The following is a 115,343-nucleotide window of genomic DNA, read 5'->3' as shown; positions in this document are numbered from 1 at the left end:
GCCAAGTCGAATGCATGGTGCTGAGCGAGCGTGAGATTGTGCGACATTGAAAGGCTCCCGTCTTGCGGCGGGGACCATCCCCGCTCGACAGGCGCCGAAGTGTTCGGGGGCGGCTGCGGTCACCTCGCAGGCGAAGCCGAAGAGGTCGCACGCTTGCGTAGCGAACCCCTTGCGGGTTGATCGTGGAAGGCCGCGCTTGAACCAAGGAAAGCCCATTCGAGAGCGGGGTGGTCCTTCTCCGGAAGTGGGTGTGCCGAACTGTACATCTCCCGCCGGTGAGTCCATGCCGGCGACATCGAAACCGAGAAACAATGTGATCCTTCTTCCTTGAATAAGCGAAGAATGCGGTACGATGGGCGCGAACTAGCTCAGATCAGGTTGACGGTACGCCGACGGCGCGGTGACCGTAGAGCTGACTTGATATTGCTCGACCCGATGGCTTGTGACCGACCAAGCAACGTGTGGAAGGAGCGACCAGAGTCGGGGCTTAATCCGATCGGCGCGGCAAGCGGTTGTCTTCGACCAGGTCGAAGAAGCGAGTGAATTCCCCTTGAAACGTCATCGCCACTGTTCCTGTCGGACCGTGCCGCTGCTTTGCGATGATGACTTCCGCCTGGCCGCGCGCGTCCCTCATCTCGGATTCCCAAGTGAGATGCTCGTCGGTGCCGGGCTTCGGCTCTTTGTTCTTGAGATAATACTCTTCGCGATAGACGAACAAGACGACGTCGGCGTCTTGTTCAATCGAGCCTGACTCGCGCAGATCGGAGAGTTGCGGGCGCTTTTCGTCGCGGTTTTCGACCCCGCGCGAGAGCTGGGACAGCGCAACGACCGGGACGTTGAGTTCCTTGGCCAGCGCTTTCAGACCCGTCGTGATCTCCGTGATTTCCTGAACGCGATTCTGCGTCGCGCGCTGCGATCTGCCCTGCATGAGCTGAATATAATCGACGACAATGAGGTGCAGGCCTCGCTGTCGTTTCAGACGGCGCGCGCGGGCCGCGACCTGGGCAATGGAGAGCGCGCCTGTCTGGTCGATGAAGAGGGGCAGCCGTCGCATTTTCTGGCGGCAGTCGAGGAGTCTGCCGAAATCGGTCTCGCCAATGTCGCCACGCCTGATGCTCGAGGAGGGGACTTCCGCCTGTTCGGAGAGCACGCGCGTGGCAAGCTGTTCCGACGACATTTCCAGTGAGAAGAAGGCGACGATGCCCCCGGCGACGGGCCGTGGCGAGCCGTCGACCTGTTCTGTCGCGTCGTAGGCGCTTGCGACGTTGAACGCTATATTCGTGGCAAGTGACGTCTTCCCCATGCCTGGTCTGCCGGCGATGATGATGAGGTCCGTTGGTTGAAGACCGCCCATTTTGGCATCAAGATCCTTGAGGCCAGTAGCAAGCCCCGAGAGCCTGCCATCGGACTGGTAAGCTTGCGCGGCCCTGTCAATGGCGTTGTCCAGCGCGGTCTCAAACGTCTCGAAGCCGCCGCCATAGCGTCCCGTTTCGGCGATTTCGTATAGAAGCTGTTCGGCATGCTGGATCTGATCTTGCGGAGCGCAATCGACGGCCGCGTCAAAGGCGTCATTGAGCATGTCCTCGGCGATCTTGATCAACTCGCGTCGTACCGCGAGGTCGTAGACGGTTCGGCCGTAATCGGCGGCGTTGATGACGGTCGTCGCTTCCGCAGCCAGGCGGGCGAGATACTGCGCAGCCGATAGTCCGGCAATATCGAGCGCTGCTGGAAGGAACGTCTTAAGGGTAATTGGATTGGCAATTTTGTTTGAGCGGATCAGCTCGCTAATCACCTCAAAGATGCCACCGTGCAGAGGCTCGAAGAAATGATTAGCCTTCAGGAAATCGGCAACGCGATGAAAGGCGTCGTTGTTGATCAGCATGGCGCCGAGCAGCGCTTGCTCAGCTTCGATGTTGTGCGGTGGCTCGCGATAGTGTGGAGCTTCCAACGGTTTCAGTTTGAATGCTGCTTCTGACACGTTTGTCCATCCGCCGAGCCAATGTTGAAGTGCAGGACCTACTACCATGCAGGGGACGGGCAACGAATCGCCCTCCCGTGGAGAAGTGTAGCGCCAACGGAGGTAAAACCAATCGATTCGCACCCTTCCAGATCAGGGCAGCCTTCGCGGCTATTGGGTCAAGCACCCGCTCGCGTCAGGGATGGCCGCCCGCGAGGGGGAAGACCCGCATGCGGGGCTTCAGCGCAGCCGCCGGCCCGGCCCCCGAGGGGGACGCCCAATTGCTCTCTCGACGAACCCGCAAACACTGATAATGGGGGCATGTGCACAATTGTGAGCGGCACATCCTGTGGGCAAAATCGATGCAGGCGCCGGAGATCGGCCAATGACCCAGACCTACGCATCGCTTACGGCAATAACCCCTGACGAATCGCAAGCGCAACGGCGTGGGGAAGGGACAATGCGGCAAGATTTCGCCGCGCGTTGTCGAGATGGAACTTCACACCCCGCGGTGTGACGTCGAGAAGTGATGCAATGTCTTGCATCGTTTTACCCTGAGATATCCATGCAAGGCACTGCCGTTCCCGCTGCGTCAGCGCGGTCCCCGTCTGATCGGTCAACGAGGCTCGGCCCATCCTGGCGCTCACATGCGCATGGTAGGTAAGGCCGATCATTTGCAGGAGATCCTGGGAGGTCTCAACAAAACGGTCGAGTCCAAGGCTCCGGTCATCTACCGCCAGCGTAAACGCTGCGGATTGTCCGTTGCCGCCGGGAATCCGAACCGTCAAACCTGTCCTGATCTTGAAACTGAGCGCATCGTCAAACAGACGGCGTTCTCGGGCGGATTTCGCAGATCGCGCAGCTCGTCCGTCCCATTGAAACACTCGGCATGGGGTGAGGGGCTTCTGCAGAACAGGATCGATCTCATCGTATTGTTCATCGAAGTAGTGATCGGTCCAGCTCTTCGGATAGGACGAGATCAGATTGCGGGCATCCGAATGGCGCCCGAAATAAGCAAACCACCGGAATCCCAATGCATGCGCGGTCCGCTCCGCCACGCGACGGAAATCATCTTCGGTGCGCGCAGTGTGAAGACAATCGACAAATTCATGGCAGGCCCTTTGGACATCTTTCATGGCGCCTCTCAATCAAGTTTATATCTATTCTAACGCGACAGGACGCGACTACGTCGAAACTCGCGCCCTGCGTGTGCGCCGTCTACGGCGACCTTACGGCGGCTTTGGGGCAGGCCGGTGTTCCCCACACCCCTGTCGAAACTGACAGCTTCAAGCGGTGACCGCTCCTGATTTCGTGGATCTCGAACCTGTGATTCGCAGCTGGAGATCAAGAATGAATGTCATCGCACTCACGCGTCCTGCGCTTTTGAGGAATTCCGCACTGGCGCTCGGGATGCACGGTCTGCGACGGCGCGTCTTTCAAGACCGGTTGGAATGGGAAGTTTCGGTGTCGGATGGACTTGAGGTCGATCAATACGACGTGCTGTCGCCGACCTATCTGTTGGGTATTGATAGGCGGGACGTTGTCGGTTGTGTCCGCCTGCTGCCGACCACCGGGCGCAATATGCTGGCGGATACGTTTCCGGTCTTGCTGGACGGCCGGGCTGCGCCAACAAACCCCAGAATTTGGGAAAGCTCACGTTTCTGCGTCGATACACAGAATGTGGCGGCCACGGCCGAGAATGGCTTGAGGGAAGCAACGTTCCTGCTGTTTGCGGCGATGATTGAATGGGGTCAGCAAAACGACCTTCAGGCGATCGCGACCGTCACTGATCTGCGAATGGAGCGAATCCTGCGCCGGGCCGGGTGGCGCCTCGATCGCCTTGGTGAACCTCGTCAGATCGGAGCCACCAAAGCCGTCGCCGGTCTGTTGCCGGTAACCGATGATGCTCTCGCAGCAATCCGGACGGCAGGCAATATTTCCAAACCAGTCATCGAAACTCCGGCGTCTTTCGCTTTCGCTGCCTAAGCGCAAGCGTCGATTTTATTCCTGATCGGAGGCTGAAGTGGATCCCGCCGCATTCGCTACCCTTGTTGAACGATGTGCATCGCCTGCCATGGCCGCGCCTTTGACCGCGATCGTACAACAAGCGAGTTCGTTCGAGCCCTTCCTGATCACCCTCGGCGAGCGCAAGCCGATCCGCCTTCAGGCGACCGACCGAAATGAGGCGATCCAGCTTGCGACGGAAGCGGCGGCGACGGGCAAGCCCGTTCGAATTGGCCTTGGTCAACTCGATCGCGAAGAGATGAAGCTGGCAGGTCTCACGATAGCCACGACGTTCGACGCTTGCCAACATGTGGCAGGCCTCGGCCGATTGTTTCAGGTCCGATTTCAAACGGCGATTGAGGACAGAGGCGGTTCTCACAAAGCGGCATTCGACGCTATCAAGAGCTTTGCGATGAAGGACAAGCCCACCATGCCCCAGGTAGGGTCACGCGCGCCCTCGCAACCTCCTGCCGACGAACCCGCTGCGAACTTATCCTCCAGTACCGATCTCGCCAGGGAGCGCCCAAGCTGGGACGTCTATCGCGCAGGTCTCGGCATGTCAGCCTTTGTGTATGGGCGGTGACTCGTTTGCTCAATCTCCAACCACACGTTCGAGCCGGCCTGGTCCGGCCGCAACACTCCTAGGAACTCTTCACATGCCCTCTCGTCTCAAGAAATCCGCCGCACTTCTTTGCATCGGTCTCGTTGTCAGCATCGGACTGGCCGAACCGGCGCTGGCGCAGACCGCGAATATCGAAGGCGTGCTGCAGAACATCGTTACCATGTTGACCGGCAACGTCGCGCGGCTGCTGGCGACACTGGCGGTCATCATCGTCGGCATCGCCTGGATGTTTGGTTATCTCGATCTGCGCAAGGCCGCCTACGTCGTGCTTGGCGTCGCCATTACGTTCGGCGCCTCCGAGGTAGTCTCGACCTTGACCGGGGGTCGATGAAGATGGTGGTCACCCATGACTGAGCCCATGCGTCTCACCGAGGACACTTTATTCCTCGCCTGCACGCGTCCGGCCATGATCGCCGGCGTCACGATGGAGGCGATGGCGCTGAACGTGATGTTCTCCTGCATCCTGTTCCTGGTGGCCGGGAGCATTTTGTACGGCCTGGTCGCGCTTCCGATCCACGGCCTCTGTCGGATTATCTGCCGGCACGATCCCAACATGTTCCGGATTTTGCTCGCCTGGATCGAGACCCGGGGCCGCACGCGCAACGCCCTGTTCTGGGGCGGATCGTCCTGCACGCCGCTGAAGCTGGTTCGGCGTTATCGAGCGAGGGATTTTGGTTATGCGTAACGCAGCGGCGAAAGCTCGCGAGATCGAGTCCGATATCTATTTGCCGTTCGCCCGGCACGTGACCGATACAGTGATTAGCCTCTCGACCCGCGCCTTGATCACGGTGATCCGGATCGACGGCATCTCATTTGAGACGGCTGAGGCGGTCGATCTGAATGATCTTCATGCCAAACTCAACCTCACGCTACGCAATATCGCCGACGACCGGCTGGCGCTATGGTCTTATCTGGTTCGTCGCCAGACATCGGATTACCCGAGCGGCACCTTCAGCTCGACATTTTCGGCCGCGCTGGATGCGCAATATCGCGAGCGGCTTCGGAGCGAAGCGCTGTTTCGCAACGACCTCTACCTCACGCTGGTATGGCATCCCGGCCGCGCGACGACGGACGCGGCGGCAGCGTTCTTCAAGCGGCTCGGTCGTGCCAGCCGGCGTTCCGTCGAGGTTGACAGCGAAGCCTTGAAACGGCTCGACGATGCCAAGCGCGACGTGGTAGCGGCACTCGAGCGTTACGATGCTCGTGTCGTCGGCTTGGTCGATCGCGACGGCATCGTGTTTTCAGAACCAATGGAACTGCTCCACGCCGTCACCTCCGGCGAGTGGATGCCAATGCCATTGCCGCAAGGACCGATCGGGCCGGCGCTCTACTCGAATCGCATCATCTTCGGCCGAGAAGCCCTCGAAATACGCAGCGCTGGCGGATCACGCTTCGCGGGCATGTTCGGGATCAAGGAATATCCGGCGTCCACCCGGCCGGGTCTGCTGAACGCACTACTCTCAGCTCCCTTTGAACTCATCCTTACACAATCTTTTGCCTTTCTGTCGAAGGCCGACGCCAAGACGGTTCTGACGCGCAAGCAGAACCAGCTCGTCTCGGCTCAGGATCCTGCGGCCTCGCAGATCGACGAACTCTCGGACGCGCTTGACGATCTCGAATCCAATCGATTTGCCCTCGGTGATCATCACCTCTCGCTGCTCCTGTCAGCTGATACGGCTTCGCAGTTGCAGGGGCACATGAGCGTGGCGCGTCGCGCGCTGGCGGACGCGGGCGCCGTGGTCGCGCGCGAAGATCTTGGGCTTGAGGCAGCCTATTGGGCGCAGCTTCCTGGACTATTCAAATACCGGGCCCGCGCCGGCGCGATCAGCTCCCGCAATTTCGCAGCATTCTCCCCGTTCCACACCTATCCCGTCGGAAAGCCAGACGGCAATCATTGGGGACCGGCGGTTGCGATGCTCAAGACCGCTTCCGGTTCGCCGTTCTACTTTTCATTTCATCACGGCGACCTCGGCAATACCTTCATCTGCGGCCCGTCGGGATCAGGTAAAACCGTTGTTCAGAATTTCCTGCTGTCGCAGGCCGAGCGGCTCGGCGCAACTTATGTGTTCTTCGACAAAGACCGCGGCGCCGAGATTTTCATCCGTGCTGCCGGCGGCACTTATCTGACGCTCCGCAACGGCGTCCCAACCGGCTGTGCGCCGCTCAAGGCGCTGGAGCTTACTCCGGCGAACCTCTCCTTTCTGGGCGAACTGGTCCGAAAGCTGGTCACACCCGACAACCGCCCGCTGACCGTCGCCGAGGAGGAGCGGATCGATTCCGGGTTGCGCGCGCTTAACCAGCTCCGGCAGGAGGAGCGTTCGTTCGGCGCATTGCGCGCCTTTCTCGGTCAACAGGATCGCGAGGGGATTGGTGCCCGGCTCGAGCGATGGTGCCGCGGCGCTCCCTACGGCTGGGTGCTCGATGGCGACCAGGACGCCATCGGCCTCGACGCCCGTTCCATCGGCTTCGACATGACCGATCTGCTCGATCACCCGACCGTCCGGACACCGCTGATGATGTACTTGTTCCACAGGGTCGAACGTCTGATCGACGGCCGGCGCTTGATCATCGACATCGACGAATTCTGGAAGGCGCTGGGAGACGAGGCGTTTCGAGATCTCGCCAACAACAAGCTCAAAACCATCCGGAAACAGAACGGTGTCATGGTGTTCGGTACCCAATCCCCCCGGGATGCGCTGGCCTCCCCAATCGCACACACCATTGTCGAACAATGCCCTACCCAGATTTTCCTGCCGAATGCGCGGGGAACGCGATCCGACTATGTCGACGGCTTCCACCTCACGGACACCGAGTTCCGCCTGATCAGGGAAGAACTCGCGCCCGAAAGCCGCCGCTTCCTCGTCAAACAGGGTCACAACTCGGTGGTGGCGGAACTGGATCTCGGCGGATTCGACGACGCGCTCGCCGTGTTGTCGGGACGGACGGAAACAGTCGAACTGCTCGATCGCATTCGGCAGGAGGTCGGCGACGATCCGGCCCAATGGCTGCCGGTATTTCACGCAGAGCGGGGGAAAGTTCGATGATGCATCAGCGCATGTCGGTGATGTTCGCGTCCGTGTCAGTCGTGAGTCTCCTGATGGCATCACCTGCAGGAGCTGAGATTGTGTTCGATCCTAACGTCTTTGCGCGGCAATTTGAGCAACTGACGGAACTGAAGAAGCAAGTCGATACGCTGACATCGCAGCTCAAGGTGGCGCAGGATCAGTTGAACCAGGCCAAGCAGCTCTATGACAGCTTCAACAAGCTGACCAATACCAACGACATTGGCGCACTATTGAACACACCGCAGTTTCGTAAAGTTCTGCCGCAACAGTTTTCCGATATCGAAAAGCTGGTGGCGGGGCAGGGCAGCGGCAACTTCGCAAACTCAATCAATCAGTATCTCTCGCAAAACCGCGCATATGCGGGCAACAGCGGCAATTCATATTACCAGAGCGAGCTCGACCGGATTGCCCGGCAGACCGGCGCCAAGCACTCCATGGGCCAGGCAGTCTACGACACCGCTTCGCAGCGTATCGATGCACTCGAAGAACTGAGAACTCGCATCAGCTCGGCGACCGACGTCAAGGAGATCTTGGATCTGTCGGCGCGACTGCAGGCCGAACAGGCGCTCCTGCAGAATGACGTGCTGCGGATGCAGGGTCTGGCGATGATCCAGCAGGCTCGCGTGGACATGGATGGACAGCGGGAGCGGGAGAAACAGCGACAACTGGTCGATGAGATCAAGGCAGCCCTACAATGAGAAAGACGACTTTTATTCTACTGTTGCTCGCCGCGACAATCAGCCTCACGGGCTGCAACGAGGCCGACACCAGTCATCCACCGAAAACAGTCGGTTGGTTTTTCGAACATCGCGACGAGCTTGCGGTGGCTCTCAAGGCGTGCCGCGACAACCCGGGAGAACTCGCAAAGACGCCAAATTGCGTCAACGCCAATGAAGCCCGCAACAAGGTCACCGTCCAAGAAATGAAAGACGCCCTGAAATAAGGATCGCCGCGATGGCCGTTAACGTCTTCGACAGCTTCTTGAAAGAGTTCGAGCAACCGATCACGGCATTCGTGTCGACCTCGGTATCGAATCTCGCTTCCTACATCGATGGTCCGCTGCGCGCCGCCGTGATGCTCTACGTCATCCTTTACGGTTTCGCGGTGATGCGGGGCGCGATTTCTGAGCCAATCATGGAGTTTGCCTGGCGCGCAATGCGGATCGTGGTTGTGGTGCTGTTAGCGACGAACTCGAGCACGTTCCAACAGTACGTAACGGGATTGTTCTTCGACTCTTTGCCGAAGGAGATCGGCAATGCTTTGGCGGGGTCTGGACTGAATACCAGTTCCGGCGCTCCGTTCGATCAGCTTCTGTCCAAAGGGATTGACGTTGCTAACAAGATCTACGACCAGGCCGGCCTGACCAACATCGCACCCGCACTGATTGCTGCCATTCTCCTGGTCTTTGTGGCCGTCGGTTCGTTCCTGCAATTCGCCATTCTGCTCTACGCCAAAGTGGGTCTCGGGGTCGTGATCGCGCTCGGCCCGGTATTCATTGCGCTGGGACTATTTGAGGCGACCCGCCCGTTTACAGAGGCCTGGCTCCGACAGGTCGCGAACTTCGTGATCCTATTGGTGCTGGTGGTCGCCCTCGTCGGGCTGATGTTAACCACCGTCAGCGGCTTCATCGACAGGTTTGCGGCAAACGCCGGAACAGCCGGCGAGATGGTGGTGGCTGCGGTCGCTATCAGTGCGGTGCTCGGTCTCTCCGGTTACATCGCGCTGCAGCTGCCGGTCATCGCTGGCGGTCTCGCCGGGGGTGGCGCGTCACTCGCAAGCCGGCTGGTGACGAGCCCGCTAATCGCCAATACCACGGCCGCAGCCGGCGGCGCCTATGCCGGCGCGCGCGGGGCGGCCAGTCGCGGTCTCGCGGCCATGCGGGCCAGCCGTCAGGGCGGCAGCATGCGGCGCACTCGATCGCAGGGGGCACCGGCCGCCTAGACGACCAAACGACATCGCCGGCATCCGACCAGGGAAATCAGGGGCATAAGAAGAATGTGGTACCGACTCTCAATTGTGTGTGTGATCGGGATGCAGCTTGGAGGCTGCGCGATCTGGTCCAAGGCACCACCCTCATGTGACGGTCTGGCCCGGCGGCCGCTCAATCGTTCGTTGTGGGACTGGGAAACCGGCACGCCTTTGGCCACGCCTGAGCCGCCTATCCCGCCATCCGCACCGATCATGCGCAAAGGCGATGCCAGCTCTAGTCCGCCTTCGACTTCAGCCGTCATGAGTTTCGCGCCAAGCCGCTTTGCCGACGCCAGCGCTTCTTATCGCCCCTGCGGCAAGGAGACATGAGATGGTTCGTCAGGATGATCTGAAAACCTATTTCGAGAATGCACGGCGATGGGAGCAGGATCTGTTGTTGTCCGCCCATCGCTCGCGGCGAGTAGCCTGGGTGATCGCAGCGGGTGCTTGTGCGCTGGCGGTCGCCTCTGTCGGCGCGGTCGCAGCGCTTGCACCGCTGAAAACCGTGGAGCCGTTCGTCATCCGGGTCGATAATGCCACCGGCATCGTCGAGACGGTCTCCGCGCTCAATTCCACATCGTCTCGATACGACGAGGCCGTCACCAAGTATTTCCTCGGGCGTTATGTTCGGGCGCGAGAGGGCTATAGCTACCCAGAGGCCGAAACCAACTTTCGCACCATATCGCTACTGTCGGGGCAGGGCGAACAGGCCCGTTTCGCGGCCTGGTATCGCGGCTCCAATCCCGAAAGCCCGCAGGTCGTGCAAGGCCGTTTCGGCATCGCCACGGTGCGCATCAAGGCGATTTCGCTGCTGGCCGACAACGTGGCGTCTGTTCGTTTCATGAAAGAGAGCCGCAAAGGTGAGGAAACTCGCGTGACCCATTGGGTCTCGACCCTGACGTTTTCTTATGCCAACGCGCCGATGTCATCCGCCGATCGCCTCGTCAACCCGCTCGGCTTTCTGGTTTCGGAATATCGCGCCGATCCGGAGGTCGTGCCATGAAACGTCTTGCTCTTTTGCTGATATTGGCACTCGGCATTACCGGTCGCGTTGAAGCCCTGCAGCAGCCGTCTCCGGGGCAACGCGATGCACGGGTGCGCACGGTAAACTACGACCCGGCCAACGTGGTTCGCCTAAACGGCGTGATTCGGGCCTCGACCCAGGTCGTATTCGCGGATGATGAGGAGGTGGCGCATGTCGCGATCGGCGACGCGGTCGCATGGGAAGTTGCCCCCGCGGGTTCGATCCTGTTCCTTAAACCGCGGGAAAGGCATTCGCCGACCAATCTGCAGGTCGTGACCACCCGCCCCGATGGGCGCAAGCGCTCGTATCAGTTCGAGTTGTCGATCGCCGAGACGACGCTGGCTGACAGCTACTTCGTGGTTCGCTTCGCCTATCCCGGGGACGATATCGAACGCCGGCGCATCGACGCCGCAGCCCGCGGCGCCGAGCGCGAAGGCGCCCTGATCGAGCAAACTTTCGACCTGCATCACGCCTATGGGGCGCGCAACTGGCGGTTTTCGGCGCAGGGCTCGATCGATCTCGAGCCGGAAGCCGTATTCGACGATGGCAAAGAGACCACATTCCGTTTTGCGGGCAACCGCGAAATTCCGGCGATCTACCTGATCAACTCGGACGGTTCTGAAAGTTTGGTACCCAAGGACGTTCGCGGCGAGCTCGTGGTCGTTCATGCCACCGCAAAAGAGTTCCGATTGCGCAAGGGGGACAACGTGCTCTGCATCTTCAACGAGGCCTTTGACGCGGTCGGTGTCAATCCAGGCACCAACACCACGAGCCCCTCGATCGAGCGGCGGGCGAAGAAGTCACCTTCATCCCCAAAGCCACGATAGGCGGCGCGATATGACCGAGCTTCAAAACGAGACGCTGCCCGATGACCGTGGCATTACTCCCGTGGGAACAGCAGACAAGGGTCGAACGGCGATGCTCAAACGCTGCTTCGGCGCGCTGGCGCTAACCGCGTTTGCGTTCCTGATCATCTGGGGGACCTGGAAAGGCGACAAGCCCGTCAGCGATTCCGCCCGCAAGCTCATGATCCGGCAGGCTGCGGCGTTCGAACCCGTCAAGGAAGCGCCGGCGGTGCCGACCATCACGGCGTCCATCCCGGTCGCGCCGGTCGCGGCCACGTCAACAGCACCTGTGCCCGCACCGGACCAAATGCTGGAGAGTGCGCGGCGCGCGCCAGTATTGGCCTATAATCGGCCGATTTCATCGGGACATGCCGCCCGCGACGGCGCTACCGGAAGCGTCGCAATCGATCCCTACGGTTTTGGGCGAGGGGAACCGCGCAACGACCTTGCCGACAAGCTCAAGCCCACGCCGATCGAGGGGGTGCGCGCGGCACGGCTTCCAAATCGCAACCTGCTGGTCACACAGGGAACGTCGATCCCGTGCGTGCTGGAGACGGCGATGTCGTCGGACGTGGCGGGCTTCGTCTCGTGCGTCGTTATGCGAGACGTCATGTCGGATTCCGGCAACGTCGTGCTGATGGAAAAGGGCACCCAAGTGGTCGGCGAATATCGCGGCAATGTGAGGCGCGGCTCAAAACGCATGTTCGTGTTGTGGACCCGCGCCAAGACCCCGACTGGGGTGATCGCAGCTCTGGCCTCGCCCGCAACCGACGCGCTGGGCCGCGCCGGGTTCGACGGCGACCTCGACACCCATTTCTGGGAGCGGTTCGGTTCTGCACTGCTGCTGTCGATCGTCAGCGACGCATCCTCGATAGGGCGCCAGCAACTGCAGGACAGCTCAATCCAAGTCAACAATACGACGGGCGCCACCAACACCGCCGCCAGCATTGCCGTCGAGCAGTCCATCAACATCCCGCCGACGCTGAACAAGAACCAAGGCGAACTGGTCAATATCTTTGTCGCCCGCGACGTCGATTTCTCCTCCGTCTATCAATTGCGGCGGATCGAGAGCCGCACGCAGATCTTGGACCGCACCGTCCCCGGGGTCATCGTGGCCCCGGCTGTGGTAACAAAATGAGCGAGGTCACATCGATCGAACGCGATGGCGGCCGCCTCGTACTGGCGCGCTATCTTGAGCCGTTGGCGCCATATCTGGCGGATGACACCCTGACCGAAATCGTCGTCAACCGACCCGGCGAGATTTTCGTGGAAGGACCTGGCGGCTGGACCCGGCATGAAGCACCAGCACTCACCCATGCTTACCTTATGCATCTCGCGACCGCTGCCGCCGGCCATACGCGGCAGGACATCGGTCCGGAACACCCGGTGGTCTCGACCAGCTTGATCGGCGAAGAGCGCTGCCAGATCGTGGTGCCGCCAGCGGTGCCGGCCGGCATGGTCAGTCTCACGATCCGCAAGCCGTCGGTGTTGACAATGACACTGGACGCCTTTGAGCGAACAAAACTGTTCGATGAGGTCCGCGCCGCCAGTGACGACCTCACGGCCGACGAGCATCGCTTGCTCGCCCTGAAAGAAGCCGGTGCCTGGCGCGAGTTTCTAGAGCTTGCGGTCTCAACTCGTCGCAACATCATCATTTCCGGGGCGACTGGTTCGGGAAAGACTACGCTGTCGAAGGCATTGATCGCGGCGATCCCGGCGCATGAACGTCTGATTGCCATCGAGGACACCGCCGAGCTTGTCATCCCGCATCAAAATTGTGTGCGGCTGCTCTACGCCAAGGACGGGCAGGGTCTTGCGAAAGTCGGACCGCGCGAACTGCTGGGATCCTGCCTGCGGATGCGGCCCGACCGGATCCTGTTGCAGGAGCTGCGCGATGGGACCGCCTTCTTCTACCTGAGGAACGTGAATTCCGGACATCCGGGGTCGATCACGACGGTTCATGCCGACAGTGCCCGGCTCGCCTTCGAACAACTCACCTTATTGGTCAAGGAAAGCGCGGAGGGACGCGATCTGCATCGCGACGATATCCGCTCGCTGCTGCTGCTGCTGGTCGACGTCGTGGTCCAGATGCAAAAGCGCGATGGCCGCTACCGCATCACGGAAATCTATTATGACCCCGTTCGCAAACGCGACCACATCAGCTAAGGCGGCGTTCGGCAGCGCGCTCGCGCTTGCAGCCAGCGCGTTGTTCCTACTGGTCGCCTCCAACGTTCTGCTGCTCGGGTTGCGGCTGCATGACGGCGGATTCCACTGGTTGGAGATCGCCACGGGATGGCCGCGTTACGGCGCCGACCCGCGATTCGACCGCTGGCTGACGTTGGCAACGCTCGCCGGCGTCGTTGTGGTGTTCGGAATGCTCGGCGCTATCCTCCGTGAACGCCCGCTCCCTCTTCATGGCAGCGCGCGCTTTGCCTCAGAGCGGGAGATCAAGGCCGCGGGCTTGCGTTCCGCTGAAGGCATCCTGCTCGGACGCAAGGACGGTGCGCTGCTATGTTTCGGCGGCTCCGAACACGTCCTGGTTTACGCACCGACCCGCGCTGGCAAGGGCGTCGGCTATGTCATTCCGAACCTGCTCAATTGGCCGGATTCGGTTGTTGTGCTGGATGTGAAGAAGGAGAACTGGGATCGCTCAGCGGGATTCCGGGCGGCCCATGGTCAGGAGGTCCATCTGTTCGATCCGCTTGAGGAAAACGGTCGCACCGCTCGCTACAATCCTCTCGGTTATGTGCGCAGCGATCCGGCGGATCTCTATGACGATCTGCAGCGCATCGCTGTGATGTTGTTTCCGGCCGAAAGCCGCGGCGATCCGTTCTGGTTCGAGGCGGCTCGCTCGGCCTTCGTTGCAATCGGCGGCTATGTCGCGGAAACGCCGGGCTTGCCATTGACGATCGGCGAAATCCTGCACCAGCTGTCCGCGGCTCCCGACCTCAAGACGCATTTTGAGAAGATCATCGCCGTTCGCAAGTCCGGACCTTCGCCACTGTCGCGACACTGCATAACAGCCTTGAACGACTTCCTCGCCGCTTCCGAAAACACCATGAACTCGGTGCGCAAGACCGTCACCGCAAGGCTCGGTCTGTGGCTGAACCATCGCATCGATGCAGCCACATCTACCAACGATTTCGATTTGCGCCTCTTGCGGCAACGGCCGATGTCGATCTATCTCGGCGTGACGCCCGACAATCTCGACCGCATGGCGCCGCTTCTGAATCTGCTTTTTCAGCAGGTGGTCGATCTTAATACCCGCGAGCTGCCGGAACAGAACCCCAAACTCACTCGCAAGGTTTTGCTGCTGCTCGACGAATTTCCAGCGCTGGGCAATGTCAATGTGCTGGCGAAATCGGTCGCGTTCATCGCCGGATACGGCATCCGCCTGCTCACCGTGGTTCAGAGCCCGGCGCAGCTACGCGCAATCTATGGACTCGATGCGGCCCGCAACTTCATGACCAACCATGCCGTCGAGGTAGTGTTCGCGCCGAAGGAACAGGAGATCGCTAATGAGCTTTCGGAGCGCATCGGTTATGACACCGTGAAAGCGCGCAGCCGCAGCGGTCCAAAGGGACTTGCGATGCGCTCGACCAGCGAGACGATCTCAGAGCATCGTCGCGCGCTCATGCTTCCTCAAGAGCTCAAACTGCTCGCAAAATCCAAGGCCTTCATCCTCGGCACCGGCATTCCGCCCATCATTGCCGACAAGATTGTATACTACGAAGACAAGGCGTTCCTCACACGTCTACTACCGGCACCCGTCCCGGAGATGCCCAAGGGCCGTTCGAATGCGCTGCTTGACGCCGAAATCAAGGAGCTTCGCTCCGAGGTCGCCGAACTGCGCGCGGTATTTCGCACGCGGCCGATGACCGACGAGGAAGTGGCGGACCCCTCCACAATTCCCGCAAATGCCAGTTTCGATTTCGGCGATGTGGATGTGGATCTTGAAGGGCTGTCCGAGGACGACATGAAAGCCTGGACCTTGAATTACATCGACGCTCAGGCCCTCCCACTGGCGCGACGGCCAAGCCGGAAGCAGAATGGACGGCAACATGAACGGCACGCTTGACGGCGGCGAGGACTTTAGCCTCAAACGGCAGGATCGCGCCGGTCGCGATCCCAATGCAGACAAATCAGGCGAGGGTCGGGCGACGACGTCGGACAAATCACCCTCCGCGATGGTCGGTGGCGATGCGCTGCCCGATCGTATCCGGCGCAAATATTATGTGGTGACCAATGAGCCCGGAAAAGATCGGCCAGCCGGCGAGGCGCGGCTTTATGCCGACGAGCGCGGCGAGTATCTCGCTTTCAAGGTCACCGACGACCGCCTGGTCACGCGTCTGGCGGCGGCCGAAGTGATCCGCGACATGGTCAGCGTGGCGCAACATCGGCAATGGGATTCTCTCCAGGTCCGCGGCTCCGTGGAATTCCGGCGCGAGGCCTGGCTTGAAGCCGGCGCGCGCGGACTAGAGGTTCAGGGTTATCAGCCAACTGAGCTTGACCGACAGACCCTTGCTGATCGGCGAGAAGTCTGGGACCGGGCCCATTCGGGCACCCCGGAAGTCGAGGCTCGTTGGGCTTCCGATAAAGGAGAGCGCGCGGATAAGTTTGACTACGACAAGGGCATATCCGGACGCCTGATCGAGGTCGGTCAGGCACCTTACCGCAATCGTACCGATGCCGAAGCGACCACTTATGTTGCTCTCGAGCTCGACAATGGCCGCCAGCATCAAGTGTGGGGCGTGGGTCTTGAAAAGGCGACGGCCGACAGCAACGCGAAGCCCGGTGATCGCGTTCACGTGCGCCGGGACGGTGTCGAGCGCGTCACAAAAGAGATCAGGGTGATCGACGCCACCAGTGGGCATGCACATATCGAACAGCGTCAGATGCCGCGCAATCGTTGGCAGGTGACTGCTGAGAAATTTCGCGCGGCAGATCGGCAGACAGCCGCCCGTGAACCCGATCTGGTGACGGCGCAGTCGCAAATGGTTATCATCGAGAAAGCCTTGGAGCGCGCGTTTCCCAAGGATTTACGCGCGCGTCACAGCATCATGGAAGCGGCGAGGGAACGGATCGCACACCATCTTGGGCAAGGACACTCATTCGGCCGAGCAACCGTCATGGAACCAGCTCAGGACCGTCATCGATCGGAAGGCGATAAAGGTGATGCTCTGCAAGCCCGGAACGGCGAGCGCGTGAGAATTCAGCAACGAGAACGCTGATCGCGCCGACTTCTCCGTACTAATTGTTTCAGGTCTTACTCACTGCGTGAAATCCCAGGTTCAAATCCTGTCCCCGCTCGCGACACTCCCGCAGCGAAAGCTGCGGGAGTGTCGCGTTTCCGAGTCTTTCCAATGACTTGCGCTTCGATCCAGCCAAGGATCGTGCCCAATTCGCCGTGTAAGGTGGCGTCGATTTCGCCGCGGTTCGGGCCAGGGCGCAGCGTAATTTTCTCAACCAGCCCCCGGATTGCTTCCGCTGCCTCACCACGATCCTCGGGGTTGTTGAGCGCCTCCGCCAGTCGCTCGACCTTCATCCGATAGACACACGACACGTTCGGATGGATGTCCGGAATATCTGCCGGCACCTGCGCTAGAGTTTCCTTCAGCACGTCCTCGCGGGCCTCCAATTCGCGCATGCGATCGGTCATGCCGCGCGTGTGGCCGCCTCCTTCAATCACACTCAGCATTTGCTTCAAGGTGCGCTGGATCTTCGCCAACTCCGAGCGGTGACCCTCGCCACTAGCGCGGCGTTCGCGGTTAAGCCCGTTCGTCTCCTCCGCGTAAGCGCGTATTGCCTCAGCTGCCATCTGCGGCGCCATCATCCGGTCCTGGAGCCGGCGAGCACGCGCTGCTCAAGGTCAGCCTGTGCGATCGTGCGGCTGTTCGTGCAGGAGCCGTTGGTAACACGGGCCGCACAGGCATAGCGGTCCTGGCCGCGCAGCGAGTAGGGGCCGCCGCAAACGCCGCAATAGATCAACCCGGAAAACAGCGACTTCGGTCGGTGCAAGCCGTTCAGCCGGTTCGACTGTGCCTCACGCACCGTCTCGATGACATTGACATATTTGTCGGCGATCTCGCTCTGACGCGCTTTCACCGCCTGCCAGAGTTTATCGTCGATAATCCTGAGTTCCAGAACCTCGGTGACGATCCACTCCGATTTTGATGATGCCGGTGCCGCGCTTTACGTGTCCGCGGATCATGTATTCAACCATGTGAACTTATGTGGCCGGCCGGCGCCGATGTCGGCCACGCCGATCAGCCGCACAGGTTCGCCGCCAATCAGGTTCTGCGATGGACCCGGCCGACGCGCTGCTCTATCAGGCACAGCAGGACAGCTTGGCGACATCCTTAGTGAAGGTCTGCGCGGCAAGCTTCAATCCCTCGACTGTCGTGAGATAGGGGAAGATCGTCTCGGCGAGTTGCTCGACCGTCAGGCCGCATTTGATCGCGAGCACCGCGGTCTGAATGCTATCTGCTCCCTCGGGCGCAAGGATGTGCGCACCAAGAAGCCGTCCGCTACTTGCCTCGGCGACCAGTTTGATCAGGCCGCGGGTGTCGCGCGCGGCCAGCGCGCGGGGAACATACTTCAGATCGAGAGTAGAGGTCTTTACCTTTAAGCCTCGAGCGCCGGCTTCGGCTTCCGTCAAGCCAACGCTGGCAACTTGCGGATCGGTGAACACCACTGCCGGCATGGCGGTCGCATCGTAGGGTTTCCTGTTGCCGTTGAGTGCGTTCTCCGCCGCGATCCTGGCGCCGTAAGCCGCCATGTAGACAAATTGATCGCGCCCGGTGACGTCGCCGGCGGCATAGACGCCAAGCTTTGAGGTGCGCATGCGGTCATCGACGTTGATACCGCCGTTCGAAAGAAGTTCGACACCGCTTTCCGCAAGCCCGAGGTCGTCGGTGTTGGGCCGGCGTCCGGTCGTGATGAGGACACGCTCGGCCGTGATCGTCTCGGCGCGGCCATGGGCTGAAACCAAAAGCGCGATGCCCATCGGCGCTTGTTGGATCTCCCGGTATGAGAGCCCCTCGCGAACGGCGATGCCTTCCTCGGTGAAATATTTGGTCAGTGCGGTGCTGATTTCCGGCTCCGCATCCGGCAACAAACGGCGGCGTACCGCGATCGTCACCTTGACGCCGGCGCGGGCGAACATCTGGCCGAGCTCGCAGCCGATGTAACCGCCGCCGATCACCAGCAGGGACTTCGGCAGTTTCTCGAGTTCTAGGGCCGTCGTGCTCGTCAGATACGGCACATTTTCGATCCCCGGGATCGATGGCATCGCCGCAGCGGCGCCGGTCGCGATGATGACCTTGCCTACCTTGATCGGCTCACCGTTCACCATCACGCCGTCGTTTGTCAACCGGGCCCGGCCTTCCCGATAAGCGACCGTGTTGTAGCTCGGCAGCAGATCGAAATACTTCGCCTGCCGCAACGACGACACCAATTCATCCTTCTGCCGCACGACCGCGGCCCAGTCCGCGATTCCGCCATCCGTCCGGATGCCGGCAAAGCGCGATGCGGTTTCCGCGTGATGAACTGCCTCGACTGCACGGATCATGGTTTTCGACGGGACGCAGCCTACATTGACGCAGGTGCCCCCGATCATCCCGTGCCCGACGAGCGCAACATTGGCGCCAAGCTCCGCTGCGGCAATTGCGGCCGAGAAGCCGGCCGAGCCAGCGCCGATGACGGCAAGATCATATCCGCCATTCGCTTTCGGCGCGTCGGAAGCGCAACAGTCACCAACGGTCATCGTGAAACTCCTGATACTGAATTAGATCGGAGAAAGCCGCGTTCGCCGACGGACGGCGCTCCACCTTATTTGGAATCGTTTGGCTCGCCAGCCGAGCGCCCGCTGTCGGAAGCGTCCTTTACTTTTTGGCGAGCCAAACGGGGTTTTCAGTTCTTGACGTGTGCGGGGTAGCCGGCGTTCGTGGCCGCTGCGATCAGCGTAGGAACATCGGCGGTCGCATCGTCGAAGGTGACGGTCGCGACGGCGCTCGCGTTCGCGTTGGCTTCCTTGACCTGGACCGCTGTGACGCCCTTTACCCGCGACAGCGTCTTCTTGACGATCGGCGCGCAGAGTTCGCAGGTGGCGTTATCGACATTGAGGACAACAGTCTTTTCAGCGGCCTGAGCGACGAGCGGCGATAGCGCCATGGCGAGGGCAGCGGCGGCGATCCTGATACGAATCATGATCTCTCTCCTTTTGGATTCTGGATTGGGCAACAGACTAAAGAAATAACGGTGCGATTTTTGGAAAGCCGAGTGCCACGATCACCAGAACGGTGGCGACCCAAAGGCCGATCTTGGCCGTACGTCCGGAACGCGGCTTGGCGCAGTAGGAATCTTCGGCACAGTCCACCTTGGGCTTGCGATAGACGAGGTAGAACCCGTAACCGAGGAAGGCGAAGGTAACCACGGCGAAAATCGGCTGATAGGGTTCAAGCGCGGTCAGGTTGCTGATCCAGGCTCCGCTGATTCCGAGCGTGAAAAGAGCAAATGGTACCACGCAGCACGATGCCGCGCCCAGCGCCGCCAAAATTCCGCCAACAGAGGCCAGCCGGGCCGTCCGGGTCGACGAATCCCCCCGATCGGCCTCACGCGAGGAGGGCGTTGCGCCAGTGAAGTTTTGTTGCACTATTTTGTCCATGTGCTGCGCCCTCCGTGACGCCTTGTAGTGTTATGGGGCCTGTAGCAAGTACAGGTTCAAGCGGAACTTTCGGAACCGCCAACACGGTTTTGTGAGGCGGCGCCTCAAGGAAATTGCGCTTGAACCCTACTCGACGGACTACTACGGCATATTCATTGGCCTACAGCATCCTCTGCGTCTTCATCAATGCCAGTTCAGCGGCGTGTCAGGCGCTCAAGTCGACATCGGGGTACCGCACCGGGTTTCTTTGCCGAGCAAAGATCTGCGCTTCCGGAAGCGTTACATGTGCTTCCTGCCGGGCTTGCGACCAGGCCGTGAATGTCCGTTCGTCCTTGAACAGGTTGACGTGGTCGCAGAACGCGCTTCGGAGATTGACGCAGCAAGCGTCGCTATCCGGCGCGACGATCGACATCACGCAGCCGGATGGCGGCGTCGAGCGCAACTGGCCGGGTGCCAGCTCGACGGTAAGTTGGGTCCCGGATCCGGGGCAGTGCGTGACCAAGGTCGCCGGCTTGCCGAGAATTTCCGGAAGAAAAAGCGCGTCAAAAGCGCACCAGGTATAGAGCCCGGCGTCTTCCGTGTGGAAGCGATGGTGCGTCGGAACGAGGCTCAGGCCTCCAAATGCAATGACCTGTCCATGTTCATCGAATCCAAAGTTTGTCGGCGGGAATTCGAGCAGAAGCTGGTCGATGCGTTCCGTTGGAAGGTCGCACCCGATGCCGAGTTGCTCGCGCGTCACCGGCACGCCGCAACCAAGCAATCTGAAGAGCTCGACACTCAGTCTCTGCAGTTCCGGAGTATTCTCTGTCAGAACGCGCCGCCTCAAGTAAACGTCGAACGCTTGGCGGCCGGCGTTCGGATCCAAAGCGCGCGATGCGGGCTTCGTGTTATTGGGGGCTCCCTGCGAAGCGCTCTTCATCACGTGATTTACTTCCTATGTTTCGTCAGTGCCGTAGATGGTTTTCGGCAAGCTCGGAAGAGCGTAGTGGCTGTAGGTAATACAGGCTCAAGGGCGAATTTCGTGGCGATGGCACTTTTCCGCGAAACGCTCGCCGCAGCGAGCGATGCCGCAAAGGACCCTCCGGTCCGACTTCGCGCGCAGCCCGGGGTGGGTTGTCCTTGCCAATGGCGGGTGTCGGCGCTATCTGACCTGTAGTCATTACAGGTTCGAGGCGGATACTATGTGGAGCAAGACGACAAACCGGGACGAATTCCTGACTCGCGGTGCACTGGCTGCCCAGACCGGCTGCAACATCGAAACGATCCGGTACTACGAGCAGATCGGCATCCTACCGGCGCCGCCTCGCAGTCAAGGCGGGCATCGCCTCTACGGGCAAGCTCTCGTCAGACGCTTGCATTTCGTCCTCCGAAGCCGCGATCTGGGTTTCACTCTCGAAGAAATCCGGGAATTGCTCAGAATGGTGGATGGCGACAATTACACGTGCAGGCAGATTGAAGCGTTGGCACTCGAGCACGTGCAGGCGATCCGCCGAAAGATGGCGGATCTCAAGAAACTCAAAGTCGTGCTCGAGACGATGGCTTCTCAGTGCGGGGGCGGGAAAATACCCAAGTGTCCCATCATCGACGCGTTGTTCGATGCGCGCGCGCCGATACGTTGGGCAAGGTAGTTCGGGCACTTCGGCGCGCGTCTCTTCAGCGTTTTGAAGGCGATCTATTCCCGGCAGGCAGACGCGCGTGACGTTCCGGAGATGGCTCCTGCGATCGTGAACGCAAGCCTCTTGAACGTGTAGGTACTACAGGGTGCACTTTGTTTCTGAACGGCCACAGGAGTGGACCGGCCCGGAGAGGCGTGGCACCATGAACGAACGCACCATAGGTGCAATTGCCCGCATGCTCGCGGTGCTGTGCTGCGGCGGGCCTGTTCTCGTCAGCGCCGCTGGGCGCGGCCGGGACCGCGGGGCTCCTGTCGTGGCTTTTCAAGTCCCTCTATTTCGCAATCCCGGGCAGTATTCATCGCTCTCGGGCTAGTCGGCGTCTTGTTGATGACCATGCGGTTGTGCGAGTAGATCGTGATGACCATCACGATACTCATCACGACGACATTCACCACGACACTCGCCACGGTGATCGCCATGACGACCGCCACGATTAGAGCCGGTTCTGGTCGGAACTGGGTTGAAGAGTAATTTTGAGAGCCGGAAGGGAACTTCGGATTTCACCTTCCGGCTCTGAGGGTGCAGGAGAAACCAGCAAGGCGCGGGGGCTATCGCCGAAAGTTGGTGACGGTGGGAATCGGAAAGGCGGCATATCGTGGGGGTGCTTGACGCCTCCACTTCTCCACCGAAGGAGCGATATGCCGTGCCACAGGATAACGTTATCAAGCTGATTCAGCCAGGATTCTTCGACGATCAACTCACCGGAATCTTACGCAACGGAGCCCGTGCGCTGCTTGCCAAGGCGGTCGAGGCCGAGGTCGCGGACTTCCTCGACAAGCATGCAGATTTGAAGACCGGGGACGGCCAGCAGCGGGTGGTCCGCCACGGTCATCTGCCGGAGCGCGAAGTGATGACCGGTATCGGTCCGGTCGCCGTCCGCCAGCCGCGTGTGCGTGACCGCGAAGCCGCCGCCGCCGATCCAGGGCGCATCCGGTTCTCGCCGTCGATCCTGCCGCCCTACATGCGCCGGTCGAAGTCGATCGAGACGCTGCTGCCGATCCTTTATCTGAAGGGTATAGCGTTGGCGGCACTGCTCGGCAATGATGCTGCCGGGTTGTCGGCATCGGCCATCGGCCGCCTGAAGGACGGCTGGTTCGACGAACACGCCGCTTGGCAGAAGCGCGATCTGTCGGCGAAGCGCTACGTTTACATCTGGGCGGATGGCATCCATCTCGAAGCACGCCTGGAGGACGAAAAGCAGTGCATCCTCGTGCTGATCGGCGCGACGCCGGAAGGCCGCAAGGAACTGGTCGGCTTCACCGATGGCGCCCGCGAGAGCGCGCACGACTGGCGCGATCTGCTGCTCGATCTGAAGCGGCGCGGGCTCGACGTGCCCCCGCGGCTCGTCATCGCCGATGGCGCCCTCGGGTTCTGGAAGGCTGCCGGTGAGGTCTGGCCGAAAACGCGCGAGCAGCGCGGCTGGGTGCACAAGACCGCGAACGTGCTCGCCAAGTTGCCGAAGAGCCAGCAGCCGAAAGCCAAACGCGCGTTGCAGGAGGTCTGGATGGCCGAAACCAAGGCCGCCGCCGAACTGGCGTTCGAGGCATTCATCGAGAGCTACGCGTTGAAATACGACAAGGCGGCCGACTGCCTGAGCAAGGATCGAGATACGCTACTGGCATTCTACGACTTCCCGGCCGAGCATTGGAAACACTTACGGACCACCAACCCCATTGAAAGCACCTTCGCCACCGTGCGCCACCGCATGATCCGATCGAAGGGCTGTCTATCCAACAGGACCGCGCTCACGATGGTCTTCAAACTGATCGAGGGCGCCCAAAAAAGCTGGCGCCGTCTCGACGGTCATAACCAGTTGCCAAAACTCGTTCTCGGTGTGACATTCAACAACGGGATCGAGGTCATCGCAAAGCCGATTGATCGTCAGCCCGCAACCGCCGCCGCCTGACCGGCCCCGGCCGTCACCAAGATTTGGCGATAGCTCCAAGGCGCGAGTAGTTTAGGGGCTAAAATTACAGCAGCGATCAGTTCGTCTTCTCGTCATAAATTCCGATGCGTCAGCGGTTTTATATAATAAGGGCGCGCCATTTGGCGCGCCCGATGGAATTCCGAGAGCAAGTGAATCACATTTTCATCTTGGAATGGTCCATGCCCTTCATGCCCTTCATTTTCTTCGCGTCGCTTTTGGCCTTCTTTTGCTTAATCTGGACAACTTCGGCTCCGGCGTTTGTCATGCCAGGTTGACTTCCGACCGGAAGGGCAACAGCCGCAGCGGCAGAACTGACGAAGGCGAACGCTATAACGAGCAACACCCTGTTCATATTCATCTCCGAGTTAATGATGATCACGTGAACCAATGCGAGACGTGTGAGGGAGTTCCCTCCATGCGAAGCGAACCGCCTGAGGGAACTTATTTCGGAGTGGCGGCTTTCCTCTCTACGATTACAAAGAGGGGAGGATCCTATGTCTCGTTTTCCGCTCATAGGCGCTGCGGCGCTGTTAACTATTGCGGTATGCGCTCCCGCCTCGGCTCTTCCTTTGGCGAAGATGACCACCGCTGCGCTGCCCGAACCGCTCGTGGAAAATGTTCACCTCATTTGCGACAGGTACGGGCGGTGCTACAATTCCCGACGGTATGTTCAGCGGCGCTACTACGTGCAGCCCGGCTATTCTAGTTATGCCTACGGTCCGGGATACGGTTATGGCTACGGTCCCGGCATCAGCTTCGGTTTCGGCGGCGGTTTCGGCCATCATCACCATCACTGGTGAGCGGGGTCTTATGTCCGGCGACGGTGCACACTTTCGTGGCTGCGCGCAGCAGCGCCGTCACCGTGCCTGATCGGCCTGACGATAATGGCACCGATCCTGGACGATAGCCCCACGAAGGGGCTATTCGCGCAGCGAGTTATGAATGGCTGTTGCTGCGGCAGCAGCGTGTCCCATTGCGACGCTGATTTGGTCGACACCCTTCGCGACGTCTCCCGCAACGAAAAAGTTCGCGACCGTGCTTCGCTGGTGCTCGTCGGCAACCACGCAGTGATTATCGAGAGCCGCTCCCAGTGCGCCCGCTAGAGATGATCGCGGGGCACAGCCTAAAGCCGAGTAGAGGGTATCGAACGCAAGCGTACCGTGACGGTTCATGGTGAGCCCAACGATCTTGCCCTCATCGATTTCGACTTGCGTGACCGCCTCTTCGACGGCCTTGATGCCGGCGGCATGCATTTTTTGCCGCTGCGCGCTATCGAGCCTTAGCGGCTCGCCCAGCGAGAACAGCGTGATGTCGGCCGTGTAGGTCCTCAGGAAAAGCGCTTCACCGAGACCGGTTTCGCCATGGCCGATGACCGCAATTTTGTGGTCGATCACTTCGTATCCGTCACAAATTCCGCAGTGGCGGATGAGGCCTTTCTGAACCGCATCGAAGAGGTTAGGAAGCGCCGGCTCCTTGTCGATCACGCCTGTGGCGAGCAGGACGGTTTGTGCACTGACTTGTGTGCCTTCGAGTGTTGCTTCAAACGTTCCGTCCGGCAAGTGCTCAAGTTCGGATACGGTGCCTGAAACGATACGCGCTCCATATTTCACGGCTTGCGAGCGCATACGGCCCACCAGTTCGCTGCCGGTTACTCCTTCCGGAAAGCCGGCATGATTATGTGATTTCGGAATCCAAAGGGCCCGGCTGGCACCGGCGTCCGCGACGACGAAATTGCGCCGAAAACGGCCCAGATATATTGCAGCGGTAAGGCCGGCAGGGCCACCGCCGATTACCAGGCAGTCGAGTTTGGTTGTCATCGTCGAACCTTTTCTACTGCATCAATGTCGAAAGACCCGTCACGGGTGTTCCTCTGCCCCGACGCGCCCTGGATTGCGAAATTGGCACAGCCGTCTGGGCCAGGTCCGAGATATTTCGCTTCGTACGGACCGGCCCCGACAATGAGGTCGGAAAGGAGAATGCAGCGTCATCGCGCTCCCCGCACTGCGGGGCAATTCAGCACTCTTTCAGCTATATCCGAACCGCTCGCAGCCGCAGCGCGTTGCCGACAACGCTCACGGACGAGAGCGCCATTGCGGCAGCGGCAATGACCGGGGAGAGCAGCAATCCGAACGTCGGATACAGGATGCCCGCCGCGATCGGAATTCCCGCCGCGTTATAGATGAAAGCAAAGAACAGGTTCTGCCGGATGTTGCTCATCGTCGCCTGAGAAAGACGCCGGGCGCGGACGATGCCGCCTAAGTCGCCCTTCAGCAGGGTGACGCCGGCGCTCTCCATCGCGACATCCGTTCCGGTACCCATGGCGATTCCCACGTCCGCCGCCGCGAGGGCAGGGGCGTCGTTGACGCCATCCCCCGCCATCGCGACGACGCGGCCTTCCTGCTGGAGCTTGCTGACGACGGCGCTCTTCTGATCCGGAAGCACCTCCGCCTCGACGTCTGGAATGCCGAGCCGCCGCGCGATCGCGCTTGCCGTCGTACGGTTATCGCCGGTCAGCATGATGACCTTGATGCCTTCGGCGGCCAGCAACTTCAGTGCATCCGGCGTCGACGCCTTGACCGGGTCGGCGATTGCCAGAATGCCGGCGAGTCTGCCGTCGACCGCGACGTTGATGACCGTCGCGCCGTCGCCTCGCAGCTTTTCCGCCTGCGTCTCCAACAGTTGCGTTTTAATGCCCGCGGATTTCAGAAAATTGGAGTTGCCGAGCAGGACCGACCTGCCGCCGACCTTACCCGTAACTCCCTTGCCGGTCGGGGAATCGAACTCCTGGACATCGGCGAGAGCCAGATTCCGTTCTTTCGCCGCCCGGACAATCGCGTCGGCGAGCGGATGTTCGCTGGACCGTTCGACGCTCGCCGCAAGCTTCAGAATTTCCGCTTCGTCGAATCCCTGCGCAGGGATGATGTCGACCACCTTCGGCTTGCCTTCGGTCAGCGTTCCCGTCTTGTCGACGACCAGCGTATCGACTTTTTCCATCCGTTCGAGCGCTTCCGCATTCTTGATCAGGACGCCGGCCTGGGCTCCGCGTCCGACGCCGACCATGATCGACATCGGCGTCGCAAGTCCGAGGGCGCAAGGGCAGGCAATGATCAGGACGCTCACGGCCGCAACCAGTCCGAACGCGAGCCGCGGCTCCGGGCCGAACAGCGCCCAGGCGCCGAAGGCGACGAGAGCCGCCGCAATCACGGCCGGCACGAACCAGCCGGCGACCTGGTCGGCGAGACGCTGGATGGGAGCGCGGGAACGCTGCGCCTGCGCCACCATCTGCACGATCTGGGAAAGAAGGGTATCACGGCCGACCTTCTCGGCCCGCATCACGAACCCGCCCGATTGATTCAGGGTGCCGGCGATCACCTTGGCGCCGCTCTCCTTGGAGACCGGCATGGACTCGCCGGTCACCAGCGACTCGTCGAGGGACGAGCGGCCTTCGATGATGACGCCGTCCACCGGGACCTTTTCCCCGGGCCGGACCCGCAGCTTGTCGCCGACGTTCAGGCCGTCCATCGGGACCTCTCGGTCCGCCCCGTTCTCGTCGACGAGGCGGGCGGTCTTGGGCGCCAGATCCAGCAGGGCCTTGATCGCGCCGGAGGTGGCCTCGCGGGCTCGAAGCTCCAGCACCTGGCCGAGCAGGACCAGAACGGTAATCACCGCAGCGGCCTCGAAATAGACCGCCACCGCGCCGCCGTGGCTTCGGAATGCGGACGGGAAGATGCCCGGCGCTACGGTGGCGACGACGCTGTAGGCAAAGGCGACGCCCACGCCCATCGCAATCAGGGTGAACATGTTCAGGTTTCGGGTGACCAGCGACTGCCAGCCGCGCACGAAGAACGGCCATCCGGCCCAGAGAACGACCGGCGTGGCGAAGACGAGTTGGATCCAGTTCGAGGGGTTTTGGTCGATCCAGCCGTGGCTGCCGACCAGATGGCCGCCCATCTCGAGTACAATGACCGGCAGCGCCAGCGCGAGCCCCACCCAGAAGCGCCAGGTCATGTCGGCCAGTTCGGGGTTGGGTTGGTCGTCGAGGCTGACCAGTTCGGGCTCCAGCGCCATCCCGCAGATCGGGCAGCTTCCGGGTCTGATCTGACGGATCTGCGGATGCATGGGGCAGGTGTAGACCGTGCCCTCCGGGACGTCGGCGTGCTGCGGCGCTGCGTTCGCCTTATCGAGGTATCGCTCCGGAGCGGCGGCGAACGTAGTTTGGCAGCCGGCCGAGCAGAAATGGTAGGTGACGCCCCTGAAGTCGAAGCGATGCTTGCTGGTTGCGGGATCGACGGTCATGCCGCAGACCGGGTCTACGACGCCGGCTCTGCCCGCAGCGTGATGATTATGGTCGTGCGCGTCTCCGCCCCCGCAGCACCCGCTCTTCTTGACCGGCGTTTCAGGACCGGCGGCGACCGCCTTTGACGAGCATCCGCATCCGCCTCGGGACATCGCCTTCTGTTCGCTGGCCATTTCGAGCTCCTTGCCTACTTGCAACCCATACCGTGTAGGGGTATATAAGACCCATGCGGAAAGACATCAAGGTATCCTGTCAGAAACGCCTCGGCCGGATCGAGGGCCAGGTGCGCGGCCTCTCCAAAATGGTGGACGAGGAGCGCTACTGCATCGATATCGTCACGCAGATTTCGGCGGTCCGTGCCGCGCTGCGACGGGTCGAGGAGGAAGTCCTGAGGGACCACGTCTCCCACTGCGTCGAACACGCCATCGCGAGCGGCGACAAAACAGACCAGAGGAAGAAGATCGCCGAATTAATGGCGGTCATCGGCCGGGCTGACCGATGAGCGACACCAAAAGTTCCATCTTGGCGGCCGCGATCTTCGCCGCTATGCTCCCGAGTGTTGGTGCGAAAAGGCGTTGATGTCTGCATGGTCGTCCGGTTGACCAGAACGAAGCGAACAAGGGCAGGGTGGCTGGTAGCCCTAGCCTATCTGCTTTGCGTACTGGCGCCGACGATCTCCTACGCGCTGCCCGGCGTCCACGCGCCCGCGCCGTGCCTGACGGACGAGAACCACGTTCCCGGAATGGTTCATGTCCATTCCGAGCCGCAACATTTGCACGACGACGGCCAGATCCATGATCATGCCGCTGCGCCGGCACATTCCGGCGGCGGTGACCATTCGATGTCGGTGGCATCGGATTCGAAGTCGGCTCCCGAAAAAGCTCCGCATAAATCCGGCGGGGAGTGCTGCGGGCTGATGTGCGTGACCGCTCTTCCGGCGAAGGTCGTCGACATCGTGACGCCTTCCGCTCCGACGGCGCTTTGCGAAGTCGAAGGTTACCTGAACGTCGCCGACAAGGCTCCCCCCCGGCACTATCGCCCCCCCATTTCCTGACCTGATCGAAGCTACGCGGTGCCGTGCCTGTCGAGGGCTCGCGCGCCTGTGGTCCATCGTCAGTTCAGGAAAAGATAATGTTTGCGCAGCTTGGGGCGATTCTCGCCGCCGTCCGGTCGGTGGTGAAGAGGATATTAGGCAATAGATTTCGGGCAATCGTGGGGATGACCGCCGCGACGTGGTCGCTCGGGGGATGCATTCCGACCGTTCCGCTCGTCGGTGCGGATCCGGCCGACCCGAACGTGCCGGTCGCCGGCGTCAGCTACCGCTCCGGCATCGCGCCCTACACAAGCATGCGGCCGACCGCGCCATCCGGCTGGAAAGAACAGAACCAGCGCGTAACTCCCACGCCCAAATCCGAGCAGTAGGAGGACGCCATGACAGAAACACTTTTCATCCGACTGCGACGCGCGACGGGCGCCACCGGGGCCAGAACGGCGTTATCGTCGCTGTCAGCCGCGCTGCTGCTCTCGGGTTGCGCAACGTTCTCTCCGGACGGCGGCATGACGGCGGTGGCCGACATCGCCGGCGGCACCATCAAGAAGGACGTGATCTCGATCCGGACCGCCGACGATGTCGTGGTCGCGAACGATGCGGTCAAGCGGCTGCTGCGCCGGACCCTGAACGTCGAAACCGCGGTCCAGGTCGCGCTCCTCAGCAACCGGGGCCTTCAGGCGGCCTACAACGAACTGGCGCTGGCGGAAGCGGACCTCGTCCAGGAGAGCCTGCCGCCCAATCCCACGTTCTCGATTTCGCGAATATCGGGCAACGGAGCCGTCGAGATCGAACGGCAGGTCGTCGGCGACATTCTGGCGCTCGCCACCCTGCCGTTCCGCTCGGAAATCGCACGTCAACGTTTCCGGCAGGCGCAGTTGCGGGCCGCCCTCGAGACGCTGCGGCTCGCCGCGGAAGTCAGACGGTCCTATTACCGCGCGGTCGCCGCCAACGAACTCATCGGACTTCTCGCGGACGCCAAATCCACCGCGGAATCCACGGCCCAACTAGCCCTCAAACTCGGCCAGACCGGATCGCTCAACAAGCTCGACCAGGCGCGCGAGCAGGTGTTCTATGCCGAGACCACGGCCGAACTCGGATCGATACGCCAGGAGGCGGCGAGCTCGCGGGAACGCCTCGCGCGTCTGATGGGGCTTTGGGGAAGCGACCTGGCCTTCCGGATTCCCGGCACGTTGCCGGCGTTGCCCCGGCATCCCTCGGCGCTCCCGTTGATCGAGGTCGATGCGGTCAGCCACCGCATCGACCTGCAGATCGCGCGGATCGAACTCGACGCCCTCGCGAAATCTCTCAATCTAACGGAAGCGAGCCGGTTCGTGACGCTCCTCGATGTGGCGGGGATCGACCGCAAGACGCGCGATCCCGAAAGTGCGCCCTTCCGCGAACGCGGCTTCGACATCCAGTTCCAGATTCCGATCTTCGACGGCGGCGAGGTGCGGGTCCGGCAGGCTGCCGAGACCTACAATAAGTCGTTCAACCGCCTGACCGAAAAGGCGATCAACGTACGTTCTGAGGCAAGGGACGCCTACCGCGTCTACAGGTCGACCTACGAAATCGCCGGCCAGTACCAGCGTGAAGTGCTGCCGCTGCGCAAGATCATCACCGAAGAGATGCAGCTACGCTTCTCGAGCATGCAGATCGACGTTTTCGCGCTGCTGACCGAGGCGCGCCAGCGCATCGCATCGCTGCGCGCCGGAATCGAGGCCAAGCGAGACTTCTGGTTCGCCCAGTCCGACCTTCAGACGGTCGTCAACGGCGGCGGCTCCGGAGAGTCCCAGAACCAACCCCGTCAGACCACCACCGCCCAGGCCGGCGGGGGCGGCGGCCATTAAGGAGACAATCATGCTATCGCGTAGAGGATTCATCGGAACGGCCGCGCTGATAAGCGCGAGCGCAGTGAGCGGCCGGGTGCAGGCGGCCAACATTCCGGAAGCGCCCTCCATGGAAAAGGCGGTAATGCAGCCGCCGCTGCATCCGACGTCCGGTCCGGACTATCGGCCGGTCGTGACGTTGAACGGATGGTCGCTGCCGTGGCGGATGAACGGGGACTGGAAGGAATTCCATCTCGTCGCCGAACCGGTCGTGCGCGAGTTCGCTGAGGGCATGAAGGCCTACTTGTGGGGATACAACGGGCAATCGCCCGGTCCGACCATCGAGGCGGTCGAAGGCGACAAGGTCCGGATCTTCGTCACCAACAAGCTGCCCGAGCATACCACCGTGCACTGGCACGGCATGATCGTACCGAACGGCATGGACGGGGTGGGCGGCCTCAACCAGCCTCACATCAAACCCGGCAAGACCTTCGTCTACGAATTCCAGATCAAGACGAGCGGGACGTTCATGTACCACCCGCACTCGGACGAGATGGTGCAGATGGCGATGGGCATGATGGGCATGTTCATTGTCCACCCCCGGGACCAGACCTTCCGGCCGGTCGACCGCGACTTCGTCTTCATCATGAGCACGTATCTCATCGATCCCGGCACCTATCTGCCGAAGGTCAACGAGATGACCGACTTCAACATGTGGACTTGGAACAGCCGCGTGTTTCCCGGCATCGATCCGCTGCCCGTCCGCCTCGGGGACAAGGTGCGCGTGCGCATCGGAAATCTCACGATGACCAACCATCCGATCCATCTCCACGGGCACAGCTTCGCGGTGACCTGCACAGACGGAGGCTGGGTGCCAGAAAGCGCGCAGTTGCCGGAGACGACGACCGACGTTCCCGTCGGAGCGGTCCGCGCCTTCGACGTGCTCGCTGACAATCCCGGCGACTGGGCGTTCCACTGCCACAAGTCGCACCACACCATGAACTCGATGGGGCACGACATGCGCAACATGATCGGTGTGTCGAAGAAGGATCTCGCCAAGGCTGTCGGCAAGCTTGCTCCGGACGCGATGGTGATGGGTTCGACAGGAATGGCCATGGGCGAGATGGAGATGCCGATGCCGGACAACACGCTCATGATGATGTCGGGCTCCGGCCAGTTCGGCCCCATCGAAATGGGCGGCATGTTCTCCGTCATGAAGATCCGGGAAGGAATGGCCCGCGACGATTACAAGGACCCGGGTCCCTACAAAAATCCGCAAGGCACGGTCGCATACGAAGTCGATGCGCCCGCCTCAGCGGCTCCCCGCCAGAACGGCGGCAAGGAGGAAGGCGGGACGACGCAAATGAAGGGCATGAAAGGAATGAAAGGCATGAAGGGCATGTGATCCGGACGCCTTTTCGAACTCAACATCAGACAGGAGAAGACTAATGAAGACCATCAATCAAGCCGTCGCTTCGGCAATCGCGGGTTTACTGCTGGCAGGCGGTACCGCCGTTTGGGCGGGCGAGGGTCCGGCCGGACATAGCCACAGCCACGACGAGACGTTCTCCGCGGGCGAGCCCGGCGATGCCAAGAAGCCCGCCCGGATCGTTCAGGTGACCATGGGCGAGATGGACGGGAAGATGATGTTCATGCCCGCAAAACTGGAGATCAAGACGGGCGAGCAGGTCAAGTTCATGCTCCGCAACAACGGTGAACTCGACCATGAATTCATCCTGGCGACGACCGCCGAAAATCTCAAGCATGCGGAGGCCATGAAGAAGAACCCCGACATGGAGCACGACGACCCGAACGGCAAGCGGCTTGCCCCCAAGAAGACCGACGAGATCGTCTGGAAGTTCAGCAAGCCCGGAGAGTTCGAATATTCGTGCCTGATCCCGGGTCATCGCGAAGCCGGCATGGTCGGTACGATCGTCGTCAAGTGATCCCGACAAAACCAAGGAAAACATCATGAAGAACAAACTTGCAGCAGCAGTTTTCGCCGTCGTTTTGGCAACAATTTCGACCGCGGCGTTCGCCCAGAACGCCATGGTCAACGGCGAGGTGAAGAAGATCGACGAGACCGCCGGCAAGATCACGTTGAAGCACGGCCCCATCAAGAATCTCGATATGGACGAAGACGGCATGACCATGGTCTTCCGGGTGCAGGACCCGGGGATGCTCAAGCACGTCAAGGTCGGCGACAAGGTCCAGTTCGAAGCCGAACGGGCGACCGCCGGCATCACGATCACGAAGATGCAGAAGGGCAAGTAACCCCGGAACGGCCGGTGCCGCCGCGCTGCGTGAGCCGGCGGCACCGGGTCGAGAAGCGGACCTTGGAGGGAATGGATGGAGGCATCGTTGCGCCAGGCTGACGGAGTTGCGTCCGAACGACCGCTCGCTTTCGATCGCAAGAGCGGAAGGCTGAGCGGCGCCGGCGTGATCGACCGCGTTGCGGTGCTGGCCCTTCAGGCCGGATCCGTCATCACGCGACCTTACGGACATCGCGGCTACAGGCACGGTTGCAAGGCGGTCGCGACTGTCGTTGCCGATCGCGACATCATCGTCCGGTTGAACGAGGATGCCGACTTCGCCATCCCGTTCTGCGACGGATACTGGAGCAGAATGCTTAATCCGAGATACGATTATGAAGAGGAGATCGAAGCCTTCTTAAGGTGCGCGGCAGACCTCAGGTACTCCTTCGTCGACTGCGGGGCGAACTTCGGTTACTGGTCCGTGCTGGCGTCCAGCCGGCCTTTCGGCAGGCAGCCCACGCTCGCCATCGAAGCGTCTCCGGAAAACGCGAAACGGCTTGGCGCGAACGCGCTCCTGAACGGCGACCGTTTCCGATGGCTCAACGCCGCGGTCGGTGGACAGGCGGCCGGTTTTGTGAGGATCACGGGCGCAAGGCATGAAGCCTTGGAGACCCTCAGGCTGACCGAAAACGAGCCGGACGCCGTAACTGTCGTTTCGCTGGACAGCCTGGTTGCGGGCGGGCTCGTCGATGCATCGCTTCCGGTGGTGGTCAAGCTCGATGTGGAAGGCGTGGAAATCGAAGCGCTGACCGGCGCGGAACGGCTGATGCACCGCGATTGCGTGGTCATCTGTGAGGAGCACGGATCCGACACGACGCATGGCATCACGCGTCACCTCCTCGAAGAGATGTCGCTCAGAGTATTTGTGTTCGATCCCAGGGCGTGCCGGTTCAACCGTCTCGACGGAATCAAGCGGCTGGATTCGATCAAGAGGCATCCGTGGGTCGGCTACAATGTCTTCGCTACCTCCAGCGCATTGTGGGAAGAGCGACTGCTCGCTGCGACGTGGAGGTACCGATGATCGGTTCGACCCAGCTCGCATCGCCGCCGCAGCACGACAGGCTTAGCAAATACCCAGGCTGTCCGGAAAGTGCTTTTCCGCCCGCCGCGGCGACATGCCGTTGCCTGAAATTGCAGGAGGTCTGCCGCGCACGTCGGCCATGAATTCACTCTTATGGAAGATGCTCAGTCCGGCGAGGTCCTGTCGACAACGCGTGCTCGCGCTTGTGCAAACGCTCGTCGCCAAAGCCGGAAATGTCGTCGCCACATCCGCGGAACAACAATTTGTGCCGGCCGTTTGCGAATGTGTTTTCAAACAATGGAGAATGAGATGTCACGAAACATCCTGAAGATTTCGGCCGCGTCTGTCGCGGTGCTGTTTGCGCTATCGATGCCTTCGTACGCCGACGACGCCGGTCCGGCCTACACAAAGTCCATGGAAAAAATGAATGCCGACATGAAGAAGGGAATGGATCCCGACCCTACGAAGGCGTGGGCGAAGATGATGGTCGCTCACCATCAGGGCGCGATCGAGATGTCGCAGACGGTGCTGAAGGAGACTAAAGACCCGATGATCCGCGAAATGGCCGAGAAGACGGTCAAGGATCAGACCAAAGAGCAGACCATGCTCAAGGACTGGATCGGCAAGCACGGCGGCTGAACAGCCTGAACACCTGACCGCGAGGACTCCATGATCGCACTTCCCTACGATTATTTTCTGATCGCATGGTTCGTCCTCGCGGCGGGCTCTACGGCCTACGTCGCGTTCGACCAGTTCAACGGCAATCCCGAGCCGACGGTGATGAAGTGGGGTTTCATCCTGGTCACCCTCTACATGGGCCCGTTCGGATTGCTGCTCTACGTGCTCGCGGACAAGGAGCCCCGTCCAGGGGAGCATGAGCACTTCACATCGCCCCTCTGGAAGCAGGGCGTCGGGAGCACTATTCACTGCGTTGCGGGGGATGCCACCGGCATCATTCTGGCGGCGACCGTGACGGCACTGCTGGGCCTCCCGATGTGGATCGACCTTATCGTCGAATACATTGCCGGTTTCTCGTTCGGTCTGTTCATTTTCCAGTCCCTCTTCATGAAGAAGATGATGGGCGGCACCTATTGGGAAAATGTCCGCAAGAGCTTCATGCCGGAATTCATCAGCATGAACGCGATGATGGCGGGAATGGCGCCGACGATGAGCCTGCTGATGATGGGCCGCGACATGCGCGCCATGGATCCGCTCGAATTCGTCTTCTGGGGCGTGATGTCTCTCGGTGTCATGGTCGGATTCACGACGGCCTATCCGTTCAACGTCTGGATGGTGAAGAAGAAGGTCAAGCACGGCCTGATGACCGAACGGCCGGAGGCAGCCGGCCAACAACGCGACATGTCCGGAATGAAGTCCGAGACGGGTCAAATGTCGGATGAGCAGATGAGCCACATGGAGGGACATGGGGGACAACAGAAAGCAAAAAAGTCGGGCGACCGCGAAGCGTCCCCTGGCGGGGGCCATCAGATGGGCGGCGACGCGACGACTCCACAGTTGGCGGCGCTCGCCGGCGTGACGTCGTTCCTTCTGATCTCCGGAATGGTGATACCGGGGTTTTCCGTCAACCTCGGTCTCAGCGCCCGCGACGTCGACGGCTCCATCATGCCGCCGGGGATGATCAACACCTTCGATCTGCCCGGCGAGGCTATGAAGGACATGGCCGCCGTGAAGCCGCGTCAAGTCGCTTACGTGGCGGCGCCCGACGCGAGGGGCGACAAGGTCCTTGCGCCGCGCATCGAGAACGGGGTCAAGGTCTTCGACATCAAGGCCGAGATCATCCGATGGAACATCCTTCCGGACGTGGCGGTCGAGGCCTACGCGTACAATCGTCAGGTCCCGGGACCGCGGCTGCAGGTGACGGAGGGGGATCATGTCCGCATCAACTTCCGTAATGCGCTTCCAGAAAGCACCACGGTTCATTGGCACGGACTGATCGTCCCGAATGAGATGGACGGGCCGGCCAACGTCACCCAAGACCCGGTGCCGCCGGGCGGCTCCTACACCTACGAATTCGACGTGGGCCAGAGCGGCACGTACTTCTACCACAGCCACGATCATCCGGACCGCCAGCAGGCGCTCGGGCTCTACGGGGCGCTGCTGATCGCGCCGAAGGACCCCTCGGCCGAGGTGAAGGCCGACCTCGATTACGCGATCCAGCTACAGGAGTGGCTGAAGCGCGAATGGCTGACCTATCCGGCGATGCTGATGGAAGGGGCGCTTCCGAACTACTTCACGATCAACGGCAAGGCATACCCCTCGACCGACACGGTCGCCATGAAGGTCGGACAGACCATCAAACTTCGCTTCATCGGGACGAACAACAACTTCGTGCATCCCATGCATGTGCACGGCGGACCGTTCGAAGTCGTAGCCGTGGACGGGGTGAACCTCAAGGAAAGCGCGCGATACCAGGCGGACACAGTCAACGTCGGTCCCGGGCAGCGCTACGACGTGGTCTGGACGGCACGAAAGTCGGGCAAATGGCTGGTGCACTGCCACATCCCGCATCACACAGCCAACAACAACGTTGAGCAGCACGGCGGCGGCGGCCTGATGCTTGTCCTCAACGTCCAGTAGGCCAACGGAAAACAAAGGAGAGAATGAGATGAAGACGAGCAAGGAGATGCAGGCGTGCATCGACGAATGCCTGCGCTGCTACCAGATGTGTCTCGGGACGGCGATGACCCACTGCCTGGAGTCCGGCGGGAAGCACGTCGAACCGAAGCACATCAGACTGATGATGGCGTGTGCCGAGATATGCCGAACTGCGGCGCACTTCATGCTTCTCAATTCGCCTCACCATGCGCACGTCTGCGAGGAGTGCGCCGAGATCTGCACCGAATGCGCCAAGGACTGCGAGCGCGTCGGCGGGATGGACGACTGCGTGACGGCATGTACGCGTTGTGCCGAAAGTTGCCGGGCGATGGCAGGCTAATCGATGCCGTCTTTGCAGCCGGTCAGAATATCGCGGCCTGACGAACCGTCGACGACAGTGGCTTCGTCGGAGCCAGCATCGTCGGACAATATCAAGAGTTCGATGCCAGCTTCCAAGGCCGTTTCGCCGCGAGGGCGGGATCTGCGTCTCGACCTGTTTCGCGGTCTGGCAAACTGGGCGATATTTCTCGACCATATCCCCAACAACTCGATCGCTTGGCTGACGACGAGAAACTACGGTTTCAGCGACGCCGCCGACATCTTCGTCTTCATCTCCGGGTACACGGCGGCGTTCGTGTACGCTCGAAGGATATCCGCACAAGGAATGCTCGCCGGAACGGCTCTGCTGATGCGGCGCGTTTGGCAGCTATACGTCGCCCACGTCCTGCTGTTCGTCTTCTACGCCGCGGCGATCGGCTACGTGGCACAGCGCTACGGGCATTCGCACCTTCTCGACGAATTCAATGTCGCCGGCCTCATCGAGCAGCCGGTCGCCACGCTTACGCAAGGGTTGATGCTGAAGTTCAAGCCGCTGAACCTGGATGTCCTTCCTCTCTACATCGTTCTGATGGCCGGTTTCCCGCCGCTGCTGATCGTCATGATGCGGTGGCCGAATGCGGCGTTGGCGGCTTCGATCTCGGTCTACCTGTCTGCACGTCTATTCGGTTGGAATTTCTCGGCATATCCTTCCGGCGACTGGTACTTCAATCCGTTCACCTGGCAGCTTCTGTTCACGCTGGGTGCGTGGGCGGCCCTGGGCGGTCGCGCGCGTATGCAGGTACTGGCGCGGTCCCGTGCCGTCCTTGCAGCGAGCATCGCTTTCGTCGTCTTTGCCGCTGTCGTGACGCTCGCTGACCGTTTCGAGACGACAGCGTTTCTGCCGACCGGCATGCTCGAATGGTTCGTCCCGAACGACAAGACGAACCTCGCGCCTTACCGGGTGCTGCACTTCCTTGCGGTGGCCGTCATCGTGGTTCGTCTGGTTCCGTCCGATTGGAGCGGGCTGCGATCCGCGGCGCTGCAGCCGTTGATCGTCTGCGGCCAGCGGTCCCTCGAAGTGTTCTGCGTCGGTATCTTTCTGTCGTTCGTCGGCCACTTCATCCTTGAAATGTATTCGGATGGGTTGGCCGCTCAAGTCGCGGTCAGCGCGGGCGGCTTGGCGCTCATGACGTGCGTCGCTTTCTACCGGAACTGGTCGCGTTCGCTGGACCGGCCGCCGTCATCCGCAAAACGAACCGCCGTACTTGACGTTCGTCGGCGAGAACCTTCAACAGACCAAAAGGTGGATGCTAAATGACGAGACGGTTGGGTGTTGCGGTCCTCGCTGCGGTGGCTCTATTTGGCGGAATTCTATTCTACGTGGGCTACGGCTTCTACGATGTCGGCGCGGACACGCCGCATTGGGAAATCACCCGAAGGGTAATGGAGACCGTTCGCAACCGCTCCATCGCGGTACGCGCCGGCCGGATCGAGCTACCCGACCTTCAGGACGAGCAACTCGTTTTGAAGGGAGCGGGACAGTATGCGGCGATGTGCGTGAATTGCCACCTTGCGCCCGAGCAATCGGATTCGGAAATTCGGCCCGGCCTCTACCCGAAGCCGCCCAATCTTTCCGAACAGCGTTTCGATCCCAAGACCGTTTTCTGGGTCACGAAACATGGATTGAAAATGAGCGGCATGCCGGCGTGGGGTCTCGGACATGACGATGCGACCATCTGGAGCATCGTCGCATTCGTCACCAAGCTGCCCGGCCTATCTGCCGAGCACTACAAGGACATGGTCGCGAGGGCGCCTCCGGACGAAGAGATGGAGTCCATGGACAAGGGGGACGGCAAGAAGCCGGAAAACAATGGCAAGAAGCCCGGGGCCGGGATGTCGATGCCAACCGAGCAAAAGGGTGAACACAAACACTGAGCCGACAGCGGCCTATCGTCGGCCGAAGACAGGTGGAGGATGTGGATGGAAGACGACAACAGGTCTGCGCCGCGTCACAAAGTCCTGAAGGCCGCGACGATTTCCTTCGGGGGAGGGGCCATTAGCTGTACCGTCCGGAACCTTTCGGACAGTGGTGCCTCGCTCGAGGTGGCGTCGCCGATCGGAATTCCAGATTCCGTTGTTCTTGAGCTCGAAGGCGGCGGCCGCCGATGCCGGGTGGTCTGGCGGAAGGAGAAGCGGATCGGCGTCCGGTTTGTAGACCGGAAGGACAAGCCCGAAGTGTCGTCTTAGCTGTGCGGAAAGGGATAAGTCCGGTATATTGGTTGAGCTTGAACGAGAGTTCGGGTACCGGGCGCGAGGCCGAATGGCCTGCCGCCGAAGTTAGAACGGGTGGTTTAGCGAATGGAGCAGGCTTGGGTCGGAGATCTTATACGGCATTGGAGGAATGACGAGGCGGGGACGTACCGGACGTGGTTTCTGTGGGACGCGCGGATAAAAAATTTCCGATCTATCAGGCGCGGACTTCAGGAGGTGATGGCCGAGATCAAGGCTGACACGTTCGGAAACGCCTATCGCGGCTCATCGCTCGAAACGGTGCTGGATTCGATCGCCGAGCAGCGGCAGGTCTTCAAGGGCGCCGACCATGCATTCATGTGGAAACCGAAGCTCCGTATCCCGGACATCTACGAAAATCGGCCTAACCAGGTGGCCTTCGGGAATTTCCTCGATACCTGTCTTTGCTGCAATACCGAGGAACACGTGATCGAAGCGATCCAGAAGCTCGACCGGGCGACCATCAAGGGGCTCGGTCCCGCAGCCGCAAATCTGCTGTATTTCCTGCATCCGACGATCGCGCCGCCGTTCAACACCGCCATCGTGAGAGGATACAATGCCCTGACGGGAGCGGACGTGAAATTGGGCCGTTGGGAGCAGTATCTCGCCATGCGCCGAGGAGTCCTGGCGCTGAACTCGCAGTATCGGAATTTGCTTTCCAACGATCTCGGAGCCGCGGCGGCGTTCCTGTTCGAGGTCGGCACCGGACGCTATCCGCTTCCGGAACGTCAAGAAGACGGCTCCCTCGATCGCTGGAGGTCCGATCTCGATCAGGTCCGCGCGGAATCCGCAGCGTCTTCGAAAGCGGTGGCAGCAGCCCGTGAGGCGGACCATACCCATACCGAGATCCAAGGGTGGCTGCGGGACCTGGGTTTAGCCCTTGGATTCCAGGTGTGGATAGCCTCGAACGACGGAGCGCGGTCCTACAAGGACGGGCGGCTGGCGAACGGCTGTCTCGACCGCTTGCCCGCGGCCTTGGCCGAGGCCGGCGCTGCGGACGCTATTCGTCTCATCCACGTGCTCTGGATCGAACAAGGCGGCGATGTGGCTGCCGCGTTCGAAGTCGAACACACCACCAGCATCTATTCCGGCATCGTCCGGATGCTCGACCTTGCGCTGGGCATCGATGGTGCCGCAGCGCGCAACTTCTTCCTCGTGGCTCCGGACGACCGCGAGGGCGAAGTTAGAGCGCAGTTTGCCAGGCCGGCGTTCTCACGGGTCGCCGAACTCAACCTTCGTTATCTGCCATACAGCGAGTTGCGGGACCACCGCGACGCCATTGCCCGCTTTGGAAACGGCATCAAGGGAATCCTGGCGATTGCTCGGCTGATCAGGCCGATCATGTCGACCGCGCAAGACGCCACCGGCAATGTTTCAGGCTGCTGACTCTTGCCGACCGCAAGCTACGACACTCTGTCCTTGGCAATGCCGGCGGGATTCGGACGCGCGCGCTTCGATCCGACCTTAAGCGGCCAGCCCGCGGCCCGCGACGACGTCACTGCACCCGACTAACTCGGGCAAAGGCGCGACCGATACGCCTGTGGGCCCGCCGCGACCTCGGTGGGAGGCTTTCCGATGCAGGCGAGGGTGCGCCCGGCAAATCCCGGACGCTTTGCGAAACCGGGGGCTCCTGGGGCCCACAGCCCTCGGGAGGGAGCAACAGGGGCCGCTAGAGACGCCCCCGAACAAAGACTATTTCGGTTTCGGCCCGGTTGCGCGTTCCCGTCGGTAATCGTCGATCTCGTCGACGAGACGGCGCGCAAGAGGATGAAGACCGACGCCGTGGGTTGGCTCGCCGGCGAACTTCGTCAGCCGCGCTGACAACGGTCCGGACACAACCGCCCTCGCTTTTGCTTCAGGAGGCCATCGCGCTTCTCACCGGAGATCCAGAAACCTGATATCGCGGACGATTCAGTCGGGGACGGTTCCTAGCTTGTTCAGATCGTCGACGCTCTGCGAATTCTTGAGGAGCCCACCTACCTGTTCGTAGGACCTGGTCACCTCGCTCAATCGGCTCATCTCCTGGACGTTCTGGACATTGGATTTCTCCAAAGCGCCGACCGACAGTTTCACGGACCCCGTCGGAATATCGAGGGCAGGAGTCTGGCTCTGAAATAGGTTAGACCCCACCGCTTGAAGAGGGCCGTCGAACCGAACGAGGCGAAGGCTGCCGAGAATCCGTTGCCGGGAACTGATGGTGCCGTCGGCGGCGATCGTCAATGAGCGCTCTTCGGGTGCGATCGTGATCGGACCAGTCCGGGAAAGGATCGGCTGGCCTTCCATAGTGACCAAGCGTCCGGTGGCATCGGTGGTAAGCGCGCCGGCCCGCGTGTAGCGCTCTCCCTGCGGCGTCTGGACGGCAAAATAGCCGTCTCCGACGATGGCTACGTCGAGAGGATTTCCGGTGAGTTGAATGGCGCCCCCGGAGACGTCCGGATACTGGAATCCGGCATTCACCAACGAGACCGGGCGCTCCCTTTTTCCGTCGGCTTCGCCCTCCTTCGCCGGCGAGAGATATTCCTGAAAGGAAAGCTGGCGCGCACGAAAGCCGGTCGTGTCAGCGTTGGCGACGTTGTTGGCAACGTTGTCGAGCCTGCGTTCCAGCGCGATCAGTCTCGACAGATGAATAATCGTGGTCTCGCCCATGCGATCGCCGAATCAGCCGGTTCAGTTGGACCGAGTGTAGCAGATTTCCGAATCCCAGCGCCTCTGGAGTGTTCGGACACTACGGGGCTTGCGCCGCGCGCGAGGAGCAAACGCAACCAGATGACGAGGGCAGCGAAAGAATGCTTTGCGGCTTACATCGTTCGAAGACGCAGCTTGCCGAGCCACCAGGAAAACGAATGCTCATAGACCGGCTCGGATGGCCACGCGCAAAAGAGTCAATTGGTGGGCATGCTGATTTGCGCGACCATCCGCAAAAATTGGTTATGCGAAGTCTCAGCCATGAAGGGCAACGCGATCAGAAAAGTAACGAATGTCGCAAGGATCTTGGGGGTTTGAATGAGCGTCTGCTCTTGGATTTGCGTAAGGGCCTGGAACAGCGAGACGGCGACGCCAACGACGGTACCGACGATCAACAAGGGTGCCGAAATCACGACAACCGTGATGATGGCATCGTGCGCAGCGCTCATCACTTCGAGACCGTTCATGAAGAATCTCCCTGCTGCAATATGGTCTTTTGCATCTGCGATGGTTAACAACTGGTTAATGGCCATCCTTTGCAGAGGGTCACCGCCAGCCTCAAATAAAGCAAGCTGCTCGCGGCATGAGGCCGATGGCCGGCAGATTGTTTCCGAGGGCGAAAGGGACGCTGATCACGCGGATTTGGGCCCGCGGTCGCGAAGACCTAGATATGATCCTTGCTGAACGTCAGGGGATGTCCAGAAGATGTACAAATTAAGCACAGTGACTCGGCGAAGTGCGCTCGCGATCTTCGCAGCGGGATTGGTTGCGCGGGGGTATCCCGCCTCGGCGCAGACGCCAGCCATCCTCGTTCACAAGGATCCGAATTGCGGATGCTGCACGGGTTGGGTGCAACACCTCAAGGACGCTGGATTCACCGTCACTGTCCAGGAGACGGCGCAGCTTCCGGCAGTCCGGAAGCGCCTCGGCGTGCCGGGCGACCTTGCAGCGTGCCACACTGCGGAAATCGGGGGGTACGTCATCGAAGGCCATGTACCCGCTTTCGCCTTGCGACAATTGTTGGAGAAACGGCCAACCGCCATCGGACTTGCGGTTCCAGGCATGCCGGCGGGATCGCCGGGAATGGAGGGCGGCCCCCCCCCCGGAAGTACGACGTGGTCCTTTTCGGGGCCACCGGCCGGCGGTCATTCATGCAGTTTATCGGCTCCGAAATCGCGAGTTGAAGCGCTTCTTGGTTAACCGATAACTCTCATTTGGCCTGGAAACGCCTCTGGCGAAGATGTGAAGGGATAGTCCTTCCCAAGTTCCCTATCCCGTGGGATGGTAGGCAATGAATCTTCGCCGACTCATCGGTCGTATGCTTGCGATCTTCGTGATCGTAGGGCTCGTCTTTGCGCCGCTGGTCACGCCGGCGGCGGCAAAGCGTCTGGCTGCCGCTGAGATGACCGATATGGCCGCGATGTCGGACGCTATGCCTTGCTGTCCGGACGGCCAAAAAAGCAATAACTGCCGGGATTGTCCGCTTGTCGCGATGTGCATGCTGACCATCGCGCAGGCCGAACCATCCCCAACGGACGGTGTCCAAGTTTCCTTTCAAACCAGCCGACTGCTTTTCCCTCTCGACGACTTGATTGCGGACGGCCTCATCGGTTCCCCTCCGGATCATCCCCCTCGAATCTCGATCTGATCGGCGTCTCCACGCCGTCTGCTGCTGCGCGGTCTCAGGGCCGCGCAGTTAACGCACGCCGCCGTTCGCGGCGCATCGGGTCATCGAGGATTTGTAAAATGAAGAAGTATGCCTTCGCGCCCGCCCTCCGGGCGGCGTTGATCGCCGCTTCCTTGGCAGGTTCGGCCACGCTCGCGCGCGCCGACATCAAGGACTACGAATTCCAACTGGTCGACAAGACAGTCAAGAAGGGGGACGCAACCATCTCGGTCCGCCTGATCCACAAGCCCGACGGCAAGCCGGTTCCCGATGCGGTGATCTTCGCAAAGAGATTGGACATGGCTCCGGACGGCATGGACACGATGAAAACGTCGATCGAGGCGATGCCGAGCACGGAGCCGGGCGTCTATAAGTTCAAGGCCGCCATAACTATGGAAGGTGGCTGGCAATTGTCCCTCGGCGCCAAGGTTCAAGGCGAAACCGGGACGGTTGAAAGCAAGCTCGTCATCAAGGCCACGCCGTGATCCGCTCAGCCGGAATCACTGGCTTCGCCGCAATCCGAGCAACCGCAGCATTGCTGTGGTTGTCCCCGGCCTTGGCAGCCGAGCAGACTTTGCCCGGAGCTACCGCGGAAAGCGTCGTGGCGGTTGCCAAACGCCTCAACCCGACGGTGGCGGCGGCCGCGCTCGAGTTCGATGCAGCGGTTCACAAGATCGGGACGGCGGGCGTATTGGCTGACCCGACCCTCATTCTCGAGGCTTGGGACGTCAACCGGCAGGGCGTGGGACAGCGCCGCATAGGCATCGACCAGGAGCTCAAGCTTTGGGGCAAATACGGCCTCGAGCGCAACGTCGCCACGGCCGACGCCGATGCCGCAAAATTCCAAGGCCGTGCCACCGTGACCGAACTCATCGCGCAGGTCATTACAGCACATGGCGAATACAATGCGGCGTATGAAGCCGTTGGGGTCGCCACCGAAATCAAGCGGCGGTACGACGAGACGCTCGGATTGTTGCGTTCGCGATACGGCACGACATCGGTCGACCGGCAGGACGTCATCAAGGCCGAGATCGAAGCGGCTACCGCCGACGGCGACGTCGTCCGCCGACAAGGCGAACAGAAGGCAGCGGCGGCCAGGCTGAATGCCCTGATCGGCCGTCCGTCCCTGGCGCCCTTGGCTCCGCCGACCGGCTTTCGAGCAATCAAGGCAATCAGCCTCGCGCAGGTTCAGGCACTCGCGCGCTCTGCTAACCCGATGCTGGCGCTGGCCGGAGCCCAGAGCAATTCCGCGGCCCAGACCAAATCCCTTACCGACCTCAACTACTATCCCGACGTCACGCTCGGCGCGAAATACGTGCAGCGGCCCGGGACCGAGGATACCGGCGAGTTCATGCTCGGCGTCAAGCTGCCGCTGCACTATGAAGTCAAGGACGCCGAACAGCGGGCGGCGGGCGCGCGTCTCGGCGCCGCGCAAGCCCGCAGCGAGGCGCTGCGGCTGCGGGTCGACGGACAGATCGCCGACGCATGGTTCAGCGTCGATGCGCTACGGAAGGTCGTGCAGATCTACGCGTCGCGCCAATTGCCGCCTGCACGATCATCCCTCGACAATGCGCGGAACGGTTTCCAGGCCGGCACGTCCGATCTTTCCTCGGTCTTCGAGGCGGAGCGCAGGCTTCGCGCTGTCCAGCTCGACCTGCTGAAGCTCAAGGTAGAACTTCAAACGAAATACGCCGAAATGGAACGTCTGGCCGGAGGTTCGCTATGAGACGGCCAGTAGGTGCTTTGTTAGCCTTTACGGCGATCCTGGCCGCCGGAGTGGTCGGATTGGCCGTCGGACGTTCGAGCGCTCCGCTTCCAGGATGGCTGTCCGCCGTACTTCCCGCAGCGGCAAAGCCAAGTTCCGCTCAACCGGCTGCGACAGGACCGATCGTCTACTACCGTGATCCGGACGGCGCGCCCGATTATTCCATGACGCCGAAGAAGACGCCGTCGGGCAAGGAATATTCGGCGGTCCGCGCCAGCGAAGATGTGAGCTTCGAGGAGCACGCTCCGGAAGCCATGACTGCGAAGGGCGGCGAACGCGGGCGGATCAAATTCTATCGTAACCCTATGGGCCTTCCGGACACGTCGCCGACGCCGAAAAAGGATTCGATGGGGATGGATTATCTCCCCGTATATGAGGGCGAACAAGACGACGACTCATCGGTCAAAGTGAGCGCGGGCAAGCTGCAGAAGGCAGGTGTCCAGACCGAGGTCGCGGAGCGCCGCTCCTTGAATACGATGGTCCGCGCACCGGCTACGGTACAGCAGGACGAGCGGCGCGTGTCCGTCGTCTCGCTCCGGTTCGAGGGCTTCATCGACACCGTCGACAACGTCACGACCGGCACGCACGTCCGCAAGGGCCAGCCGTTGATGCGCATCTACGGCCCGAACCTGTCGAGCGCCGCCGCCGAATATCTCTCGGCCCTTAACGCCCGTCCGGAAGCCGGCATCAGCGGGCAGGCCCTGAAAGGGGCGCGCCGCCGCCTCGAAAACCTCGGTGCGCCCGATGGGTTTATTGCCGACATCGAGCGGACGCGCGAGGTCCCGGTCTACCTGAACTGGCCTGCGCCGCAGGACGGTGAGGTCGTGGAGCGGACGGCCGTTAACGGGATGCGTGCAGCGCCCGGAGACGTGCTTTTCAGGATCGTCGACCATGATGTCGTCTGGGTGATGGTCGACGTCGCCGAACGCGATCTTGCGCTCATCGAACTCGGACAAACCGCCACCGTGCGTTTGCGCGCCTATCCGAACCGACCGTTCACGGGAAAAGTCACTGTGATCTATCCGCACCTGAAACCGGAAACGCGGACCGCGCGGATCAGGATCGAATTACCCAACCCGGACGACGTGCTGCGGCCGGACATGTATGCCGACGTCGAAATTGCCACGGGGACGGAAACTCCAGTCGTAACCGTATCCAGCAGCGCGGTGATCGACAGCGGCGAGCGGCAGCTTGTGCTGCTCGACAAGGGCGAGGGCCGTTTCGAACCGCGGGCGGTGAAGATCGGGCGCCGCGGCGGCGGCCTCGTCGAGGTCAAGGAAGGGCTCGCCGAAAACGACAAGGTCGTCTCTTCCGCGAACTTCCTGATCGATGCCGAAAGCAATCTCAAGGCGGCGCTCAAGGGCCTCGACACCGGAGAGAAACCACAATGATCGCGCGGCTCATCGATTGGTCGGCCCGGAACCTGATGCTCGTTTTCATCGGCGCTATCTTCGCTATTGCGGCCGGGGTCTATGCCCTGCAGCACTCGGCGCTCGACGCGATTCCAGATCTCTCCGACACCCAGGTCATCGTTTACACCGAATACAAAGGTCAGGCACCACAGGTCATCGAAGACCAGGTCACCTATCCCTTGACGACGGCCATGCTCACCGTACCGAAATCGAAAGTGGTGCGGGGGTTTTCATTCTTCGGCGTCTCGTTCGTCTACATCATTTTCGAAGACGGCACTGACATCTACTGGGCGCGTTCGCGTGTGCTGGAATACCTCAACGCCGCGGCGCGCAAATTGCCCGCCGGCGTGACGCCGACGTTGGGGCCCGATGCGACGGGCGTCGGCTGGGTCTATCAGTACGCGCTGCAGTCCAAGGACAAATCGCTGGCCGATCTGCGGTCGATCCAGGACTGGACCATCCGATACGGAATTTCCAAAGCGGAAGGCGTGGCCGAGGTCGCAAGCGTCGGCGGCTTCGTCAGGCAATACAACATCATCGTCGATCCGAACCGGTTGAGATCGCTCGACATACCGCTTGCGAAGGTGCGCGATGCGGTCCGCGGCAGCAACATGGACGTGGGCGGGCGCACCGTCGAGCTTTCCGAGTTCGAATTCGTCGTGCGGGGCAGGGGGTATGTCAAGAGCCTCTCCGACCTATCGAACATCGTGCTGAAGCTCGACAAGGGCACGCCGGTCCTGCTGAAGGACGTCGCACGGGTCGAACTCGGCCCGGACGAACGCCGCGGCATAACCGAGCTCAACGGGGAGGGCGAGGTCGCCAGCGGAATCGCACTGCAACGCTTCGGACAGAATGCGCTCGACGTCATCGACAATGTGAAGGCGCGCCTGGGGGAGATGGCTTCGGCGCTTCCGAAGGGTGTCGAGATCATACCGGTCTACGACCGTTCGAACCTGATCCACGACGCGATCGAAACGCTGAAGCGGACGCTTACCGAGGAAAGCATCGTCGTCGCGCTCGTCTGCATCGTCTTCCTGCTGCACGTGCGCAGCGCGCTCGTCGCCATCGTGATGCTCCCGATCGGCATCCTGATGGCTTTCGCCGCGATGAAGGTGCTCGGCATCGGATCGAACATCATGAGCCTCGGCGGCATCGCCATCGCCATCGGTGCCATGATCGACGGCGCCATCGTGATGATCGAGAATGCCCACAAGCATCTCGAACGGGCGCCACCGGACAAGCCGCGCCTAGAGGTCCTCATCGAGGCTGCAAGCGAGGTCGGCCCGGCGCTGTTCTTCAGCCTGCTGATCATCACGGTATCCTTTCTGCCGATCTTCACCATGGAATCGCAGGAGGGCCGGCTGTTCAGCCCGCTGGCGTTCACCAAGACCTTCTCGATGGCGGCGGCGGCGATCCTGTCGATCACGCTGGTGCCGGCGCTCATGGTTCTGTTCATTCGCGGCAAGATCATTCCGGAGCACAAGAATCCCATCAACCGGTTCCTGATCTGGATCTATCGCCCGATGATCCGCGGCGTACTAAGGGCCAAGACGCTGACCATCTTTCTGGCGCTTGTCGCCTTGGCGATCAGCCTCTGGCCGGCCCGGCAACTCGGAACGGAGTTTATGCCGAGCCTCAACGAGGGCACGCTGATGTACATGCCGACGACGTTGCCGGGCCTGTCGGTGACCAAGGCGGCGGAAATCCTGCAGACGCAGAACAAGGTCATCAAGACCTTTCCGGAAGTCGAGTCGGTCTACGGGAAGGCGGGACGCGCCGAAACGGCGACCGACCCCGCGCCGACCGAAATGTTCGAGACGATCGTCAATCTCAAACCCAAGGCGCAATGGCGTGCGGGCCTGACCGTCGACGGCCTCATCGCCGAACTGGACAAGGCTTTGCAGTTTCCCGGTGTCTCCAACGCCTGGACCATGCCGATCAAGGCCCGTACCGACATGCTCGCGACCGGGATCCGGACACCGGTCGGCATAAAGGTGTTGGGAAAAGACCTGACGGAAATGGAAAAGCTCGCCCGCCAGATCGAAACCGTCGTGAAAGCAGTTCCCGGCACGTCGAGCGCTTACGCCGAACGGGTCATCGGCGGCTATTACCTCGATGTCGTCCCTGACCGGGAGGCGCTTGCGCGCTACGGTCTCATGATCAGCGATGTGCAGGACACGGTCTCTTCGGCACTCGGCGGAGAGACGATCACCACCACCGTGGAAGGCCGCGAGCGTTACGGCGTCAACCTGCGATACCCACGCGACCTGCGTAGCGACCCGCAATCCATCGCCCGGGATGTTCTCGTCGCGATGCCGAATGGGGGGACTGTCCCGCTGGGCGAGGTTGCAGCGATCAAGCTCACGCGCGGGCCTACGTCCATCCGGACCGAAAACGGCCAACTCGCGGTCTACATCTTCGTCGACATCCGCGACCGCGATCTCGGCGGCTACGTTGCCGATGCCAAGGCCGCCGTGGCCGCCAGCGTACAATTTCCGCCGGGAAACTATGTCGTCTGGAGCGGACAGTTCGAATACCTTGAGCGCGCCACCGCGCGGCTGAAGATCGTGGTGCCTGTCACGCTGCTGATCATCTTCCTGCTGCTCTACTTGAACTTCCGCCGGCTGACCGAGACGCTAATCGTAATGCTGTCGCTGCCGTTCGCCCTCGTCGGCGGATTGTGGTTGATGTGGTGGCTTGGTTTCAACATGTCCGTCGCGGTGGCCGTAGGCTTCATCGCGCTGGCCGGTGTCGCTGCCGAGACCGGCGTCATCATGCTGATCTATCTCGATCATGCGATGAAGGAGATTCACGCCGAACGGTTGGCGGAAGGCAAGCCGTTCACGCGGCGGGATCTGAACGAGGCCATCATGCTGGGTGCGGTCGAGCGCGTGCGGCCCAAGATGATGACCGTTGTCGCCATCATGGCAGGCCTTATACCGATTTTGTGGAGCACCGGTACCGGCTCGGAGGTCATGCAACGCATCGCCGTGCCGATGATCGGCGGCATGATCTCGTCCACCATTCTGACGCTCATCGTGATCCCCGCGGTCTACGCGCTGATCAAGGGGTTTGGGTTGCCGCGCGAACCGGGCTCAGCCGTCCCCGTGGACCGGAATAGCCAAGAACGGAAGACGGCAAGTGATTTCGACCGCTCGCAAGCAGCAGAGTGACGAAGCGCCGTCCCTCCTCGGCGCCAGGATGATGTGAGGGACCAGTGGGACTTCAAAAAGTGGCGGAAGAAGTTGGGCATCAACCAGATCGTGGCGGGAGAACTGCTCGGCATGAGTCGCGGCGCAGTTCAATACTGGGAAAGTGACCTCAGGCCGGTGCCACGCGCCGTCGAGCTTGCCTGCCAGGAATTGTTGCGGCGCTGGAAGCAGCGGCCTGAGGTCGATTCCCGCCCATCCGGCGATCTGGTCCTGCGATGCGAGCCGCATCCGAACAACGAGAGCGCCTTGGGCCGCGTCGTTCGGCTGAGCGAAACCCTGAACCTTTTCATGCCGCTCATCGTGGATGACGATGGAACCGCGGTCTGGGCCGGCCCCGAATTGCTGCACGAATGCGAGGAGCGGAAAAGACGCGATCGGCAAGCAAAGCGCATTGAGGCCTAGCCGAAGCGCAGCAGACCTTTCCGACTATTTTTGAGGCCGGTCATCTTCGGCTGTAACCAAATCCGCCGGACCGGCGAACTAACAGAGATACGCAAGCATGACGACCCACGAAATCGAACTCAAGGCGCTAATGCTTGCCAGCCTGGACGGCGACGCGGCCTCGCACCGCGCGCTGCTCGAGCGATTGAGCAGCCGTTTGCGGGCCTACTACAAGGGCAAGCTCGCCAGGATGGGAAGGGGTGCGGCAGAAGCGGAGGATCTCGTTCAGGAGGCGGTATTGGCGGTTCACTTCAAGCGGCACACCTATGATCCTGCCGAGCCTCTGACGCCTTGGGTCCATGCGATCGCGCGCTACAAGTTGATCGATTTCCTGCGGCGTACCCGCACGTCGCGGGCCGACGTGCCTATCGAGGAGGCCGATGCAATCATGGCGCACGACGACAATGTCGGCGCGGAGAGTAGCTACGATGTTAGGAGGCTCATGGAGCGACTACCGAAAAACATGCGGTGTTCCATCGAGGCCGTGAAGCTGGACGGGTTGAGCATCGCGCAGGCGGCAGTACGATGCGGCATCTCCGAGCCGGGGGTCAAAGTGAACATCCACCGGGGACTCAAAGCACTGGCTACCCTGATCGGCCGGGAAAAGCGGACATGAAGACTGACGAGCTTGTGGCCCTCCTGAGTACCAATCCCGAGCCGGTCGACCGCGGTTTGGTCGTTCGCACGCTTCTGGTCGCGCTTGGGGCAGGTTCAATTCTGGCCTTGGGAATCACGATCTTCGGGCTGGGCGTCCGTCCGGACATGGTGACGTCCGGCGCCTTGGGTTTCGTCGCCACAAAGGTCTCATTCGCGGTCGGGATTTTCAGCCTCGCGCTTGTCTATCTCGCAAAGCTGGCGCGCCCTGGCGGGGAGCGAAAACCTCGATCGTATCTCGTTGCGGTGCCGTTTCTTGTCATCGTGGCGCTTGCAGCAATCAGCCTCGGGCTGGCGCCAAGCTCGCACTGGACCAAGATGATCATCGGAGACGAATGGCTGGAATGCCTTGTTTCCATTCCGGTCATCGCGATCGTTCCTTTCGCCGTCGCTATCTGGGCCGTTCGACAGGCGGCGCCTACGAACCTTGCTCGCACGGGTGCTTTCGCGGGACTTGTTGCGGGCGGCGTTAGCGCGATGGCGTATGCGCTGCATTGCGCGGACGATTCCCTGCCTTTTGTAGCGGTTTGGTACGGCGGCACGATTGTGCTTTGCACCTTAGCGGGCGCAGCAATGGGGCCACGACTATTGCGTTGGTGAGCGTTTGCCGGTCACGTCAGCGTGAGCTTGTAACCGGCGAACGAAACGGTCCGAACTCATAAGTAGAAGCGCACAAGACGCGCTTCGAAGAACTGATGGAGCCGGATCATGACGAAAAAACTTCTCACGATTTCACTCTTGTTGCCGCTAATGGCGGCGTCGGCGTCTGCATTTGCCGGATCAACGATCACCGACAAAAGCTATTGGCCGAATGAGGCCAGGCAGAGCGCACAAGCCAGGACCGGTAGCTCACAAGGCGATCCGAATTCCGCGTTCGCTTACGACCGGATACCGTCACGCCTGCATTCCGCGCCAAACGTGAACGACGGCGGATCAGCCTGGCGTTACCAAGGCGGTCCCAAGTCCAGATGATGGGTGCGGCAGAAACTGATGCGCCGGTCGCCCAGACCGACCTCGACGAACCGTCCAAGATTTTGCGACCTCTCGCGCCTTCAACAAAACGAGGTGATCCATGATGAACGGTATTTCGCCCGCAATGTCTTGGGGCATGGGTCTGGTCTGCGTGCTGGTCATCGTCGTTTTAATATTGGCGGCAGTAGCGCTTGTGAAATATCTTCGTTCCGAAAACCAGGCTCGGCCGGAATGAAGATTTCGGGGACTGGGTCCGTCGGTTCAATGTGCCGGAGGTGAGCAGATATGACCCCGGTCGCATGCCGCTGGACGTTGTCCGCGGCCAAGGGGCATGGGAAATTGAGCATTTAGGCCTGTGAGCCCGCGGCGACCCCCGTGAGACCCTTCCTTCGTGTTTGGTCCCGGAAGATTGGTTGAATGGAATCGGTGTAGAAAGAGGCGTCTGTTACGTCAGGGAGCGCCTTGCGTCATGGAACTGAACCTGCACGCCAACGCTACGACCACGCCTAAGGTCCGGGCTTACATTCAGCGCAGCAAAAAGAAGATCGCGGAACTGGCGAGCGAACTCGGCGTAAGCCAGACCACAATCCGGCGGTGGCGCACCCGTACTACGGTCAGCGATCGTTCGCATACGCCAAAAAAGCTGACGACCAGCCTCTCGCTGATGGAGGAGGCGCTCGTCTGCGAGCTGCGGACGCGGCTGCAGTTGCCACTTGATGATATCGTCGAGGTGATGCGGCGCTGCGTCAACTGTAAGCTGTCACGTAGCGCGATCCATCGCTGCCTGAAGCGGCACGGTCTGAACCAAAGGCCGAAGCCCGACAAGCCTGCTGTTGGCATCTTTGAGCAGGCCACTGTCGGCTTCATCCACATTTGCCGGCCCTCGAGCGACGTAAAAGCTACGCCTTCGTCGCGATCGATCGGGCCACTCGCTACGTCTACATGGAGATCCATCAAAACCGGGATGCCAGGACTTCGGAAGAATTCCTTAAACGTTTCCTCGCCCACTTCCCGCATCCGGTGCACACCATTCTTACCGACAATGGCGCCGAGTTCACGGACCGCTTCGCCGTCGACAAGAAGAACAAGCCGATCGACAAGCCATCTGGCCAGCATCCGTTCGATCAAGTTTGTGCAAAGCGGGGCATTCAACACCGCCTGATTAGACCCTACCGTCCGCAGACCAATGGCCTGGTCGAGCGTTTCAATCGACGGATCGTCGAAGCGATCGGCCGCGAACCCAAACGTGGCATCGCCCGCCGGCTATTCCATTCTCACCTCGACCGCGATCAATTTCTTCATCGCTTCGTCATGGACTACAACCGTACCCGCCTCAAATGCCTCGACTATCTCGCGCCGTGCGAAGCTCTAGCTAATCTTCCGGGACCAAACACCTTCGCAGGGCAGGCGAGTGTAGGGGCCCTGCACGGCCGTTTTGCCAAACGGGAGGCCCCGGGGGGTGCGCAGGCTTCTCTGCGGAAAGCGTCTCGGATCCTCGGGCTGCACGGCCACGATGGCTGCGCTGCAGCAGCGTGCTTCGCGGCCAGGGGAGTCCTCCCAGCTTAGATAACAAGATCCGTAGCCTAGGCTGGTCCCGGCTGCTTCCTTGCATAATCTACCAACTCCGCAAACTTCGCCTCGAACGTAGCTTTGAATGTCCCTGAGACCTGGCCGGCCTCGAGCCAGACGCTGCGAACGAGTGGCTCACTGCGGCAGGGGACGGCGGCTTTGATTGGCCGGGACGTCTTGAACTTGCACACGATACGCCGCCCCGCTGCTGGTACGATGGCCATTGGTCGCCACCGCCGCCGCAGTTGCGTTGCCAATTCCGCTTGTTCCTGCGTGCGCAGATCTAATTGTGCCGGTGTCGATGATGCAAATCGGGATAGTGTGGATGCTTATGTCGAATAGGTTCGTGGCGATGCCAATGTGAATGACGCTCCAACATCTCTTCGGCATGATGTCGGTGATGCTCGTCGTGGACGTGGCTGTGGTCATGCTCTAGAAACTCATGCTCGTGGTCGTGCTCATGCCGCTCGGCGAGATGCAGCCAAATACCGCCGCCCATTAGCAACCCTGCCAGTGCCAACTGAGGGGTGAGCGGCTCGCGCAGAAGCAGGATCGCCACAACCGCTCCGATGAAGGGCGCCAACGAAAAATAAGCGCCGGTCCGGGCGGTCCCCAGATGCCGCAGCGCCAGCACAAATAAAATCAGACTCACCCCGACGCCGAAAAAGCCTACCAAGGCCGCAGCACCGATCACGGAAAGAGGCGGAAGCGCTGAGCCAATTGCAAGCGCCAGCCCCATATTCACGGTTCCGGCCACTAGTCCCTTAATGATGGTCGTGACGACTGGATCAGCAGCAGAAAGCTTGCGCGTAAAATTGTTGTCGAGGCCCCATGCCAAACAGGCCCCGGCAATCAGTGCTCCGCCGGCATCGATCGTGATGCTTTGTCCATCCCATGCCAGGATCACCGCGCCGGTCAAGATCGCAAGCGCTCCCAGCAAGACTTTACTGTCGACATTCTCTTTGAAGATCACCCACGCGATGGCCATTGTGGCAAGGCCTTCGAGATTGAGGAGCAGGGAGCCCGACGAAGCGGAGGTGCGCTGCAGACCCATCATGAGCAGCAACGGGGCGAGACATCCCCCTAAAATCACAACAGCGGCCAGCCAGGGCAGATCAACGCGTCGCAGACTTGCTTCAGCGACAGGAACGCCAAAAGCGGCCCGCCCAAGATAGACGATCGTCAATCCCGTTCCCGCGCCTAGATACAGGAGACCTGCCAGCATCTGCGGCGCAATCGAACCCAGGAGAACCTTAGCCAGAGGCGCCGAGGCACCGAACAACACAGCGGATGCCAACGCCATCGGAACCCCCGACCAGATTTGAGAACGAGGAGTTTCGGACATCCGTTACTCTAACATGTGTCGTCACCTAGGTTGAAATCCAACGTGACGTCGCTATTCAAGGCCCAATGCCCATTTTCCTGCAAGCTGTACCGAACATAGGCCGGATCATGATCTCCGATGAGTTCTGGATCAAACAACAACGGCCCACGAAGTCGATGAAAATATTGCGCCGCACACAGAGGCGAACGGCTTCTCGCCGGCAGTCGCTAAATTAGTATTTCTAATAGCGTCCTTGCACGTGCATCTGGCAGGTCTTCCCTCATGGGGGTGCTTCCGGCGATCGCGGCTAGGATCGTCCTGCCCAACCGCTCCTACTAGCTCACCTGTTTTAACCGCTTGTGGCCTAATTTGAGTTTCGTAGTGGCCCGTTATGGAGTAAGGATCCCATTGGTTGCTTGCTTGCGGAGGCTCCAATGTGTCGCATCCGCTTCCCAATGTTGGTAATGGCGTTCACGGCCGCAACATGGTCAACTTGCCAAGCCATCGGGTCTTTTCAGACTAAACCGGCGTTTCCCGTGGTGATGGTTGGTGTAGCATCTCCGTCAACCGTCAGATTGCCCGATGTGTCCGCACGCGATCTCGTTGGCGGCTGCGGTAGGGGTCGCATCCGCGATCATCAAACACATGGTTGCCGTGGACCGGCCGATATCAGGTAAGGCATCGGCCAGTAAAAAAATCCTGTCGAAGCCCGTTGCAGTCGAGCCGGGTTGTAAGAGTGTTGCATTCTGAGACTTTATTACGAGAGGGCTTCCTCGCCGACTGAAACTGCCGCACTGGTCTACGGCAGTTACCGGATGTTGACACCACGAGGCGGTTGCGCCGGTGGCGCCCCCTCGTTGAGGTGAGGTAAGGTATGGTCGATGGGTGGTCGCTTTTGGACTGACCACGGCAACGGCCTTGCCGATATGCCTCGTCTCCCGAGCTTCGCCCAACGCGACCCTTTCGATCTCCCACAGGCCGGCTTGGTTGCGAAAGATCGCGGCGATTTCACGCTGGCGATACGCTTGTTTGATGAGGCGCTTCAGCGTGACCTGTTCTCTGAGGCAATTTAGTTTGCCGGAAATCGGGTGTGCGGAAGGGGATTCCTTGCAAATTTGATTTGTCATTCACGCGCCTTTGAGAGCTTTGGCGAGGGACCAGATGCGGCCGCCGGCACGACGGGAGAGCAGGATCATTCCGCGGCTCGATCAGATCATCTGAAGCATCCGCTGGCGGCGCTGGGGCGCACGGTGGAATTGGGGGTTCCTGGAACGGGAGTCTGGGGCGGTCTACACCGATGATCCGGGCCGCCCGCCACTGCCGACGCGATTGATGGCGGGGCTGGGGTGATCCTCAAGCGCGCCTATGACCTCTCCGATGAAGCGCTCTGCGAGCGCGGGGTTGAGAACCCCTACTTTACCCGCAGCCTCCACGCCATGCACTTGAAAGACGTGCTTGGCGAGAGCCGATGGTGGTAGGATGCATTGTGGATTACTCCTCTCTTTGTTGCTTCGGCAACACTCTGCCACATTTGATGCCGTCGAGTGGGTGTCATCCACACCATCATCGTGATGCTTCATATGCTGATAGTCGCACTGGGATTAACCGAGAGCGCGATCAGAATTGCTTAGTATTGCGAATGCACGCGAAAACTGAGCACCGAAACTGGGCCTCGGTCGCGATTGTACGCTGGATTTGCGATGAGCTGATAGTCCAGCGTAACCTTCGTGGAAAATACCGGAAAACTATAATAAGTCTCGAATATTTTTTCGCTGCCCGGATTTGGCAGCTTGCCATCGCCAACCAGGATTCCAAGTCCGCCGGCATTGAGAAACGCTTGGTGCACGCCGGAAATCCCGTTGACGACACCGGCTATGCCGAACGTATCGTTATCCCGCCCCCACTGCTTTCCGGAAATCGATAGGCCGGCGGCGACGGTTCGATCGACGTCGGTGAATTCATAGGGCTCCTTACTGCCATCCGCGACCCCGGCTCGGACAAACAGGCCGACATTGGGGATGAGTTGCTGCTCTAGATTCATGCTGATGCCGCCACGGCTTTGGTAGCGCCGCACGGCGGCGATATCGGCGGGTCCTCCGTTCACTGCAGCCAACTGGATCGCGTCCTGGAAGCTTCCCATCCGGCCGCGTGTCAGAAATCCGCTGATCGCGATTTTCCCGGGTTGATCCCAGATGGCATATCGCCGCTCGATCTCGCCGACCCACTGGAACTGTCCGAACTGTGAATCGAGGTGGGTGGCATTCGGTGCGATGGATAGATCGAATAGGCCGGCGCGCAAGGTCCAGGGACCTTGGTACCATTCCGCGGCCGCGCCGACGGTGTAAGCCCAGGCGTCGGCCGCATAGTCGAACGTTCCGGTGTCGATGATGGTCCAGTTCATGAAATCGACGCGAGGATCATGGGCGTATTTATTGGTGTCGAAGATATCGCCGACGCTGAATTTTCCGACAGTGAACACCAACCGATCCGAAGTCTGCGACCCGGAAAACTGGTTGAGCCCGGCATCGACTTTCTGAACCTCGCCGCCGAGGTCGATGGTCTGTCGCAGGAATGCCCGGTGCAGACGCGTGTACGGGTAACTCGCCCCGACTTTGTAGGCCTCGCCGCTTGGGAAACCCGCTGCGCCGACCGATTTGCTCAGTCCAAAGCCCTGATCTATTTCCGGATTGACCCATGCTTCGGCGCCCTCCCAGAGCCGGACGCCTGCGTACAAGGTTACGTCTGCAGTCTCGCGGCCGATATTCGGTGCGAGACTGTTCTGGCCGCTGTAGGGAGCCCGAAATGGAGGGGCATACTGATTGACGTAGGTGGCTTGGGCGTGGAACGCGACGCGGTCTGTTTCCAGAGCGGATGGGCCCTTGGCCAGGAAGTCCGATATGTGAGCGTTATCTCCACCGATCCGGTAGTTCACACCAAGCCGGACGCTTTGCATGGCGAGGTCGGATGCGAACACCTCCGCTGCGGCCGGGAATGTCACGCCCTTGCGGCCAAATCCAGTCGACAGATACTCGGCTTTTGCGGTCCAGTTGCCGGTGAGCGGAATCTCGATGCCCGCTCCCGCGGCCCACCCCAATCGCCACAGCAGCCTCGTGTCCACGGTTCCCGGCGTTGCGAAACCGCCAGCGGGAAAACCGGTCACCTGATCCCGCGTTGCCTGATTGTAGGTCCAGGCCAATCCTCCCGTTCCATAGAGGAGAAAATGCTCGAACGCGTAGCCGAGGCGAGCGCGGGCACTTCCGTAATGGATGACCGCCTCTCCGTAGATCACTTGGCCGGTCAAGGGCGAGGTGACCGTCTGACTGCCACGCACGGAAAAGGGTACCTGCACGTCCGAATTCGGAAAGCTAGCGTCGGCCTCGAAACCCAGCATCCAGCGAGACTGAAAAACGTAATTATACCCACCCTGCAGTCCGGCGAAATAGCTGCCCGTTCCGCCCATGAAATCGAAATTGAACGGAAAATCGAATGATCCATTCAAACCTGGACCGCCGGCTCCCGGCGCAGTTGCGGACCAGTTTGAAGAGCCTTTGATCACCCCGGCATGGGCGCCGATGTACCAACCGTTCCAATCGTAACCAGTCACCTCCGCAGCCTTCGAGACGTAGGGCAAAGGTGCCTTGACCGGAAGGTTTACGGGAAGGTCACCTGCGATCGCGACAGAACACGTCGCAAGCACTATCCAGGTGCCACCCAAAAAGTTGGACACTCGCTTCATAACGCGCCCCGTTACCCAACGCTAAAGTAGACCAAAGAAAGATGACATCCATCCCAAGGCATTATTGCAACTAATTCGCAATTGCAAGAACGAATGGGCATTGAGCGACGCCCGCACTCTTCAATGGACGAGATCACTGCTTCTCAGACATGGTGAAGACTGTTATTCCAACATAAGTCCGATCCCCAAGCCGGTTTTGGCCTGCGTGATCAGTTGTCGGATGATGATCCGAATCGGCGGCCGTAACGTCAAAAGGCGTAACGTCAAAATGACGAGAACGACATAACTCGTCGCCAGCCCCTGTTAACGGTTCGATCAATTGATGTGACATCCTGCTCGACCTTTTGGCGCTTCGCTGGCCGCTCAGAGCCGACCATGCCTCCGAACCGCTCCAGCCATCGCGCTACTTATAAGACAGCTCGAAGACCGCTATGTGAATCCTGCGCTGTCGTCGCGTAGCGCAAGATTGTGCTCGCCAGCCGAAAAACTCCAATGGCTCCCCGACATCGCGCATTTTCGACGGCGGTCCGTATCACGCTCCCGCCGCTCGGGGCCGAACTTGTTGAGTTGCGGCGACGGCCAAGCCCAATCGCTTGCAACCGGAAAGTTGTTCAATAGCCGCTAAGCCAAATTCGAAGGCTGTTTGCGCAAAGGCCTCAAGCTGCCAGTGTCATCCCAGTCGCGTCTCACCGTCGATCAGGGATCGTTGACAAATGCGCATCTGATCCATCGCGGTCCTCTTGGCCGGAGAACAATCAGGCAGGTTCGCATTGCAAGCAACCGTGGCGCCGACGACCCCAGGATCGCCTTGGATGACCGCACCGTCAGGCATAGAGGAAGATCAGGAAATCCCGGGCAATGAATGGCTGGACTGACTTGTCCTGCAGTCCGCCGCCGAACGCGAAAATATAACTCATGCCAGTCAGGCAGCCTAGGGTGCCAATGACCCTTTGAGAAGTAGTAGCGGATCGATTCGACGGCACTTGGTCATATTAGAAACTCAAGCTAAATTGAAACTCGGAAAGACCGATAATTGTGCTCCCTGATAATGCCGTACGGAGTGCATTGGAGTGACTAGATGATTGATCCAGCTCCCGAGCTCCCGGATAACACGCTGATTGAAAGTGTACGACTTCCGCAGAGAATTCGAAACCTACTGAATTCGGCCGGTCTAAAAACCGTCGGCGAGGTTCGCGATAAGGCAGATGCTGAATTTTTAAGTTTGCCGAGTGTCGATAAGAATTCGCTGCAATATCTGCGAAGGACCCTCGGGCTTCCGTCGTCACAGGGAGTTAGCTGCCTCCCATCGGAGCTGCGAGACGGCGATGATGAAGTCAAGTAAACGACTTCATAAACAAGCATGACTGTTGCTAACTTGCGCGATCCTTTCTCAAGCTGCGCTCCAATCAACTTTCGCTGGGCTTCGGCGCATTCGCACATGGAACTATCGGTTGGGTGGCGTCTGACTGCAGCGGTGCGAACGGCGGTAATATCACCTTTCGACCGACTGGCGCCGCGGCATTAGCGCGGATGTTTACCCGGTCCGTCTCGGACTCACTCGCTCATGATTCTCAACCGGCCAGTCACGGGCCCAGATCGAGACGAGCAAGGACGTAATCTACAAAGCTGCTCCGGAAGAGGTCGTGTAAGGCAACGGGCCGACGTTTCTCGCCGGCCCGATCTGCGTCTTACTTTATGCCTTCGTGCTGCCAATGGGCAGTGACTTCCGCGTCGGATTTTGTCAAATGGACGTGCTGGTCGACGTGATCGATCCAGCCGACGGGAATAAAATGATGGTGAACGCCGTCGGGCGAACTCTGTTTGGTCAGCTTGATCTTGTCGGAGCCTTCAAGATGGTCGACTTTGCCGACTGTCTTTTTGTCGGAAGAGACGACGTCCATGTGCTCTTTGATCTGCGAGGTATCTGTCATGGGAAACTCCTTTGGTATAGAAATTAAAAACTCGCTAACGGGGATTAGGTTGCATTTCTGGAAAGAACGTCTCTTACCCAACTCACCGGCGCGGCCGACAGAGCGGAACTCTTAATGTCCGCTTGGATGTACACGCTGATCCCGGCCGTAGCCGTCGTGGTCGGCGCCGCCGCGGCGGTCTGGCGGAAGCCGTCGCCCACATTCGCTGGTGCTATCCAGCATTTTGCCGCCGGTGTGGTGTTCGCCGCCGCCGCCGGAGAGCTTCTGCCCGACATCAAACACCGTCAGTCAGCTTGGGCAGTCATCCTGGGAGGGGCGGCCGGCATTGTGCTTATGCTACTTATCAAGCGCCTCGGCGAAATGACTAAAGGCACGTCCGGTCTCATCGTCATGGTAGCGGTGGATATCTTCATCGATGGACTGGTGTTGGGCATCGGTTTCGCAGCGGGCGCAAAACAAGGTTTTTTACTGACGGTTGCGCTCACGACGGAAGTCTTGTTCCTCGGCCTTTCATTGACCGGCGAACTGTCCGAGTCGATTCGAAAGCCTGCAAATGTTCTCGCCGTCGTTGGCGGGATCGCGATCTTGTTGCCCCTTGGTGCCTCCGTCGGCATCCCGGTTAGCCATCTTCCAAACTTTTGGATCGCGGCCTTCTTTTCATTTGGGTTGGTTGCATTGCTATATCTCGTCACGGAAGAGCTGTTGGTCGAGGCGCATTCGGCTCCGGAAAAGCCGTGGGTCACCAGCCTGTTCTTCGTAGGCTTTTTGCTAATTCTGCTGTTAGATGAGCTCGCAGGCTGAACACCGATCCGGGTCGTCGCCTGTCGCCCCCGGAGATTAATGCGTGCAAACAAGCCTTCTACGTGAGTGGCTCACCAAAGTCGGGTGGGAGATCGCGCTGGCGGTTGCTCTAGCGGCAGTCCTTGCAGTCAGTACGGGTGGCACGCTCTCGCTTGCCCTTCGTTACCTGGCAGGCTTCAGCGGACTGAACTCGCTCGTGCAGGTAGTTCTAGCCGTTGCGCGACGGCGGCCGCTAAGCGCGCGCCTTTCGGAGTGGGACGAAGCAATCGCGCTTGCGACGCTATCGGCTGGATCCCACCTCATGGCCGGCCACATCGACACGATCACATGAAAAACGTGACGCCCATCGCAAGTGCCGCTGCGGCCATGGTGGCGGTCGCGATCCAGCCGAGCCCCGTCAACCAACCACCGATAGTGAATTGACCCATGATCTTCGTGTTGGCGGCCATCAGCATCATTAAGGCCATCACCGGCACGGCGACGATGCCATTGATAACGGCGCACCAAATAAGCGCCTTAATAGGATTGATCGGGGTGAAGTTGAGCAGCACTCCAACGGCCGTTGCCATCACGATAGTGGCATAGAAAGCCTTCGCTTCTTGGGGCTGGCGGGCCAGACCGATCGGCCACTTGCGAGCTTCGCCGACCGCATAGGCTGCCGACCCGGCGAGTACGGGAATGGCGAGAAGGCCTGTGGCTACCACGCCTAGTGCGAAGATCGTCGCAGCGTAATTTCCCGCTATTGGACGAAGCGCCTCGGCCGCCTGGGCGGAAGTTTCGATGTTCGTCACGCCCGATACGTTGAGCGTTGCAGCGGTCGTCAGAATGATAGTCAAGGCGATGAAGTTAGAAATCCCCATGCCGATTAGGGTATCAATTTCGATCCGCTTGATGGCGTCGGGACCCTGTTCGGGCACCCGCTTAAGGACCTGTCGCTGCGGCACGGCGCGAATATCCTCCGCCTCTTGAGAGGCCTGCCAGAACAGCAGATAGGGACTGATCGTTGTGCCGAAGACGGCAACGATCGTCTGGATGTACTCGGTTTTCCAGGTGAGCGACGGCATGACGAACTGGCGCAGCGCTTCGCCCCAGTGCACGTCCACCATGAACAATGTCGCCACGTAAGCGAGCAGCGCGAGCGTTAGCCATTTCAAATAGGATACGTATCGGGTGTACTGTAGCAGGACCTGCAGGCCGATGCAGATAGCGCCGAACAGCGCTACATAGAACGTTCTCGAACCGCCGAGGACTAAACTCGTAGAATCGGCCATGGCACCCAGGTCGGCGCCGATGTTAATCGTGTTTGCCGTGGTCAGCAGCGCAACAAACGTTTGTAGGAGCCAGTTTGGATAATGTTGGCGCAGATTGCCTGCCAGACCACGGCCCGTCGTCCGTCCGATCCTGGCGCTGATCATCTGGACCGCCGCCATCAGCGGGTAAGTCAATAACATGGTCCAGCTCAGCGAATACCCGAACTGGGCGCCCGCCTGACTGTAGGTGGCTATGCCGCTCGGATCGTCGTCCGAGGCACCCGTGATGAGGCCCGGACCGAGGGCGCCGAGCAGCCGCGGCTTGCTGCGGCCGACGACGGGACTAGGACCGGCTTTGGCGGCGCTTTCCGACGAATTCATCCAACCGGCCTCAAAGATCTCAAAAAACTAGGTCCAATTACTCTCTAATACGCTCAAGGCACGACCAAAGTTCCACAATGGCCAAGACGCCTTCATTTGGAAGACGAGGTTGTAGAAAAATGCGCTGCCGCCAATGTATTTTGCTATGTTCTATCTGAACGATCCTTCCACATTAGGCCGAATCTAGCAAAGGTTGACAGGTGGCGTCCCGAAGCCAAACGGCTGTTTTTATAATTGGACTTCTGACGATGACCGCCTTAGTGGCGACCGTCGCCGGTATCTTGCTACATCGCGCATTTCCAGACCACCCTTGGGTTACGGTCGTTGGACCGGTAGGCGCAGCGTTGACGGTGATCGGGTTCGCAAAGAATTTTTTGCCTAGGTGACGCGCCGGTGCGTCGTTCGCTTTCTCGCCTAAAAAAATTCGCCCGGCGCAGGAAGTTTTTTTCCTCGTGGGCCGAATTCGTTTGCAGAATTGGCTAGAAATAAATCGCCGAACGCGCTCCGCAGTCGGGTCGGAGGATGTAAATCGGATTGATGGATGTGTTCGCGTGGTACGCAGTGAATTAACCGAAAGCCACCCGCATCGTTAGCGAACTGCTTCGGTATGTGAATGCGTTTGAGATGAGTTTCCATCACTATCTTCAGAACGCCAAGTAAACACCAATTGGTGGTCGTTCGTCAGGACCCGGTAGCCTTGAGGTTGTGGCCCCTGCGCGATGGAGAGCAAATGTTGACCTATTCGCTTGGCTTCCTCAAGGTACAAGGAGCCGCCTACCACTCGATCAAGAATTACCGGGCAGTCGTGCACAAATCCCAGAATTTCAATCGTGAACGGCGCTTTGTCGGTCATTCTTCGAATATGCGGACGTTAACAGCCCAGTTCAAGCCAATAGTCCAACACGATCGGGACCCAAACTACCGCACAATGTTTTTCAGTCGGAGAGTTCTCGATGGAACCCCCCTGCTGGGCATCCCGTTCCGATTTTCGTGAATTGGGGGTCGGCATCCACCCCAGCGCGACTTCCGCCCAGATCCCTCGGCTTACAGGCGCACCGTTTTTCAACTTAATCGTGCGCGTTGGGGCCGGCCGAATTGTCCTAATACCGCACCGCACCCGACCCCGGTTCTAAGAAGACAGCGCTGTCCTTCAGCTATCAATTGGTCTCCGATCCTGCCTACAATGCCCGACTAGACCAAGTTTGATCGTTAAGGGACGTATGCATTGGAGTTCTGAATTGCTAAATACCGCGGCAAGACAGGAAGCCCGAGCACGATCCGAAAGGAACGATTCCCGCTGGCCCGATCACCCAAGGAGGTGTAGCCGCCGCCTCCGCAAGGTACGATCCGATGCGTAGCATATTGTTGAATCCCGCCAGATTGATCCTTTTCGCCCTGACCACGGCGCTGGGCGTTGCGGTATGCTTGGTCCCGCCCAGTTTCGCGCAACGCGATCCTCTCGATCTCGCTCAGGCCGGCTTCGTTGCAAAGGATCGTGGCGATTTCACTGTGGCAATACGCTTGTTCGACGAAGCGCTTCAGCGCGGCCTGTTCGCTGATAAACAGCGTGGCCTCCTGTTGTACAGCCGGGGCGTCTCTTATGAAGCGCTCGGAATTCGCGACCGCGCGTTGTCGGATTTCGACGCGGCCGTCGCGCTGCTTCCGGATTTCCCTAATGTCTACCTCTATCGAGGGATCATCTGGGGCGAGAAGAGCGAATACCAGCGCGCGATGCAGGATTTCCTGACGGCCAGTAAATTGAATCCAAGCGATCCGCTTGCTTTCAATAACCTTGGAAACGTCTATGAAAAATTGGGAGATATTGATCTCGCCATCGAAAACTTTGGCCGCGCGATCCGCTTGCAGTCCGACTACGCCCAAGCCTACTACAATCGCGCCCATGCTTATGTGTTGAAGCAAGACGAAGAACGCGCCATCGCAGACTACGACAAGGCGATCTTGTTGCAGCCGACTTACGCCGAAGCGTATGTCAACAGGGCAATCGTGAAATTCTTGCTCCGAGATGTCCAGGGCGCTCTAGCCGATCTGGATACCGCAATCAAACTCAATCCGCGCGACGTCTCCGCACGGTCAAATCGAGCAAACGTGAATCTGGCAATCGAAAAATATGGTGAGGCGTTGACCGACTTCGATCGCAGCTTGGCGTTGGATCCCGGCAATGCAGCCACGTACTTGGGAAGGGGGCGGGCGCATCTATTCTCAGGCGCCATCGACGATAGCATTGCGGATCTTAAGACAGCCGTACGACTGCGCCCTTCGAACCCCTATCCCGTTATTTGGTTGCACATTGCCCGGGTTCATAAAGGGGAATCCGACCGCGAAGAATTTGCAGCGAATGCAATGGCCGTGAAACGCGGAGCGTGGCCGGGGGCAATGCTGGATATGTACCTCGGGCTTCTCGATGCGGACAAGGTCAAAGCTGCTGCCCAACAGGGCCCAAGCCGCGAAAAGTCCAAACGCCAATGCGAAGCGAATTTTTTCCTGGGCGAACTGGCGCTGCACAACGGCCAAATCGAGCAAGCGAGAGATGCTTTGCGCGAGGTGACGTCTACCTGCGGACCTGCGGAAACGGTCTACAGCGCGGCGGTGGCGGAGGCCAAGCTGTTACCGCGGCAATAAAGTGCCTTGCGAAGGCCGGGCTTCTACCACCCAGCTGCGCACCCGCCGAAGCGCACTTCCCCTATTGCTTGACATGTCAGTGGAGGCGTTACAACGGTTTACGATGCCGCGAGAATGGCCCGCGCCGGTCTAGGTGGTGTGAACTCTAGGGATTCCCTTTTAGGAGTTTTCCAGCACGTCTTCCCGCACGAGCGCTCGGACCTGAGCCATTGGCGCAAGCGGCTTGGCGACAAGCTGGAGCTGCTGCTGGCCGAGAGCTTGCGGGTGGCGCATGGGGCCGGCGCGTTACGCAGCCAGGACCTCAAGCGGGTCACAGTCGACACCACGGTGCAGCCGAAGGCCATCACCTTCCCGACCGATGCCAAACTGCTTCATGCGGCCATCAATCTGGCGATCAGGCATGGCGTCAGGCTTTGGAAATCTTATTCTCGCGTCGCCAATTCCGCCGCGATGATGGCGGGCCGCTATGCCCATGCCAAACAATTCAGGCGGCATCAGCGGCAGTTGCGTATCCTGAAGAGCCGGCTCGGCCGGATCATCCACGACATCGGCCGCAAGATCGAGAACCAGCCAGCACTAGAAGAGGCGTTCGCCCTGCCGCTTGGCCGGGCCACGCAGATCCGCTCGCAACAGCAGCGCCAGCGCGGCTGGAAGCTTTATTCCTTCCATGCCCCCGAGGTGGAGTGGAGTGCATCGGCAAGGGCAAGGCCAGCGCGCCTTACGAGTTCGGCGTCAAGGCCTCCATCACTTTATTTCGTATGACCTCCGAACAACCTACCCAAAAGAAGCCACACAGAAGCGCGGCGTGCTGGACGTTTCTTCAAAGCGAGCGGCGCGTGGATCAGTGCCCGTCACTCTCGATCGTGAATACGGCTTCACGCAAATTCATGCCCCCATGAAGGAACTGAAAGAAGATCATCACTGCCTGATCGAGCGTTCAAAAGAAACGGACGAGTGTGGCTTCTACAGTTAAAGCAGCTCTCGCTTCGGGAAATAATACTCATAGATAAAAGCCCGCAGCGATGCGGGCTTTTCGTTCTTATCGACGTTCGTGGCTGTTGTCACCCACCCCGATGCTCACGCCCGGGACTTGAATACCGATCCCAGGCTGTCCGTGCTGCTGCGGGCGTTCCTCGTGGTGCTCTCGCCGTGGCTCTTGATGACGGTCCTGCTGAATAATCATGGCGGGTCGGTCATGAGGGCGTTCCTCGTGATGTTCGCGCCGAGGTTCACCATGGCGTTCCTGAATAATTACGACAGGTTGGTCATGATGCTGTTCCCGGCAATTGCCATGTTGATCACAGACCATCTGGACGCGCAGCAGGCCGGTATCGGCCTGCGAAACGCCCTTGGTAAGGGATCCTGCCTGGACACCGCTCACGAACAGCCCGACAGCACCAGCCAAAAGCGAAAACGTAAGTGTGTTCATATTCATTCCCCTTTGTGGTTGATCGCTACTGCCTTGAAGTACCTTCGGGCTTCATACGACTCTCAGTGATGGCCGCCGTGATGACCGCCAAAGCCGCCAAAGCCGAGGCTTATGCCCGGGCCTCCGTACCCATATCCATACCCGCCGCCGCCATAGTACGGCTGTGCGTAGTAGGGTTGCGCGTAGTAGACCCGTCGAGGGGCGTAATAGCCGTAGCTCCTGTAGACGCGGCGATGCCCATAGTGGCGATAGCGACGATGGGCACTGAAGTCGGTTGACTGGCTCGTTCCGCTGGTTGCGGTTACCGTCTTCACCGAGTTGTCGGCATTTGCTGCGGAACCACCGAGAAGCGCGGCTGCGCCGACGGCAATTACGATGGCTAGTGTTCTCATTTTCCACTCCTATGGTGAACTGTGGAGGGGTAATTGAGTCCGGGGAGTTTCGTTCCGGCCGTCAAACCTTTATTTTTGCGTAAGTAGTTGAATATCCATTCATAATCAAGAACGTCAAGCAAAGATACGGCCTACCCGTGTCCTGTACCGTCGCACTTCACGCATGGGCCGATCCTGGAGCCTTTGCAAAAATTGCACGGCTTACCCTCATACCGTTTCCCGCTTCCGTAGCATTCATTGCAAGCATTGATCCTTTGCCGTTGCACCTCGGACATGCTGCCATTGTCCTTCACATTATTTAGGCGAAATTCATTTCCGACCACTGACGCGATTTTTCGATCATGTTCAGGTTATCCCATGAACCTCAAACTGATTTACCGGGCTATCTTGGAAACCCGACTGCTATGGCAATCATCGAGACCGGCTAATGCCGCTGTGGACGCCCTCTATGACTTGCTCCCGCGCCACCGATCCGCTGGACGCTCTCGAAAGAGAAGTTCAAAAGCCTGGTGCTGCCTCCCCTCGAAAATAAAGCGAGCGGAAGCAAGGTCGAGTTTGAATTGTAACTATCTTTGAATGATTTTCTTTAGCTGCGCTTCCCATTTATCCACGACCTCACGCATTTCTTTCGCGAAGTCGTATCGCCGATAGACTGACACGATACCGGACTGACTACCGGATACGTGGTTCAACAGACGTTCGGTAACGTGTATGGGCGTTCCGAGGGCCGCAAGATTCGTCGCGAACGTGCGGCGCAGATCGTGCAAGGTCCACGGACGTTCTCGAGAGCGCTAGAAGCCCTTGAATTGCGTCCCCCACCCCGCGTACGGGATGATCCCACTGAGCCTACTCGCCGGAAACACGTAGCCGTCCGTTTCCGGCACCGAAGCAATCACCATCTGCGCCATCCTCCCTATGGGAGCACGAACGCGCGGCCGTTTTTCGTATCGGGCGAATTGATCGTGCCAACGCCGAGATATTCCCGCTGCACCAGTTGAAAAATGTCCGAATATCTTTGAGGGCATGCGGCGGCTTCCGACTTGGCCGTAAGCCGCCGCATTGATCGAGGGCTTCTGGGGGGCCCACAGCGGCAAAGCTCGTTGACGCAAGCTCGCTAAATCGCGCGTCGACCGCTCAGTGCGACAAGCTGCTGGTCGTCATCATCACGTTTGATGAGGGATTTTAATGGGGGCTCTGGGTTCAGAGGAATGCTCCCGAAACACACCCGAAATCGCCGGGCTCAACCCGGCAAAACAAAGATTCATAAATATATCTCCATAGCTTATCGTTCGCGGACGGACGCTAGGCTAGAGATTTTCACCGATCGAATGAGGTGGATCAGAGCACCAAACTATTTTCTTATAGTCAAAGCCGATCTCGATTGTCGGTTTGACTACGGCAAAAAAAGGGGAAATGTCGAAATCACGAGGCGTGTAGAGTGACGAGTCGCGGATATGAAAGATTTCCTTCCGCGCATGATCGCTTTCCAACGGAGTAATAACAGGCAAAATGGGGTAACCAACATCCATGAACGCTTGGGCGATAAGGGCGGAACAGATGAGGCGGGTGGGATCACCCGAACCTAACGCGATCATTCGGCGCCGCCAACGCTTTGGCACCGGAAGCGGCACCAGGTAACGCCCAAGATCGATCAGATTCTTGAGATCGTATTTGAGCCCGATCCGCGCAACTGCGAATTTACATACCGCTTCGCAGTCTTCGGGGGCCAACCCGACGGGTCGACATATACGAGTATGAAATTTGGAATACTTCGACAGAGAGACGCAGGTAATGCCATAGTCCAGATTGGACTCCACCAATTCGCATTCGCCTGGCACCGTCGATCCTACGTAGAGCGCAGCGTGAGACCAGGTTGACTGCGTGAGGTACTTGATAATTCCGGAGATGCGATTGTTACCCTCAATGAGCAAAATATCGCCGGGTCTAATGCAGGCTTGGAGCGCTTTCGGATCGGCCGGGGTGAATGGCTCATAGCTGGACGAGGGCTGCTGCAGATAGGCGGCGATCAGGCGCCCCAGGAGATCGAGGATCCATTTCATGGCGCCAAGTTCCGGTTGCTACATGGGCCAAGCAAGTCGAGCCATTCATCGTTCGATGACACACCAATGTTAGCCTCCTCGCCCTGTCAGGTAAAATGGCTTGAAGAGGGGACTCGCAACTAGACCACCGATGGGAGTTCTGGCGAACTAATCCGGTACGTTAGCCAACTTGCTTAGCTCAGTCGGGTCCTGTAAATCTTTCAACAATTTGCTCGCCAACTCGTACGATCTGTTAATTTCGATGAGTCGGCTCATCTCTATGGTTGGCTGAACGTTGGATTTTTCAGTCACGCCCTGCAAAACCGTCGCCGAGCCAGCCTTCACCGCCTCTGGTACGCGATCCGAGCTAAAAAGGTTGCCGCCCACCGCCTGAATGTTTGCCCGCGCAGAAAAACTCGCGAGTCGCAATCGGCCCAGTCCCCAAGCTTGGTCGAAATCCTACCCCCTGCGTTGATATTGATCGCTCCAGCTTGGACAGGCACGTTTACCGTGCCGCTGTCGGCTAAAACCGGCTGCCCGTCCATGGTCACCAGCCGGCCAGTTCCATCCAGGCTAAATGACCCGTCTCGGGTGTAGCGTTCTCCCTGAGATGTTTGCACCACGAAATAGGCGTTGCCTTTGATTGCCAGATCGAGAGGATTTCCCGTCGTCCGTATCGCCCCGGCTGACGTGTTCGTAAAGGCAAACGCCGCATCCACCAGAGAGAGGGGACGCTCAGGTTTAATTCCGATCTCCTCCCCCTTTTCAGGCTTCAAATATTCATGAAACGAAATTTGCTGAGCGCGAAAACCGGTAGTTTCGACGTTCGCAACGTTGTTTGCGGCAACATCGAGCCTGCGCCTGAGGGCCATCAAGCGCGAGAGATGGATGAGTGTAGTTTCGCTCACTGCTGTCCCTTCGGAAGCGAATCACGCGCCATTCAATTCTCTGATACAACGCTGACTGCCTAAACTCCGCAATGCGGCATCTTGCAGCGCAGACCGAGCGAACGATCAAAGTGATTACTTGCGATATGGTTGCGTTTCCCGGTACTGCACGTCTTGCCAGCCTCAAAAATGGTTCCGCATCTCTAGACCCGCAGGGTCGGCTCTGCCATTCGGATCTCCTCATTCTCGACCTGAATGGTCACGTGATCGATCTTGAACTTTTCTTCCAAGATGGCCTTTACGCCCTTCAGGACCGCGGCTGCGTATTTCATGTCGGACACGACGACATGTCCGGTGAATGAGTCCGTCCCCGATGTGATCGTCCAGACGTGCAAATCGTGAGCGGCAACGACGCCTGGGATACGCAGCAACGTCTTCTCGAGCTCCGGTAGATCGATTTCGGTAGGTACGCCCTCCATCAGGATATGGACCGCCTGGCTCAACAGCTTCCAGGTGCGCGGCACGATGAAGAGGCCGATGCCCGCGCCGATGATCGGATCCGCCAGCGTCCAACCGGTGTACATGATAATTAGCGCCGCAGCGATCACGCCCAACGATCCCAGCATGTCGCTGAGTACTTCGAAGTAGGCGCCCTGGACATTGAGGCTCTCCGATGATCCCACAGAGAGCAGCTTCATACTGAGAAGGTTCACGACCAATCCGACGGCCGCAACGGCCAGCATCGGGCCACCCAGTATTTCCGGTGGAGAGCGAAAACGTTGGTAGGCTTCATACAAAATGTAGACGGTCAGCAGAAGGAGCACCACTGCGTTGACCAGCGCGGCAAGAATCTCGGTCCGTAGATAACCGTAAGTCTTCTGCGGCGTAGCAGCCTTTTGCGCGAAATGGATCGCAAACAGCGCCAATCCGAGGCCACCGGCATCCGTCGCCATATGCGCGGCATCCGCGATCAGCGCGAGACTACCCGTCCAGATCCCGCCGACGATTTCGGCTGTCATGTAAGTCAACGTCAGCGCCAGCGCCGCATAGAGCGGCTTGCGGTGACGTCCCGCCGCTGACGGAATTGCGCCTCCGTGCGAATGACCTTTACCCACCGCGATACTCCCAAGTTTTGCGAAATCGGTCGCCAGCCGGCACAGCTAGGGCAAGGCGGTTGTAAAATCAAATTTCCGAAAACCGAGGAGTTCCCGGGCCTTGGGCTAACATTGTAATAGTGTTCGCCAATGGAATTTGCTAACCGGAGAATATGGAACGTCAGGTCGGTCAAAGATTGACAAGACTGCAGGCATCCGGACTTCGCCGGACGCTGTTGATGTTGCTTGCTTTTTCCTATCTTTTCGTCGGTCTGGCGCATTCTATTTCGTGCACAGACGAGGCTGTCGCGGCCACTATGTCATCTGACATTGGCAGTATCCCGGACAATGGTCCGGATGAGGATGGCTCGAAGAAATCGCCCGTGGTCGCCGGGCATTGCTACGTGTGCGCACCGGTGCTGATGCCCGCCGTCGTCCCGGATGCGGGGCCTTCCGCACGTCCGGTCAAACTGGCATTCGTATCGCCAAAGCTCCAGTTTGAAGACCATCCTCGGCTTGATACGCCGCCGCCAAAACATCTGACCTGAGTATCGCCGCTGCGCGGTCTGGCCGCGCCGTCGTTCTTCGTGCTTTTCAGGTCGTTTGTATGTTTTTGGTCCGAGATGCTCTGCGCCTGACATGCGCATTTCTTGTATTTACAATCCCAGTCCAGGCTGCCGAACGTTCTTCGCGCGCAATCTCCCTGCCGCAGGCATTGCAGCGTGCATTGGCGGCGAACCCGCGCTTGACGGCGGCCGAGCGCGATATCGGCATCGCGGGGGGACTTCGAATCCAGGCTGGTGTGCTTCCCAATCCAGATGTTTCGTTCGAACTCGACAACGCGTTGGGGTCGGGGCGCTATAAGGGCTTACGCTCGGCTGAAACCAACCTGCAACTCAGCCAACTGGTCGAATTGGGCGGCAAGCGGGAGGCGCGGATTGCGGCGGGGGAGGCAGGCATCGGCGCCGCCGTCTGGCAGCGGCGGGCGACGCGGCTGGAGGTGTTGTCCGAGACCGCGATCGCTTTCATCACCATCATCAGTCTGCAACGCCGCATCGAAATCTTCGACGAGCAGATCGCAAGCTTCGACCCGCTTATCCCATTGCTGCAAAAGCGCGTCCAGGAAGGTGCTTCCTCGCCGGCCGAGACTCTAAGGGCGCAAGTTGCAGCCGACCTTTTCCGCGTCGAGCGCGAGCGCGCCAAAACCCAGTTGGCCCTGGCGCGCCGTGATCTCGCGATACTCATGGGCGACAGCAGCCCGCACTTCGGCAATGCTGTCGGGCGGCTCAGCAATATTGGTCAGCCGCCATCATTCCAATCAATTGTCCAGGCCATCGAAGCCAATCCGCAGTTATTGCGCTGGACCGCGGTCACAGCACAACGCAATGCCGAACTCCTCATTGCACGTCTGAAAGCAATTCCCGACCCCCGCATCTCGGCTGGCTGGCGCCACTTTGAGGACACCAACGACAATGCGGTCCGGCTTGGTGTTTCGATTCCTATTCCGGTGTTCGACCAGAATACCGGCAACATCATCGCCGCCCAGGAATCGCTCGCGAAGACCGGCGCAGAGCGGGCGATCAACAAGTTGGTCCTGATCAGCATCGTCGGCCGGGCCTATGACACGCTGACGGGCGCCCTGGCCGAGATTAAACTGCTGCGGTCTTCAGTCATTCCCAATGCGCGCAGCGCTTCCGAGACGATCTTCAGCGGCTATTCGCAAGGCCGTTTCACCCTGCTGGAACTGCTCGACGTCAGGGGGGCGCTGTTGCAGGCGCTGCTGCGCGAACAGGAGGCACTGCAGAATTTCCATGTTGCCATCGCGACCATCGAAGGTCTTGCCGGTAATCCGTTTACGCTAACCCGCGAGAGCGCACGATGATTAAGGGACTGATCCGTTATTCCATCTTTATCCTGCTGGCCGCAGCGCTCGCCTATGGCGGCTACCGGATGCTGCTGCCGGCGACGTCGAAGACGACGCCGGCCGAAAAGGCCGAGAAGGAAGAACATTCCGATAGCGTCGCCTTGAGCGACGCCAAGATCGAGGCGGCCAAAATTGAACTAGCGAAGGCTTCACCCGGCGTGCTGAGGGACAGCCTCCTCTTGAACGGCATCGTCCAGCCGAACCAGGAATCGCTCGTCCAGGTCACGCCACGATTTCCCGGGATCGTCCGCGACGTGCGCAAGCGGATCGGCGATGTCGTCCAGAAGGGTGACGTCCTGGCGGTCATTGAAAGCAACCAAAGCCTAACGCAGTATGAACTGAAGGCGTCGCTGGCGGGCACCGTCATTGATCGCCAGATCTCGCTGGGTGAGTTCGTCTCCGAGCAGAAATCGGCATTCGTGGTAGCGGATTTGTCGAACGTCTGGGTGGATTTCTCTGTCTACCGCCGTGATCTGAAACGCGTGAGCATCGGTGATCAGATACTCATCGATCCCGCCGACGGCGGGCCGGCGATAGAAGCCAAGGTTTCTTATTTATCGCCGGTCGGCAGCAGCGACACCCAAAGTGCGATCGCGAGAGCAATCGTAACCAATTCCAGCCAACGACTGCGCCCGGGACTGTTCATTACCGGACGACTGACGTTGTCCGCAAAAAAGGTCGGCGTCGCGGTGAAGTCGTCGGCGCTGCAGACGGTGGAAAATCGCACGGTCGTGTTCGTCCGAAACGGCGAGAAATTCGAGGCCCGCGACGTCGAGGTTGGCGACCGTGATCCGCAGATCGTCGAAATCCTTTTTGGCGTTCTCGATGGCGATGTCTACGCGGCGCAGAACAGCTTCATCGTGAAGGCGGAGATGACCAAGGGAGCGGGCGGAGATGAGCATTGACAGCAGCAAGACGTTGATTACCGCGTTGATCAGGCCTCACATGGAAGGCCACGTCGTTCGCGCGCTCCATGACCTTCCGGATTTTCCCGGCTTCACCTTCGACGAGGTGCGGGGGCAAGGAAGGGGACGCGGACAAGGGGGCAGCTATGTCTCGACCGATACGGACCTGACATATCACCAATACCTGGAATTGAGGCTGGTCTGCCGGTCCGAACTGGCCGACGAGATCTGCGGGCTCATCGCCACGGCAGCATGGACCGGCAGGAAGGGCGACGGCGTGGTGTTCACGACGCCTGTCCACGCGTTTGCCCGGATAAGAGAGATCGGCCGCCGCCCGGAGAAGTCCGATGCTTGAAGCAATCTTATCCTTCGCCATCCGACAACGATGGCTTGTCATGATCGGCGTACTGATCATGGCCGCCTTCGGCGCCTGGAATTTCACGCGCCTGCCGATCGACGCCGTGCCGGATATCACCAATGTCCAGATCCAGATCAACAGCCGGGCTCCCGGCTATTCGCCGCTCGAAGTCGAACAGCGGATTACGTTTCCGATCGAGACCGCGATGGGAGGGCTCCCTCATCTCGAGAGCACGCGCTCCCAGTCCCGTTACGGCTTGAGCCAGGTCACGGTCATCTTCAAGGACGGCACGGACATCTATTTTGCCCGGCAATTGGTCAACGAACGGATTCAGCAGGTCAAGGACCAGCTTCCTCCCAGCATCGAAACGGCCATGGGGCCGGTGTCGACGGGCTTGGGCGAGATTTACCTGTTTACCGTGGAGGCAAAGCCGGAGGCCCGCAAGGCGGGCGGCGGCGAGTACACGCCCAGTGATTTGCGGACGATCCAGGACTGGATCATCAAGCCGCAGTTGAGAAACGTTCCCGGCGTGATCGAGGTCAACACAATAGGTGGCTTCGAAAAGCAGTTTCACGTGCTACCGGATCCCGCTCAATTGATGGCCTACAAGCTCAGTTTTCGGGAAGTGATGACGGCGCTGGCATCGAACAACGCCAACGTCGGCGCAGGCTATATCGAGCGTAACGGCGAGCAGTATCTCGTCCGCACCCCGGGGCAGGTAGCGAATATCGAAGAAATCAAGGAAATCGTGATCGGCTCCCGGAACGGCGTACCGGTCAGGGTTTCCGACATCGCGGACGTCAGGGAAGGCAAGGATTTGCGGACCGGCGCGGCGACAGTGAACGGAAATGAGGTGGTACTCGGAACCGCGATGCTGCTGATCGGCGAGAACAGCCGGACGGTGGCGCAGCGGGTGGCGGCCAAACTGAAGCAGATCGGCCGATCGTTGCCCGACGGCGTCATCGCCAGGGCCGTTTACGACCGAACACGACTGGTCGAAGCAACGGTCGCGACGGTCGAGAAGAATCTGGTCGAAGGCGCGCTGCTAGTGATCGTGATCCTGTTCATGATCCTGGGAAACTTCAAGGCGGCGATTGCCACGGCGTTCGTCATTCCGCTGTCCATGCTGTTCACCATCACCGGCATGGTCGAGAACAAGGTCAGCGCCAATCTGATGAGTCTCGGTGCCATCGATTTCGGCATCATCATCGATGGTGCCGTCATCATCGTGGAGAACTGCCTGCGCTTGCTGGCACATGAACAGCAGCGATTGGGGCGCGTCCTGAACCGACAGGAGCGGTTCGAGACGATTTTGGCGGCATCGCGGGAAGTCATCGGCCCGAGCCTGTTCGGCACGCTGATCATCGGTGTGGTCTACCTGCCGATCCTCACACTCACCGGTGTCGAAGGAAAGATGTTCACGCCGATGGCATTGACCGTGCTGATGGCGCTCACCGGCGCCAGCATCCTGTCGCTGACGTTCGTACCTGCCGCCGTGGCCCTTTTGGTGACCGGCAAGGTGTCCGAGCATGAGAACTGGTTCATGCGCGGTGCGCGTCATGTCTATACGCCGTTGCTTTCAGCCTCCATTCGCAACAAGTACGGCGTCGCCGTGATCGCAGCACTGTTGATAGTCGTCTGCGGGATAGCTGCGTCCCGGATGGGCGGCGAATTCATCCCCAGCCTCGACGAAGGGGACGTGGCCCTGCAGGCCATACGGATCCCGGGAACCAGCCTGACGCAGTCACTGGAAATGCAAGCGATGGTCGAGAAGCGGCTGATCAAGATTCCGGAGGTGAGGGAAGTGTTCGCGCGCACCGGCACCGCGGAGGTCGCAACCGACCTGATGCCGCCGTCGACGTCGGACGGTTACGTCATGCTGAAGCCGCGAAAAGAATGGCCCGACCCGGAAAAGTCGAAGGCCGCCGTCGTGTCCGAGATCCAGGAAGCCGCCGAAGAAATTCCGGGCAACGTCTATGAAATCTCGCAACCGATTCAGCAACGCTTCAACGAACTGATCTCGGGTGTCCGCAGCGACGTCGGCGTGAAGATATTCGGTGACGACCTTGATGTGCTCGTCCAAACTGCTGCTCAAGTTCAGGCGGTCCTTCAAAACGTCCAGGGGGCGGCCGACGTCAAGACCGAGCAGGCTTCCGGACTCCCGGTCCTTACCGTGAAGCTCAATCGTCAGGCCTTGTCGCGATATGGAATAAATGTCGGCGACGTGCAGAATCTGGTCGAAATTGCCGTCGGCGGCAAGAACTCCGGGATGGTCTTCGAGGGCGACCGCCGTTTCAACATCGTCGTCCGCCTTCCGGAGCATCTGCGCTCCGATATCTCCGCACTGAAGGCGCTTCCGGTGCCTTTGCCTCCGCTGGAGAACCCGGCAAAGGCCATTCCTGCGAGGCTCGGTAATTCTCCGTTGTCCCAGATCCGATACGTCCCGCTGTCCGAGCTTGCCGAGATTGATGTAGCGCCGGGTCCCAACCAGATCAGTCGGGAAGACGGGAAACGGCGAATAGTCGTGACGGCGAACATAAGGGGCCGCGACCTTGGGTCCTTCGTCACCGACGCTCAGAGCCAAGTGGAGCAAAAAGTGAAGCTGCCGGCGGGCTACTGGATCGGGTGGGGCGGTCAGTTCGAACAACTGGTCTCGGCCACGCAGCGCTTGACCATCGTCGTACCGATAGCCCTGCTTCTGATCTTCCTGCTGCTCTTCATGAGCCTGGGATCGATGCCCGACGCGCTCCTGGTGTTCAGCGGCGTCCCGCTTGCCTTGACGGGCGGAATTATCGCGCTTCTGCTCCGCGGAATCCCCCTGTCGATCAGCGCCGGCATCGGCTTCATCGCGCTGTCAGGCGTAGCAGTGCTCAATGGTCTCGTCATCATCACTTTCATCGAAAAGCTGCGCAACGAGGGTCATCCGCTCGTCGAAGCGGTCAAGGAAGGCGCGCTCACTCGGCTGAGGCCGGTCCTGATGACCGCACTGGTCGCATCTCTTGGCTTCATTCCGATGGCGATAGCAACCGGCGCCGGCGCGGAGGTGCAGAGACCATTGGCGACCGTCGTCATCGGCGGAATCATCTCGTCGACCATTCTCACCTTGTTGGTTCTACCGGCCCTCTACGTCCTGTTCAGGCGGGAGGACTTGGAGAACGGCGAATCGAAATCACCAGCCACCGAAGGAGCAACGTCATGAAATACGCGCTGTTGTTGATCACCAGCCTTTTCTTTACAGCCCCGGCTTTTGCCGAAGAGTACGAAAAAGGGCCGAACGGCGGCCTGATGCTCGATGTGGCGGGTATCGACGCCGAACTAATGACTTCTGGCAATTCCGTCACGATCAACGTCTTCGATGCGAAGAACCACACGCCGATCGCCACCAAAGGCTACAGCGCCGCGGTGCTCATCACCGGCGGCGCAGGACGGGAGACCGTTACGCTTGACCCTCAAGGCGAGAATTCACTGAAAGGCGATGCAAAGAGCCCGATCGCGGGGGGCGTAACAATCACCCTCACGATCAAGACGGCCGAAGGAAAATCGGGACAGGCCAAATTCAAGAAGTAACCGGCGCGAGCACCAGGTCGATGTCAATCGGACGGAACACCTCTAAGCGCGGACGATGCCCGCACAAAGCCGGTACGTCCGTCTTTGGACGACGTGACCGCGGCCACGCGGTAGCGGTGTCGGCACTTTCTCTCGTTTTTCTGCTCGCAACCGATGCATCGGGAGAACTTCGAGCGGAAGCGAGGAAGGCAAGGATCGTCGGCCTGGGCGCCACGACCTGTCAGCGGTTCAATGACGACGTAAGAGATGATCCCGTCATTCGCCGAGACTATCTTGCATGGGCTCAGGGGTTCATGAGCGGCATCATCCTGAGCAGGCCGCCCGGCGTCGATGATGGGCTCGATCTCAATCCAGCAACCTTCGACCTCATCAATCAACTTCACTTCCTTGAAGATCATTGCGCGCGGAACGTCACGTCGGATTTTTCCGACGCGGTCGAGAGGCTCTACAAGCGGCTTCGGCAGGAGGGCAAGACATGAACGCCATGCTGCCCCACAAATGTTCCTTCCGGCTGCGAGTGTGGTCGCGCCATGACTGACCCGACACAGATGATCAAAGTGCGACTTCGTGTCGAGGGCATGGACTGCGCGTCTTACGCAACCAAAATCGAAACCGCATTGGTGCGCGTCCCCGGCGTTACAGATGCGGCCGCATCGGTGACGGGTGGCACGGCGACTGTGAGTCATGACGGAACCTTCCTGGAGGCGAAAATTCGCAATCCAATTTTGGCTCTGGGTTATGCCATCGCAACAAAGGGCTATTCGGGAGCGCTGTTGATCGCTACCGGGACCGCGAAGGAAACGGTAACGCTCGCCGCCTCAGGTGAAAACTCGTTGCAGGGCGAGGCGATGACGGTAATTGCACCCGGCGACGGTGGCGCTCCCGATCAAGACCGTCGAGGGCAAGTCCGACAACGCAATATACAAGAAGTAGCGGTGCGTTCGCCGCAATGGACCGGCGGCGCTTGTGCAACCGAGTTGAAAGCAATGTCGGAATGACGGATCGCGTAGGCGACCAATCAAATAGCGGCACAGCGGCGCGCGACCTCCGCCTCGACTTATTTCGAGGTGCGGCCAACTGGGCGATCTTCGTCGACCACATTCCCAACAACGCCGTCGCATGGCTGACGACAAAGAACTACGGCTTTAGCGATGCCGCGGACCTGTTCGTCTTCATTTCGGGTTACACGGCGACGTTCGTGTATTCCCGCTACATGCGTGCGCAAGGTTTCCTGATCGGCGCGAGCCTACTGTTTGGCAGGGTCTGGCAGATCTACGTCGCTTACGTGTTATTGTTCGTCGCGTATGTGGCGGCCATCGGGTACGTCGCGCAAGCCCACGACCATTCGCATCTTCTCGACGAGTTCAATGTTCGATATCTGATCGACGATCCGATCGAGACACTGAAGCACGGACTGTTGCTGGAATTTAAGCCACTCAATCTCGATGTGCTTCCGCTCTACATCGTATTGATGGCAGTATTCCCGCCTGCGCTTTGGGCGGTCATCCGTTATCCAACCGGCACTCTTCTGGCGTCTTTTGCGTTGTACGTAGCTGCGCGGACCTTTGGATGGAACCTATCCTCGTACCCTGTGGGTAGCTGGTACTTCAATCCGTTTGCCTGGCAATTCCTTTTCATGATCGGCGCATGGGTGGCCAGCGGCGGGGCGTTGCGGATCCGGCCAACATTGCGGTCCCGGGTCGTCATAACGGTGGCGTTTGCATACTTGACGGTTTCCCTTGCGGCCGTCATGGCGGCGCGGTTTCCGCAGCTTGGAAGTCTTTTTCCGGTGTCGTTGTCAGGCTTCGCCAACGACAAGACCAATCTCGCGCCCTACCGGATCGCGCATTTCTTGGCGCTTGCACTCATTGTGGTGCGGTTTCTGCCGGAACACTGGCGTGGACTCCAATCTCCGTTGCTGCGCCCGCTGATCATTTGCGGAAAGCGTTCCCTGGAAGTGTTCTGCGTCGGGGTTTTTCTGTCTTTCGCCGGCCACTTCGTTATCGAACTGGTCTCCGATTCAATCCCGTTTCAAATCCTCGTCAGCCTTGCGGGCATCGCCGTGATGACTACCGTCGCCTACTACCGGACTTGGACAAAGGATCTCCGATCATCGCCGAGCAAAAGAGTGAGTGCCGCATGATGCCCAATTCACATCGAACAAATCAGGAGGCGCCGGTGGCCACCACCACGCGGATTCGGGTTCAGGGAATGGATTGCGCCGGTTGCGCGATCAAGATCGAAAACGCGCTGCAGCGGATGCCCGGCGTTACGGAGGTGAACGTATCCGTCGCCGGTGGCACGGTCACTGTTAGGCACGATCAGGCGGATACCGGGACGATGGGTAGCCAGATCGCGGGTCTGGGATATGCCGTCACCGGGTCGGAACAGGTCGGGGCCAAACCCGCTGGGCTTGAAGTGTCCGCGCCCGAGGAAGACGCGGGACATTCCCACATCCACGACCACGGCCCCACGGACCAAAACTGGTGGCAAACCCGCAAGGGCCAGTTGACCATCGCGTCCGGAGGAGCTCTCGCGGTCGCTTTCGCCGTAGGAAAAGCCGTTCCGGCCACCGAGCAGTGGGCATTTTTGCTGGCGATGATGGTCGGCTTGATCCCGATCGCCAAGCGCGCGTTTTCCGCAGCGATGGCAGGCACGCCGTTTTCGATCGAGATGCTTATGACGATCGCGGCGGTCGGCGCGGTGTTCATCGGGGCCACGGAGGAAGCGGCGACGGTAGTCTTTCTGTTCCTGATCGGCGAACTGCTTGAGGGCGTCGCGGCCAGCCGGGCGCGCGCCAGCATCCAGGACCTAACCAAGCTGGTGCCGAAGACCGCCCGGCTGGAGGACAGCGATGGCCAGGTCCGTGAGGTGGAGGCAGACACTCTCACGGTCGGCGCCACGATTCAGGTGCGCCCCGGCGACCGGATTCCGGCCGACGGCGTCATCGTTTCCGGAGAGAGTTCAATCGACGAGGCGCCCGTCACCGGCGAAAGCACCCCCGTCCGGAAGGGCCGGGATGAGAATCTGTTCGCCGGCACCGTCAACGGTGACGGCCTGCTCAAGGTGCGCGTCACGGCCGCTGCGGCGGACAACACGATCGCCCGCGTGGTCAAGCTCGTCGAGGAGGCGCAGGAATCGAAAGCGCCGACCGAGCGTTTCATCGACCGCTTCTCGCGGTACTATACGCCCGGCGTGGTGGCGGTAGCGGCTCTGGTGGCCGTTGTCCCGCCGTTGCTGTTCGGCGGCGCCTGGAGCGGCTGGGTCTACAAGGCCTTGGCCATTCTTCTGATCGGGTGTCCTTGCGCCCTGGTTATCTCGGTGCCTGCGGCGATCGCTGCCAGCCTGTCGGCCGGCGCGCGTCGGGGGCTATTGCTGAAGGGGGGCGCCGTTCTCGAACAGATCGGCAAGATTACCATCGCTTGTTTCGATAAGACCGGCACGCTCACTGCGGGTAAGCCCCTGGTGACGGATGTCGTCGCCTTCGAGCGGAGCGAGGGAGACGTCCTGCGTTTTGCTGCGGCGCTCGAGTCCGGATCCAGTCACCCGCTTGCTACCGCGATCCTGGCCAGGGCGGCTGGGCAGCAGATGTCGGTGCCGCCGACTTCCGACTCCAAGGCGATCGGCGGCAAAGGCGTCCAGGCCACGGTGGAGGGCATCAAGGTATTCCTTGGCTCTCCGAAAGCGGCCGCCGAACTCGCTACTGTCACTGCGGACCAGACTGCCCGGATTTCGGCCCTCAACGACGAGGGCAAGACGGTATCCCTCCTCGTCATGGACGACAGGGTCGCCGGAGCCATTGCCATGCGGGACGAGCCCCGTCCGGATGCCAAAAAGGGACTGAAACTTTTGTCGGACGCCGGAATCAGGACGGTTATGCTGACCGGCGACAACCGGCGCACCGCCACCGCCATTGGCAAACAACTCGGCATTGACGTCGAGGCGGAATTGTTGCCGGAGGACAAGCAGAGGATCGTAGGCAAGTTCCAGAAGGAAGGTTTTGTGGTCGCCAAGGTCGGCGACGGCATCAACGATGCACCGGCGCTCGCTGCGGCAGACGTCGGCATCGCCATGGGCGGCGGTACCGACGTTGCGCTGGAGACGGCCGACGCCGCCGTGCTGCACGGGCGGGTGTCCGACGTCGCCGCCATGGTCGATCTGTCGAAACGGACGATGACCAACATCCGTCAGAACATTGCTGTCGCACTCGGACTGAAAGCCGTCTTTCTTGTCACCACCATCGTCGGGCTAACCGGGCTATGGCCGGCCATCCTCGCCGACACCGGTGCTACTGTTCTGGTGACCATGAACGCGTTGCGTTTGCTCCGTCTGCCCGACAATCCTTCGAGTGTAGAGGAACCCGAGCATTGAGCCTAATTTCCGTCATCACAAGAGGAGCGCGTTACGCGTTGCCCAAACTCACAATTGCCGCTCTCATGTTCGGGCTGACAACCGGCGCGACAATCGCGTTCGCAGCGACGGGCGACGGTGGCGGGACCACGCGGTTCGATGTGGCGCTGCTGATCCGGATCGGCGTCGCCGTGGCGCTCGCTTTTCCTATCGGATGGGAACGTGAGTTTCGCGGTGCCGAGGCCGGCGACCGAACCTTCATGCTCGTCAGTCTGGGAGCGGCCGCCTTCACCGCCGTCGGCGTCGAGAATTTTCCGGCGACCGCCGAAAAAGTGATGGCAGGCGTTGTCACCGGCGTGGGGTTTCTCGGTGGAGGCATGATCCTGCGGGACGGTGGTGCCATCCGAGGATTGACCACTGCCGCAGCCATCTGGTCGACGGCGGCGGTCGGCATGCTCGCGGGGGTCGGCGAATTGCTCATCGCCGCCCTTGTGACCGGAATGGTGATCCTGATCCTCGAATTCGAGTTTCTGCCGGTAATTGGCCGGCTCGACGCCCGCCGCTGGCGGCCGAAGAAGATCAAGTCGGAAGGGAATCCCCCTGAGTTCTGACGCCTTGCCACCAGGCGTCGCCTTTCATTTTAACCACTAGCATTCAATTCACGGCGTAACCAGCAGGAGAACAAAATGGGTTTCGAGCAATACCACGAACCACCGGAAGAACTCTCGCAGGAGGTCCGCACCTTCGCGCGCATGATCGCTTCTTTAATCGAGGAAGCGGAGGCGATCAGTTGGTACGAACAGCGCATGTCCGTCGAGAAGGACAAGGACGCGAAGGCGATCATGGAAAATGCGCAAAAAGAAGAGTTCAAGCACTTCGGCATGAACCTTGAGTTCCTCCTGCGCAAGAAGGCCGACTGGCGCACGGAGTTGAAGGGAATTCTTTTCACCAAGGGCGACATCGTGGAACGGGCAGAGGCCGCCGAGAAGAAAGTCGACTAGGCGTGTCTCGCTGGGAGGCACTGATGGAAGACAAACGCAAACTGCGGCGGTCGCGCGTTCTGAAGGCCGGGATGATCTCGTTCGGCGGGTCTGCGATCTCCTGCACGGTGCGCAATCTGACGAAGTCGGGCGCCATGCTGGACATCGTGAGCCCCCTCGGCGTCCCGCGGGAATTCACTTTGGTGATCCCGTCCGACGATGTCCGCCACGAATGCCGGATCGTCTGGATCAAGGAAAAGCGTCTGGGCGTGTCCTTCGTACAGGATCGGGAAACCTGATGGTGGTGTCGGTAGCGGTAGCAGGGAGGATCTCATGTTGCGTTTCGTCATAGCATTGATGATTTGCCTTACGACCTCCGGCGCGATGGCGCGTGCTTCCGGGCAGGCCGAGGGGAGGTTGGTCCCTTTGTCTTCCGGCCAGTACAGCCGGTTGTCTCCCGCTATCCGTTCCGCCCTGGAGGTGGCGAAGCGCTCATGCGGGGATGAGTACATCACCGTGCGCAACGGGTTCCTGCGGTATCTGCAGGGAGGGACGGGAGAAGAATTCACCGCAGTGCACTTCGACCAGATCGGTTGCGGGAACAGAGCGAAAGTCTGTACCTCGAGCGGATGTCTCCACCGCGTTTTCTTTTCCAGAGCGGGGTTACAACGGGAGGTTTGGCGGGGAAATGTTTTTGAAATCGACATGTCGATCGTCTCCGGCGTCCCCTCAATCGAAGTTCATTGCGGTGGATACGACCATAGCTGCTGCAGACGATTGATCTGGAACGGGAGTCGGTTTCGTTGAAGCCCGTATGGAAAAGTGGATCATAAAGCAATGACGTCATCGATCATCGCGCACCTTCACTTCGGGGGCGCGGACCTCAGCTTTCGCAAGAAATTCCGGTTATTCTTCACGGTGGCCGTGGTCGTTCTGGCGCTCGGCTGCGTCAAGGTGGCCGTGCATTACTACGGCCTCGAAATCCTCGAACTCAACAGCCTGCTGACCAGCGGCATCGGCGGCGCGATCTTCATCATCGGTTTCCTGCTTTCGAGCGTGCTCGCCGATTATAAGGAGGCAGAGCGTATCCCGGCGGACATCCGCACCTCGATCGAGGCTATCGACGGCGACCTGGAGTCCTTCGCGTCGATCAACGCCGAGTTCGATCTGGCCGGATGCCGGCGGATATTGCTGGCGACGATCGACAAGCTGCGGTCCGGTCTGGGCCATGCACGAGACCACAAGGATATCCCTCCCGTCCTCGCCGAGATCGGCAAGCTAACTCCGATCTTCGGCCAGCTCGAAAGGATGGGAATGACGGCCAATTTCGTCGTCCGCCTGCGCACGACGCAGGACGTGCTGCGCAGGTCGATGCTGCGCATCTACCAGATCCAGCGGATCGAATTCGTGCCGTCGGTACACGTTCTGGTCCAGACACTGGTGTTCTCGATCGTCGCCATGATGCTTTTCCTGAAGACGGAAGGCGATCCGGCATCGGCCATCCTGTTCGGATTCATTTCGTACATGTTCGTCTACGCGCTCTACCTCGTCCGCCTGCTCGAGCAACCCTTCGCCAAGGGGCACGGGTCGGTGGACGACGTCAGTTTCTTCTTGCTGGACGAGCTCGAGGCGGGCTTGCGCCGGTCGATCAGCGAGCAGGCTTCGTCGCAATCAGTCTCAAACCCGGGGAGTTGAAGATATGCACGGTGGAGGTGCCGCCGGAACCGCGGCCGCGCAGCACGCGGGAAGGCTGGCGTGGGCGCTCGGCCTGACGGCGACGTACATGGTGGCGGAGGTCATCGGCGGTCTGATCACAGGCAGCCTGGCTCTGTTGGCGGACGCGGCCCACATGATGACCGATGTCGCCGGGTTGGCGCTCGCGCTGCTCGCAATCCGTTTCGCGGAGCGCGAAGCGACACCGCAGCGGACGTACGGCTATCTGCGGATGGAGGTGTTGTCCGCGCTCACCAACGCGGTCGTGCTGCTGCTGCTGACGGTCTACATCCTTTACGAAGCGTACCAACGGTTCCAGGCGCCACCCGAGATCCAGAGCGGGCCGATGCTTGTCGTCGCGGCGATCGGACTCGTCGTCAATCTGATCAGCATGCGGCTGCTGGCTGGTGGATCTTCCGAAAGCCTCAACGTCAAGGGCGCCTATTTCGAGGTGCTGAGCGACATGCTCGGCTCGATCGGCGTCATCGTCGCTGCCCTACTCATGATGTGGAAAGGCTGGGCGCTCGCCGATCCGATCATCGGTGCCGGCATCGGACTGTTCATCGTGCCGAGGACATGGACGCTGCTGAAGCAGGTCACGCACATTCTCATGGAGGGTACGCCGCCGAACGTCGACATGAGTTTGCTCGAGAAGAAGCTCGCCGAAATTCCCGGCGTGACCGCCGTTCACGACCTGCATGTCTGGACCGTCACGTCCGGCTTCGACGCCATGAGCGGCCATCTCGTCGTCGCCGACCTGTCGTCCGGACGCGAGGCGCTGCGGCAGGCGCGCCGCGTCCTGAAGGACGATTTCGGCATCGACCACGTCACCGTCCAAATCGACGACGAAGCCACTAGAGCCGAGGAGGCCGTGCTGCATGTCTGACGCAGAAAAACGGGGCGGGCAAGACGATCATGACCATGATCATGCACATCGGCATGATGATCATGCTGATCATGGTGGTGGAGGAGGGGACGCCCGCGTGCCGGACCGGCATGCCGCCGACGATCATGATCACCGGCATGACCATGGTGGCGCTGGCCACGTCCATGCGCCGGCGAGCTTTGGCAAGGCCTTCGCGATCGGCATCACGCTGAACACGGGTCTCGTCGTTGCTGAGGCCGTCTACGGTTATATTGGGAACTCGACCGCGCTGATGGCCGACGCCGGACACAATCTGAGTGACGTTTTCGGACTGCTGGTCGCCTGGGCGGCGTCGATCGCCTCAAAGCGCGCGCCGAGCGGACGCTTCACCTACGGACTTCGCGGCTCATCGATCGTTGCGGCGTTGCTGAACGCGGTCTTCTTGCTGGTGGCCACCGGCGCGATCGGGTGGGAGTCGATCCAGCGGTTCCGGGATCCGGAACCGGTCGCCGGCGTCACCGTCATGGTGGTGGCGGCTATCGGCATCTTGGTCAACGGCGCGACCGCCTTGCTGTTTGCGAGGGGCCGCAAGGGCGACATAAATATTCAAGGCGCGTTCCTGCACATGGCGGGCGATGCCGCCGTGTCGTCTGGCGTCGTGATCTCGGCGGCCCTCATCCTCTGGACGGGGCGGCTTTGGTTGGATCCTGCCATGAGCCTGGTGATCTGCGCCGTCATTCTATGGAGCACATGGGGTTTGCTGCGGAGTTCGTTGGGCATGTCGTTGAGCGCAGCGCCCAGCGAGATCGACCTCGACGCCGTCCGGACGTTCCTTCTCGGCAGGCCAGGTGTAATCGAAATCCATGATCTTCACGTATGGCCGATCAGCACGACCGAAACCGCGATGACCTGCCATTTGGTGATCCCGTCGGGGCATCCCGGCGACGAATTCCTCATGGAATGTGCTCACCTGTTGCGGAAGTCCCACAAGATCGGCCACGCGACCCTGCAAATCGAGATCAGCGAGGGCAACGCCTGCTCGCTCGCTCCGGATAACGTGGTCTAGGTGGACGAAGGCGAAGAGGAAGGAATCGCACGTGCCAACAAGCTCAAGGCGGCGGTGGAAGCCAAGCTCGCCGCCGAGCGTGCCGACAGGGGGACGGCGGCCTGTCCGGCATGCGCACGGGACGGCGACTGGTACAGGGAGCCGGGTGGCTGGTCGTTCAGGTGCGATGATTGCGGGCTACGCGCAACTGGGCGCTTATCCCGCGGCTCCGCCAATTGAGCGGCTGACGCATCGTCGAAACTGCGCGCACAGCCGGGCGCCGAAAACCGAGACCGGGCAGCGGTCCCGATTGTAGGCGAGGCTCGTCATCAACTGATAGTTCAAGGTCGCGCGCCACACCGATATCGGAAAGCTGTAATAGCTGTCTAGGATCTTCTCCGGACCCGGGTTGGGCAGCCAGCCGTCGCCGACCCGTATGCCAAGCCTCCCGGCATCGAGATAGGACCGCCGCGTTGATGACGCCTGCCAGACCGAGAGTGTCGTTTGGTCTATTCCACGATGCACCCGAGAGCGAGAGTCCGGCGGCCGCCGTCGTGTCGATGTCCGTGAACTCATATGACTCGACGGAGCCGTCCGCGACGCCCGCGCGCGCAAAGATACCCAGATCGCGGGTCACCTCCTGTTCGAGATTGACGCTGACGCCCGCACACCTGCCGGACGGAGGCCGTGTCGGCAGGCCCGCCGATCGCCTGTGCCAGCGCCACGGCGTCGTCGAAGCGCCCCATGCGTCCGCGCGACAGAACGCCGGTCACCGCGATCTTGCCAGGCTTGCCCCAAATTTCGTGCCGATGTTCGATTTCCCAGACCCACTGGAAATTGCTCGAAGCGCGGATCGAGCTCCTGACTGTCGGGTACCTTGGGCAGATCAAAGGTCTTTGCGCTCGTGGTGTCCAGAGCCAATACTTCGTCGACCTCGCGGGATCCCGAGTAATACAGGTCGCGGCGAGCGATTTTTGTCAGCGCTTTTACCTCAGCATTCATGATATCGGAGCTGCTCCGATTTGATCTTTCAATAAAGCTCTTCTAGCGTGGGGGTGATGCAACCTCGCATGGCGGCGTAACGCGAAGGCTTGTTCGGTGAGAATTCTGATTGTCGAGGACGATGCCGCGATGGCGCGGGGCCTTGCCGAGCGGCTGAAGCTGTCCGGGTTCGCGGTCGATATTGAATCCGACGGCGCTTCGGCGGCGCAGACCGCGCTGCTCGAACCTTACAGCCTGATCATTCTGGACATCAACCTGCCGAACGTGTCGGGCTTCGAGGTGCTGCACAAGATACGGCAAGCCGGATCAGCCGTTCCGGTCATGATTCTGACCGCCCGTTATACGGTCGACGACAAGGTCAGCGGGCTCGATCTCGGCGCCGATGATTATCTCTCGAAACCCTTTGATATCTCTGAATTCGATGCCCGCGTCCGCGCGCTCGTGCGGCGAGGGCAGGGGTTGCCCAATCCGACCTTGGTCTGTGGCCCGCTGGCGTTCGACCGTGCCGCCGGCACGATCACGCTGAGCGGCCGGCCTCTCGAATTGCGACGGCGCGAATTTGCCGTGCTCGAAGTGCTGATGACCCGCGCCGGCAAGCTGGTGTCCAAGGACCGGTTGATCGCGGAGGTGTTCGGCTTCGACGAAGCGGTAGCGCCGAATGCAGCCGAACTCTATGTTGGCCGCGTTCGCCAAAAACTCGGTCCCGACGGGCCGCGTATCCGAACCGTTCGCGGCCTGGGCTATTTGTTGGAGGTATAGTGATCGCCACCTGGCGGCCGTCGTTGCGGCGGACCCTCCTTACCAATCTGGTGGCGCCCGCCATTGTGCTTGCGGTCGTGCTTGGAATTGGCGGCATGATGCTGATCCAGCGGGTGGTCGAGACCACCCATGATCGCCTGCTCGATGGATCGGTTCTCGCCATTGCCGAGCGTGTCGGCGTGGAGGACGGCGAACTGTCCGTCGACCTGCCGCAGGTTGCGCTGGGCATGCTGGAGAGCCAGTCGCACGACAGCATCTATTACAGCGTCACTTACCTTGGTGAGCTGATCACCGGGTACAAGGACCTTCCGCTGTCCGGGTTCGATCGATTGAAGGCCGGAGAAACCGGTCATCGCGATGGCGCCTACCGCGGCAAACCGGTTCGCATCGGGGCGCAGGCGCGGCAGGTTTACGGCAGGCCAGGGTTGGTCCTCGTTGCCGTCGCCGAAACCATACAAGCGCGCCGCGCCGTCGAACGCGAAATGCTGATCGGCCTTGCGGTGCTCGAAGCCGGATTGATCGGCCTCATTGCCTGCCTCGGCTGGTACGCGGTCGATCGCGGCCTCCGGCCGCTTGGCGAACTGAAGCGGGAAATCGATGCGCGCGGTGTTCACGGTGGTCCAAATCTCAGTCCGCTCGACCTATCCCGGGTGCCGCAGGAAGCCCTGGCGCCGGCGCTTGCCGTAAACTCGCTGCTGCAACGGCTGGATCTGGCCATTGAACTGGTGCGCCGATTCACCGCCGATGCCTCGCACCAGATGCGAACGCCCCTGGCGATATTGCGGACGCATCTCGATCTGGTGCGACGCCTGGGATCGGAGACCCCTGCGGGCCAATCCGCCCTTAACGAAGTGGACAATGCGATCAACCGCCTTGAAAGGCTTCTCAGGCAACTGGTTACGCTGGCTCGGGCCGATGAACAAAGCATTGCGCAACCGGTCGTCGAAAACGCCGACCTCAATGAGATCGCCTTCAACGTCCTGTCGGAGCGTGCGCCACAGGCCATCGCACGGGATATCGATATACAATTCGATCGATTTGACGGACGCGCGATGATCGCCGGGAACAGCCTCCTGATTGGCGAGTTACTGGCAAATCTCACCGACAATGCCATCCGCTATAACCGCGCCGGCGGGACGGTCCTGGTTCGCACGGTCGTCGACGCAACCGCCGCACGCATCGAAGTTGAGGATACCGGTCCGGGGATTCCGGAGATCCATCTGGCCCGCGTCTTCGAGCGTTTTTATCGGATTCCCATGGCGAACGGGCCTGAAGGCAGCGGCCTCGGACTGGCCATTGTGAAGGCGCTGTCGGACCGTCTCGGAGCTCAAATTGCGCTTTCGCCTGGCTCCGAAGGCCAAGGCCTTCGGGTTTCCGTGAGCTTTCCCCTTGCAACGCGCGACCACGAAGGTGGCAGTAGAAACTGAAATATATTGCCGCCAGACACTGGATGCCGGACACCACATTGCCTCAGGTTGCCGTCACAAAAGGGAAGCGCGACAGGAGGGTGACAGGTTCGTAGCCTACGATCCCGAATAACAAGAACGCGCAAAGCGGTTCATTGGTGGGGACGCGTTACGATGAAGGCTGCTAACGCCATGGTCTTGTGCGTTGGAATCTTGCTTGCTGCGCCGACTGGCGCTCAGCAAATGCAGGATGTTGCCCCAGCCAAGGGCCCGCTGGCGGCTATCGCCGAAAACAGGGACAAACTCCACATCGTTTCGACGACCGAAGCGTCTGAAGTGTCCGACCTGCTGGCGGATTTTCGTGCGCTTTATCCGCGTCTTGAGACCGTCTATTCAAAGGCAAATTCGTACGACATCTACAATCGCATTGTAGAATCCCCGCCCTCCAGCGAGGGGTCCGGCGACGTCATCTGGAGTTCAGCGATGGACTTGCAGATCAAGCTCGTCAACGACGGTTACGCCCAGCCCTATGTATCAAAAGAAATTACCCATATCCCGGACTGGGCGGTCTGGAAGAACGAAGCCTACGCGATCACCGCGGAACCGATCGTCATCGTTTACAACAAGAACCTCGTTGCGGAGTCCGACGTACCCAAAACCCGCTCGGATTTGACAAGTCTTCTAAGCAAAAAGCCGGACGCCTATAGAGGAAAGATCGCGTCTTACGATCCGGAGCAAAGTGGCGCCGGGTTCCTGTTCATCACACGCGATTCCCGGATCACCAAGACGACATGGGAGATGGTTCGCGCGTTTGGCGGCGCCGGCATCAAGCTCTATTCAACAACCGGAACGGTGCTTGATCGCATCTCATCCGGCGAGCATCTGATCGCCTACAATGTGATCGGGTCCTATGCGATCGAGCGGGCCAAGGAAGATACGTCGATCGGTGTGGTCTTTCCTGCCGATTACATCACCTTGATGTCGCGCATTGCTTTCATACCAGTCACCGCACGGCATCCGGAATCCGCCAAACTGTTTCTCGATTACCTGCTCTCGGAACGCGGCCAGAAATTTCTCCTGGCGCGATCTATTGGTTCCGTCCGCCTCGGCATCGGTGCGGGCGGCGTCATACCGGCGGAGCGCAGTGACGCAATAAAGCCGATCCATATCGGGCCAGAGTTGCTGACCTATCTCGACCAGTCGAAACGGGCAAGTTTTCTAAAGGAGTGGCGTCGCGCACTTCAGGACAGGTGACGCGCAAGCGGCGTACCGCGTAGCAGATATCAAGAAAAGAAAAACATTCGTAGAAAGTTGGGAGGGTGGCATGCAAGCAATTGAGCAGGCTCGGGCTGTCGACGCGTCGGCAGCCGGCAACGCAGACGGCAGAAGCGCGTCGTGAACTGCGATCGCCGCACATTTGCGACAGGTCTCACCAGTGCGGCCCTGTGCGCGGCCTTCCCGCGGGCGGGCCGTGCCCAGCAGCTAGAAAAGCCGTCACTGCGGCTTGGCGTGGCCAACAAGTCGCACCTTTACTATCTGCCCGTCACGCTGGCCGAGCGCCGCGGCTACTTCAAGGATTACGGGCTCAACGTCTCGATCGTCGACTTCGAAGGAGGGTCGCAAACGCTCGAGGCGCTGCGCGGCGGCTCGGTCGATCTCGCAACCGGCGCCTATGAACACGTTCTGCACAGTCAGGCCAAAGGCCAGGATATCCGCGCGCTGATCGAGCTCGGCCGGTTCCCGGGTATCGTGCTCGCGGTCCGCAAGGACCGGCCCTACAAGTCGGCCGCCGATCTCAAGGGCATGAAGATCGGCGTGACGGCCCCCGGTTCTTCGTCGCACTTCTTCGTTTTGTACTTGATGGCAAAGGCCGGGTTGCAGCCGGCGGACGCGACGCTGGTCGGCGTGGGTGGCGGCGCGGCAGCGGTCGAGGCAATGAAGAACGGCAGCATCGATGCAGTGGCGAACTTCGATCCGGTGATCACTCGGCTCGAGCAGGACGGCATCATTCGCATCGTGACCGATACCCGCTTTCCGCGGGTAAATTACGAGATCTTCGGCGGCACCAACCCGGCCGCCGTGCTGTACGGCAAGCAGGCTTTCATCGCCGCCAATCCGAACACCATGCAGGCGCTGGTGACGGCGTTCTACAAAACGCTGAAATGGATCGCGACCGCAACGACCGATGAGGTCGTGGACACGATGCCATCGGATTACTTCCTCGGCGACCGCGACATCTACGTGAAATCTCTTCGGTCGAACTTGCTGATCTATTCGAAGACCGGCGTGATCACGCCCCAGGGCATGAACAGTGCGCTGAACATGCTGGCCACGTTCGATCCGGAGTTGAAGGGGGCCAAGATCGATCTGGCGAAGACATTCGACGATCGGTTCGTGAAACGGGCAACCGTGCTGTTCGACGATCCGAACAATGCGACCCTTGAGAATGACGACCGGCGGCCGGTGGTCGATCTCGGAATGACGCAGGACTGACGGAATACGGGCAAAGGCGCCGCAAGGCGGTCGCGACCAGGTGTCGTGAACCGAGGCGGCAGCAGGAGGATTGCAGATGAGTGACGTAGTTCCGACAGCACCCGAACTAACGAATATTTCGTCGGCTTCCGGCCGCGGCGCCGAACCCTGGTGGCCACGTGGCTGGTGGAAGATCATGGACACACGGATCGGGATTATTCCGATCCCGGTGTTCGTGGTCCTGTTCGCGCTTCTGGTCGGGTTCACCTACACCGGCGACATCAAGGGCGAGGTCTCGATGATGATCGCCGTGCTGGTGATCGGCGGCTTCACCTGCGCCGAAGTCGGAAAACGCATTCCGGTGCTGCGCAGCATCGGCGCCGGGGCCATCTTTGCGACATTCATTCCCTCCGCGCTCACCTATTACAAGCTGATCCCGCCCCAGATCGAGAAATCGATCATCGAGTTCACCAAGTACACCAACTTCCTCTATCTCTTCATCGCCTGTATCATCGTCGGCAGCATCCTGGGAATGGATCGCAAGGTTCTGGTGCAGGGCTTCGTCAAGATATTCATTCCGCTCGCCATCGGCTCGATCGCGGCCGGCGCGGTCGGGACCTTGGTCGGGACCATGCTGGGTCTCGGCGCCCACCACACTTTCTTCTACGTCGTGCTTCCGATCATGGCCGGCGGTGTCGGCGAAGGCGCGATCCCGCTTTCGATCGGGTATTCGGAAATCCTGCATATACCACAGGGCGACGTATTCGCGCAGATCCTGCCGCCGATCATGCTCGGCAGCCTGACTGCGATCATCCTGTCCGGCATCCTGAACTTCGTCGGCAAGCGATACCCGCACCTGACGGGTGAGGGACGCCTTCAGCCCGACGAGCACGACGACATGGATCCGGCCAAGGAAGAGGTCGCTTCGGAAACCGGCGGTCCGATGGACGGGAGCACGGTCGCGGCGGCGGGACTGGCGGCCATCACACTGTATCTCCTGGGCGTGATGTGCCACCGCCTGTTCGGCCTGCCGGCGCCGGTGGCGATGCTGTTCCTTGCGGTACTGGCGAAGCTCACGAGCGCGGTGTCGCCGCATCTGCAGCGGGGCGGGCTCGTGGTCTACAAGTTCTTTTCCACCGCGGTCACCTATCCGCTCCTGTTTGCCATCGGCGTCTCAATGACGCCGTGGGACAAGCTCGTCGCGGCATTCAACCTGCCGAACATGATCACGATCTTCAGCACCGTGTTCACGTTGATGTTGACCGGCGCGGTGGTCGGCCGGTTTCTCAACATGTACCCGATCGAGGCGGCGATCATTAACGCATGTCACAGCGGGCAGGGAGGTACCGGCGACGTCGCGATCCTGACCGCCGCCAACCGGATGCAGCTGATGCCGTTCGCCCAGATCGCAACGCGGATCGGTGGCGCGATCACGGTGACCCTGGTCCTGATCATCCTGTCGCGCATCTCTTAACGGCGAGAACCGAACTCGCCTTCAGTTTTTCATATCCGGGAATTGTTCAGCCTTGGCCGGGTTCACGGTGAGCCTGAGCCTCATGCGGAAGGAATATCGTCGTGACAGTAAAGTATCTCAACAGCTTCGACGCCCGCCAGACACTCTCGGTCGGTGCAAGGACTTACGCCTACTATTCGCTTCACGCAGCGGAAAAGAACGGGCTTCCCAGCGTTTCGCGGCTACCCTTTTCTCTGAAAGTCATCATCGAGAACATGCTGCGCAATGAAGACGGCCGCAGCACCAGCAAGGCTGACATCGAGGATGCGGCGCAGTGGGGCCAGCACAAGGGCTCTGCGGAGAAGGAAATCGCCTTCCGGCCGGCCCGGGTGCTGATGCAGGATTTTACCGGCGTCCCGGCCGTCGTCGATCTCGCCGCAATGCGGGACGCCATGAAAAATCTCGGCGGCGATCCGCAGAAGATCAATCCCCTCGTGCCGGTGGATCTAGTCATCGATCACTCCGTGATCGTCGACGCCTTCGGCAATGGTCAGGCGCTGGCCAAGAACGTCGAGCTTGAATACCAGCGCAACGGTGAGCGGTACCGGTTTCTGAAATGGGGGCAGGGCGCATTTTCGAACTTCCGGGTGGTCCCTCCCGGCACCGGCATCTGCCATCAGGTCAATCTCGAATTCCTGGCGCAGACGATCTGGACCGCTACGTCCGAAGGCGGAGGTGCCGAGCTGGCCTATCCCGATACACTCGTCGGCACCGATTCACACACCACGATGGTCAATGGCCTCGCCGTGCTGGGATGGGGCGTCGGCGGCATCGAGGCCGAGGCCGTCATGCTCGGCCAGCAAATCTCGATGCTGCTGCCGCAAGTCGTCGGCTTCAAGCTGACCGGCCGGCTCAAGGAAGGCGTCACCGCAACCGACCTCGTGCTGACCGTGACGCAGATGCTGCGCAAGCGGGGCGTGGTCGGAAAATTCGTCGAATTCTACGGTCCCGGACTTGACGACATGACCGTCGCTGACCGCGCCACCATTGCCAATATGGCGCCGGAGTATGGCGCGACGTGCGGCTTTTTCCCGATTGATCAAAGGACGATCGACTATCTGACGACCACAGGCCGTGATCCCGAGCGCGTCGCGCTCGTCAAGGCCTATGCCGAAGCCCAGGGCATGTGGCGCACCGCGGAAATGCCGGATCCGATTTTCACGGACTCCTTGCAGCTCGACATGACCGACGTCGTGCCGTCGCTGGCAGGACCGAAACGGCCGCAGGACCGCGTTACGCTCGACAGCGCGAAGAGCTCGTTCCTGAGCGCCATGGACACGGAGTTTCGTCAGGCCGCGCAGATCGGCAGCCGGCATCGCGTCGAAGGCGAGAGCTTCGACCTCGGCCATGGCGACGTCGTGATCGCGGCCATTACCTCGTGCACGAACACGTCGAACCCCGGCGTCATGCTGGCGGCGGGATTGCTTGCGCGTAATGCGGTTGCCAAGGGGTTGAGCACGAAACCATGGGTCAAGACTTCGCTCGCGCCGGGTTCGCAGATCGTCGAGGAGTATTTCAAGAAATCGGGTCTTCAGACCGATCTCGACAAACTCGGATTCAATGTCGTCGGCTTCGGCTGCACGACCTGCATTGGAAATTCCGGTCCGTTACAGGAGGCAATCTCGGAGACCATTTCGGGCAACAACCTCGTGGCGGTCGCGGTTCTCTCCGGCAATCGCAATTTCGAGGGGCGAGTCAATCCGGACGTGCGGGCGAACTATCTGGCCTCGCCGCCGCTCGTGGTCGCCTACGCGCTTGCCGGATCGATGGCGATTGATCTCGTAAACGAGCCGCTCGGACTGGGGAGCGAAGGAAAGCCGGTTTATCTCCGGGATATCTGGCCCTCGAGCAAGGAGGTTCAGGATTGCATCGACCGCACGATCGGCAGCGATCTGTTCAAGGCGCGCTATTCGGACGTCTTCAGCGGCGATACGAACTGGAAGAATATCGGCGTCACCAAAGGGCAAACCTACGAGTGGGATTCGGTTTCGACCTATGTTCAGAACCCGCCATATTTCGTCGGGATGACCAAGGAGCCGGTGCCTCCCACCGACGTCGTCAACGCGCGCATCCTTGGCATGTTCCTCGATTCGATCACCACGGACCACATTTCGCCTGCGGGATCGATCAAGGAAAGCAGCCCCGCCGGGCATTACCTGCGCGACCATCAGATCCGCGTCGTCGACTTCAATCAGTACGGCACCCGCCGCGGCAACCATCAAGTGATGATGCGGGGAACCTTCGCCAACATTCGCATCAAGAACCAGATGGTGAAGGACGAAGCCGGCAGCGTAGTTGAGGGTGGCTATGCCATTCACCAGCCGAGTGGCGAGCGGATGTCGATCTATGACGCTGCCATGCGCTACCAAGCCGACAAGGTCCCGCTGGTTGTTTTCGCCGGCAAGGAATACGGCACTGGGTCGTCGCGCGATTGGGCCGCCAAGGGCACCAACCTCCTCGGCATCCGGGCCGTCGTCGCCGAAAGTTTTGAGCGCATTCATCGTTCGAACCTGGTCGGCATGGGCGTGATGCCGCTGGTGTTCGAGGAGGGCACCTCCTGGCGGTCTCTCGGATTGAAGGGCGACGAGATCGTTACCCTGCGCGGGATCGAGAGCAGTCTGGTTCCTCGCCAGAAACTCGCGGTCGAGATTTGCGGACCCGATGGTGCGAGCAAGGCCGTCGTTCCGCTGACCTGCCGCATCGATACGCTGGATGAGCTGGAGTATTTCCGCAACGGCGGAATCCTCCAATACGTCCTGCGTCAGCTTGCGGGTTGACTATCATCCGATCATTTCATCGAGAGAGCATCCATGACCACTGACAAATCATCGCGAAAGCTGCCCGCAACGCTCATTCCAGGCGACGGTATCGGGCCGGAGATCGTGAAATCGGCCGTCGATATCCTCGAAGCGCTTGGCTCCCCGTTCGAATGGGAAATCCGCCAGGGCGGGTTGGCGGCCATTGAAGAAAGTCATGACCCGTTGCCGGAGACGACGCTCGAGAGCATCCGGCGCACGCGGCTTGCCTTGAAGGGTCCGTTGACGACGCCCGTCGGCGGCGGATTCCGCTCGATCAATGTTCGGTTGCGCGAGGAGTTCGGCCTTTACGCCAATGTGCGCCCGGTTCGGAGCATGGTTCCGGGCGGACGATTCGATGATATCGACATCGTGCTGGTGCGAGAGAATCTCGGCGGCCTTTACGTCGCCTTCGAACATTACATTCCGATCGGAGACGATCCTCACGCGGTCGCGATTTCGACCGGGGTCAACACCCGCGAGGGATCACGCAAGATCATCGAATTCGCGTTCGACTATGCGCTGAAGAACGGACGCAAGAAGGTGACGGTCGTGCACAAGGCCAACGTCCTGAAGGCGTTGACCGGCATATTTCTCGAGGTCGGCCACGAGATTGCGAAGAAATACGAGGGCAGGATCCAGATGGACGATCGCATCGTCGATGCGACCGCGATGCAACTCGTCATGAATCCCTGGCAGTTCGACGTCATCGTCACCACCAATTTGTTCGGTGACATCCTGTCCGATCAGCTCGCCGGACTGGTCGGCGGCCTCGGTATGGCTCCCGGCGCCAATATCGGACCGGATGCTGCGATCTTCGAAGCCGTGCACGGTTCGGCGCCTGACATCGCCGGCAAGGGAATCGCCAATCCGCTCGCTTTGCTGCTGGCGGTCGGGCTGATGCTGGAGCACATTGATCAGCCTGATCTCGCGAACCGTCTCAGAACTGCTATCGATCAGGTCCTGCGCAAGGATGGAGTCCGTACGCCGGATCTGGGCGGCAAGGCGTCCACCAGCGACTTCACCCAAAGCATCATCCGGCGATTGGGATAGCTAGGATTGCGAAATCCATTCGAGCTTGGGGCGCGATTGGTGTCGCCTCGAAGTACAATTGACCTACTACGCTGAACTGCAAGATCAGGAGAACGAAATGCCAAAGGGATCAGATTTATTGGTCGCCGCACTCGAGAACGAGGGCGTCGACCGGATTTTCGGGGTTCCCGGCGAGGAAAACCTGGATGTCGTGGAAAGCCTGCGCAATTCGTCGATCAAGCTGATCCTGACACGGCATGAGCAGGGCGCGGCCTTCATGGCCGCGACATACGGCCGGCTGACCGGCAAGCCCGGGGTGTGCATCACCACGCTCGGTCCGGGTGCATTGAACCTCACGACCGGTGCGGCCTATGCGCTGCTCGGTGCCATGCCGATGATCATGCTCACCGGCCAGAAGGGCATCATGAGCAGTCGGCAAGCAAAATTCCAGATTGTCGATGTCGTCAGCGCTTTCAAGCCGCTGACCAAGCTCTCACTCCAGATCGTCAGTACGAGCAGCATTCCGACCATCGTTCGCGATGCCTTCCGGATTGCCATGGAAGAGCGGCCGGGTCCGGTCCTGCTGGAATTGCCTGAGGACATCGCGGGCGAGGAAGCAGAAGACGTCGCGATGGTGGCGCAACACCCGATCGAAATTCCGGTCGCGCATCGTGCCTCGCTGGACCGCGCCGCTGAAATGATCCTCAAGGCCAAGCGGCCATTGATCATGCTCGGCGCCGCTGCGTCCCGGCCCCGCAGCACGGCAGGCATCGGCGGATTTGTCCGCCGTACGCAAATCCCGTTCTTCACGACACAGATGGGGAAGGGAACCGTACCCGGAGGTGGCAACCTCTATATGGGAACGGCTGCGCTCAGCGAAAGAGACTACGTGCATGAGGCCGTTGATCGTGCCGATCTGATCATCGCTATCGGTCACGACACGATCGAGAAACCGCCGTTTATCATGGGCCCGAAGGGTCCCCTGGTGATCCACGTCAGCTACACGCCTGCCAATGTGGAGCGGGTTTACTTTCCGCAATGCGAAGTCGTTGGTGATGTCGGGCCGAGCCTGGAACTACTGGCCGATCGCGTCGAGGGACGACTGCACAACGCCGGGGCTTTGCTCGGCCTTCGCGAAGGCATTTTGAAACGCCTTTCCGACCGGGCTACCGAGGATCGGTGGCCGCCGACCCCGCAGCGCATCGTGCACGATGTACGAAAAGTCATTCCCGAGGACGGCATCGTTGCCCTCGACAACGGGATGTACAAAATCTGGTTCGCGCGCAACTACCGGACCTATGTGGCGAACACGCTGCTGCTGGACAATGCGCTGGCGACAATGGGCGCCGGGTTGCCGTCCGCCATGATGGCGGCGATGCTGTATCCCGAGCGGCGGGTGCTCGCGGTCTGCGGCGATGGCGGCTTCATGATGAATTCGCAGGAAATGGAAACCGCGGTTCGTCTCAAGCTCAATCTCGTCGTGCTGATCCTGGAAGATTCGGCCTACGGCATGATCCGCTGGAAGCAGGCGGTGGATAGTTTCCCGGATTTCGGCCTGACGTTCGGCAATCCCGATTTCGTCAAATACGCCGAGAGCTATGGCGCCAAAGGTTCACGCGTCGAAGGCACGGCGTCTTTGATCCCGACGCTCGAAAACGCGTTCAAAGGCGGCGGCGTGCACCTTGTCGTGGTTCCCATTGATTACACCGAAAATACCCGCGTGTTGGTGGATGAGCTTCGCGAGAAGCTGAAACAGGTCGTCGCACCGGACGCGTGAGCAATCGTCGTACAGACTCTACTGAAGTCGCCGAAGTCGCAAACGCTGGAAATGGAGAGTGCCATGAGTGAGCAGATCAACGAGCAAGCCGAGAAGATGCGCGAAATGGCGCAAACCACACTCGATAAGGCCAAGGAGGCCGTGTCGAACTACATGACGGAATCCCAGAAGCTGAGGGAGAAGGCCGATTCCGGCGTTCGCGCAACTTATTCAAGCGCGAAAGAGATGAATGAAAAGGCGGTGGCGTTCGCCGAAGCCAATGTGGCTGCCGGGTTCGAACTTGCGCAAAAGCTGTTGCATGCGAAAGACCCGCAGGAAATGGGCGCTGTCTATCAAAGCCACCTCAAGGAACAGATGGAAAAAATGAATGCGCAGTTTCGTGAGCTTGGAAGTGCAATGAGCCAACCGGCGGCGGTTGACCTGAATAAATAGAACGGGTCGGGCCAAAGCGAAGCTCCCATCGTTCGAATATGGAACGCTGCCTGCGCTCGCTTGGAGCGTGGACGGTAACGGCATCATCTGTTCGTCGAGGAGGCTCCAGAGTGAGCACGGAAAAGTCAGACACACAGATCTATGACGTGTCGCCGGAGTGGGCTGAACACGCTCACGTCGATGCGTCGAAGTACAAAGAAATGTACGAGTTTTCTGCGTCTGCGCCCGAAGAGTTTTGGGGGTATCATGGCAAGCGAATAGACTGGATCAAACCCTTCACCAAGGTGAAGAACACCTGTTTCGAGCCCGGCAAGGTTTCGATCAAATGGTTCGAGGACGGCATCACAAATGTGTCGGCGAACTGCATCGACCGGCACCTCGCTGAGCGTGCCGACCAGGTGGCGATCATCTGGGAGAGCGACGATCCCGGCGAATCGAAGAAGATCACTTACCGGCAGCTGCACGATCAGGTCTGCCGCCTTGCGAATGTGCTGAAAAATCACGGCGTGAAGAAGGGCGATACGGTCACAATCTATCTGCCCATGGTCCCGGAAGCTGCCTACGCCATGCTGGCTTGCGCGCGGATCGGGGCAGTCCATTCCATCGTGTTCGGCGGGTTCTCGCCGGATGCGCTGGCCGGACGCATCGAAGGCTGCAAGTCCAAAGTCGTGATTACCGCTGACGAAGGTTTGCGCGGTGGTCGCAAGGTGCCGTTAAAGGTCAATGCCGACGAGGCGGCCAGGAAAGCAGCCGGCATCGTGAAGACCATGATCGTGGTCAAGCGCTCCGGCGGTCCGATCGACTGGGTCGATGGCCGCGACGTCTGGTACGGCGATGAAACGGCAAAGGTATCCAACAAGTGTCGGTTCGCCGAAATGAACGCGGAGGACCCGCTGTTCATCCTCTACACGTCGGGCTCAACGGGTGCCCCAAAGGGCGTCGTCCACACCACCGGCGGCTATCTCGTCTTTGCGTCAATGACGCATCAGTATGTATTCGACTATCACGATGGCGACATCTACTGGTGCACGGCCGACGTCGGCTGGGTCACCGGCCACAGCTACATCGTCTATGGGCCGCTGGCCAACGGCGCGACCACGCTGATGTTCGAGGGTATCCCGAACTATCCGTCAATGTCGCGGTTTTGGGATGTCGTCGACAAGCACAAGGTCAACATCTTCTATACCGCGCCGACCGCGATCCGCTCGTTGATGGGCGCGGGCGAAGGACCGGTCAAGCAGACCAGCCGTGCGTCGTTGCGGCTGCTTGGCTCGGTCGGCGAACCCATCAATCCGGAAGCCTGGGAATGGTATCACCGCGTCGTCGGAGACGGGCGCTGCCCGATCGTCGATACCTGGTGGCAAACCGAGACCGGCGGCATTCTGATCTCGCCGCTTCCCGGCGCGACAGCCCTGAAGCCGGGGTCGGCAACCCTGCCGTTTTTCGGTGTGATGCCGGAAGTGGTGGATGCAAGTGGCGCCGTGCTGACGGGTGCATGCGAAGGTAACCTCGTCATTGCCGACTCCTGGCCGGGCCAGATGCGCACGGTCTATGGCGACCACGAGCGGTTCATGCAGACCTATTTTGCGACCTACAAGGGCAAATATTTCACCGGTGATGGCTGCCGTCGCGATGCGGACGGATATTACTGGATCACCGGCCGCGTCGATGACGTCATCAACGTGTCCGGCCATCGCATGGGGACCGCCGAAGTTGAAAGCGCGCTGGTCGCTCATCAAAAGGTCTCCGAAGCCGCCGTCGTCGGCTTTCCACACGATATCAAGGGGCAGGGCATCTACGCTTACGTCACCTTGATGGCGGATGCGGAGCCATCCGGGGAGTTGCGCAAGGAGCTGGTGGCCTGGGTGCGCAAGGAGATCGGCCCGATCGCAGCACCCGATGTCATCCAGTTCGCCCCGGGCCTGCCTAAGACCCGCTCCGGAAAGATCATGCGCCGCATCCTGCGCAAGATCGCAGAGAATGAGGTTGGCGCCCTTGGTGACACTTCTACGCTCGCCGATCCGGCCGTGGTCGACGACCTGATCAAGAACCGGCACGGGCAAAAGGCGGCGTTGAAATGAATATCGAGGCGATTGCGATCGGCGACAATCCGCCTGAAGACGTCAATGTCATCATTGAAGTTCCGATCGGCGGCGAGCCGATCAAATACGAGATGAACAAGGCGGCAGGGGCGCTGTTTGTCGATCGTTTCCTGTACACGCCGATGCGCTATCCCGGAAATTACGGCTTCGTTCCGCATACCCTTTCGGATGATGGCGATCCGATCGACGTCCTGGTGGCGAATTCACGGCCCATTGTGCCGGGCGCGGTGATCAATGTCCGGCCGATCGGCGTGCTCAAGATGGATGACGAGGGCGGGGGTGATGAGAAGATCATTGCCGTGCCGATGCCGAAACTGACGATGCGCTACGCCCACGTCACCGGGATAGCCGACATGCCGCAAATCACGATCGAGCAGATCCAGCACTTCTTTGAACACTACAAGGACCTGGAGCCGGGGAAGTGGGTGAAGGTGATCGGCTGGGGCGACAGCACCGAAGCGCGCCAGCTTATCGTTGATGCAATCGAGCGGGCAAAGAATTGAAATCCATACATGGGGAATTGAGATGAGACTGGTTCTGTTGGGGCCGCCAGGCGCAGGCAAGGGTACGCAGGCAACGAGAATCGTTACTCGATTTGCCATCCCGCAATTGTCGACCGGCGACATGCTGCGCGAGGCGGTCGCGGAAGGCACGGCTGCGGGACTGCGCGTCAAGCACATCATGGATCGCGGCGAACTGGTGCCCGATGATGTCGTGGTGTCGGTCATCGCCAACCGGATCGACCATTCGGATGCGGCAAGCGGCTTTATCCTTGACGGCTTTCCGCGGACGGTCGCGCAGGCCGAAGCGCTCGATCAGGAACTCACCACCCGAGGTATCAAGCTCGATGCGGTGCTCGAGTTGGAAGTCGACGAAGATGCGCTGCTCGACCGCATCAGGGGCCGCGCCGAAGAAGCGGCAAGCAGAGGCGAGCCCGTGCGCCGCGACGACAATCCCGAGGTCTTCAAGACCCGGCTCGACGTCTACCGCGAACAAACCGCACCCGTCACCGAATACTACCGGTCGCAAGGGCTGCTCAATGTCGTCGACGGTTTGCAGCCGATCGACGTCGTGACCAAAGAACTCACTGCCGCGCTTGCCGCTTTGCCGTCCGATCAGAACAGGAGTGATGTCAGATGAAAGCTTTCACCTTTCAGGCGCCGCCCAACATCCTGTTCGAGGCAGGCGCGTCGAAAAAGCTGGCCGAGCTGGTTGCAGGATACGGCGCCAAGCGTGTCCTGCTGGTCACCGACAAGGGAGTGCGCAACGCGGGTCTGACGAAAAATGCCGAAGCAGGCCTCGTCGCTGATGGTTGCGAACTCACGGTATTCGACGATGTGGAGGCGGATCCGCCGTCGCATATCATCGAGCGGGCAGTCGCGCTTTGCCGCGACAAGGAAATCGAACTGGTCGCCTCGATCGGAGGCGGCAGTGCGCTCGATACCGCGAAGCTGGTGGCTTATCTGGCCAAAACCCCTGATCGCCTCGACGATATTTATGGCGTCGGCCTTGCCAAGGGTGAACGCCTTCCGCTGTTGCTGGCGCCGACGACGGCCGGCACCGGCTCGGAAGTGACGCCGATTGCGATCGTCACGACGCCGACGACAGAAAAGAAGGGCGTTGTCTCGCCCAAATTGCTGCCGGATTGGGCGATCCTTGATCCGGAGTTGACGCTTGGCTTGCCCGCCCACGTCACGGCTGCGACCGGCATCGACGCCATGGTGCACGCGATCGAGGCCTATACCAGCAAGCACAGGAAAAATCCGATGTCAGACCAGCTCGCACGGCAGGCCCTTGCCTTGCTGTCGGCTAACGTCCGCACGGTTTGCGCCGACGGCTCGAACCTCGAGGCGCGCTCGCAGATGCTGCTCGGTTCGATGCTCGCCGGGATGGCCTTCGCCAATTCGCCGGTCGCCGCGGTCCATGCGCTCGCCTATCCGATCGGCGCGATATTCCACGTGCCGCATGGCTTGTCGAACGCCCTGGTCCTGACGCAGGTGCTGCGCTTCAATTTACCGGAAGCGGAAGGGCTCTACGCCGAGCTGGCGCCGATCGTCGATCCCAAGTCGGAGGGAATGAACGTCAGCCAGCGGGCGCGGCTGTTCGTCGACGCCATCGCGGCGATTTGCCGGGATTGCAACGTGCCGGCGTCGCTTGCGGATGTCGGCATCGCAAGGAGCGACCTGAAGAAGCTCGCCGAGGATGCGATGAAGCAGACGCGGCTTCTCGTCAACAATCCACGCGAAGTCAGCTTCGATGATGCCCTGGCGATCTACACGGAAGCTTTCGGAAACCGGGCCGCCGCCTGATCGAAGCGATGGTTGGAATTCGCTTTTGAGCGAAGTTCCAGTGTGAGGAGCACGATGAGCGAGAGAGACAAATCGCCTGCCGCGGATGCCGAGCCCGCGCTTGAATGGGCGAAGCTGTGGCAGACGATGGCCGAATCCTCGAACCGCATGGCCGAGGCGTGGTCGGGTTCGATGGCCCCATTCATGCTGGCTCGTTTGTCGGAGAAGCCCGGCGGTTTCGGCGATGGCAACGAACTGTCTGCTACCATCGAGCGGATGGCGCAGGGGCCGCGGCTTGCCGATGTCTGGGACATCGACCGGAAAATGGCGCTGGTCTTTGGCGCCTGGATCGAGATGCGCCAGCGGCTTGCGAGTTACAATGCGGTCGCCTCCGCGCCGTGGGCGGAGGCCTCGAAACGGTTTTTTGAGGCAATGTCCTCGACGGGTACGACCGAGACGCCGGCGCCGGATTGGCGTGAGGCGTTTGCCAAGTGGAGCGCGATATCGAATGAGGAATTGATTCGGAACCAACGCACGGACGGCTTTCTCCAGGCCCAGAAGGAGCTGTTACAGGCCGGATTACAGTTGCGAAGCCGGCAGGATGACGTCGCGGAGGCGGCCTCGGCGATGTTCGGTCTGCCCAGCCGCAAGGATTTCGATGACGTAACGCGCCAGTTGACCGAGTTGCGTCGTGAGGTCCGTGCGCTCGGCCGTCAGGCGCGAGACCGGAAGATCGAAGGCCCGCTATGAGCGATCAGGAGAACCAAGCCTCGCGTTTCGCCCGTGACATGGCGTCAAACGCCGAAAAAATGTTCAAGGCGACGCAGCTCATCGCCAATACGAGAGATGAGGATGTGAGCATCGGCACGACGCCGAAGCATCTCGTGATGCGCCGCGACAAGGTGGAGTTGTTCCGTTACGAGCCTATGGCGGAAGCGACGGCGAAGACGCCCGTACTTCTGGCCTACGGCCTGATCGGACGATACACCATGGCTGATCTTCAGCCCGATCGCTCATTGGTGCGCAGCCTGCTGTCGAAGGGCCTTGATCTCTGGCTGATCGACTGGGGCCAACCGAGCCGGGCCGAACGGTGGCTCAGCATCGACGACTACGTCGACGACTACATCGATGCCGCCGTCGATCGCATCGCCCAGGAGACGGGGCACGACAAGGTGACGCTACTCGGTATCTGCGAAGGCGGTGTCTTTACGACGTGCTATGCTGCCTTGCATCCGGAGAAGGTGAAGAACCTCGTCATCACCATCACCCCGATCGATTTTCATGCCGACGTCAAGGACAAGGCCGCGCATCACGGTTTTCTGAACGTTTGGACCCGCAGCCTCGACTCCGAGGATATCGACAAGCTGGTCGATACCTACGGCGTGCTGCCCGGCGAATTCATGAGCTCGGTGTTTTCGATGATGACGCCGATGCGCTCGTTGACGAAATACAATGTCGACCTCATCGACGTCGTCGACGATGAGGCGAAATTCATGAATTTCCTGCGGATGGAGAAGTGGCTGGCGGATCGGCCGCACCATCCCGGTGAGGCGGCGAAACAGTGGCTAAAGGAACTGTATCAAGAAAATCGCCTGGTGGATGGCAGCTTCGTGCTGTCCGGCCGTCAGGTCGACTTGAAGTCCATCACGGCTCCGGTGCTCAATGTCTTCGCGCTGGACGATCACATCATTCCGCCGGACTGCTCGCGCGCGCTTGGCGCGAAGGTTGGCAGCACGGATTATACCGAAATCCCGCTGCCCGGAGGCCATGTCGGCCTGTTCGTCTCGAGTAAATCACAGGGGAAGCTCAGTCAGAGCATTGCCGACTGGCTGGTTGCCCGCGACGCCAAGCCTGAGAGTGTAATCTGATGCGCAACAAGATCGTCGATGCCGCCGAGGCGGTTGCCATCATCCGGTCCGGCGACACCGTCGCCTCGTCCGGCTTCGTCGGCGTCGGAACACCCGACGAAATCATCAAGGCGTTGGAGCGGCGCTTTATCCAGACCGGGGAGCCTCGGGATCTCTCGCTGGTGTTTGCCGCGGCGCCGGGGGATGGCGCCGATCGCGGTCTCAATCGGCTGGCGCATCCCGGATTGATCAAGCGCCTGGTCGGCGGACATTTCGGTCTGGTGCCGAAATTGGCCCGGATGGCGGTCGACAACCACGTTGAGGCCTACAACCTGCCGCTCGGATGCGTCTCGCATCTGTTTCGCGAGATTGCGGGACGCAAGGCCGGTCTTCTTTCAAAGGTCGGCCTTGGAACCTTCGTCGACCCGGCCAATGGCGGGGGAAAGCTGAATGCGCGCACGACCGAGGAATTGGTGCGGCTGATCGAAATCGATGGTGAACCCTGGCTGTTCTACAAGGCGTTTCCGATCAATGTCGCTATTATCAGAGGTACTACAGCCGATCATAACGGCAACATCTCGATGGAAAAGGAGGCGTTGACCCTCGACAATCTGGCGCTGGCCTCCGCTGCCAAGAACTGCAAGGGATTTGTCATTGCCCAGGTCGAGCGTATCGCCGCCTCCGGCTCGCTCAATCCGCGGCACGTCAAGATTCCGAGCGTCCTGATCGATTGCGTTGTTGTCGCTCAGCCTGAAAACCATGTGCAGACTTATGCCACCGGCTACAACGGGGCATTCTCGGGCGAACTGCGCGCGCCGGCCGACCGCAATGTTCCGATGGCGCTCGATAACCGCAAGATCATTGCGCGTCGTTGTGCGCTGGAACTGCCGATGGGCGGCGTCGTCAATCTCGGCATCGGCATGCCCGAAGGCATTGCCTCGGTTGCAGCCGAAGAAAAGCTGTTCGACTTCGTGACGCTGACGGCCGAGCCCGGCATCATCGGGGGCATTCCGCAGGGTGGCCTCGATTTCGGTGCGGCGATCAACGCCGAATCCATCATCGACCAGAACCAGATGTTCGATTTCTACGACGGCGGCGGGCTCGATCTGGCCTGCCTCGGCATGGCCCAGGTCAACGGCCGCGGCGACGTCAATGTCAGCCTGTTCAACGGCCGCCTCGCCGGCGCCGGCGGCTTCATCAACATCTCGCAGAATGCGCGCCGGCTGGTCTTCGCAGGCACCTTCACGACCGGTGGACTCAAGACGTCAGTCGTTGATGGTCAGCTCAAGATCCTCAGCGAGGGCAAATCGGCGAAATTCATCGACAAGGTCGACCAGATCACGTTTTCCGGAAAGCTTGCCGCAACCAACAGGCAGCCGGTTCTCTATGTCACCGAGCGATGCGTGTTCAGGCTCATCCCGGAAGGTCTCGAACTGATCGAGATCGCGCCGGGTGTCGACATGGAGCGCGACATTCTGGCGCTCATGGGTTTTCGGCCCATCATCCGCACGCCGAAAGCCATGGATGCCTCGCTGTTCAGCGAAGCGCTGATGCAGCTTGACGACCGGCTGCTCAACCGGCCGCTGGCGGATCGGCTGTCATACGATGCGGAACGCAACACGTTGTTTCTCGGCCTCGACGGATATCGGGTCCATACCGACGCCGACGTCGAGGTGATCCGGGCCGCGATCCTCGAGCTCTTCCATCGGGTCGGGCACCGCTTCTCGGCCGTTATCAACTACGATTCGTCCTACATCGCGCCCGACATGTCGGACAAATGGTTTTCGATGGCCGCCGAGGTCGAACGAACCTGCTACGACCACGCCTCGCGTTACACCACCTCAGCCTTCATGCGCCTGAAGCTCGGCGACGCGCTGTCTCGCCGCGACGTCGCCCCGCATATTTTCGAGACGTCGGCCGACGCTCACCGACATATCGAATAGGCCGATGAAGCTGCAATCGCCTGAACTGCGCGGAGCCTCAAAAGTATCCGCAGATTGGCCTGAAGGACGGCAGATGGCTCCCGACCGGACCGGAGCGGTGCGCGGACTGACCCGACGCAGCTTCCATCGCATCGCGTTCACGGATTGGGGGCCGGCGTCCGCGGTGCGGCCGGTGCTCTGTGTTCACGGCCTCACTCGGAACGGGCGTGACTTTGATCATCTCGCGATTGCGCTCGCGAAGCGGGGGCGCCGCGTCGTTTGTCCCGACCTGCCGGGCAGGGGACAAAGCGAACGGCTTCAGGACAGCAGCGACTATGTGTTGCCCCAGTATTGCAGAGACATGACGGTATTGATGGCTTCACTGGGCTCAACGGAGGTCGACTGGATCGGCACGTCCCTGGGCGGATTGGTCGGGATGGTTCTGGCGGCGCTTCCGGGTAGCCCGATCCGTCGGATCGTGATCAACGATATCGGACCCTATTTGCCCTGGGCCGGATTGCTTCGCCTCGGCGCCAATCTCAACGATGCGCCAAAGTCTTTCGAGACGATCGAACAGGCCGAAGGCTATTACCGGCGGGTTCTGGCGCCCTTCGGACGATTGGAAGATGCGCACTGGCGGCATCTGACGACGCATAGCGTCGCATGGAGCGTGGAGGGACGCTGCTTCAAGCCGCTTTGCGATCCGAACATTGCCCATGCTTTTCGAAACCCATGGCACTACAGCATAGATCTCTGGAAACACTGGGATGCGATCGACGTCCCCATTCTGGTGATTCGCGGGCAACAATCGGATTTGCTCCTCGAAGCCGTTTTCAAGGACATGATGCGGCGGAATCGCAATGTCGGTCTCCACACCATTGCGGACTGCGGCCATGCGCCGGCTCTGATCGCCGACGACCAGATCGAGGTCGTCACCAAGTTCCTCAGCGGTAACGATCCCGACGCACGCTAAGTGGCCTTACGCTAGTCGTGGACCGACCCACACCTTGCTCATATATCACTCCAACCGGCTGTATTCACGATGACTACGAAACTGACTCTCAAAGATGCGACCTTGTTGCGCGACGCCTGTCTGGTGGCGGGCGAGTGGGTGGCCGCCGATAATGGCGGCACCATTGCGGTCGATAATCCCTCGACCGGTGCCGTGATCGGGCATGTACCCAATATGGGGACGGCCGAGACCAGGCGCGCGATCGAGTTTGCCAATGCATCTCTGCCAGCATGGCGTGGCCGGACCGCGAAAGAGCGCGCGACGATCCTGCGACGCTGGTTCGACCTGATGATGGCGAACCAGGACGATCTCGGCGCCATCATGACGGCGGAGCAGGGCAAGCCGCTCACGGAGGCCAAGGGCGAGATCGCCTACGCTGCAAGCTTCATCGAATGGTTCGGCGAGGAGGGAAAGCGCGTCTATGGCGACACGATTCCGGGCTTTTCGGCCGACCGGCGCATCATCGTGCTGAAGCAGCCGATCGGCGTTTGTGCCGCGATCACGCCGTGGAATTTTCCGGCGGCGATGATTACGCGCAAGGCCGGCCCGGCGCTGGCGGCGGGTTGCACCATGGTCGTCAAGCCGGCAAGCCAGACGCCGCTGACGGCGTTGGCGCTTGCCGTGCTGGCCGAGCGGGCAGGCGTTCCCAAGGGCGTTTTGTCCGTCGTCACTGGCTCGGCATCCGCAATCGGCGGCGAAATGACGTCCAACCCGATCGTGCGAAAAGTTACGTTCACGGGTTCGACCGAAATCGGCAAGAAGCTGATAGTACAGAGCGCATCAACTGTGAAGCGCACGTCGATGGAGCTCGGCGGCAATGCACCCTTCATCGTCTTCGACGATGCGGACATCGATGCCGCAGTCAAGGGCGCGATGGCGTCGAAATACCGTAATGCCGGCCAGACCTGCGTCTGCGTCAATCGCATCCTGGCGCAGGACAAGATCTACGACATGTTTGTCTCGCGTCTGTCCGAGGCAGTTAGCGCGTTCAAGATCGGTGACGGGTTCGAACCAGGCGTGACGATTGGTCCGCTGATCGACATGGTCGCCATCGAGAAAGTTGAAGAGCATGTTTCCGACGCCGTTTCCAAGGGAGCCCGTGTCGTCGTCGGTGGCAAGCGCCACGCGCTTGGCCGTACATTCTTCGAGCCGACGGTGTTGGCGGATGCCACGCCGGACATGTTGATCTTCCGCGAGGAAACCTTCGGCCCGGTCGCACCGGTGTTCCGCTTCAAGACCGAAGAGGAGGCGATCCGTCTTTCGAACGATACCGAGTTCGGCCTTGCGGCCTATTTCTACGGCCGCGATATCGGGCGGGTCTGGCGCGTCGCCGAAGCGCTCGAGTACGGCATTGTCGGAATAAACGAAGGAATCATCTCAACGGAAGTTGCCCCCTTCGGTGGAATCAAGGAAAGCGGCAACGGACGTGAGGGCTCGAAATACGGCATCGAGGACTATCTCGAAATCAAATATCTTTGCATCGGCGGGATATAGGCAGAATATACGCTCGGTGCCAACCTCGTTCGAAGCATCTAGGTGCGCGCGAGCATATTCACCGAAAGGCCGAGACCTGGCATCCCGGCTTCGGGATCTGCGGGGCTCGGCTACCCCCGCGAAAGCGGGTGGAATTGAGCTCGACCACGTAGCCGGATGCGCCCAATCGCGACAGTGTCACAATTGACAGTTGAATGTTAGACCCGGTTGTATGACGACGTGGGCTGTTTTTGGACTGGCGATCGCTATATTGTGCGTCGCACTCTGGTTTCTACTCAAGAGGAACACTGGCGTGCATCGGAAGACATTGCCGCGCATTTTTGAGCTTTACGACCTTATTACAACGCCGCGTCCACCGAGCGCCTATTTTCAGAATTTCGAACAATCGCTGTTAGAGATACCTCAAAAGCTGAAGCAATTCCGGGATATCGAACGGGACTTGCAAGGGCTCGATGCAGACGGCTGGGCATTCCTGAAGAGTGAAGTCGCTCCGTTGTTGGTGGCAAGAGATCCAAAACGAGGTTGGCAAGCACTCTTCGACAAACTCAACCAAGCGAAGGCGTTCAATCATCTAAAGGAGGCGGGATATCAAAACATCCGTTTTGTCCCGCCATCGGCAGTCAGAGGCCAGCAAACCCCTGACCTGCAAGCTGATGGCGCGCTGTGCGAGGTCAAGACGATCAACATTTCTGAGGTCGAGGCGGATCGTAGGGATGGCGGCGGCGTCGGAACCAGTACAGATTGTCTGGACGAAGGCTTCTTCAGGAAACTCTCATCTGATCTTCGCAAAGCGAGAGATCAGATGGCGGCATATGGTGCAGGCGGGTGCACAAAATATATTGCATACGTCATCGTCAATTTCGACGACAGCTTGCACGAATATGCCGACAGGTACCGGCGACAGATCGACCAATTCATTGCAAGCGATCCGGTGCCAGGGTTGAAGGTGGCGCTAGTGTCCTGATCGACAAATCAGTTACATTCTTCCGACCTTTTAAAGCAGGAGGTTGGAATGGCCAAGGGACGTGCTGTCGCGATCGTACTCGACGATGTTGAGAAGCGCGAGTTGACGGCTCTGACGCGCAAGCACGGGGCGCCGCAGGCTCTGGCGGAGCGGGCGCGCATTGTGCTGGTTGCATCGAGCGGGCTCAACAACAAGGAGGTCGCAGCCAAGATCGGTGTCTGCGCTGCGACCGTCGGCACATGGCGCAATCGCTTTGCCGAACGCCGTATGGACGGTCTGTACGACGAACCGCGGCCCGGCGCACCGCGTGAGATTGGCGACGACGAAATCGCGAGCACGATCCGCAAGACGTTGGAGACGAAACCGAGGGGCGGCACGCACTGGAGCCTTAGGAGCATGGCTAAAGAGATTGCTCATGCGCCTTCGACGGTTCATCGCATCTGGCGTCCCTTTGGTCTGCAACCGCACCGCGTCGAGACTTTCAAGCTTTCCACCGATCCGCTGTTCGTCGAGAAAGTGCGCGATATAGTTGGGCTCTACTTGTCGCCGCCCGAACGCGCTATCGTGTTGTGTGTCGATGAGAAAAGCCAGATCCAGGCGCTCGACCGCACGCAACCCTTGTTGCCGATGCGGCCAGGGCAGGCCGAGCGGCATACCCACGATTACAAGCGGCACGGAACGACATCGTTGTTCGCAGCGCTCGATGTCAAAGCGGGCACCATCGTCGGCAAGTGCATGGCCCGCCACCGCGCGAGCGAGTTCCGCAAATTTCTGGATGAGATCGAGCGCAATGTGCCGGCCGACCTCGACGTTCATATCGTCATGGACAACTATGCAACTCACAAAACCAAGCCGATCCGTAACTGGTTCACCAAGCGCCCGCGCTGGCACGTGCACTTCACGCCAACCTCGGCGTCATGGATCAATCAGGTCGAGCGCTTCTTCGCGCTGCTGACCGAGCGCGCCTTGAAACGAGGTGTGTTCCGTTCGGTCGCCGAACTCGAAGAAGCCATCAAGGCATATATCGACGCCACCAATGCTGACCCCAAGCCGTTCCGCTGGACCAAGAACGCCAACGACATCCTGGCCAGCATCCAGCGTTTTTGCCTTCGCACACTCGCTGCAAACACCTAGAATGAAGCGAACTTCAGAATCGGGACACTAGATATCAAGCCGCCCTTCTACACGGCTATGTCGTGATACGATCCCCTTCGAGGGCGGGACTCACGATCCATCTTTGTGGCGCAGCTCCTGCAATGTCTGCGCTGCTACCTTCGTGGCTTTGGCCTCGGGATCGTCGATCCACTCGGGATCCCTGAGAACCGTCTTGAGTTCATCGAAGGACGGGGCCTATAATAGCGAATGCGGCCTTCGTTTTCTTGGTAGCAAGTTGCTCAGCGCTTTCCAACGGCTGTTTTTAACAGATTGAGACTGCGGGTATAAAGCTGAGTTGCGGCGGCATAATCCATCTGGTTTGCGGACACTTTGAGCATCTGACCCTCGAGGTCAACGGCGTTTCCAGCAGGCCTGGTCGCATAACCGCTTTTGTTTTCAACACCGAAACTTCCGCCGCCCCCCGCTGGAGCGACGTGCCTTGCGCTAGTCCGCATCATCGTGACCGGTCCACCTGGGCCGCCGGTCGCCGCGCCATTTCGATCAAATTTCAGCTCCACCAATTCGCGCGGCTTGAAATTGGGAGTGTCGGAATTGGCGACATTTTGTGCTAGGATCCGCTGGCGCTCCTGATGCCACTGCATCTTGGTGCGCAGGGCTGATAAAGTAGAAATGTCGTTGATAGCCATCGCTTGCTCTCGTCCGCCGACGCTATATCGAAGAGGGTAGGCAAAGTTTGCCTAGCTATGGTTAACAAGTGGTTAAGCATTTGCAGTCGCACACGATCAAGCGAGGGCGGGTTGTACCCGGGACGCGTTAAAGACCCTCGCATGCCATAAGCTCGTTCCCTGTTGTTTCCATTTGATTTGCGGTACGCCAATAAATCGACAGATCAAATGTTCCCCAAATCCGTGACTTGTCGTTGCTGACGAAAACGGCTCCTGGTCTGAAGTCAAGCGGCGCGGTGAATGCAGAATTCGCTCGATTGCTCTTGGCGTGCCCAGGCGTTCATCCACAACTTGGAATCCTAGCTGCAGGACCAGTGTTTACGGCAGTTATTCCGTTGTGCGCCATGATGACGGAAGTCATTCATCTGTGCCAACTTTACAATACCTGGAAAGGCCGTCAGTGCTGATTACATCTGCAATCCAGACTTCAACATCAGGTTGGCACGGTGACGCGCTGGTCGCCCGTCAAACACCTAACATCATCTGTGGATGTTCGGTGGTTCCCCCTCGATCACGGATTCCAGGTAGGATCAAGACATTGTGTTGCTGCAAGTTCGTGCACAGCGAAACTTCTGATTTCGGGTCGCTTTTCTTCTTCTCGCGAGTTGAGAAGTGAAAGATGGGTGTTCGATGTGTGCGCAGCCTCCACCTTACCCGAAAAACTGGCGGACCACTCTCGCTTCTGACGCTTTGAGACAATCGCTCGATGCAGCGTTTGCGACGAATGATCTTCAGTATATCTGTCGAGCGGTTGATGCAAGTGTGGTGCGGTACTCCAGCGTGACCGAAATGGCTTGGGCTGCTGGGGTCGACCGTACCACGCTTTATCGCGCTTTCCGCATGGAGAAAGGACCTACGTTGGATACTATGATAAGGGTACTCCGCGTTTTAGGGTTTCAATTAGTGGTGGAGGCGAGAAAGCAAGGCGCAATCAAAATGGGGGCGCCTCCCCTTAAGAAGGGCGCCCACCGCACCAAGAATAAACCGGATGCCGACACCAAAGCGCGCGCTCGTACTTTTACAGCGGCGTTCAGAAGTAGAGACATAGATTTGCTTTTTGATGCGTTCGCTGAAGCTTTGCGCGCGCAAGACAATGTCGCCGCCTTCGCAAGAAAAATGAACCGCCCCGGGATTGCCGGAGGCTCCAACTCTTGAGAAGGTGGAGCCATGACAAGCAAGACGACGAACAAATTCTCACCTGAAGTCCGGACC

The 115,343-nt window shown here is 60.1% G+C and carries 113 protein-coding genes and 4 pseudogenes (1 of these 117 running past the window's edge); 88 read left to right on the top strand and 29 right to left on the bottom strand.

The window, feature by feature from the left end; all coding sequences use genetic code 11:
• The 3 genes from M2427_RS30785 to M2427_RS30775 all read right to left on the bottom strand — a co-directional run.
• On the bottom strand, positions 1–47 hold the beginning of the coding sequence (locus M2427_RS30785; RefSeq protein ID WP_021078657.1) for a hypothetical protein. 130 nt of this gene lie to the left of the window's left edge; the window shows 47 of its 177 coding nt (coding positions 1–47); the start codon lies at positions 45–47; its stop codon lies off the left edge, out of view.
• A gap of 440 nt (positions 48–487) precedes the next feature.
• Positions 488–1,978 carry a replicative DNA helicase gene (locus M2427_RS30780; RefSeq protein WP_021078658.1) on the bottom strand — a complete coding sequence of 497 codons (1,491 nt, stop codon included), beginning with the start codon at positions 1,976–1,978 and terminating at the stop codon, positions 488–490.
• Positions 1,979–2,364: 386 nt separating this feature from the next.
• Entirely contained in the window at positions 2,365–3,093 is a 729-nt protein-coding gene (locus M2427_RS30775; protein ID WP_280710577.1) for an autoinducer binding domain-containing protein, read from the bottom strand.
• Between the two features lie 214 nt (positions 3,094–3,307).
• Here M2427_RS30775 and M2427_RS30770 point away from each other — a divergent pair, with 214 nt between their 5' ends.
• From M2427_RS30770 to M2427_RS30705, 14 genes are all read left to right on the top strand, one after another.
• The gene (locus M2427_RS30770) at positions 3,308–3,943 is read left to right on the top strand and encodes an acyl-homoserine-lactone synthase (protein WP_280710576.1); all 636 of its coding nucleotides are present in this window, start codon (positions 3,308–3,310) and stop codon (positions 3,941–3,943) included.
• A 37-nt stretch (positions 3,944–3,980) separates the two neighbouring features.
• On the top strand, positions 3,981–4,544 hold the full coding sequence (locus M2427_RS30765; protein WP_035651158.1) for a type IV secretion protein: 564 nt from the start codon (positions 3,981–3,983) through the stop codon (positions 4,542–4,544).
• A 73-nt stretch (positions 4,545–4,617) separates the two neighbouring features.
• Positions 4,618–4,914: a TrbC/VirB2 family protein gene (locus M2427_RS30760; RefSeq protein WP_021078661.1), complete on the top strand. Its 297-nt coding sequence runs from the start codon at positions 4,618–4,620 to the stop codon at positions 4,912–4,914.
• A 15-nt stretch (positions 4,915–4,929) separates the two neighbouring features.
• A complete protein-coding gene (locus M2427_RS30755) occupies positions 4,930–5,268 on the top strand; it encodes a type IV secretion system protein VirB3 (protein ID WP_021078662.1) in 339 nt (112 codons plus the stop codon).
• Complete coding sequence (locus tag M2427_RS30750) at positions 5,261–7,627, top strand: VirB4 family type IV secretion/conjugal transfer ATPase (protein ID WP_021078663.1); 2,367 nt, start codon at positions 5,261–5,263, stop codon at positions 7,625–7,627. Before M2427_RS30755 ends, M2427_RS30750 begins: the two co-directional genes overlap by 8 nt.
• Positions 7,624–8,346 carry a P-type DNA transfer protein VirB5 gene (gene virB5, locus M2427_RS30745; RefSeq protein WP_021078664.1) on the top strand — a complete coding sequence of 241 codons (723 nt, stop codon included), beginning with the start codon at positions 7,624–7,626 and terminating at the stop codon, positions 8,344–8,346. Before M2427_RS30750 ends, virB5 begins: the two co-directional genes overlap by 4 nt.
• The gene (locus M2427_RS30740; RefSeq protein ID WP_021078665.1) at positions 8,343–8,591 is read left to right on the top strand and encodes an EexN family lipoprotein; all 249 of its coding nucleotides are present in this window, start codon (positions 8,343–8,345) and stop codon (positions 8,589–8,591) included. The genes virB5 and M2427_RS30740 overlap by 4 nt, the downstream gene beginning before the upstream one ends.
• 11 nt (positions 8,592–8,602) lie before the next feature.
• Entirely contained in the window at positions 8,603–9,589 is a 987-nt protein-coding gene (locus M2427_RS30735; RefSeq protein ID WP_021078666.1) for a type IV secretion system protein, read from the top strand.
• Positions 9,590–9,947: 358 nt separating this feature from the next.
• A complete protein-coding gene (locus M2427_RS30730) occupies positions 9,948–10,619 on the top strand; it encodes a virB8 family protein (protein WP_172240994.1) in 672 nt (223 codons plus the stop codon).
• Positions 10,616–11,467, top strand: coding sequence for a P-type conjugative transfer protein VirB9 (gene virB9 / locus M2427_RS30725; RefSeq protein ID WP_172240991.1), 852 nt, complete (start codon positions 10,616–10,618; stop codon positions 11,465–11,467). The genes M2427_RS30730 and virB9 overlap by 4 nt, the downstream gene beginning before the upstream one ends.
• A gap of 10 nt (positions 11,468–11,477) precedes the next feature.
• Positions 11,478–12,623 (top strand): type IV secretion system protein VirB10, encoded by a 1,146-nt coding sequence (gene virB10 / locus M2427_RS30720; protein WP_172240988.1) that lies wholly within the window; start codon positions 11,478–11,480, stop codon positions 12,621–12,623.
• Positions 12,620–13,651: a P-type DNA transfer ATPase VirB11 gene (gene virB11, locus M2427_RS30715; RefSeq protein ID WP_172240985.1), complete on the top strand. Its 1,032-nt coding sequence runs from the start codon at positions 12,620–12,622 to the stop codon at positions 13,649–13,651. The genes virB10 and virB11 overlap by 4 nt, the downstream gene beginning before the upstream one ends.
• The gene (locus M2427_RS30710) at positions 13,587–15,563 is read left to right on the top strand and encodes a type IV secretory system conjugative DNA transfer family protein (RefSeq protein ID WP_348521957.1); all 1,977 of its coding nucleotides are present in this window, start codon (positions 13,587–13,589) and stop codon (positions 15,561–15,563) included. The genes virB11 and M2427_RS30710 overlap by 65 nt, the downstream gene beginning before the upstream one ends.
• Entirely contained in the window at positions 15,535–16,716 is a 1,182-nt protein-coding gene (locus M2427_RS30705) for an LPD7 domain-containing protein (protein ID WP_021078672.1), read from the top strand. Before M2427_RS30710 ends, M2427_RS30705 begins: the two co-directional genes overlap by 29 nt.
• A 35-nt stretch (positions 16,717–16,751) precedes the next feature.
• Here the strand turns inward: M2427_RS30705 and M2427_RS30700 are convergent, their stop codons facing one another.
• The 6 genes from M2427_RS30700 to merB all read right to left on the bottom strand — a co-directional run bounded on the left by M2427_RS30700 (position 16,752) and on the right by merB (position 21,069).
• Positions 16,752–17,315, bottom strand: coding sequence for a hypothetical protein (locus M2427_RS30700; protein ID WP_021078673.1), 564 nt, complete (start codon positions 17,313–17,315; stop codon positions 16,752–16,754).
• On the bottom strand, positions 17,315–17,590 hold the full coding sequence (locus M2427_RS30695; RefSeq protein WP_280710575.1) for a zinc ribbon domain-containing protein: 276 nt from the start codon (positions 17,588–17,590) through the stop codon (positions 17,315–17,317). The genes M2427_RS30700 and M2427_RS30695 overlap by 1 nt, the downstream gene beginning before the upstream one ends.
• Before the next feature lie 223 nt (positions 17,591–17,813).
• A complete protein-coding gene (gene merA / locus M2427_RS30690; protein WP_021078675.1) occupies positions 17,814–19,250 on the bottom strand; it encodes a mercury(II) reductase in 1,437 nt (478 codons plus the stop codon).
• 146 nt (positions 19,251–19,396) lie between these two features.
• The gene (locus M2427_RS30685) at positions 19,397–19,693 is read right to left on the bottom strand and encodes a cation transporter (protein ID WP_280710574.1); all 297 of its coding nucleotides are present in this window, start codon (positions 19,691–19,693) and stop codon (positions 19,397–19,399) included.
• A 37-nt stretch (positions 19,694–19,730) separates the two neighbouring features.
• Positions 19,731–20,150, bottom strand: a complete 420-nt coding sequence (locus tag M2427_RS30680) for a mercuric transporter MerT family protein (protein ID WP_021078677.1) — start codon at positions 20,148–20,150, stop codon at positions 19,731–19,733.
• A 205-nt stretch (positions 20,151–20,355) separates the two neighbouring features.
• Positions 20,356–21,069, bottom strand: coding sequence for an organomercurial lyase (gene merB, locus M2427_RS30675; RefSeq protein ID WP_106940472.1), 714 nt, complete (start codon positions 21,067–21,069; stop codon positions 20,356–20,358).
• A gap of 262 nt (positions 21,070–21,331) precedes the next feature.
• Between merB and M2427_RS30670 the strand changes: the two genes are divergently transcribed.
• Positions 21,332–21,778 carry a helix-turn-helix domain-containing protein gene (locus M2427_RS30670; RefSeq protein WP_021078679.1) on the top strand — a complete coding sequence of 149 codons (447 nt, stop codon included), beginning with the start codon at positions 21,332–21,334 and terminating at the stop codon, positions 21,776–21,778.
• Between the two features lie 260 nt (positions 21,779–22,038).
• Here M2427_RS30670 and M2427_RS30665 read toward each other — a convergent pair whose 3' ends face one another.
• The gene (locus M2427_RS30665; RefSeq protein WP_021078680.1) at positions 22,039–22,245 is read right to left on the bottom strand and encodes a hypothetical protein; all 207 of its coding nucleotides are present in this window, start codon (positions 22,243–22,245) and stop codon (positions 22,039–22,041) included.
• Between the two features lie 224 nt (positions 22,246–22,469).
• On the opposite strand from M2427_RS30665, the gene M2427_RS30660 reads away from it, so the two are divergent.
• Positions 22,470–23,732, top strand: a complete 1,263-nt coding sequence (locus M2427_RS30660) for an IS256 family transposase (RefSeq protein ID WP_280710573.1) — start codon at positions 22,470–22,472, stop codon at positions 23,730–23,732.
• A gap of 175 nt (positions 23,733–23,907) precedes the next feature.
• On the opposite strand, the gene M2427_RS30655 is transcribed toward M2427_RS30660, so the two are convergent.
• Positions 23,908–24,105 (bottom strand): hypothetical protein, encoded by a 198-nt coding sequence (locus M2427_RS30655; protein ID WP_021078682.1) that lies wholly within the window; start codon positions 24,103–24,105, stop codon positions 23,908–23,910.
• A gap of 142 nt (positions 24,106–24,247) precedes the next feature.
• On the opposite strand from M2427_RS30655, the gene M2427_RS30650 reads away from it, so the two are divergent.
• Positions 24,248–24,553 (top strand): hypothetical protein, encoded by a 306-nt coding sequence (locus M2427_RS30650; protein ID WP_021078683.1) that lies wholly within the window; start codon positions 24,248–24,250, stop codon positions 24,551–24,553.
• Between the two features lie 120 nt (positions 24,554–24,673).
• On the opposite strand, the gene M2427_RS30645 is transcribed toward M2427_RS30650, so the two are convergent.
• Both M2427_RS30645 and M2427_RS30640 read right to left on the bottom strand, forming a co-directional pair.
• Positions 24,674–25,570 (bottom strand): NAD(P)/FAD-dependent oxidoreductase, encoded by an 897-nt coding sequence (locus tag M2427_RS30645; protein WP_021078684.1) that lies wholly within the window; start codon positions 25,568–25,570, stop codon positions 24,674–24,676.
• 211 nt (positions 25,571–25,781) lie between these two features.
• On the bottom strand, positions 25,782–28,223 hold the full coding sequence (locus tag M2427_RS30640) for a heavy metal translocating P-type ATPase (protein WP_021078685.1): 2,442 nt from the start codon (positions 28,221–28,223) through the stop codon (positions 25,782–25,784).
• 53 nt (positions 28,224–28,276) lie between these two features.
• On the opposite strand from M2427_RS30640, the gene M2427_RS30635 reads away from it, so the two are divergent.
• The 15 genes from M2427_RS30635 to M2427_RS30565 all read left to right on the top strand — a co-directional run bounded on the left by M2427_RS30635 (position 28,277) and on the right by M2427_RS30565 (position 40,872).
• Positions 28,277–28,552, top strand: a complete 276-nt coding sequence (locus M2427_RS30635; RefSeq protein WP_021078686.1) for a metal-sensitive transcriptional regulator — start codon at positions 28,277–28,279, stop codon at positions 28,550–28,552.
• 84 nt (positions 28,553–28,636) lie between these two features.
• On the top strand, positions 28,637–29,104 hold the full coding sequence (locus tag M2427_RS30630) for a hypothetical protein (RefSeq protein ID WP_021078687.1): 468 nt from the start codon (positions 28,637–28,639) through the stop codon (positions 29,102–29,104).
• 77 nt (positions 29,105–29,181) lie between these two features.
• Positions 29,182–29,472, top strand: a complete 291-nt coding sequence (locus tag M2427_RS30625) for a hypothetical protein (RefSeq protein WP_021078688.1) — start codon at positions 29,182–29,184, stop codon at positions 29,470–29,472.
• 9 nt (positions 29,473–29,481) lie between these two features.
• Positions 29,482–30,948, top strand: a complete 1,467-nt coding sequence (locus M2427_RS30620; protein WP_021078689.1) for a TolC family protein — start codon at positions 29,482–29,484, stop codon at positions 30,946–30,948.
• A gap of 10 nt (positions 30,949–30,958) precedes the next feature.
• A complete protein-coding gene (locus tag M2427_RS30615; RefSeq protein ID WP_021078690.1) occupies positions 30,959–32,332 on the top strand; it encodes a copper oxidase in 1,374 nt (457 codons plus the stop codon).
• Between the two features lie 43 nt (positions 32,333–32,375).
• Positions 32,376–32,873, top strand: coding sequence for a cupredoxin family protein (locus tag M2427_RS30610; RefSeq protein ID WP_021078691.1), 498 nt, complete (start codon positions 32,376–32,378; stop codon positions 32,871–32,873).
• Between the two features lie 25 nt (positions 32,874–32,898).
• Positions 32,899–33,201 (top strand): copper-binding protein, encoded by a 303-nt coding sequence (locus M2427_RS30605; RefSeq protein ID WP_280710572.1) that lies wholly within the window; start codon positions 32,899–32,901, stop codon positions 33,199–33,201.
• Between the two features lie 165 nt (positions 33,202–33,366).
• A complete protein-coding gene (locus tag M2427_RS30600) occupies positions 33,367–34,263 on the top strand; it encodes an FkbM family methyltransferase (RefSeq protein ID WP_280710571.1) in 897 nt (298 codons plus the stop codon).
• Positions 34,264–34,572: 309 nt separating this feature from the next.
• Positions 34,573–34,902: a DUF305 domain-containing protein gene (locus M2427_RS30595; protein ID WP_021078694.1), complete on the top strand. Its 330-nt coding sequence runs from the start codon at positions 34,573–34,575 to the stop codon at positions 34,900–34,902.
• Positions 34,903–34,932: 30 nt separating this feature from the next.
• Entirely contained in the window at positions 34,933–36,861 is a 1,929-nt protein-coding gene (locus M2427_RS30590) for a DUF4396 domain-containing protein (protein ID WP_021078695.1), read from the top strand.
• Positions 36,862–36,889: 28 nt separating this feature from the next.
• Entirely contained in the window at positions 36,890–37,219 is a 330-nt protein-coding gene (locus M2427_RS30585) for a four-helix bundle copper-binding protein (protein ID WP_021078696.1), read from the top strand.
• 102 nt (positions 37,220–37,321) lie between these two features.
• Positions 37,322–38,515 carry an OpgC domain-containing protein gene (locus M2427_RS30580; protein ID WP_106940470.1) on the top strand — a complete coding sequence of 398 codons (1,194 nt, stop codon included), beginning with the start codon at positions 37,322–37,324 and terminating at the stop codon, positions 38,513–38,515.
• A complete protein-coding gene (locus M2427_RS30575; RefSeq protein ID WP_280710570.1) occupies positions 38,512–39,132 on the top strand; it encodes a cytochrome c in 621 nt (206 codons plus the stop codon). Before M2427_RS30580 ends, M2427_RS30575 begins: the two co-directional genes overlap by 4 nt.
• A gap of 45 nt (positions 39,133–39,177) precedes the next feature.
• Complete coding sequence (locus M2427_RS30570; protein WP_021078699.1) at positions 39,178–39,444, top strand: PilZ domain-containing protein; 267 nt, start codon at positions 39,178–39,180, stop codon at positions 39,442–39,444.
• 111 nt (positions 39,445–39,555) lie between these two features.
• Complete coding sequence (locus tag M2427_RS30565; RefSeq protein ID WP_106940469.1) at positions 39,556–40,872, top strand: type II restriction endonuclease; 1,317 nt, start codon at positions 39,556–39,558, stop codon at positions 40,870–40,872.
• Between the two features lie 525 nt (positions 40,873–41,397).
• On the opposite strand, the gene flgF is transcribed toward M2427_RS30565, so the two are convergent.
• Together flgF and M2427_RS30555 are read right to left on the bottom strand one after the other, a co-directional pair.
• The gene (flgF, locus tag M2427_RS30560; RefSeq protein ID WP_021078702.1) at positions 41,398–42,132 is read right to left on the bottom strand and encodes a flagellar basal-body rod protein FlgF; all 735 of its coding nucleotides are present in this window, start codon (positions 42,130–42,132) and stop codon (positions 41,398–41,400) included.
• 236 nt (positions 42,133–42,368) lie between these two features.
• On the bottom strand, positions 42,369–42,638 hold the full coding sequence (locus tag M2427_RS30555; protein WP_021078703.1) for a flagellar biosynthetic protein FliQ: 270 nt from the start codon (positions 42,636–42,638) through the stop codon (positions 42,369–42,371).
• 238 nt (positions 42,639–42,876) lie between these two features.
• Here M2427_RS30555 and M2427_RS30550 point away from each other — a divergent pair.
• The 11 genes and pseudogenes from M2427_RS30550 to M2427_RS30500 all read left to right on the top strand — a co-directional run bounded on the left by M2427_RS30550 (position 42,877) and on the right by M2427_RS30500 (position 52,528).
• Positions 42,877–43,355 (top strand): annotated as a pseudogene (locus M2427_RS30550) (DUF411 domain-containing protein).
• A 107-nt stretch (positions 43,356–43,462) separates the two neighbouring features.
• Positions 43,463–43,819, top strand: coding sequence for a hypothetical protein (locus tag M2427_RS30545; RefSeq protein ID WP_280710569.1), 357 nt, complete (start codon positions 43,463–43,465; stop codon positions 43,817–43,819).
• 98 nt (positions 43,820–43,917) lie between these two features.
• Positions 43,918–44,322: a FixH family protein gene (locus M2427_RS30540; protein WP_021078705.1), complete on the top strand. Its 405-nt coding sequence runs from the start codon at positions 43,918–43,920 to the stop codon at positions 44,320–44,322.
• Between the two features lie 116 nt (positions 44,323–44,438).
• Positions 44,439–45,563 (top strand): TolC family protein, encoded by a 1,125-nt coding sequence (locus tag M2427_RS30535; RefSeq protein ID WP_280710568.1) that lies wholly within the window; start codon positions 44,439–44,441, stop codon positions 45,561–45,563.
• 203 nt (positions 45,564–45,766) lie between these two features.
• Complete coding sequence (locus M2427_RS30530; RefSeq protein ID WP_307756221.1) at positions 45,767–46,993, top strand: efflux RND transporter periplasmic adaptor subunit; 1,227 nt, start codon at positions 45,767–45,769, stop codon at positions 46,991–46,993.
• Positions 46,990–50,187, top strand: a complete 3,198-nt coding sequence (locus tag M2427_RS30525) for a CusA/CzcA family heavy metal efflux RND transporter (RefSeq protein ID WP_021078708.1) — start codon at positions 46,990–46,992, stop codon at positions 50,185–50,187. Before M2427_RS30530 ends, M2427_RS30525 begins: the two co-directional genes overlap by 4 nt.
• 72 nt (positions 50,188–50,259) lie before the next feature.
• The gene (locus tag M2427_RS30520; protein ID WP_035651174.1) at positions 50,260–50,628 is read left to right on the top strand and encodes a hypothetical protein; all 369 of its coding nucleotides are present in this window, start codon (positions 50,260–50,262) and stop codon (positions 50,626–50,628) included.
• Between the two features lie 97 nt (positions 50,629–50,725).
• Positions 50,726–51,283, top strand: coding sequence for a sigma-70 family RNA polymerase sigma factor (locus M2427_RS30515; protein WP_021078710.1), 558 nt, complete (start codon positions 50,726–50,728; stop codon positions 51,281–51,283).
• Positions 51,280–51,921, top strand: coding sequence for a DUF1109 domain-containing protein (locus tag M2427_RS30510; protein WP_021078711.1), 642 nt, complete (start codon positions 51,280–51,282; stop codon positions 51,919–51,921). Before M2427_RS30515 ends, M2427_RS30510 begins: the two co-directional genes overlap by 4 nt.
• Before the next feature lie 108 nt (positions 51,922–52,029).
• Positions 52,030–52,293, top strand: a complete 264-nt coding sequence (locus tag M2427_RS30505; protein WP_021078712.1) for a hypothetical protein — start codon at positions 52,030–52,032, stop codon at positions 52,291–52,293.
• A 100-nt stretch (positions 52,294–52,393) separates the two neighbouring features.
• Positions 52,394–52,528 (top strand): hypothetical protein, encoded by a 135-nt coding sequence (locus tag M2427_RS30500; RefSeq protein WP_021078713.1) that lies wholly within the window; start codon positions 52,394–52,396, stop codon positions 52,526–52,528.
• A 290-nt stretch (positions 52,529–52,818) separates the two neighbouring features.
• Here M2427_RS30500 and M2427_RS30495 read toward each other — a convergent pair whose 3' ends face one another.
• Positions 52,819–53,160: a hypothetical protein gene (locus tag M2427_RS30495; protein ID WP_146160395.1), complete on the bottom strand. Its 342-nt coding sequence runs from the start codon at positions 53,158–53,160 to the stop codon at positions 52,819–52,821.
• A gap of 6 nt (positions 53,161–53,166) precedes the next feature.
• On the opposite strand from M2427_RS30495, the gene M2427_RS30490 reads away from it, so the two are divergent.
• On the top strand, positions 53,167–53,859 hold the full coding sequence (locus tag M2427_RS30490; protein WP_106940467.1) for a DDE-type integrase/transposase/recombinase: 693 nt from the start codon (positions 53,167–53,169) through the stop codon (positions 53,857–53,859).
• 286 nt (positions 53,860–54,145) lie between these two features.
• Here M2427_RS30490 and M2427_RS30485 read toward each other — a convergent pair whose 3' ends face one another.
• Both M2427_RS30485 and M2427_RS30480 read right to left on the bottom strand, forming a co-directional pair.
• Positions 54,146–55,207, bottom strand: a complete 1,062-nt coding sequence (locus M2427_RS30485) for a DMT family transporter (RefSeq protein WP_035651180.1) — start codon at positions 55,205–55,207, stop codon at positions 54,146–54,148.
• A gap of 542 nt (positions 55,208–55,749) precedes the next feature.
• Positions 55,750–56,313 carry a hypothetical protein gene (locus M2427_RS30480; RefSeq protein WP_168470983.1) on the bottom strand — a complete coding sequence of 188 codons (564 nt, stop codon included), beginning with the start codon at positions 56,311–56,313 and terminating at the stop codon, positions 55,750–55,752.
• 178 nt (positions 56,314–56,491) lie between these two features.
• Between M2427_RS30480 and M2427_RS30475 the strand changes: the two are divergent.
• Positions 56,492–56,601, top strand: a pseudogene (locus M2427_RS30475) (transposase); the annotation flags it as partial.
• Positions 56,602–56,813: 212 nt separating this feature from the next.
• Here the strand turns inward: M2427_RS30475 and M2427_RS30470 are convergent.
• Together M2427_RS30470 and M2427_RS30465 are read right to left on the bottom strand one after the other, a co-directional pair.
• Positions 56,814–58,922 carry a carbohydrate porin gene (locus M2427_RS30470; RefSeq protein ID WP_168470984.1) on the bottom strand — a complete coding sequence of 703 codons (2,109 nt, stop codon included), beginning with the start codon at positions 58,920–58,922 and terminating at the stop codon, positions 56,814–56,816.
• Between the two features lie 1,688 nt (positions 58,923–60,610).
• Positions 60,611–60,853, bottom strand: a complete 243-nt coding sequence (locus tag M2427_RS30465; protein ID WP_021078717.1) for a DUF2171 domain-containing protein — start codon at positions 60,851–60,853, stop codon at positions 60,611–60,613.
• A 114-nt stretch (positions 60,854–60,967) separates the two neighbouring features.
• Between M2427_RS30465 and M2427_RS30460 the strand changes: the two genes are divergently transcribed.
• A complete protein-coding gene (locus tag M2427_RS30460; protein WP_021078718.1) occupies positions 60,968–61,654 on the top strand; it encodes a ZIP family zinc transporter in 687 nt (228 codons plus the stop codon).
• 323 nt (positions 61,655–61,977) lie between these two features.
• Here M2427_RS30460 and M2427_RS30455 read toward each other — a convergent pair whose 3' ends face one another.
• A complete protein-coding gene (locus M2427_RS30455; RefSeq protein ID WP_021078719.1) occupies positions 61,978–63,285 on the bottom strand; it encodes an Nramp family divalent metal transporter in 1,308 nt (435 codons plus the stop codon).
• Positions 63,286–63,874: 589 nt separating this feature from the next.
• Positions 63,875–64,138: a hypothetical protein gene (locus tag M2427_RS30450; RefSeq protein WP_146160394.1), complete on the bottom strand. Its 264-nt coding sequence runs from the start codon at positions 64,136–64,138 to the stop codon at positions 63,875–63,877.
• 497 nt (positions 64,139–64,635) lie between these two features.
• Between M2427_RS30450 and M2427_RS30445 the strand changes: the two genes are divergently transcribed.
• From M2427_RS30445 to M2427_RS30430, 4 genes and pseudogenes are all read left to right on the top strand, one after another.
• Positions 64,636–65,925, top strand: a complete 1,290-nt coding sequence (locus M2427_RS30445) for a tetratricopeptide repeat protein (protein ID WP_021078721.1) — start codon at positions 64,636–64,638, stop codon at positions 65,923–65,925.
• Between the two features lie 168 nt (positions 65,926–66,093).
• Positions 66,094–66,671 (top strand): annotated as a pseudogene (locus M2427_RS30440) (IS5/IS1182 family transposase); the annotation flags it as partial.
• 59 nt (positions 66,672–66,730) lie between these two features.
• A complete protein-coding gene (locus M2427_RS30435) occupies positions 66,731–66,898 on the top strand; it encodes a hypothetical protein (protein WP_168470982.1) in 168 nt (55 codons plus the stop codon).
• Between the two features lie 78 nt (positions 66,899–66,976).
• Complete coding sequence (locus M2427_RS30430) at positions 66,977–67,423, top strand: hypothetical protein (RefSeq protein ID WP_035651188.1); 447 nt, start codon at positions 66,977–66,979, stop codon at positions 67,421–67,423.
• Here the strand turns inward: M2427_RS30430 and M2427_RS30425 are convergent.
• From M2427_RS30425 to M2427_RS30405, 5 genes and pseudogenes are all read right to left on the bottom strand, one after another.
• Entirely contained in the window at positions 67,417–67,746 is a 330-nt protein-coding gene (locus tag M2427_RS30425; RefSeq protein WP_280710567.1) for a hypothetical protein, read from the bottom strand. The genes M2427_RS30430 and M2427_RS30425 overlap by 7 nt on opposite strands.
• A gap of 1,361 nt (positions 67,747–69,107) precedes the next feature.
• Positions 69,108–69,806 (bottom strand): annotated as a pseudogene (locus tag M2427_RS30420) (YiiX/YebB-like N1pC/P60 family cysteine hydrolase); the annotation flags it as partial.
• Positions 69,807–69,953: 147 nt separating this feature from the next.
• Positions 69,954–70,130, bottom strand: coding sequence for a flagellar basal body rod C-terminal domain-containing protein (locus M2427_RS30415; RefSeq protein ID WP_280710566.1), 177 nt, complete (start codon positions 70,128–70,130; stop codon positions 69,954–69,956).
• Positions 70,127–70,693 carry a flagellar hook-basal body complex protein gene (locus M2427_RS30410; RefSeq protein WP_280710565.1) on the bottom strand — a complete coding sequence of 189 codons (567 nt, stop codon included), beginning with the start codon at positions 70,691–70,693 and terminating at the stop codon, positions 70,127–70,129. The genes M2427_RS30415 and M2427_RS30410 overlap by 4 nt, the downstream gene beginning before the upstream one ends.
• Before the next feature lie 182 nt (positions 70,694–70,875).
• Positions 70,876–71,787: a cation diffusion facilitator family transporter gene (locus M2427_RS30405; protein WP_021078727.1), complete on the bottom strand. Its 912-nt coding sequence runs from the start codon at positions 71,785–71,787 to the stop codon at positions 70,876–70,878.
• A gap of 152 nt (positions 71,788–71,939) precedes the next feature.
• Between M2427_RS30405 and M2427_RS30400 the strand changes: the two genes are divergently transcribed.
• From M2427_RS30400 to M2427_RS30320, 17 genes are all read left to right on the top strand, one after another.
• Positions 71,940–72,314 carry a hypothetical protein gene (locus tag M2427_RS30400; RefSeq protein ID WP_080324595.1) on the top strand — a complete coding sequence of 125 codons (375 nt, stop codon included), beginning with the start codon at positions 71,940–71,942 and terminating at the stop codon, positions 72,312–72,314.
• Between the two features lie 59 nt (positions 72,315–72,373).
• The gene (gene ihpA / locus M2427_RS30395) at positions 72,374–73,648 is read left to right on the top strand and encodes a divalent metal ion exporter subunit IhpA (RefSeq protein ID WP_035651194.1); all 1,275 of its coding nucleotides are present in this window, start codon (positions 72,374–72,376) and stop codon (positions 73,646–73,648) included.
• Positions 73,645–74,595, top strand: a complete 951-nt coding sequence (gene ihpB, locus M2427_RS30390; RefSeq protein ID WP_021078729.1) for a divalent metal ion exporter adaptor subunit IhpB — start codon at positions 73,645–73,647, stop codon at positions 74,593–74,595. The genes ihpA and ihpB overlap by 4 nt, the downstream gene beginning before the upstream one ends.
• Positions 74,585–74,950 (top strand): P-II family nitrogen regulator, encoded by a 366-nt coding sequence (locus M2427_RS30385; protein ID WP_021078730.1) that lies wholly within the window; start codon positions 74,585–74,587, stop codon positions 74,948–74,950. The genes ihpB and M2427_RS30385 overlap by 11 nt, the downstream gene beginning before the upstream one ends.
• Positions 74,943–78,152: a CusA/CzcA family heavy metal efflux RND transporter gene (locus tag M2427_RS30380; RefSeq protein WP_021078731.1), complete on the top strand. Its 3,210-nt coding sequence runs from the start codon at positions 74,943–74,945 to the stop codon at positions 78,150–78,152. Before M2427_RS30385 ends, M2427_RS30380 begins: the two co-directional genes overlap by 8 nt.
• Positions 78,149–78,520, top strand: coding sequence for a hypothetical protein (locus M2427_RS30375; protein ID WP_280710564.1), 372 nt, complete (start codon positions 78,149–78,151; stop codon positions 78,518–78,520). Before M2427_RS30380 ends, M2427_RS30375 begins: the two co-directional genes overlap by 4 nt.
• Positions 78,521–78,540: 20 nt before the next feature.
• Positions 78,541–78,999 carry a hypothetical protein gene (locus M2427_RS30370; protein WP_280710563.1) on the top strand — a complete coding sequence of 153 codons (459 nt, stop codon included), beginning with the start codon at positions 78,541–78,543 and terminating at the stop codon, positions 78,997–78,999.
• A 51-nt stretch (positions 79,000–79,050) separates the two neighbouring features.
• Positions 79,051–79,518, top strand: coding sequence for a heavy-metal-associated domain-containing protein (locus M2427_RS30365; RefSeq protein WP_280710562.1), 468 nt, complete (start codon positions 79,051–79,053; stop codon positions 79,516–79,518).
• The gene (locus M2427_RS30360) at positions 79,515–80,663 is read left to right on the top strand and encodes an OpgC domain-containing protein (RefSeq protein ID WP_280710561.1); all 1,149 of its coding nucleotides are present in this window, start codon (positions 79,515–79,517) and stop codon (positions 80,661–80,663) included. The genes M2427_RS30365 and M2427_RS30360 overlap by 4 nt, the downstream gene beginning before the upstream one ends.
• 35 nt (positions 80,664–80,698) lie before the next feature.
• Positions 80,699–82,891, top strand: coding sequence for a heavy metal translocating P-type ATPase (locus M2427_RS30355; RefSeq protein ID WP_280710560.1), 2,193 nt, complete (start codon positions 80,699–80,701; stop codon positions 82,889–82,891).
• A 140-nt stretch (positions 82,892–83,031) separates the two neighbouring features.
• Positions 83,032–83,481 (top strand): MgtC/SapB family protein, encoded by a 450-nt coding sequence (locus M2427_RS30350; RefSeq protein ID WP_280710559.1) that lies wholly within the window; start codon positions 83,032–83,034, stop codon positions 83,479–83,481.
• A gap of 75 nt (positions 83,482–83,556) precedes the next feature.
• Positions 83,557–83,871 carry a hypothetical protein gene (locus M2427_RS30345; RefSeq protein ID WP_280710558.1) on the top strand — a complete coding sequence of 105 codons (315 nt, stop codon included), beginning with the start codon at positions 83,557–83,559 and terminating at the stop codon, positions 83,869–83,871.
• 23 nt (positions 83,872–83,894) lie between these two features.
• Positions 83,895–84,149, top strand: a complete 255-nt coding sequence (locus M2427_RS30340) for a PilZ domain-containing protein (protein WP_280710557.1) — start codon at positions 83,895–83,897, stop codon at positions 84,147–84,149.
• Positions 84,150–84,183: 34 nt separating this feature from the next.
• A complete protein-coding gene (locus tag M2427_RS30335; protein WP_280710556.1) occupies positions 84,184–84,657 on the top strand; it encodes a hypothetical protein in 474 nt (157 codons plus the stop codon).
• A 30-nt stretch (positions 84,658–84,687) separates the two neighbouring features.
• The gene (locus M2427_RS30330) at positions 84,688–85,545 is read left to right on the top strand and encodes a hypothetical protein (protein WP_280710555.1); all 858 of its coding nucleotides are present in this window, start codon (positions 84,688–84,690) and stop codon (positions 85,543–85,545) included.
• Positions 85,546–85,549: 4 nt separating this feature from the next.
• Positions 85,550–86,449, top strand: coding sequence for a cation diffusion facilitator family transporter (locus M2427_RS30325; protein ID WP_280710554.1), 900 nt, complete (start codon positions 85,550–85,552; stop codon positions 86,447–86,449).
• Entirely contained in the window at positions 86,442–87,494 is a 1,053-nt protein-coding gene (locus M2427_RS30320; protein WP_280710553.1) for a cation diffusion facilitator family transporter, read from the top strand. The genes M2427_RS30325 and M2427_RS30320 overlap by 8 nt, the downstream gene beginning before the upstream one ends.
• A gap of 157 nt (positions 87,495–87,651) precedes the next feature.
• Here M2427_RS30320 and M2427_RS30315 read toward each other — a convergent pair whose 3' ends face one another.
• Entirely contained in the window at positions 87,652–88,110 is a 459-nt protein-coding gene (locus tag M2427_RS30315; protein ID WP_280710552.1) for a carbohydrate porin, read from the bottom strand.
• 461 nt (positions 88,111–88,571) lie between these two features.
• Here M2427_RS30315 and M2427_RS30310 point away from each other — a divergent pair, with 461 nt between their 5' ends.
• The 20 genes from M2427_RS30310 (at position 88,572) to M2427_RS30215 (ending at position 113,424) form a co-directional block, all read left to right on the top strand.
• The gene (locus M2427_RS30310; protein ID WP_280710551.1) at positions 88,572–89,234 is read left to right on the top strand and encodes a response regulator transcription factor; all 663 of its coding nucleotides are present in this window, start codon (positions 88,572–88,574) and stop codon (positions 89,232–89,234) included.
• Positions 89,234–90,661 carry a sensor histidine kinase gene (locus M2427_RS30305; protein WP_280710550.1) on the top strand — a complete coding sequence of 476 codons (1,428 nt, stop codon included), beginning with the start codon at positions 89,234–89,236 and terminating at the stop codon, positions 90,659–90,661. Before M2427_RS30310 ends, M2427_RS30305 begins: the two co-directional genes overlap by 1 nt.
• A 153-nt stretch (positions 90,662–90,814) precedes the next feature.
• On the top strand, positions 90,815–91,894 hold the full coding sequence (locus tag M2427_RS30300; RefSeq protein ID WP_280710549.1) for an ABC transporter substrate-binding protein: 1,080 nt from the start codon (positions 90,815–90,817) through the stop codon (positions 91,892–91,894).
• A 141-nt stretch (positions 91,895–92,035) separates the two neighbouring features.
• Complete coding sequence (locus M2427_RS30295) at positions 92,036–93,133, top strand: ABC transporter substrate-binding protein (RefSeq protein ID WP_280710548.1); 1,098 nt, start codon at positions 92,036–92,038, stop codon at positions 93,131–93,133.
• A gap of 76 nt (positions 93,134–93,209) precedes the next feature.
• Positions 93,210–94,586: a 2-hydroxycarboxylate transporter family protein gene (locus tag M2427_RS30290; protein WP_280710547.1), complete on the top strand. Its 1,377-nt coding sequence runs from the start codon at positions 93,210–93,212 to the stop codon at positions 94,584–94,586.
• A gap of 101 nt (positions 94,587–94,687) precedes the next feature.
• A complete protein-coding gene (gene acnA / locus M2427_RS30285; RefSeq protein WP_280710546.1) occupies positions 94,688–97,402 on the top strand; it encodes an aconitate hydratase AcnA in 2,715 nt (904 codons plus the stop codon).
• Positions 97,403–97,435: 33 nt separating this feature from the next.
• Positions 97,436–98,473 carry an isocitrate/isopropylmalate family dehydrogenase gene (locus tag M2427_RS30280; protein WP_280710545.1) on the top strand — a complete coding sequence of 346 codons (1,038 nt, stop codon included), beginning with the start codon at positions 97,436–97,438 and terminating at the stop codon, positions 98,471–98,473.
• 97 nt (positions 98,474–98,570) lie between these two features.
• On the top strand, positions 98,571–100,229 hold the full coding sequence (locus M2427_RS30275; protein ID WP_280710544.1) for an acetolactate synthase large subunit: 1,659 nt from the start codon (positions 98,571–98,573) through the stop codon (positions 100,227–100,229).
• Positions 100,230–100,292: 63 nt separating this feature from the next.
• Complete coding sequence (locus M2427_RS30270) at positions 100,293–100,661, top strand: phasin family protein (protein WP_280710543.1); 369 nt, start codon at positions 100,293–100,295, stop codon at positions 100,659–100,661.
• A 38-nt stretch (positions 100,662–100,699) separates the two neighbouring features.
• Positions 100,700–102,742 carry an acetate--CoA ligase gene (acs, locus tag M2427_RS30265; protein WP_280710542.1) on the top strand — a complete coding sequence of 681 codons (2,043 nt, stop codon included), beginning with the start codon at positions 100,700–100,702 and terminating at the stop codon, positions 102,740–102,742.
• On the top strand, positions 102,739–103,266 hold the full coding sequence (ppa, locus tag M2427_RS30260; RefSeq protein WP_280710541.1) for an inorganic diphosphatase: 528 nt from the start codon (positions 102,739–102,741) through the stop codon (positions 103,264–103,266). Before acs ends, ppa begins: the two co-directional genes overlap by 4 nt.
• A 22-nt stretch (positions 103,267–103,288) precedes the next feature.
• Positions 103,289–103,903, top strand: coding sequence for an adenylate kinase (locus M2427_RS30255; RefSeq protein WP_280710540.1), 615 nt, complete (start codon positions 103,289–103,291; stop codon positions 103,901–103,903).
• Positions 103,900–105,072 (top strand): iron-containing alcohol dehydrogenase, encoded by a 1,173-nt coding sequence (locus tag M2427_RS30250; RefSeq protein WP_280710539.1) that lies wholly within the window; start codon positions 103,900–103,902, stop codon positions 105,070–105,072. Before M2427_RS30255 ends, M2427_RS30250 begins: the two co-directional genes overlap by 4 nt.
• A gap of 54 nt (positions 105,073–105,126) precedes the next feature.
• Positions 105,127–105,801: a poly(R)-hydroxyalkanoic acid synthase subunit PhaE gene (locus M2427_RS30245; RefSeq protein WP_280710538.1), complete on the top strand. Its 675-nt coding sequence runs from the start codon at positions 105,127–105,129 to the stop codon at positions 105,799–105,801.
• Entirely contained in the window at positions 105,798–106,919 is a 1,122-nt protein-coding gene (gene phaC, locus M2427_RS30240; RefSeq protein ID WP_280710537.1) for a class III poly(R)-hydroxyalkanoic acid synthase subunit PhaC, read from the top strand. Before M2427_RS30245 ends, phaC begins: the two co-directional genes overlap by 4 nt.
• Positions 106,919–108,841 (top strand): CoA-transferase, encoded by a 1,923-nt coding sequence (locus M2427_RS30235; RefSeq protein ID WP_280710536.1) that lies wholly within the window; start codon positions 106,919–106,921, stop codon positions 108,839–108,841. Before phaC ends, M2427_RS30235 begins: the two co-directional genes overlap by 1 nt.
• Positions 108,842–108,845: 4 nt before the next feature.
• Complete coding sequence (locus M2427_RS30230) at positions 108,846–109,793, top strand: alpha/beta hydrolase (protein WP_280710535.1); 948 nt, start codon at positions 108,846–108,848, stop codon at positions 109,791–109,793.
• Between the two features lie 69 nt (positions 109,794–109,862).
• Positions 109,863–111,326, top strand: coding sequence for an NADP-dependent succinate-semialdehyde dehydrogenase (gabD, locus tag M2427_RS30225; protein WP_280710534.1), 1,464 nt, complete (start codon positions 109,863–109,865; stop codon positions 111,324–111,326).
• A 292-nt stretch (positions 111,327–111,618) separates the two neighbouring features.
• Positions 111,619–112,290: a hypothetical protein gene (locus M2427_RS30220; protein WP_280710533.1), complete on the top strand. Its 672-nt coding sequence runs from the start codon at positions 111,619–111,621 to the stop codon at positions 112,288–112,290.
• Positions 112,291–112,338: 48 nt separating this feature from the next.
• Positions 112,339–113,424 carry an IS630 family transposase gene (locus M2427_RS30215; RefSeq protein ID WP_280710532.1) on the top strand — a complete coding sequence of 362 codons (1,086 nt, stop codon included), beginning with the start codon at positions 112,339–112,341 and terminating at the stop codon, positions 113,422–113,424.
• A gap of 260 nt (positions 113,425–113,684) precedes the next feature.
• On the opposite strand, the gene flgB is transcribed toward M2427_RS30215, so the two are convergent.
• Positions 113,685–114,092, bottom strand: a complete 408-nt coding sequence (flgB, locus tag M2427_RS30210) for a flagellar basal body rod protein FlgB (protein WP_280710531.1) — start codon at positions 114,090–114,092, stop codon at positions 113,685–113,687.
• Between the two features lie 669 nt (positions 114,093–114,761).
• Here flgB and M2427_RS30205 point away from each other — a divergent pair.
• Complete coding sequence (locus tag M2427_RS30205; RefSeq protein WP_348521956.1) at positions 114,762–115,286, top strand: hypothetical protein; 525 nt, start codon at positions 114,762–114,764, stop codon at positions 115,284–115,286.
• Positions 115,287–115,343: the final 57 nt, after the last annotated feature.

The sequence above is a fragment of the Bradyrhizobium sp. BR13661 genome, from assembly GCF_029892425.1.
Lineage (GTDB): Bacteria > Pseudomonadota > Alphaproteobacteria > Rhizobiales > Xanthobacteraceae > Bradyrhizobium.
The sequence above is the reverse complement of the archived record's forward strand: the minus strand, read 5'-3'. Positions and strand labels throughout refer to the sequence as shown.

Coding starts and splice junctions, on each gene's coding strand:
- M2427_RS30775 (WP_280710577.1), bottom strand. CDS start 3,093: ATGAAAGATGTCCAAAGGGCCTGCCATGAATTTGTCGATTGTCTTCAC.
- M2427_RS30770 (WP_280710576.1), top strand. CDS start 3,308: ATGAATGTCATCGCACTCACGCGTCCTGCGCTTTTGAGGAATTCCGCA.
- M2427_RS30760 (WP_021078661.1), top strand. CDS start 4,618: ATGCCCTCTCGTCTCAAGAAATCCGCCGCACTTCTTTGCATCGGTCTC.
- M2427_RS30755 (WP_021078662.1), top strand. CDS start 4,930: ATGACTGAGCCCATGCGTCTCACCGAGGACACTTTATTCCTCGCCTGC.
- M2427_RS30750 (WP_021078663.1), top strand. CDS start 5,261: ATGCGTAACGCAGCGGCGAAAGCTCGCGAGATCGAGTCCGATATCTAT.
- virB5 (WP_021078664.1), top strand. CDS start 7,624: ATGATGCATCAGCGCATGTCGGTGATGTTCGCGTCCGTGTCAGTCGTG.
- M2427_RS30740 (WP_021078665.1), top strand. CDS start 8,343: ATGAGAAAGACGACTTTTATTCTACTGTTGCTCGCCGCGACAATCAGC.
- M2427_RS30735 (WP_021078666.1), top strand. CDS start 8,603: ATGGCCGTTAACGTCTTCGACAGCTTCTTGAAAGAGTTCGAGCAACCG.
- M2427_RS30730 (WP_172240994.1), top strand. CDS start 9,948: ATGGTTCGTCAGGATGATCTGAAAACCTATTTCGAGAATGCACGGCGA.
- virB9 (WP_172240991.1), top strand. CDS start 10,616: ATGAAACGTCTTGCTCTTTTGCTGATATTGGCACTCGGCATTACCGGT.
- virB10 (WP_172240988.1), top strand. CDS start 11,478: ATGACCGAGCTTCAAAACGAGACGCTGCCCGATGACCGTGGCATTACT.
- virB11 (WP_172240985.1), top strand. CDS start 12,620: ATGAGCGAGGTCACATCGATCGAACGCGATGGCGGCCGCCTCGTACTG.
- M2427_RS30710 (WP_348521957.1), top strand. CDS start 13,587: ATGGCCGCTACCGCATCACGGAAATCTATTATGACCCCGTTCGCAAAC.
- M2427_RS30705 (WP_021078672.1), top strand. CDS start 15,535: ATGGACGGCAACATGAACGGCACGCTTGACGGCGGCGAGGACTTTAGC.
- M2427_RS30700 (WP_021078673.1), bottom strand. CDS start 17,315: ATGGCGCCGCAGATGGCAGCTGAGGCAATACGCGCTTACGCGGAGGAG.
- merA (WP_021078675.1), bottom strand. CDS start 19,250: ATGACCGTTGGTGACTGTTGCGCTTCCGACGCGCCGAAAGCGAATGGC.
- M2427_RS30685 (WP_280710574.1), bottom strand. CDS start 19,693: ATGATTCGTATCAGGATCGCCGCCGCTGCCCTCGCCATGGCGCTATCG.
- M2427_RS30680 (WP_021078677.1), bottom strand. CDS start 20,150: ATGGACAAAATAGTGCAACAAAACTTCACTGGCGCAACGCCCTCCTCG.
- merB (WP_106940472.1), bottom strand. CDS start 21,069: ATGAAGAGCGCTTCGCAGGGAGCCCCCAATAACACGAAGCCCGCATCG.
- M2427_RS30670 (WP_021078679.1), top strand. CDS start 21,332: ATGTGGAGCAAGACGACAAACCGGGACGAATTCCTGACTCGCGGTGCA.
- M2427_RS30665 (WP_021078680.1), bottom strand. CDS start 22,245: ATGGCGATCACCGTGGCGAGTGTCGTGGTGAATGTCGTCGTGATGAGT.
- M2427_RS30655 (WP_021078682.1), bottom strand. CDS start 24,105: ATGAACAGGGTGTTGCTCGTTATAGCGTTCGCCTTCGTCAGTTCTGCC.
- M2427_RS30650 (WP_021078683.1), top strand. CDS start 24,248: ATGTCTCGTTTTCCGCTCATAGGCGCTGCGGCGCTGTTAACTATTGCG.
- M2427_RS30645 (WP_021078684.1), bottom strand. CDS start 25,570: ATGACAACCAAACTCGACTGCCTGGTAATCGGCGGTGGCCCTGCCGGC.
- M2427_RS30640 (WP_021078685.1), bottom strand. CDS start 28,223: ATGGCCAGCGAACAGAAGGCGATGTCCCGAGGCGGATGCGGATGCTCG.
- M2427_RS30635 (WP_021078686.1), top strand. CDS start 28,277: ATGCGGAAAGACATCAAGGTATCCTGTCAGAAACGCCTCGGCCGGATC.
- M2427_RS30630 (WP_021078687.1), top strand. CDS start 28,637: ATGGTCGTCCGGTTGACCAGAACGAAGCGAACAAGGGCAGGGTGGCTG.
- M2427_RS30625 (WP_021078688.1), top strand. CDS start 29,182: ATGTTTGCGCAGCTTGGGGCGATTCTCGCCGCCGTCCGGTCGGTGGTG.
- M2427_RS30620 (WP_021078689.1), top strand. CDS start 29,482: ATGACAGAAACACTTTTCATCCGACTGCGACGCGCGACGGGCGCCACC.
- M2427_RS30615 (WP_021078690.1), top strand. CDS start 30,959: ATGCTATCGCGTAGAGGATTCATCGGAACGGCCGCGCTGATAAGCGCG.
- M2427_RS30610 (WP_021078691.1), top strand. CDS start 32,376: ATGAAGACCATCAATCAAGCCGTCGCTTCGGCAATCGCGGGTTTACTG.
- M2427_RS30605 (WP_280710572.1), top strand. CDS start 32,899: ATGAAGAACAAACTTGCAGCAGCAGTTTTCGCCGTCGTTTTGGCAACA.
- M2427_RS30595 (WP_021078694.1), top strand. CDS start 34,573: ATGTCACGAAACATCCTGAAGATTTCGGCCGCGTCTGTCGCGGTGCTG.
- M2427_RS30590 (WP_021078695.1), top strand. CDS start 34,933: ATGATCGCACTTCCCTACGATTATTTTCTGATCGCATGGTTCGTCCTC.
- M2427_RS30585 (WP_021078696.1), top strand. CDS start 36,890: ATGAAGACGAGCAAGGAGATGCAGGCGTGCATCGACGAATGCCTGCGC.
- M2427_RS30580 (WP_106940470.1), top strand. CDS start 37,322: ATGCCAGCTTCCAAGGCCGTTTCGCCGCGAGGGCGGGATCTGCGTCTC.
- M2427_RS30575 (WP_280710570.1), top strand. CDS start 38,512: ATGACGAGACGGTTGGGTGTTGCGGTCCTCGCTGCGGTGGCTCTATTT.
- M2427_RS30570 (WP_021078699.1), top strand. CDS start 39,178: ATGGAAGACGACAACAGGTCTGCGCCGCGTCACAAAGTCCTGAAGGCC.
- M2427_RS30565 (WP_106940469.1), top strand. CDS start 39,556: ATGGAGCAGGCTTGGGTCGGAGATCTTATACGGCATTGGAGGAATGAC.
- flgF (WP_021078702.1), bottom strand. CDS start 42,132: ATGGGCGAGACCACGATTATTCATCTGTCGAGACTGATCGCGCTGGAA.
- M2427_RS30555 (WP_021078703.1), bottom strand. CDS start 42,638: ATGAACGGTCTCGAAGTGATGAGCGCTGCGCACGATGCCATCATCACG.
- M2427_RS30545 (WP_280710569.1), top strand. CDS start 43,463: ATGAATCTTCGCCGACTCATCGGTCGTATGCTTGCGATCTTCGTGATC.
- M2427_RS30540 (WP_021078705.1), top strand. CDS start 43,918: ATGAAGAAGTATGCCTTCGCGCCCGCCCTCCGGGCGGCGTTGATCGCC.
- M2427_RS30530 (WP_307756221.1), top strand. CDS start 45,767: ATGACGCCGAAGAAGACGCCGTCGGGCAAGGAATATTCGGCGGTCCGC.
- M2427_RS30525 (WP_021078708.1), top strand. CDS start 46,990: ATGATCGCGCGGCTCATCGATTGGTCGGCCCGGAACCTGATGCTCGTT.
- M2427_RS30515 (WP_021078710.1), top strand. CDS start 50,726: ATGACGACCCACGAAATCGAACTCAAGGCGCTAATGCTTGCCAGCCTG.
- M2427_RS30510 (WP_021078711.1), top strand. CDS start 51,280: ATGAAGACTGACGAGCTTGTGGCCCTCCTGAGTACCAATCCCGAGCCG.
- M2427_RS30505 (WP_021078712.1), top strand. CDS start 52,030: ATGACGAAAAAACTTCTCACGATTTCACTCTTGTTGCCGCTAATGGCG.
- M2427_RS30500 (WP_021078713.1), top strand. CDS start 52,394: ATGATGAACGGTATTTCGCCCGCAATGTCTTGGGGCATGGGTCTGGTC.
- M2427_RS30495 (WP_146160395.1), bottom strand. CDS start 53,160: ATGAAGCCGACAGTGGCCTGCTCAAAGATGCCAACAGCAGGCTTGTCG.
- M2427_RS30485 (WP_035651180.1), bottom strand. CDS start 55,207: ATGTCCGAAACTCCTCGTTCTCAAATCTGGTCGGGGGTTCCGATGGCG.
- M2427_RS30480 (WP_168470983.1), bottom strand. CDS start 56,313: ATGACAAATCAAATTTGCAAGGAATCCCCTTCCGCACACCCGATTTCC.
- M2427_RS30470 (WP_168470984.1), bottom strand. CDS start 58,922: ATGAAGCGAGTGTCCAACTTTTTGGGTGGCACCTGGATAGTGCTTGCG.
- M2427_RS30465 (WP_021078717.1), bottom strand. CDS start 60,853: ATGACAGATACCTCGCAGATCAAAGAGCACATGGACGTCGTCTCTTCC.
- M2427_RS30460 (WP_021078718.1), top strand. CDS start 60,968: ATGTCCGCTTGGATGTACACGCTGATCCCGGCCGTAGCCGTCGTGGTC.
- M2427_RS30455 (WP_021078719.1), bottom strand. CDS start 63,285: ATGAATTCGTCGGAAAGCGCCGCCAAAGCCGGTCCTAGTCCCGTCGTC.
- M2427_RS30450 (WP_146160394.1), bottom strand. CDS start 64,138: ATGACCGACAAAGCGCCGTTCACGATTGAAATTCTGGGATTTGTGCAC.
- M2427_RS30445 (WP_021078721.1), top strand. CDS start 64,636: ATGCGTAGCATATTGTTGAATCCCGCCAGATTGATCCTTTTCGCCCTG.
- M2427_RS30425 (WP_280710567.1), bottom strand. CDS start 67,746: ATGAGAACACTAGCCATCGTAATTGCCGTCGGCGCAGCCGCGCTTCTC.
- M2427_RS30400 (WP_080324595.1), top strand. CDS start 71,940: ATGGAACGTCAGGTCGGTCAAAGATTGACAAGACTGCAGGCATCCGGA.
- ihpA (WP_035651194.1), top strand. CDS start 72,374: ATGTTTTTGGTCCGAGATGCTCTGCGCCTGACATGCGCATTTCTTGTA.
- ihpB (WP_021078729.1), top strand. CDS start 73,645: ATGATTAAGGGACTGATCCGTTATTCCATCTTTATCCTGCTGGCCGCA.
- M2427_RS30385 (WP_021078730.1), top strand. CDS start 74,585: ATGAGCATTGACAGCAGCAAGACGTTGATTACCGCGTTGATCAGGCCT.
- M2427_RS30380 (WP_021078731.1), top strand. CDS start 74,943: ATGCTTGAAGCAATCTTATCCTTCGCCATCCGACAACGATGGCTTGTC.
- M2427_RS30375 (WP_280710564.1), top strand. CDS start 78,149: ATGAAATACGCGCTGTTGTTGATCACCAGCCTTTTCTTTACAGCCCCG.
- M2427_RS30370 (WP_280710563.1), top strand. CDS start 78,541: ATGTCAATCGGACGGAACACCTCTAAGCGCGGACGATGCCCGCACAAA.
- M2427_RS30365 (WP_280710562.1), top strand. CDS start 79,051: ATGACTGACCCGACACAGATGATCAAAGTGCGACTTCGTGTCGAGGGC.
- M2427_RS30360 (WP_280710561.1), top strand. CDS start 79,515: ATGACGGATCGCGTAGGCGACCAATCAAATAGCGGCACAGCGGCGCGC.
- M2427_RS30345 (WP_280710558.1), top strand. CDS start 83,557: ATGGGTTTCGAGCAATACCACGAACCACCGGAAGAACTCTCGCAGGAG.
- M2427_RS30340 (WP_280710557.1), top strand. CDS start 83,895: ATGGAAGACAAACGCAAACTGCGGCGGTCGCGCGTTCTGAAGGCCGGG.
- M2427_RS30335 (WP_280710556.1), top strand. CDS start 84,184: ATGTTGCGTTTCGTCATAGCATTGATGATTTGCCTTACGACCTCCGGC.
- M2427_RS30330 (WP_280710555.1), top strand. CDS start 84,688: ATGACGTCATCGATCATCGCGCACCTTCACTTCGGGGGCGCGGACCTC.
- M2427_RS30325 (WP_280710554.1), top strand. CDS start 85,550: ATGCACGGTGGAGGTGCCGCCGGAACCGCGGCCGCGCAGCACGCGGGA.
- M2427_RS30320 (WP_280710553.1), top strand. CDS start 86,442: ATGTCTGACGCAGAAAAACGGGGCGGGCAAGACGATCATGACCATGAT.
- M2427_RS30300 (WP_280710549.1), top strand. CDS start 90,815: ATGAAGGCTGCTAACGCCATGGTCTTGTGCGTTGGAATCTTGCTTGCT.
- M2427_RS30290 (WP_280710547.1), top strand. CDS start 93,210: ATGAGTGACGTAGTTCCGACAGCACCCGAACTAACGAATATTTCGTCG.
- M2427_RS30280 (WP_280710545.1), top strand. CDS start 97,436: ATGACCACTGACAAATCATCGCGAAAGCTGCCCGCAACGCTCATTCCA.
- M2427_RS30275 (WP_280710544.1), top strand. CDS start 98,571: ATGCCAAAGGGATCAGATTTATTGGTCGCCGCACTCGAGAACGAGGGC.
- M2427_RS30270 (WP_280710543.1), top strand. CDS start 100,293: ATGAGTGAGCAGATCAACGAGCAAGCCGAGAAGATGCGCGAAATGGCG.
- acs (WP_280710542.1), top strand. CDS start 100,700: ATGGAACGCTGCCTGCGCTCGCTTGGAGCGTGGACGGTAACGGCATCA.
- ppa (WP_280710541.1), top strand. CDS start 102,739: ATGAATATCGAGGCGATTGCGATCGGCGACAATCCGCCTGAAGACGTC.
- M2427_RS30255 (WP_280710540.1), top strand. CDS start 103,289: ATGAGACTGGTTCTGTTGGGGCCGCCAGGCGCAGGCAAGGGTACGCAG.
- M2427_RS30250 (WP_280710539.1), top strand. CDS start 103,900: ATGAAAGCTTTCACCTTTCAGGCGCCGCCCAACATCCTGTTCGAGGCA.
- M2427_RS30245 (WP_280710538.1), top strand. CDS start 105,127: ATGAGCGAGAGAGACAAATCGCCTGCCGCGGATGCCGAGCCCGCGCTT.
- phaC (WP_280710537.1), top strand. CDS start 105,798: ATGAGCGATCAGGAGAACCAAGCCTCGCGTTTCGCCCGTGACATGGCG.
- M2427_RS30235 (WP_280710536.1), top strand. CDS start 106,919: ATGCGCAACAAGATCGTCGATGCCGCCGAGGCGGTTGCCATCATCCGG.
- M2427_RS30230 (WP_280710535.1), top strand. CDS start 108,846: ATGAAGCTGCAATCGCCTGAACTGCGCGGAGCCTCAAAAGTATCCGCA.
- gabD (WP_280710534.1), top strand. CDS start 109,863: ATGACTACGAAACTGACTCTCAAAGATGCGACCTTGTTGCGCGACGCC.
- M2427_RS30215 (WP_280710532.1), top strand. CDS start 112,339: ATGGCCAAGGGACGTGCTGTCGCGATCGTACTCGACGATGTTGAGAAG.
- flgB (WP_280710531.1), bottom strand. CDS start 114,092: ATGGCTATCAACGACATTTCTACTTTATCAGCCCTGCGCACCAAGATG.
- M2427_RS30205 (WP_348521956.1), top strand. CDS start 114,762: ATGTGTGCGCAGCCTCCACCTTACCCGAAAAACTGGCGGACCACTCTC.